A 115,343-nucleotide genomic window follows, 5' to 3' on the forward strand; every position below is an offset into this window, starting at 1 on the left:
GGCACGCATCGCGCGTTTCGATACCTACCTACTGACAGAAATGGAAGAGCAGCGCAACACGCTCGCGCTGCTGCAAACCCTGCCCGGCGTGGACCTGATCGGCGCGGCGATGCTGCTGGTCGAAATCGGCACCGACATGGGCGCCTTCGGCAGCCCCGACCGGCTGGCCTCGTGGGTCGGCGTCTGCCCGGGCAACAATGAATCGGCCGGCAAGCGCAAGTCAGGCCGGGCTGGCAAGGGCAACCCCTACGTGCGCCGGTTGCTGTGCGAATTCGCCCATTCCGCCAGACGCACCACCTGCGTCTTCAAATCCAAATTCGAGTCGCTGCACATCCGGCGGGGGCACAAGCGCGCCATCATCGCCATCGCACACAAGCTGCTGCGTACCGTGTTCTTCATGCTCAAGCGTGGCCAATGTTACCGGGATAGCGCCACCGACTACGAAGCTCTCGCGGTAAAACGTAACGCGCCTCGCTGGATCAAGGCACTCAAGAAGTTCGGACATATCGTCCAAACCGCGTAAGCGCAGGCGTAACACAATTTTCGATGGCCTACTCAGGTCAGGACGCTGCACGTCCGTACAGTGCTTTCTTTCACGTTACGATTCTCTGCCCAACCTTGCAGCGTGCGAACCCTACAATGCACGGCGCTCGCGGCTTCGATTACACGAATCTGCTATCATGTCGGCCATTGTTTGCCCCAACCAGGATTACCGAGTTTCATGCTGATTAGGACTTCACGCGGCCGGTTGTGCATAGCGGCCTCACTCCTGTTGGCGCTCGGAACCACAAGCACATCGCTTTCGGCAGCGGAATCGATTCTCCGCCGCTGGCCCGCCAGGACTCCCACGCCGCAGCTCAAGCTGACTGACCTCGCCGGCAAGGAATGGAGTCTGGAAGAGCTGAGCGGCAAGCCGGTCGTGCTCAATTTTTGGGCTAGCTGGTGCGGGCCCTGTGTTGAGGAACTTCCGGTGCTCAACGAACTGGCGCAACGCGACAATCTGGTCGTGCTGGGCGTCAACTACAAGGAAGGATCGGACGCGATTGTCCGCTTCACCCGTGAGCACCCGTTTCGTTTTCCGGTCCTGCGCGACAAGACCGGCGCGGCATTCAAACAGTGGAGCAGCGGCGTAATGCCAACCACCGTGCTGATCGACCGCGACGGGCATGCCCGCTGGCGCGTGACCGGCGAATTGGATATCAACGACGCCGGCTTTCGCCAGGCGTTGGAGAGCATGCTGCAACAATAAATGCGGCGCAAGCCGCGACAACAAAGCAACCAGACTTGGGAGAAACTGAATGCAAGACCACAAAATCACACGACGCTCGCTGCTCAAGGGGGCCTGCGGCACCATGCTGCTCGGCGCCCTGCCGGGAAGCCTCCTGGCGCAGACCCAGGAGCGGCGCCTGTTCGACCCGCGCCCGGGCGACTGGCGTACCTTCGAGGTCGTCACCAAGGTCAACCTGCAGCACACCGGTCCGTCGACGGTCTGGGTGCCGCTGCCGTCGGTCTCCACCGATTGGCAGCGCTCGCTGTCGGACAACTGGTCGGGCAACGCCAAGTCGATGCGCGTTGGCATCGACAGCAACTACGGCGCGCGCTTCCTTGTCGCCGAGTTCGACGGCGTAAGCAGCCCGGTGCTGGAAGTAGCTTCGCGCATCCAGACCCGCGACCGCGCCCACGACTGGAAGGCGCCGGGCGTCTTCACTCCCGAGGACTCGCAAGACCTGCGCGTGTGGCTCAAGCCGACCGACCTGATGCCCACAGACGGCATCGTGCGCAAGACCGCGACCCAGATCACCAGCGGCTCGCGTTCCGACGCGGAAAAGGTACAGCGCATCTACGACTGGATTGTGCTGAACACTTTCCGCGAGCCAAAGGTCAAAGGCTGTGGAACCGGGGATATCAAGACGATGCTCGAGACCGGCAACTTCGGCGGCAAATGCGGCGACATCAACGGGCTGTTCGTTGGCCTGTGCCGCGCGGCCGGCGTGCCGGCGCGGGACGTGTACGGCCTGCGCCTGGTGCCCAGCGCCTTCGGCTATCGCGAGCTGGGCGGCAATCCGGCCTCGCTCAAGGGCGCGCAGCACTGCCGCGCCGAGGTCTACCTGAAGAAGCACGGCTGGGTGGCAATGGACCCGGCCGACGTGGGCAAGGTCATGCGCCTGGAAACCGGCAGCTGGATCAAGGACCCGGACAATCCGGTGGTCGCGCCGGTCAAGAAGGCGCTGTTCGGCGGCTGGGAAGGCAACTGGATGGCCTACAATTTCGCCCACGACGTAAGCCTGCCGGGTTCGAGCGCAGGCAAGCTCGGGTTCCTGATGTATCCGCAGGCCCAGACGAACGGCGAGGCCTACGATCCACTCGACCCGGACTCGTTCAAATACACGATCACGGCACGCCAACTCCAGGCTTAACTCGTGGCAGGCGCGGTTTGCCGCCGCGCCTGATTGACCGGAACTATGCAAACGGAACCAGTTTCAGTGAAATCGAACGCAGCACTCACACGCAGGAACCAGGGCCTGGGGTGGATGACGCTCGCGGTGGCTTCGGCCCTGCTCGCTTCGACCTGCTGCGTGCTGCCGCTGGTACTGGTTCTGGCCGGCATTACAGGCGCCTGGATGGTGCACCTTTCCGTGCTCAAGCCGGCCACACCCTACCTGGTCGCGGCAGCCGTCGGCGCCCTCGGCTGGGCTGGGTACCTCGTCTTCCGTCCCGTGCAGGCATGCTCGATGGAAGAAGACGCCGCTTGTGCGGTGACGCGCCCGCTGATGCGGCGCCTCTTCGTCGGCTGCGCGGTGTTCATCGCCGCCCTGCTGCTGTTTCCCTTGATTGCCCCTGTTTTCTATTGACCGCCATGCAAACCTTTCGCTCGCTCCCGCTTGTTGCCGCGCTGTTGTGCGCCAGCCCGCTGGCCCTGGCCAAAAACCAAACCGTGGCGCTGAACATCCCGACCATGGATTGCGCGACCTGCCCGATCACGATCAAGGCCTCACTGGTCAAGGTGCCCGGCGTTTCCAAGGTCAAGGTCAGCTACGACCGCCGCGAGGCCGTGATCGTGTATGACGACAGCAAGGCGACCGTCGCCGATCTCAAGAAGGCTACTGAGGACGTGGGTTATCCCTCGATGCTCAAGACTCCACTCAACTAGATCGCCCCGCCCGTGCTTACCGCCGTAGGGTGCGCACCTGTGCGCACGCGGTACGTGTGCGTACCGGCGCCAACGGCATTCAACCGTACAGCGTGCGCACAGGTGTGCACCCTACGTCGACTAGACGGCCTCAAAAAAAACACGTAGTTAGCCCAAAAACCGTCGTTCCCGGGCTATTTTTCGTACGTTGGTAATTGACGTTACGACCGAGGTACTTCTGCGGTGGCCTCCAACGCCCTGCGGTCCCACTTGGCCAAATCAGCCGCGGCCTCATAGGTGCTCTGCAAAAAGTCGAGCAACACCGCGTCGGGGTCCTGCGCCTGGCGCACCACCTCATACGGCAACACGAACTCACCAAATCCCGCGTCGTATCTTGCCTCCGATGGCCGCACCGCGGCGGACTTGAATCCAGTCGGCTCAGGATACGCATACGAATAGAACACCGCCTCCGGCATCTGCTCGTTCCCCGGCCAGAATCCGCAACTGCTGACCTCATGCGAGTACGCATCGCGCGTGACCCAGTCCGGACAATTCGGGATGCCTCCCGGGTGGGCTGGCGCTGTCCGGCCTGAAAAGCGCGTGGTGGCCAGGTCCATGCTGCCCCAGAATAAATGGACCGGACTATTCTTGCCGATGAAGCGCGCACGAAACTTCTTGAACACCCGATCAGCCTGCGCCAACGCTCGGAAGTAGCGGTTCGCGAAAACGGGATCATAGGAGGCATGCTTGCGGTCCACCGTAAATGGAATCGCTTCCACAACCTCATTGGGCACGGCATTGATCCGGATCCGCATGCCAAGGTCGGCAAGCTGGGCGAACACATCGTCATACATGTCGGCCACCGCCCGCGCGCGCAGCGGGATCATGCGTCGCATGCCGTCGCTGGTGTCGATCCTGAGTTCGTGATCGATGAAATCGAAATCGATCCCGAACAGGCGCGTGCCGTAGGGAATAGGCGACGTCGTCAGCCCGCGCGCGGTCAGGTACAAGGTGACATTCCAGGCATGATTGGTCCAGGGCGTCTGGACCATGCGAATCTTGCCGACGATCTGGAACCACATGTGCAAGGTACTGCAGGTGTCGCTCCACTCCGGAAATGGCAAGGGCGGCCAGGCCTGGTTGTCCGGGGCATCTTGCGAGTTCGCCATAACGGCCTCCTGTAAAGTGGATGATGTGGCATTGCCAGTTTGACCGCGCCTCTGCCGCTTAGTTGGGCAGCGCGGCGCGCACCTTTGCCGGGTTGTGTGCTATAACGGCAATACCCATCCTGCCCCATCCTCACCTACCCCAATGGCGTCCGGCAACGGCATCCTTGTCCTTTACGCCCATCCGGCGCCACAGCGCTCGCGCGCAAACCGTTTGCTGGCCGAGGCCGCCCGCGACGTCCCCGGGGTTCAGGTGCGCGACCTGTACCAGACCTATCCGGACTTTTACATCGACGCGGCGCACGAACGCAAACTGGTCGAGGCGTCGCATCTGCTGGTCTTCATGCACCCGATCCGCTGGTACAGCATGCCGTCGCTGCTCAAGGAATGGCTCGATGTCGTGTTCGATGCGCGCTGGGCCTACGAACGCAATGAAGGCGCGCTCAAGGGCAAAAGCTTCTGGCTGGTCGCCAGCACCGGCAGCGGCATCGAGGCTTACCGGCCTGGGGGCCTGCACGGCCGGCCGTTCGCAGATTTTCTGGCGCCATTCGAACAGACCGCGGCACTGTGCGGCATGCGCTGGATCGCGCCGCTCATCCTGCATGGCGCCAGCGGCCTGGATGAAGACAAACTGCAGGCCCACGTCGCGCTGTTTCGCGAGCGCTTGTCAAACTACGCAGCTTCCGCGCCCACCGCCGCTGACTAGGCCGCCGGTCCAGATCCGATGCAAAACAGCCTCCTGCTCAACGCCCTCGTCTACCTGGCCGCGGCCGTCGCCATCGTCCCGATCGCCAAGCGTCTCGGACTGGGCGCGGTGCTCGGCTATCTGCTGGCGGGAATCGCAATCGGCCCATGGGGCTTTGGCCTGATCACGCAGGTCGAGGACATCCTGAAATTTTCCGAGTTCGGCGTGGTGCTGCTGCTGTTTCTGATCGGCCTGGAACTCGAACCGCGCCGCCTGTGGGCACTGCGGCGTCCGATCTTCGGCTGGGGCAGCGCGCAGGTGGCTGCGGTGGCTGCCGCGCTCGCGGTTGCAGCCATCGCAGCCGGGGCCGACTGGAAGGTGGCGCTGGTGGCGGCGCTGGGCCTGTCGTTGTCATCGACCGCGCTCGCGCTGGCATCGCTTGGCGAGCGCAACCTGTTGCCCACCCCGGCCGGCCAGGCCGGCTTCGCGATCCTGCTGTTCCAGGACGTGGCCGCGATTCCGATGATCGCGCTGATTCCGCTGCTTGGCCAAGCGGCCCACGCTCAAACCGGCCACGGCTGGCAGACCTTTCTGAAGCTTGCGCTGGTGCTGGCGGCGCTGATCGCCGGCGGCCGCTACTTGCTGCGTCCGGTACTACGGATCATCGCGCGCACCGAACTGCGCGAAATCTTCACCGCGTTCGCGCTGTTGTTGGTGATTTCGATCGCGCTGCTGATGCAATGGGTCGGCGTGTCGATGGCGCTCGGAACCTTCATGGCCGGCGTGCTGCTGGCCGATTCGGAATATCGCCATGCGCTGGAAACCGACATCGAGCCGTTCAAGGGCCTGCTGCTGGGGCTGTTCTTCATCGCGGTCGGCATGTCGATCGACTTTGCGGTGCTTTTCGCCCATCCGCAACTGGTGATCGCCCTGGTGGTGGCCTATTTGGCAATCAAGATCGTGGTGCTGTACGTCCTGGCCCGGGCGTTCGGGATACCTTCCAGCCAGCAGGCGCTGTTCGCCTTCGTGCTGTCGCAGGGCGGCGAATTCGCGTTCGTCGTGTTTGGCGCCGCCGCCACGGCGCGTGTTTTCTCAAGCCAGACCGCATCGGTCCTGGTGCTGGTAGTGGCCTTGTCAATGGTGTGCACGCCCTTGCTGTTGATGCTCTACGACCGCGTCATCGCGCCGCGGCTGGCCGCCGCCAAACGGCGCCCGGCCGACCACATCGAAGCGAACGAAGGCCATGTGATCATCGCCGGCTTTGGCCGCTTCGGACAGATTATCGGCCGCCTGCTGATCGCAAGCCAGGTCAAGCTCACTGTGCTCGACCACGATCCGGACCAGATCGACATCCTGCGCAGTTTCGGTTTCCAGGTCTTTTACGGCGACGCCACCCGGCTCGACCTGCTCCATGCAGCGGGTCTGGCGAAAGCACGCGCGCTCGTGCTGGCGATCGACGATGTGGAAGACAGTCTGAAGCTGGTCGACGCGGTGCGCGAGGAGTTTCCGGAGTTACCCATCCTGGCCCGCGCGCGCAACGTCACCCACTATTTCCAGCTCATGGATCGTGGCGTGTCTGTGATTGAGCGCGAGACCTTCGAGTCCGCCTTGTATCTGGGCCGGCGCGTGCTGACCGAACTCGGGTTTGGCGCTTACCAGGCCCGGCAAGCCGCGCTAAAGTTCCGTCAGCACAACATCGAATCGCTGCATGCGGTATACCCCGTCTACAAGGACCAGAAGCAATACGTATCGCTGGCAAAGCGAGCCCGTGACGAACTCAACCAAATGTTCGCTCGCGACCTCAAGGCGCGCGAGCAGGAGAGTGAGAAGGAATGGGACTAGAGAAAACTTCGCGGTGCCCTATTTCTCATGCAAAGCGAATTGCGATATAGATTTTCTCAAGTTAGCAATCAGAACCCCGCGGATGTCCCCATGAGGAAAGGAGTTGGGTATGGCTAAGCTCGTTTTCGAAATGAACCAGTCCCTCGACGGCTACGTCGACCATACGGCGTTTGCGCCAAGCCCTACGCTTTTCCGCCACTTCATCGAGGAGGCCCAGGGGCAGGCGGGCACTGTGTACGGCCGCAAAATGTACGAGGTCATGCGTTACTGGGAAGACGATCATCCTGAATGGGGTGCATCGGAACGCGCCTTCGCGGCGGCGTGGCGGAAGCATCCGAAATGGGTGGTCTCGCGCACGTTGGAGTCGGTCGGTCCCAACGCCACGCTTATTGAGGGTGATCTTGAAGGCGCGATCCGCAAGATAAAGGCCGAGCACGACAGGGAGATCGAAGTCGCTGGCACCGAGCTGGGGCGAAGCCTGACCGAACTTGGCCTGATTGATGAGTATCGAATCTACCTGCACCCCCTCGTGCTTGGTCACGGCAAGCCATGTTTCGCCGCCCCCCGGCCGCCGCTTCGCCTTATCTCTCATGATCGTATTGATGAGAATGTGATCATGTTGACCTACGTTCCTACCTAGGTGAACAGTTACAGGTCGATATGATCCGCTTGCGCACGGGGCATCAAAGGCCCGGGCCCCCTATCGGCTGTAGCGGATCGCATGACTTACCGGAGGCGGGTGCGCACCTGTGGTAAGCGTCCAGTCCGATCACTTCGGTGGCCGCGCAAGAGCAGCTCTCCCAGGGCGCCGTGTCCGGCCAGTCCGCCTTGAGCGCCAGGTTAGGCCACTCTCGCAGTGACTTTGGTAACTGAAGCATCAGCTTTCAATGCAAAGTATGTCCATATGCCGCCAAGGAGGTCCACTACTCCCAAAAGACCAAGCATTGGCCTTGCAAGACCGATGACAACGAATGTCGTTAATGCTGCGAAGACCAGGAACCGTGTATAGACAGATGCCACGAGAAACGGCTTATGGCTAGACGAGATCCATGCATAGATGCCGATATTGAACACCAGAACGCCAACTACATGAACCCAAACTTCGGAGGTCTGCGGAAGCCGAAAAATGGATAGTAGAAAATTGGGAGCAACAACGAGCACAACGCCAACAAACAACACATAAACCGCGAACACTTTAGCGCTGAACGTAGACTTGGACATGTTTTCCCTTTTGTAGTGAAAAAAGATGGGGCAAACGTGAAGTAGGCACCCCAACATGGGCGTGTGTTCCCGACAGAAGCCCGTTTTCGATAATCGCACAAGGCCAATTCGTCAGTATTATCAATTAGGTATATGAATATTAAGACGCCCTAATCGCGCCCTGGAAACCCACCTGGGATGGATTAAGATTGAACAGAAACCACGTTTGCTCGAACAAGCCCGGTCATGCATTCGTACCAAGCACTACAGTATTCGTACCGAGGATTGCTACGTAGACTGGATCCGCCGGTTCATCCTGTTTCACGGCAAACGGCATCCGCGCGAACTTGGGGCCGTCAGCGCGTGCGCCGGTAGTGCATGGCGACCGCGCCGTTGCAGAGTGGCTTCGCGGAGATCAACTCGAGCCGTCGCGTGCTGGGCAGTCCGCTCTCGTACAGGGTCGGGCCGTGGCCGGCGATCCTGGGGTGGACGAGTAACTTGTACTCGTCGATCAGATCCAGCCGTTCCAGCTCGGTCGCGAGCTTGCAGCTACCGAGGAGCACGCCGTTCGGGGTCGCGTCCTTGAGCTTCTGTACGCCCGAGCGCAGGTCGCCGGCGATGTGGTGGCTGTTGGTCCAGGGGAAGTCCGTTCGTGTCGAGGACACCACGTACTTTGGCTTGGCCTCCAGCTTGACCGCCCACTCGCGCATCGCCGGCAGAGCGTCCGCGGCGCCGCAGGCGACCGCTGGCCAGTAGCTCTCCATCATCTCGTAGGTGACGCGGCCCCACAGCATCGCCCCGCCCTCGTCCATGAGGCGGGTGAAGAAGGCGTGTGTCTCGTCGTCGGCGATTCCTTCTTGGTGGTCGACGCAGCCGTCCAAGGTAACGTTGATACTAAAGGTTAAGAGTCCCATGATGTCCTCCGTTCGAGATACGCGACGAGCCGCACGGGCCGATAGCAACGTCCGGAATGGCTCAGTGTACGAGGTTGTTACTATCAGAGCAAGTAAAGGGTTTTGTTAGGTGCTATAAGGTTTTTGTTCTATTCAGGTTAAAAATTAGAAATTTTTCAGGCACCGTCATGGAAGAGAAATGAAAGGTAGTGTGGTGATGCTTTACCGGCACCGCTGGGTAAGCCCAATGCCCCCGCCGACGATTACCCGGCTTTCTTGCCTCAGCTCTTTGCTTCCTGCAGAGCAATAAATTCCGGTATCATCCAAGCCATCATTTCCGGACTATGAACTCGCCGTGATCATTCCCAAGCCCGAACCAATAAACGACCTTTCCTCGCGTGCCGTCAATCTCGTCAATTGCGGCCTCATCGTCCTGGATGCGGACCAGCAGATCGTTTTATGGAATGGCTGGATGGTCCCGCGTTCTGGGCGGTCCGCGGCGCGCGTACGCGGCGAGCCCTTGTTCGAGGTATTTCCGGAATTGCGCGGCTCGCGCGTGGAATCGGCGGTGCTGGCCGCACTAATCGATAATGTCGCGACCAATATCCCGCAGTCGCAAAGCCGCGCGCCGTTTCCGCTGCGCGAAGCTGGCAGTTTCGATGGCGCGCGCATCGACCAGGCGGTGACGGTCACGCCTTTTTCCGAGGACAAGGAGCGTTTCTGCCTGATCGAAATCCGCGACGTGAGCGGAACCGTCGACCGCGAGCGCCAATTACTCGACCATGCCGAATCGCTGCGTGCGCGTTCGTACGTCGATGGCCTGACCGGTATCGCAAACCGGCGTTACTTTGACGTGGCACTCAACCGCGAATTGCGCCGCGCACAACGCCTTGGGGGGCAACTGTCGTTGCTGTTGACGGACATTGATTCGTTCAAGGCTTACAACGACCACTTCGGCCACCAGCAAGGCGACGCCTGCCTGACGACGGTGGCCAAAGCGCTGGCGGAAATGCTCAAGCGCCCTGCCGACGTCGCCGCGCGCTACGGCGGTGAAGAGTTTGCGGCGATCCTGCCCGACACCACGGCCGAGCAGGCACGGGCACTGGCCAACTCGATTCGCGAACACGTCGCTTCGCTCAACCTCAAACAGGCGCCAAGCGCAGTGCGCCCTTATGTCACGCTCAGCATCGGCGTGGCTAGCATGGACAAGGATCGATTGAGCGAACCGGAGGCCCTGATCGAGGCTGCCGACAAGGCCCTGTATGCCGCCAAGCGCTCCGGACGCGACCGTGTAGTGGTCGACGGCGACGCGCAATAGCGCTTATTTCGGTGGCTCGACCGTGTAACCCTTAGCGCGCAGTGCGGCCAGCAGCCCGTGGGGATCGAGGATGTCCTTCATTTCGAGAACCGCAAATGTCGAGGAATTGGTTTCCAACGATTTGTCCACCGAAGCCAGCCAGGCCTGCCTCACACGCTCCCTCATCATTTTCAGATCCGATTCGCTATTGAGGATCGGGCTGCTAAGGAACGCGGCGTCGCAAGCCGCCTTACGATCGGCATAGTCGAGGTTTTCGATCACCGCCAGGTCGCCAATCGCCCAGGCATTGGCACGCACACGCATGGCGTCAATGTCGGTTTCCAATTGCGTCAACGTCTTTGCAAAGCACGCGGTATCGTCCATTGCCGACTTTTTGAATTCCTTAAGTGCCTTGCCCGGCTCCTTGATCTCGGCGTTCGCCGTGCTCTCGGTTATCTTGATTTTGCTTTTCCTGACGATGGTGTCGATCGCCATTCGCACTTCGCGTCCATTCCCCAGGCCGGACGCGGCCAACGCCCGCCCGTATAACTCCTCGGCCACGAATACGGGACGCTCCCGCTCGATCCCCTCGTCGTCTTTAAAATATTTTTTCCTGAGCGGCAGCCAGCGCGCATAAACGTCCGGCGGCAACACGTCCTTTAACGTCTTTCCGTCTGGATTGTTCTTGGCTCCGACAAGGAACGGCAGTGCAGTAAGTGCTTTCAGCGTCCCGACATGCACATTCGCGCTTGGCGGCGGCAGGAATTCCTGCGATTTGGCGACGATGTCTTCAACGTCTCGTGAACGCCATTCCATCTTGCGCGGCAACGGTGAATAGGTTCCAAAAATCCACAGCACATGGTCGCCCTTGGAAACCTTCCATAACCCCGGTCCCGGGCGCCTGCCGGTAACAAGAACTTGTTGCGTCTCCATTGCTGATTCGTCCAGTTGCATCGAGGGCGTGTCATCGGCAACCGTGGTCTGCGACCAGGCGGGCAGCGCCAGGCTCAGGCCCAGCGCGGCGATATAGCGTTTCAACATGAGCACATCCCGTTGTTAGTGTTGAGCAAAGGTACTCGATATTTCCAGACCATCCTTAACAACTGAACAAATTGTTACAAAACAGAAAGTCGATGGGATCGGTCCGCCAGCCTGATCAAAAATCTGATTTTTTGTACGTACGATTGCTTCAGGCGATTTCATTTGAATTACTGCTGATATTCTTTTCTTGTTGACAAACCAACAAAAATCACGGAGGAGATACCATGCATCACCGAATACCGGTCTGGATTATCAGTCTCATCGCCGCAGGATTGCTCGCCAGCTGCGGGGGCGGCAGCCCCGATTCCCCATCCTCGCCCGCACCCAGACTGCTTGCCAGCACCGCGTTCGCCAGTTCGTTCGGCGTCACGGAAGCCGGCGGCTACCTCACCGTCGACACGGGTTCCGGACTGGTATTCAAGGTCAAGCAATCGAATGGGGACATCACGTCGATCCGCTACAAGGGCGGCACGGAATTGCAAGGCCAATCGAAGGGCTCGCACATTGCCTCGGGCATTGGCGCCGTGGTCTCCTACACCGTCAACGGTTCGGTCGCGCAGATCACGCTCACCACGCCGACGCTGGTCCACTACCTGCTCGTACGTGAAGGCGACAACACGATTTACATGGGCACCTACGTGACCGCCGAACCATCAGTAGGCGAACTGCGCTGGATCACGCGACTCAACTCCAATGCGTTCCCGAATGCCCCGGCGGAATCTGACCTGCGCGGCAACACTGGCGCGATCGAAAGCAGCGACATCTTCGGCATGCCCGACGGCACCACGCGCTCCAAGTACTATGGCAACCAACGCGCGATGGACTTGTCGGTACGCGGTGTGAGCGGCCCGACCGTCGGCGTATACATGGTCTACGGCAACCGCGAGAGCAGCTCCGGCGGGCCGTTCCATCGCGACATCCAGAACCAGACCGGTAGCGATGCCGAGGTGTACAACTACATGAACTCGGGCCATAACCAGACCGAGGCATGGCGCATGGGTTTCCACGGACCGTACGCGCTGATGTTCACTGACGGCCAAACGCCAACCGCGCCGGACATGAGCTGGATGGAAAACCAGAACCTCAGCGGCTGGGTGCCGGCGAGCCAGCGCGGCAAGGTGACGGGTAACGGCTTGTTTGGATTCGACATGCTGCACCAGTACGTGGTCGGGTTCGCCAACGACACGGCGCAGTACTGGACGGTTGCCAAAGCTCCGAACGGCAACTTCTCCATGCCAGCGATGAAACCGGGCACCTACACGATGACCGTCTACAAGGACGAACTCGGCATCTACAGCGAGAGCGTGACGGTCACAAGCGGCGCCACGACCGCGCTGCCGGTACGGATGCTCACCGGCGACCCGGACAAGACGCCGGCTGTGTGGCGCATCGGCACCTGGGATGGCAAGCCGACCGAATTCCTCAACGGCCCGGCAATCACGCTGCGCCATCCGTCGGACCCGCGCAACGCCTCGTGGGGACCGGTGACCTACGCCATCGGTGCACCGTTCAATACCTTCCCCGCGGCGCAGTGGAAATCGGGCATCAACCAGCCGACCAAGGTGACCTTCACCCTCACGCCGGAGCAGGTTACCGATCACACGATCCGCATTGGCCTGACGGCCGCTTACAACGGTGGCCGGGCGCAGATTACGGTGAACAACTGGACCTCTCCCGCCTTTGCCACCTCGACGCAACCGAAATCGCGCAGCATCACGATTGGTACCTACCGTGGCAATAACGTGACGTACACCTACGCGGTACCGGCCAGCGCATTCGCCGCCGGAACCAACACGCTCACGATCAACGTCATTTCAGGCACGGCTGGCAGCGACTTCCTGAGCCCGGCTTACGCCTATGACGCGGTCGACATGCTCTGACCCTGCGGATCAAAAATAATCGGAGACAAAACAATGAAGAACTTCAAAACCATCCTGGCCGCGCACGCGGTCGTGCTCGCGGCGCTAGCCTGTCCGCTGGCCAATGCGAGCCTGATCAACAACGGCGACGGCAGCTTTACGGATACCTCGACCGGCTACCGCTGGCAGACGCTGAGCCAATACGACGGCAAGGACTACGCGGCGATCCTCGGCATCCTGCCCACTGGCTACCACGTCGCCAGCGAAGCCGAACTGGCGACGCTGACCGCCAGCGCGAGTGCCAACCCGGCCAATTTCGCAAGCGATGCTTTGGCGATGGGCGCCGGTCCCGGTGCCTACATGATCTGGGGCTTTTACGGCGACGGCAGCCTCTATGCCTGGAAATCCGATTTCGACGAGATGTGGAACACCAACGCGGCTCCCCTGCCGGGAGGCTATACCACGGCGAATGGCTGGCTTGCCTGGGATTATTCCATCGGCACCGGATACAGTTTGCCAGGCCTGAGCGTCTTTGCGGTGAACACGACGACGTCCGTGCCTGAGCCTGCGACACTGGCGACGTTCGGGATTGGCCTGGTTGGACTGGCAATGCGCCGCCGAACAGTACGTTCGAAATCCCGCGCCGTCTAAATCCAGGCTGGGGTCAGACCCTAATTCTTCGGCAACTTCGAGGACTTGCCGAACAAATCGACTCTGACCCTATATTTGCTGCATTCCAATCGAAAATAAACAAGTGGGGTCAGAGTAGAATTGTTGAGCAACTTTCGATAATTGCAAAACAATTTGACTCCGACCCCACTTGTCAGATCATCTGGCCAGCGCCGCCAGCAGTTTGGCCCCGTTTGGCGAACCCCAGCCAGTGCAGGCGTCCCAGCCGCCATTCGCCGAATACGCCCCGTTATTGCCGCTGGTGATGTCCTGGAATGAGCCGGTGCCGGCGACCGGCCCATACAGCAGCGGATTGAGCCAGCCGACGTGTTTTGCCAGTTTCTGGTTCATGAGAACCACAAGCCCGGCGTACAGCGGCGCGACCGCGCTCGTGCCCCCAACCACGAAGTTGAGAAAGTCGACACGCACCCGATACCCCGTCGCCGGCGACGCATTCCCCGCCACATCGGGCACGCCGCGCCCGATCCGCCCGCCCGGATTGACCGAGGGTGGAACCTTGGCGGAGCGTTGATATGCGGGCAGGCCAAAGACATCGCTGACGCCGCCACCGGTGGCGCTGCGCAGCGGGTCGTCGTCCCATACGACTTCGCTGGCAATAGCGCCGCCGTTCGCGCTCAGGCGCGTGCCGCCGCAGCACAACACATAGGGGCTCGAGCCGGGAAAGTCGGCGTGCGCGCGGCCGTCAGGCTTCGAATTGTCCGGATTCTGGTCGCCGGAACCGGCATCGCCGGCGGCGCAGCAGACCGTTACGCCAAGTGCCGCGGCGGCCTGGAACGCTTGGTCGACTGCCGCCATTGCCTGCGGCGTCCATTCGGATTCCGGGGCGCCCCAGCTGATCGAGATCACGGACGGCTTGTTCACGGTATCGTGGACGGCCGTGGTGATCGCGTCGAGAAAACCCTGCTCACTGTTCGGCGCAAAGTAGACGGCGATTGCCGCCTTCGGCGCAACGGCGCCCGCCACTTCGATGTCGAGCATCACCTCGCCGTCGGCGCTCCAGGGCAGCGAGGGGCTGTTCTTGCCACCGTCGACGGACACCGCGGTCACGTTCGGCACCGGCAGGTTCAGGCTCTTGAAGTAGGTCTTGAGATCCAAGGTCCGGTAGCCGCCGCCCAGTTCGATGATGCCGATGCACTGGCCGCTGCCGTCCAGTCCAGTGGGAAAGTTGTACAGCTTGGCGACATCGACCGGGCTAAAGGCGCTGGACGTGGCCTGCTCTGCTGCCATTTCCATGGACGGGGTGGAAAACTGGAAGTGCGGCTTGGCGATCGGGGTGTCCTCGATCCCGAATACGCCTTCCACGATGTCGGAAAGCTCGGCCGGCACATGGACCGGCGAGGTGCGGCGCCGCGAGATGCCGGCGGAATGTTCGATGCGTTCGATCGAGGTGTTGAAAGCGGCCGTGATCTGCTCGGCGGTACCGGAAAGAACCATGCTGCGCCGGGCGGCGCTGCGCTCGACCACGACCAGGCCGTGCTTCTGCGCGAAGGCGGCGACCGCGTCCAGGTCCTGGTCGCTGGCGCCATGGGCGGCAGCGAATTGCTCACGCGTGAGGTATTGACGTTGGGCCAGGTTGTTTTCTTCGGTGAGGGGCGCCAGTTCGGCGCGGCGACGCACTACGACGGTAATCTGGAATCGTTCGTCGGCCGGCACCGGCCCAAGGGAACGCTCATCCGCGAATGATGCCGGCACACTGCCTGGAAGTTTTACCATGCTTGACCTCGTTCTAAAAGGGAACGTGCCCCGGGGTTGCAGTCCGGGACACGACATCGTGAAAAGAAGAGGTTGCGTCGATTAGCCACCGCGCAACATTAGGCAGTGTGCGCGCAGGTGCGATGGCGCTATTGATTAGAAACAAATTGCGTTCAGTTAAGTAGCGTGCCGGATCGGGCTGGAAAACGCGCCCTTTAAGAGTCAATCGCCCGGCGCTTGGGCGAGGCCAGCACACGTACGACCACGCCAATAGGCACGTCGTGATCAGCCAGCATGCGAGCCACAGCCTGGCGGCCCATGTGCGGCAGCAGGGTCAGGCAGAAGTCGAGGCGGCTTGCCGTCAGCAGATCAGTACGGGGAGTTCCGCCCAACAGCTGCCGAAGCTTTGGATACACTTTTACCAGTTCCATGATGTCCTCCTGTTAATGGTTGAGAACATCATTGCATGATTGCATTTTCCAAAACTTGGTTGTGATCAACTGATTGCAGATATGCACCGTACCTACTGAGGACGAACAAATGAAGCGTCAGGGCCTGGCTCCCAGCGCTTGATACAGCGCGGCCGAATCGGCCAGCCGCTGGGCGTGGACGCGCACCCGGTCCAGCGCCGTCTGCAGTTCCTGGCGCTGCGCATCGAGCACGGCCACCATGCTCAAGCCCCCCGCCTCATAACGTAGCCGCGCCAGGTTGGCGGCCGCCTGCGCGTCGCGCAGCGCACTGTCGCGCGCCGACAGCTCATGCGCATCCTGTTCGAGCGCCCGCAGCGCGTCGGCCACCTGCTGCAGACCCTGCAGAACCGTCTGCCGATAGCCCGCCGCCGCAGCCTCGTACGCATCCTGCGCCGACCGCTGCCGCGCTCGCAACTGCCCGCCATGAAACAACGGCTGGGTCAGGCCCGCGCCGATCGACCACATGCTGGCCACATTAGTCACCAGGTCCGACGGCTTGTCGCCGGCCGGTCCAAAACTGCCGCTTAATGTAATCTGCGGATAGAGGTTGGCCGTGGCCACGCCGACGTTGGCGCTGGCCTGGTGCAGCAGCGCCTCAGAAGCGCGGATGTCCGGCCGCTGGCGCGCAAGGGCCGATGGCAACGTCAGCGGCAGTTCTGTCGGCAAAACCAGCTTCTCGAGCCCCGGCGCCCTCCCCGTTCCCTCGGCCGGAGTACGTCCCAAGTACACGGCCAGCAGGTGATCAGCCTGCGCGAGCTGGGCGCGCAGTGGCGCAATGCTGGCGCGCGTCTGCTCCACCTGCGTACGCTGCGACAACAGGTCGCCCTCCGCCACGCCGCCGGCCAGCAGACGCTGTTCCGTGATTTGCAGCTGGCTTTCCTGCACCGCCAGAATGCGTTCGGTCAGGTCGATCTGCGCGGCCAGCGAGGCCCGGCGCACCACCGAAGTCACCACGTTGCCCGCGAGGGTGAGCCGCGCCGCGTCCAGTTCAAATTGCTGATAATCCGCCTGCGCCGCCACCGCCTCGAGCGCACGCCGGTTGGCGCCGAACAGGTCGAGGGTGTACGACACGCTGACCTTGGTCTGGTACAGCGTGAACGGGGGCAGCGTCACATTGCCGATCAGGCTGCTGATGCCGATCGCGGTCGGATTGATCTTCTCGCGCGTCGAATTGACGGAAAGGTCGACCTGCGGCCACTGCGTGCCTCCGGCCTGCGCCAGATAGTCCTGGCGCGCCTGCTCCAGCCGCATGCGGGCCTGGAGCAGCGTCGGGCTGGATTCGAGCGCCTGCTGCACCAGCCGGTCCAGGTCATCGCAGCCGAACGCGCGCCACCACGCGCCACCCACCGATTCCACGTTCACGAAGCGCTGCGCCGCGCCGCCCGGCCCTTGCGTGCCAACCGTCCCGGTGGGCTGGGGCACCGGAGTATAGGTGGCATCCGGAACAGGCGGCGGGACCCGGAAATCCGGCCCGGCGGCACAGCCCCACAAGGCCGCGCCGCACAGCAAGGCACTGCCTGCCGCGCGCACGTTCCACTGCCATGACGTTGGTCGCATCGCCCTTCCTCCTAATCGAGCGTACGCCGATACACGCGCACCGCGATCGCCATCACTACGACCATAAATACCAGCATCGGCCACACGTTTGGCCACAGGTCGGCCCAGCCGGCACCCTTGAGCAGGATCGCGCGCACCAGCCTGTTGAAGTGGGTGAGCGGCAGCGCGTTGCCGATCCATTGCGCCCACAATGGCATGCCCGCGAATGGCATAAAGAATCCGGACAGCAGAATATTGGGCAGGAAGTAGAAGAAGGTGAGCTGCACCCCCTGCAGCTGGTTCTGCGCCAGCGAGGACAGCATGATCCCCACCGCCAGGCTGGCCGCAATGAACAGCAGCGCCACCAGGTACATGGTCAGCATATTGCCCAGGATCGGCACCCTGAACACGTAGCGCGACGCCAGCAGGATGATCGTCACCTGCACCAGGCCGATCGCGATGTAGGGCACGATCTTCCCGGTCGTTACCTCCAGCGGCAGCACGGGCATGGCAAGCAGGTTCTCCATGGTGCCGCGCTCGCGTTCGCGGGTCACCGCGAGCCCGGTCATCATCACCATCGTCATGGTCAGGATCACGCCCATCAGCCCAGGCACGATGTTGTACTGGGTGATCGACTCGGGGTTGTACAGCTTGTGCACCTGTACGTCAAAGGCCGGAGGGCCGCTGGGGGAGATGCCGGACAGCGCGCCGGTCATATCCTTCTGCAGCACCGATTGAGCAAGCCCCGGCAGCGCACCGAGCGCGCTGCTCACCGCCACCGGATCGGTAGCGTCGGCGTCAATCCGCAGCGACGGCCGGGAGCCCTTGACCAGGTCGCGCGTGAAGCCCACCGGGATGTCGAGCACGAACAGCACACTGCCCCGCAACAGCGCGCGGCGCGCGGCCTCTTCGTTCGGCAAGGTCTCGACGATATCGAAGTATTCCGAATTGCGCATCGCCGCAATGAAGCTGCGCGTGAACTCGCTGTGGTCGGACGCGATCACCGCGGTGGGCAGGTGCTTGGGGTCGGTGTTGATCGCGAAGCCGAACAGCGCGATCTGGATAATCGGGACTCCGATGATCATCGCGAACGTAATGCGATCGCGGCGCAGCTGGAGGAATTCCTTGAGCACGATCGCCCACCAGCGGGTCAGGGAAAACGTGTTGTTCATGCCTGGCCCGCTCCCTGCTCCGCGACGCCCTCTTCCTGTGCCTTCTTCATCAGGTAGATGAACGCGTGTTCCAGGCTGGTTCGAATCGGCTCGGCGCGCAACCCGCGCTCACGCGCGAGGTTTGTCACCGTCGCCTGCAGCGCGGCCGCGTCGCTGCCGTTCACGTGCAACGAGTTACCGAAAGCGACGGTCTGCTCCACTCCCGGCTGGCCGCGCAGCTGGTCGGCCAGCCCCACCAGGTCATCTCCGTAAATCGCCCAGGTCGAAAGGTGCTGCGCCTCTGTCACCTCGGCGGCGCTTCCCTGCGCCAGCAACTTGCCCCATGCGATGTAGGCCAGTTTGTGGCAGCGTTCTGCCTCGTCCATGTAATGCGTGCTGACCAATACCGAGATCCCGCGCGCCGCCAGCCGATGCAGCTCCTCCCAAAAATCGCGCCGCGCGCTCGGGTCCACCCCGGCGGTCGGCTCGTCGAGCAGCAGCAGTTGCGGGTCGTGCAGCAGGCAGGCGGCCAGCGCCAGCCGCTGCTTCCAGCCACCCGACAGCGTGCCGGCCAGCTGCCCGGATCGCTGCGCCAGCCCCAAATCGTCAAGCGTGCGCCGGACCACCTGCTCCCGGTCCCGCACCTCGTACAGGCGCGCGACGAAATCGAGGTTCTCGCGGATGCTCAGGTCCTCCCAGAACGAAAACCGCTGGGTCATGTAGCCGACCTGGCGCTTGATCTGCGCGCTCTGGCGGATGATGTCCAGGCCAAGGCAGGTGCCGCTCCCGGAATCGGGTGTGAGCAGACCACACAGCATGCGGATACAGGTCGTCTTGCCGCTGCCGTTCGGGCCAAGGAAGCCGAAGATCTCGCCGCGCCGAACCTGCAGCGAGACGTCCTTGACCACGTGCCTGGTACCGAAAGATTTATTCAGGCCGTGCACGTCAATGGCCAGGTCGTCGGGGGGCGCGCTCATTGCACGGCCACCTCAACCGGCTGCCCCGGACGTAGCTTGACGGCGTCCTCCCGCGACGAACGGGCTTCCACCATGAACACGAGCTTGGCGCGGGTTTCATTGCTGAAGATGACGGGTGGCGTATATTCGGCCTGGTCGGAGACAAACGAGATCGCGGCCGGCACCGGGGCCGCGCAGCCATCGCAGCGGATCACCACCTTGCGGCCAGGCCGCAGCGCACCGACCACCGTTTCCTGAACAAAGAAGCGCACCTTGATGTTCTCGGGCGGGAGCATGCGCACCACCGGGTTACCGGCCGGGACCCATTCGCCGCTGCGGTACATGGTGTCGAACACCAGGCCAGCGTGGGGCGCGCGCACGCGCTTCTGGTCCAGCTTCCATTGTGCCTGGGCGAGCGCCGCGCGGGCCGCCTCCACCTGCGCCTGCTGCGCGCGGATCTGCTCTGCGCGGCCGGGAAGACGCGCCACCTGCAACTGCGCTTCCAGCTCGCGCACTTTCCCCTGCGCCGATGCGGCGGCGCCGCGCGAGTCGTCGAGCTGGCCCTTCGGCACACCGCCCACACGATACTGCGCCTCGTCCCTTTGCAGCTGCAAATCCAGGCGATGGGCATCGGCGCGCGCCTGTTCGATCTGCGCCTGGGTGACTTCCACCTCCGGGCGGCGCCGGCCGGTGAGCAAGTCCGCGTGCTGCGCTTGCGCGGCCTGCAGTTGTCGTGTCGCCTGCCGCACCGCATCGGTTTCGTTCTGGGCCTCGAGCGCGAACAGCAGCGTGTCCACCGCAACGGTCTGGCCGCGCTGCACCGCCAGGTCAACCAGCTGCCCCGCCTGAGACGATGCCATGTAGACGAATTCGCCTTCCACATAACCCTGGTACGTGTTCGTGGGCCGGCTCGAACAGCCGTTCGCGATGAGCGCCATGCAGAGCGCGCCAGCCAGCGCTGGGCCTGGCCACTGTCCGGGCACTGCATCACGCAGCCGAGTCTTCGCAACCTTCATCTGCCCACTCCTTTGCAACGCTGCGCCAGGCGCCTTGTGGACTGCACACGATATTGCCTTGGCGAGTATAGTAAGCCAGAAAGACAATGCCGAACTGATTCGTGCGCCCGCCCCGCGCTTGCGGCGCGAAAATCGGCGCACCCATTCACCGGGAGAACACATGCTCATCGCCACCTTCAATGTCAACGGTATCGGCAGCCGCCTGCCCGCACTCCTGCAATGGCTGGAGGAACGTCAGCCGGACGTGGCCTGCCTGCAGGAGCTGAAGGCGCCCCAGGAAAGATTTCCGCTGGACGCACTGCGCGACGCCGGTTACCACGCAATCTGGCATGGGCAAAAGAGCTTTAACGGCGTCGCGATCCTGGCGCGCGGCACCGAACCGCAGGAGATCCGGCGCGGCCTGCCGGGCGATCCGGACGACGAACAAAGCCGTTACATCGAGGCGGTGGTGCGCGGAGTGGTAGTCGTCAGTCTTTATCTGCCAAATGGAAATCCCGCCCCCGGACCCAAGTTCGATTACAAGCTCAAATGGTTCGAACGGCTGATCCTGCGTGGTGAGGAGCTGATTGCCGGCGGCGCGCCGGTCGTGCTGGCGGGCGACTTTAACGTGATGCCGACCGAGCTCGACGTCTACAAGCCGGAGCGCTGGGTGGACGACGCGCTGTTCCGGCCGGAGACGCGTGCTGCCTTCCACCGGCTGACCGGCCAGGGTTGGTGCGACGCCTTACGCACGCTGCATCCGGACGAAAAGATCTATACGTTCTGGGATTACTTCCGCAATGCGTTCGTGCGCGACGCGGGCCTGCGCATCGACCATCTGCTGCTCAGCCCATCGCTCACCGGCGCGCTGCAAGCGGCCGGGGTCCACCGCGACGTGCGTGCGCGGGAAAAGCCAAGCGACCATGCGCCGACCTGGATCGAGCTGGACGACGCGCGGATTCCCGGCACAAGCGCGATGGCGCGCTGACCGGGGCGGTGCGCAATGTAGTGGCAGGCCGTCGATCCAGATAGCACCATTGGCGGCTGGTGCGACCCGGCCAGGGCTATTTCCACGGCTTTGGTACACTCATTCCTTTCGGTAACGCGACTCCCATCCGATGCTATCCCCTGAACAATTCTTTGGCTTCCTCGCCGCCGCCGTCCTGATCACCTTGTCGCCCGGCCCCGACAACATGATGGTCCTCGGTGTCGGCATGTCCAAGGGCCGTGCGCGCGGAATCGTGTTTGGCCTGGGCTGCGCGCTTGGGTGCCTGAGCCACACGCTGCTCGCCGTGCTTGGCGTGAGCGCCCTGATCGCCGCTTCTCCCGCGGCTTTTACACTGCTCAAGGTCTGCGGCGGACTTTACCTGGTCTGGCTCGGATTCAATGCACTCAAGAGCCCTGGCGGCGCACAGGCCAGCACGGCAGCAAGCGAGGAATCCCTGTCCAGGTTGTTTGCGAAGGGAATGTTCGCGAACGCGATCAACCCCAAGGTGGTGCTGTTCTTCCTGTCCTTCCTGCCGCAATTCGTCGTGGCCACGCAGGGCCACGCGAGCTGGCAGACCGCGGCGCTGGGCGTCACCTTCACGGCCCAGGCCGCGGTCCTGTTCGCGCTCCTCGGATACTTCTCCGGCTCGATCGGCCGATGGCTCAACCGCAGCCCGCGCGCGGGCATGTGGCTTGACCGGGTTGCCGGCGGCATCTTCGTCGGCCTCGGGCTCAAGCTGCTCGTCTCCCGCTAGTGAGGTAGGGTGTGCAGCTTTGCTGCGCACGCGGTACGTGTTCAAACCGGAGCCAACGCTACTCAACCGTACCGCGTGCGCACAGGTGCGCACCCTACGGACCTACGGGTGCGTGTGCAATTCGGGACACTAAAAATACTTGGACAGGTAAAAGGCCCCGGAATCGGGAAACACCGCCGCGACGCGCTTGCCCTGTAGCTGCGGCAGCAATTGCGCAATGCCGGCCGTGATGCAGCCACTCGATCCGCCGGCCAGAATGCCCTCTTCCTGCGCCAGCCGACGTCCCCATGCCAGCGCCTCTTCATCGGCCACCTGAATCACGTCGTCCACCACGGTCGGGTCGAAACTGCGCGAAGGCTTGCATTTGCCGACCCCTTCAATCACGGTCGCAAACTGGCCCGGGGCGGAGACATCGGTGACCATTTGACGGTAGGACGAATGCAGCGGCTCCACGCCGATCACGCGCAGCGCCGGGTTTTGCTCCTTCAAATAACGGCCAATGCCCGAGATCGTGCCGCCCGAGCCGATCCCGCAAACGAATACGTCGATCTCTCCCCGCAATTGCGACCACAGTTCGGGCCCCGTATCGACATAGTGCGCCTGCCGGTTCAGCTCCGAACAATACTGGTCCAGGTAAAACGCATTGCGCTCCTGGGCCATGCGTTCGGCCACCGCCTGGTAGCCATGTCCCGGCGTCCCCTCGTTCTCGGCGCCGCACACATGCACGTTGGCGCCGTACGCGCCGATGCGCTTGACCTTTTCGACACTGGTGGTCTCGGGCACCGTGATATCGCATTCCAGGCCCAGCACCGCGCTGGCCATCGCCAGGGCCGCCCCGGTATTGCCCGACGAGCTCTCGACCACCCGCCGGGTGCTTGCGGGCATGCGCTTGAGCATGTGACGCACCATGCGGTCCTTAATGCTGCCACCGGGGTTCATGTATTCCAGCTTTGCCACGACATGCGCGTTCGGAAAAAGTCGCTTCAGCTTGACGACGGGTGTGTTTCCGATCGCATCCATTACCGATTCTCTGACTTGTGTTTCCACGCCTCTCCCCTCTTCAAAAATTACTACCGGGAAAGACTAGCATGGGTAAAAATTTTTTGACTTTCAATTGAACGGAGCGCAACATCGGTGCGTGGCCGCATACGCCAGCCCCTTGCTCAAGCAGTGTGTACGACTGCTCCTACAAACCTACTTCCGCTTCGCCTATTGCCCTTATGGCGGGACGGCCTACCATCGAAGCTCCCCTTAAAGTTATGGAAAGGAGGCAATAATGGCTGGATACAAAGGCAAGGGAGTCAAGAGCGCCAACTATGACGAAGCCACCGGCGCAGGCACCAGCCGGGAAGGCGCGTGGGGCGCCGGCAATCTCCAAACGACCGATCTGGACAGCGGGAATTGGGATGTGGGAAGTTCCGGCAGCCAGCAGAGCAGCGACCTGGGAGAAGGCGAACAGTGGGAAAGCCAGAACCGCCAGGGTGAGAATACCGGCGAATCGCGTGGGCGTGCCGGAAAGCAGAACCGCTAGCCGCCACGCACGCAATCCCGCGGCAGGCTAGACCATTTCTACAGGTGCTGCGCTTACGGGCGCAGCTTTCTTTGGTTCCTGTCGAGGCCCTTACTTTGTTACGGCCACAACCGTGCGGCGTCCCGATTTGAACGTGTACAAGGTAATCGTGCCATCGCGGATATCCCCGCGCTGGTCAAACGCTATCTCGCCGGTCACGCCCTTGTAGCGAATATTGGCCAGTTCCGGCAAATACTTGGCCGGCGCCGCCGAACCCGCCTTGACCATCGCCGCCGCGATCGCCATTACCGCATCGTAGGAATACGGCGCAATGATCTGCACATCGACGCCGAAGCGTTTCTTGTAAGCCGCGCGGAAGTTGTCCAGCGCCGGCTTGCCAGCCTCCTCGACCCCACCCGCCTCGGCGCAGACGACCTGGCCATCCGTCATCGTGCCGCCGGAGAGCTTGAAGATCTCGTCCGAGCAAATGCCGTCGCCGCCCATCATCTTGACGTTCATGCCCAGCTGCTTCATCTGGCGCAGCATGGGACCGGCAACCGCGCTCATGCCCCCAAAAAACACCAGGTCCGGATTTGCAGCCCTGATCTTGGTGAGGATAGCGCTGAAGTCGGTCGCCTTGTCGTTGGTGAACTCCTTAGCGACGATGGTGGCGCCCTGCTGCTGCAGTCCCTTGCTGAACTCGGTCACCAGACCCTGCCCGTAGGCGGTGCGGTCATCGACCACCGCCACGCGGCGCGCGCCCAGTCCCTTGACCGCGTAGCCGCCCAGTGCACGGCCGAGCTGAATGTCGTTGGCCACCACGCGAAAAGCCGTATTGAAACCCTGCTGCGTGTACTTGGGGCTGGTACTTGCCGGCGAAATTTGCGGAATCCCGGCGTCGTGATAAATCTTGGATGCCGGAATGGTCGTGCCCGATGTCTCGTGGCCCACCACCGCATTGACCCGGGCGTCAACCAGCTTCTGCGCCACGGCCGTTGCCTGTTTCGGGTCGGCCGCGTCGTCTTCCGCCACCAGCTCGAACCGCACCTTCTTGCCGCCGATGACGACGCCGCGCGCGTTCAGCGCTTCAACCGCCATGCGCGCGCCGTTCTCGTCGTCCTTGCCGAAGTAGGCGACCGGCCCGGTCACGCCCGATGCGTGGCCGATCTTTACGACTTCCTGCGCCGACGCCGCGCCGGCAAACGCCAGGGCGACCACAGCAACCGTTTGCTTCTTCATTCTTTCCTCATGCATCTTGTGCTAAACCGGTTAGCGTACAGGGCTTGCTTGTAATTAACAAGGTGCATGGGCCCCAGACCCGCAATGAATGCTTGACACACCTGGCTCGATTCCCGTAGAGTCAACTTATGTCCCATCCCCTGCATCTGTCGACCTTCCTATCGCTGACCGGCGCTCTATTGCCGGCAGGCCTGCTACTACGCGCGTAATTCGCCGCCGTATCCGTCCGGCACCCGCCGGCCCCAAGCAGTTTGAAGGAAAGTCGTACCGATGTTCGCCAATCCCCGTTTCAATAAATCGTTTGCCCCCTCCCGGTTATTCCTGGCTGTCGGCGCACGCGCGCAGTTCCGTCTGCTGCTAAAACTACCGATCGGTTGCCGGGCCTAGCGTTCCGTGGCCCGTCCGGCAGCCTGCCGCCACACCCCTGCCGTTAAGGCATATTCCGTTTCGCCAATCAGGAGCAACCGATCATGTTGAACAATCCCGCAGCCAAGTACCGCCCGTTCCCCGCCGTTCCACTCGCCGACCGCCAGTGGCCGGGCAAGACCATCACCCGCCCGCCGATCTGGATGAGCACCGACCTGCGCGACGGCAACCAGGCGCTGATCGAGCCGATGAGCCCGGAAAAAAAGCTGCGTTTCTTCGAAATGCTGGTCCAGATCGGCATCAAGGAAATCGAGGTAGGCTTCCCTTCGGCTTCGCAGACCGACTTCGACTTCGTGCGCGGCCTGGTCGACGACAAGCGCATTCCGGATGACGTCACGATCATCGTGCTGACCCAGGCGCGCGATGAACTGATCCGCCGCACCGTGGAATCGGTCGCCGGCGCCAAACGCGCTTGCGTGCACATCTATAACTCGGTAGCGCCCGTGTTCCGCCGCGTGGTGTTCGGCATGGGCCGCGACGAGATCGTGCAGATCGCGGTCAACGGCACCAAACTGTTCAAGGAACTGACAGCGGCCCATCCGGAGACCGACTGGCGCCTGGAATATTCGCCGGAGTCGTTCTCGACCACCGAACTGGATTTCTCCAAGCAGATCGTCGACGCCGTCAGCGCCGTCTGGCAGCCGACGCCGGCCAAACCGATGATCGTCAACCTGCCCTCGACCGTGGAAGCGAGCACGCCGAACGTGTATGCCGACCAGATCGAATGGATGTGCCGCCACCTCGAGCGCCGCGATGCGCTGGTCATCAGCGTGCACCCGCACAATGACCGCGGCACGGCCGTGGCGGCGGCGGAACTGGCGGTGATGGCCGGCGCCGACCGCGTCGAAGGCTGCCTGTTCGGTAATGGCGAACGTACCGGCAACGTCGACCTCGTGACGCTGGCGATGAACCTGTACACCCAGGGCGTGCATCCGGGCCTGGACTTTTCGGACATCGACGCGGTGCGCCAGCTGGTCGAGGAATGCAACCAGCTGCCGGTGCACCCGCGCCACCCGTATGCGGGCGACCTGGTGTTCACCGCATTCTCAGGTTCGCACCAGGATGCGATCAAGAAGGGCTTCGCCCAACAGCAGCCGGACGCGATCTGGGAAGTGCCCTACCTGCCGATCGACCCGGCCGACCTGGGACGCAGCTACGATGCCGTGATCCGCGTGAACAGCCAGTCCGGCAAGGGCGGCATGGCCTACCTGCTCGAGCAGGAATACGGCCTGGCGCTGCCGCGCCGCCTGCAGATCGAGTTCTCGCGCGCGGTGCAGAAAGTAGCCGACAACAGCGGCCGCGAAATCGCGGCAAGCGACATCCACGCCCTGTTCTCGCGCGAATACCTGGAGCAGGACACGCCGTATCACTACGTCTCGCACCACATGACGGAGAACAGCACCGACAGCCACCCGGTCCGCGTGGATGTGACGGTGAACCGGCACCACGCGCCGCAGGCACTGCACGGCATCGGCAACGGCCCGATCGACGCATTCGTCTCCGCGCTCGGCCTGGACATCCGCCTGATGGACTACCACGAGCATTCGATCGGCTCGGGCGCCAATGCGCGCGCGGCCTGCTATGTCGAACTGCGCGTGGCCAACGGCCCGACCCTGTTCGGGGCCGGCATCGACAGCAATATCGTGACAGCCTCGTTCAAGGCCGTACTCTCCGCCGTGAACCGCCACATCGGCGCGAGCGAGCAGGGAGATGTGGACGCCATCGCGGCCTGACATTGGCGTCCCTGGACTGCGCCGGCATCTGGTCGGCGGCGTCGCGCGGCTTGGTGTCGGCGGACGGTTTGACGAACTTTGCCGCGATACTGGCCAGGATAGCCAGCGCTCCGATCGTTTCTAACAAGGCGTCGAGCATGGTTTTCTCGCTTGAGATTAATGATGCAGCAGCGTGGGTGCGTAGGTCTTGACGAAGAACGCCAGCGTGATGCAGGAGGTGGCAAGCAGCGTGATGGCGCGGATAATGCCCGCTGGCGCGCGTCGCCCGATGTGCGCGCCGCCGTATCCGCCCACGATTGCGCCCACCAGCATGGTCAGCGTTTCGGGCCAGCGCACCGCGTTGGCCATGATGAAAGCGAGTACCGCCACCATATTGGCCGCGCTGACCAGCAGCGTGCGAGGCGCATTCAAATGCTTCAGGTCTCGGTTGTCGAGCAATCCCCACATCGCGATCATCATGATCCCGACCGCGCCGCCAAAGTAGCCCCCATAGACACCAAGCGCGAACTGGACGGCCAGCACCGCGTGTGCATGGATCTGCCAGCGTGCGCGCAATGCCTCGCCAATGCGTCGCCCAAACGCGAGCGCAATGGACGCAACCAGCAGCAGCCACGGCAGCACGAAGGTGAATGCGGCGGATGACGTGTGCAGCAACAGCAGCGCCCCGGCCAGGCCGCCGCACAGCGTCGTCGCCAGCAGCGCGCGTAGCGACACGGCGCCGACCGGACGCAATCCGTCACGATATGCCCACGCGCTGGCCAGCCCACCTGGAAACAACGCGACCGTGCTGGAAGCATTCGCCTGAACCGGTGGCACGCCCACCGCAATCAGGGCCGGCAAACTGACGAATGAGCCGCCTCCCGCCAGCGCATTCATCGCGCCAGCTACCATTCCTGCTGAAAAAGTCAAAAACATCGGGTTCATGCAAGTGATGTTAGTCGGCGGGTCGCGGTCCCGCAATCTGGCAATTCCGGTGCTACACTTCGGAGATTCCGAAACCACGAGACCTTTGCCATGCGCTTCGACCTGACCGATATGCGGCTATTCCTGACTGTGGTGGAATGCGGCAGCCTGACGCAAGGTGCCCGCGCGATGCATCTGGCACTCGCATCCGTCAGTGAACGCATCGCTGGCATGGAAGCGGCACTTGGCGCGCCTCTGCTTGAACGCAACCGTCGTGGCGTGCGTGCCACCGCTGCGGGCGAGGCGCTGGTTCGACATGCCCGTTCGATCCTGGGCCAGGTCGAACAGATGCGCGGTGAACTGCGAACCTACGCAACGGGCCTGAAAGGCCGCGTCAGGGTGCTGTCAAACACCGCCGCGATGGCGGGGTTTCTGCCGCCGCAGCTTTGCCGATTCCTGGCGGATCATCGCGACCTGTCGATCGACCTGGAAGAACGGCCTAGTGCGGAAATCGTCCAGGCGCTGGTGGACAGGCGTGCCGATCTGGGCATCGTCGCGGACATCACGGATCTGGCCATGCTGCAGACGCACCTGATCGCCGATGACCAGCTCGTCGTCGTCGCCAGCCATTCGCATCGCCTGGCCGGGCAATCGAACGTGGTCTTTGCCGATATCCTGGCCGAGCCAATCGTGGGTATGGCGGATACTGCGCTCGAAACGCATCTGGCGGAACGTGCATCGCGGCTGGGCCGTCAGCTCGACTACCGCATCCAATTGCGCAACACCGAGCATGTGGCCATGTACGTCGAAGCAGGCATCGGCATTTCGATCCTCTCCCATGCGCTGGCCAAGACAATCCGACGTGACCTGGCCATCCTGCCGCTGTCGGAAGCCTGGGCCGCGCGGCGACTCTACCTGTGCGCACGCGACTTCTCCGCACTGACGCCGCACGCCGGCCTGCTTGCGCAGCAACTGCTGCAGCGCGCGCCGTAGACCCCGTACACCGTCAAATAAGCAAACATTCGATCAATTGCTTGAAAGAACTGAGCTTATGATAGGAAGCATCTCGTTTCCTGACGGTTCAGATGCATGACTGCACACCCTCCCCGCCGGCGCCTGCTTGGCGCCGCTGCTGCTGCCGTCGGCGGCCTGGTCCTGTCCTTCGGCCAAACCGTCGGCGCCGCAACGCGCTCGCCGCGCTTCGTGATCGGCGAACAGGACTTCCTGCTCGATGGCAAGCGCCTGCAGATCCGATGCGGCGAGATGCATTTCGCCCGCGTGCCGCGCGAGTACTGGAGCCATCGCTTGAAGGCGATCAAGGCGATGGGGCTCAACACGGTGTGCGCCTACCTGTTCTGGAACTTCCACGAATGGCGCGAAGGCCGCTTTGACTGGAGCGGCCAGCGCGACGCTGCGCAATTCTGCCGGTTGGCAGCGCAGGAAGGCCTATGGGTCATTTTGCGGCCCGGCCCATACGCCTGCGCCGAATGGGAGATGGGCGGCCTGCCGTGGTGGCTGCTCAAACAGCCGGGCGACGGCTTCCTGCGCACGCGCGACGAAGCGTTCATGCGGCCCGCGCGGCGCTGGCTGGCCGGGGTCGGGCGCGTGTTCGCGCCCTTGCAGGTCACGCGTGGCGGCCCGGTCCTGATGGTGCAGGTCGAGAACGAATATGGATTCTTCGGCCAGGACATCGACTACATGCGCATGATGCGCCAGGCCGTGCTGGAAGGCGGGTTCGACGTGCCCCTGTTCCAATGCAACCCGACCAACGCGCTGGCCCGGACCCACATCCCTGAACTGTTCTCCGTCGCGAACTTCGGCAGCGATCCGGAACGCGGCTTCCAGGCCCTGGCTTCATTGCAGAAGGGTCCGCTGATGTGCGGCGAATACTATTCCGGCTGGTTCGATACCTGGGGCGCCCCGCACCGGCGTGGCGATGCCACCAAGGCTGTGGGCGACATAGAGGCCATGCTCAAGGCGAATGGCTCGTTCAGCCTGTACATGGCGCATGGCGGCACCACCTTCGGGCTGTGGGGCGGCTGCGACCGTCCATTCCGGCCCGACACCACCAGCTACGACTACGACGCGCCAATTGGCGAAGCCGGCTGGCTGGGCGATAAGTTCGAAGCCTACCGGGCGGCCATGCAGCCGTTCCTGGAACCGGGCGAAACCCTGCCGCCGCCACCGGCGAGAAAACCAGTGATCGCGATCGACGCCTTCACCCTGAACGAAAGCGCTGCCGTATTTGCCAGCCTGCCCAAGACCGCAATCCGCGACGTGTCGCCGCGGCCGATTGAACACTACGACATCAGCCGCGGCCTGGTGGCCTATCGCGTTACGCTGCCGGCCGGCCCGGCCGGCGTGCTGGAAGCGGCCAAGGTGCGCGACCTGGCCTGGGTCTACCTCGACGGCAAACAGATCGGGACGATGGATACGCGTTACCGCCGGTTCCGGGTGGACGTGCCGGCTCGCTCCGCGCCGGCCACGCTCGATATCCTGCTCTACACCATCGCCCGCGTGAATTTCGGCGTCGAGATCCATGACCGCAAAGGCCTGCATGGCCCGATCCGCTTCCGTCCGGAGGTCGGCGATACCCAGGCCATCGTGAACTGGGAAATCCGCGCGATCGATTTCGACGCCGACGGCCGTCTGCCGCCGCTGGCCTGGAAACGGGCGGGGAGCACCGGCCCTGCGTTCTGGCGCGGTAGCTTCACGGTACGCGAAACGGGCGACACCTTTCTCGACATGTCCAATTGGGGCCAGGGGATCGTCTGGATCAACGGGACCTGCCTTGGCCGCTACTGGAGCATCGGCCCAACCCAGACCATGTACCTGCCGGGTCCATGGATTCGGCCCGGACGCAATGAGATCGTGGTGCTCGACCTCACCGGACCGCAGAACGCGCGCATCGCCGGCTTGACGGCCCCCATCTTCGACCGCCTGCAACCGGAACGCGATTTGGCACGGCCGAGCGCCACAGCACATCCACTACTCGACGGACTGGCCCCGGTGCATGAAGGCGACTTTGCCCCTGGCCCCGCCACGGAGGACGTACGCTTTGCAACGCCCGTCAGCGGCCGCCAGTTCTGCCTCGAAGCATTGAGCGCCTTTGACGGCAAGGACTTTGCCGCGGTGGCCGAGATCGCCCTGCTGGACAAGGCCGGCAACGCACTCGACCAATCCAGCTGGACCGTCGCCTACGCCAGCAGCGAAGAACTCGCGAAAGAGGACGGCTCGGCGCTCAACGCGATCAACGGCCAGGCGGCCGACTACTGGCACACGGCCTACAGCGGCAATGGACCGCACCCCGCGCTTCCGCACCGGCTGGTGATCGACCTGGGCAGCAAGGTCGAAGTTGCCGGCATGCGCTATACGCCGCGCCAGGGGCGCGACAACGTCACCGGACGTATCCGGCATTACCGGGTGTATGTGGCGGACAAGCTGGTTCAGGCGGTGGGCCGCTGACGGTCGGCGCTGGCTATAATGCTGCTCAGTCACGAAGCTGCGCCGTTGCTTCGACCTTCAAATAGAAGAGGATCATGAAAGCCAAGCACACCTACCTGTACCTGCTCCTGTTCGTATCCGGTGCCGCCTTTGCCGACGACACCGCCCTGACCAAGTGCCGCACCCTGCCAGATGCCGCCAGCCGCCTGGCCTGCTACGACGCCATTCCGACGGGCCCGGCATCAGCGCCAGCACCAGCGCAAACGGTCGAAAAGAATTTCGGTCTGAAGCCTGTGGCCAAGCCGGCGACCAAGCCGGTTGAAGAAACCAATTCGATCGAAAGCACGATCGTGGGCGATTTCGATGGCTGGAGTTCAAACGCGCGCATCAAGCTGGCCAATGGCCAAGTCTGGCGCGTCGTCGACGGCAGCGAGGCCTACCTGCCGGGCGCCACCAACCCCAAGGTCAAAATTGTGCGCAACATGTTCGGGACCCTGTTCCTCAAAATCGAAGGCACGAACCAGTCTCCCAAAGTGCGCCGGGAGGAATGAGACGGCGCCGAAAAAGTCTAGTACCTCCTGCTAAACACCGTCGTTCCCGGGCTCGGCGCCCCCCTTGGCGGGAACCCATGCAGACCTCGCATGCTTGCGGCGCATGCAATCACCGCTCCAACTCAGCATGGGTTCCCGCCAAGGGGGGCGCCGAGCCCGGGAACGACGGGTTTGGGGCAACAAAAGAATGAAACCTGACTGGGGATCGACAGGTATTAGTCCAGCGCCGCCAGCACCAGCGCCAGTCCCATGCCAACAGCGAAAGCTGCCGCCAGGCGGCGCCGGAAATGACGGCCGCGCTCGATTGCCTTGCGCGCAAGCTTGCGTGGTTTGGCGGTGAGGTGTTCATGCTGCCGGCCGTTGCCGCGCAGGGTGGTTTTCGTATTCATGTCCAGTATCCAGTGCCTTGGCGCTCCAGCGCCAGAGGTAATAATCAAGCGGCCCTACCCAGCGGGCAAGGTACAAAGAATGACGCTCGGCAGAAAACGGAAATTATTTCCGCCTGCCGAGCCTAATCAAGCCGAGCCAAGTGTCTGGAGACTAGAGCAGCCATGCCGCAAGCGCGAACACTGGGCAGGTGCAGGGGAGATGCGAAACGCCGTGCCGCGCAAAGCCCTGCCGCAAAGGACGCGGCCGCAAACTGGGGGGCAATGCAATGAATCCGGATCATGGGCACAGTCGAGCGGGGGGTTAATCAAACCAAACGATAGTATATACAATTTCCTCAGCCATGGGCAAACCGCCGTGATTGTCAAGCGGGGCAAATGAGCATCCGTACTGTGCAGGTGCCCGGCAAAGCCAGCGTTTAAGATGGGGCCGGACATACGGACACCATCATCATGACAACGCGCCGCGACATGCTGATTCTCGGGGCCGGCATGGCCTGCCTGCCGGCCTGCGGAGGCGGCAAACATCCGCCCGCCGATCCCAACGCCAAGTACGGCGTGCAAATCGCGGACTGGTCCGATGCACAAACGCTGGCAGCCAATGCCGCGCTCATCCCGGGACCGCCGCCAGGCGCCAGCGCGGGGACTGTCCTGCGCCTGCAGCAAAGCGCCAGCATCTCATTCGGCCAGCAACTCGCCATACCCGCCGCACACGGCTACGTGCCGCCCGGGCCTCCCCCCGGTTTTTCCGCTGGCGTGTGGGCGCGCAATCCATGCACTCGCACCCTCAATTTCAGGCTGAGCATTTTCGACCAAAGCAACCGCCACCAGGTCGAATGGAACTGCGCAATCGATCCCGCTGATCATTGGGTGTTCCTGACCATGTCGCCAAGCCAGCAGGCATTCAGCGACTGGGTTCCTGGCACGGACATCGTGGGCTCTGCCCGGATCAGCCAGCTGGATGTCCAGGCCGATGGCCCCTGGCTGCCCGGCGACACGGCCGATTTTGCCGGCGTCTACCTTGACGTGCGCAGCCGGCCGCTGTTCCTCATCACCTTTGACGACGGCAACGATACCCAGCGCAATGCCCGCGAAGATGTACCGGGCTCGCCCGCGCTCACCGTCACGCGCAGCGATCTGAACGTATTCGTCACCGCCGCGCGCCACGAGCTGGTGCCTGGCGACGCTATCCTGTTCCCCGGGACCGTCCCGGCGGGCCTGGCCAGCGGAGTCGTCTACTGGGTGTGCAGCGTCCCGACGACGGAAACGTTCACCCTGGCGACCGACAGCACGCTGGGCAACCCCGTCTCCAGCCCAGGGTTCAGCGGCGCCGCGCCGTTTGAATACCGGGGCCTGAGCTTGCAGAGCGGCCAGCAGATCGTCGAGCGTTATGGATTCAAGGGCAGCCTGTTTCTTGTACCGGACTGGCTCGGCACTGACGGGCGCTATGGTTACAGCCAGCGGCCCAACAAGTTCATGAGCGCGGCGGAAGCCCTGGCGCTGCGCGATGCCGGATGGTCGATCGGATCGCACTCGGCAACCCACCCGTCCAGCCGGGAGAACGCCGGCCTGCGCTTGCTGGGGCCCTACGGCTACTTCCTGAGCAATACCGTCGACATGCTGCCGGCGCAATACGTCAGGGACTGGCAACTGGACAGTACCTTCCGCCGGCGGCTGATCCGCGCCCAGGCGGGCAGCAACCTGCTCACGTTCGAGAACCCGCACCGGTTTCTCGCCAACATGCCCATCCAGTTCGTCGACACGGTCCCTCCAGGCATCGCCACCGGCGTCACCTACTTTTGCCAGTCCACGCCCACGCCGACCACGGCGACACTTGCGCATGACCAGGGCAGCCTCGCGCCGACGGTCGCCATCACCAGCGACTGGACCGGGCTCGGCAACTACCGCTACGCGGGTTCCGCGCCTGACGACAGCGCCATCTTCAACGACATCATGGCCGGCATTGAAGGACTGGCGGCGCTCGGCTTTGCGACCGCGGCCAAGTTTTTCGCCCTGCCCCAGGGCGCGGCCGACACGTATGTGCGTTCGGCGTGCCGGCGCACAGGGCTCAAATGGATACGTGGCGCATCGCTCGGCGCGCACACGATTAACGTCGGTGCGCCAACCGGCGGCGGTCTTTCGGCGATGGTAAACATACCCGGCGGCTGGCTGGGCCAGCTCGACAGCGTCGTGACCGACAGCGTCACCTCGCCCACGCTGGACCAGATTGCCGCCTACATCGACCAGACGATCACCCAGGGCGCCTGCGGGTGCAACTACCACCACGCGGTGGCAGGCGCCAATGCGGCCAGGCTGGACAGCGTCTGCGCCTTTTTGCGCGACAGAGCCAGCCGCAACCTGCTCGACGTCGTCACGCTCGACCGGCTGGCCGATATCCTCGGGCTGTAGATGCCGAGCACGGCCAATCGGCCTCAAGCTGGGCGCTCACCGCGCGCCAGTCTTTACAGTTCTTTTCAATTGTCCCCATCGCGGGCGCCAATGCTGTGCTCCGTTTGAGCGGGCTCAGCCGTAATGCAGAAATGCGGAGGTCAGGCCGAAACTCGTCATTAAGCTCAGCCTTGAGGGGCGCGTGCTCCCTGGAGAAATTGCGCCTTCGAAACGTGCGCCCCTTTCTCCACTTTCAGGAGCCTATGATGAGATATGTCCTCCACCTGCTGCTGTGCAGTCTCTTCCTGTTACTCGGCGCATGTAACGCTGGCTCATCCGCCACCAGCCCTCCTCCCGATCCCCCGCGGGATACCCCGCCCGATCGCTACGCACTCTACAAAGCATTGCAGATCCCGACCAATACGACCGAGCGGGTGCTGTACTGGAATGGCGCGACGTCGGCCGCGGACGCGATCGACCACGCGTACGGCTCCGTGCCGAGCGAACCTGCGGCGGCCGACCAGCTCGGCCCGACCCGCACGAGCCGGGCCTTCGCCATCGTGCACATTGCAATGTTCGATGCCATCAACGCCGTGCGCCAGCAATACCCCAACTACACCGACATCGCCCCGGCCCCACCGGGCACTTCGGAAGACGCCGCGATCGCGCAGGCAGCGCACGATACGCTCGCAGCGCTGTACCCGCAGCAGGCGAGCGTCCTTGACCAGTTGCTGGCGCAGGACCTGGCGCGCTTGCCGGATTCGCAGGCCAAGACGAACGGCATCCAGACCGGCCAGTGCGCGGCGGCGGCCATCCTCGCGCTGCGTGCCAACGACGGCGCCAACGAACCCGACCCGGTGGTGGGCGTGGATTATTTCCCGCAGATCGCCCCGGGCAAGTGGCGGCCCGACCCGGTGAGCAACAATCCGATCGCGCTGGGCGCCTACTGGGGACAGGTGCATCCATTCGTGATTCCGTCGGTGCACTACTTCAAGGCGCCGCCGCCACCTGCCCTCACCAGCGCGCAGTACACGGATGCATTCAACGAGGTCAAGCGGCTGGGCGGCGACGGCATTACCACGCCCACCGAGCGCACGCCGGAGCAGACCCTGATCGGCATATTCTGGGGCTACGACGGCACGCCGTACATCGGCACGCGTCCCCGGCAATACAATCAGGCGGCGGTCGCGATTGCGCGCCAGCGCATCACGGACGCGCTCGAGATGGCACGCATGCTGGCGCTAATGAACGCGGCGGTCGCCGATTCGTGCATGGTCGGCTGGTACGATAAATACGCCTACGATTTCTGGCGCCCCGTCACCGCAATCCGGGAAGCCAACACCGACGACAACCCGGATACGCAGCCCGATCCGACCTTCACCCCGCTCGGCTCGCCCGCAACAAACGAACCCGGCGTCCCCAATTTCACGCCGCCGTTCCCGAGCTACCCGTCGGGCCACGCGGTCCTCGGCAGCGCGGCGTTCGAAATCCTGCGCAGCTTCTATGGTACCGACCAGATCGCATTCACCCTGGTCTCCGATGAATTCAACGGGGTCAACCGCGACAACCACGGAAACGTGCGCCCGCTCGTGCCACGAAGCTTCGCGACGCTCACCGACGCCGAGCAGGATAACGGGCTGAGCCGGATTTACCTTGGCGTGCATTTCCGCTTCGATGTCGACAACGGGATGACCCTGGGGCGGCAGATCGCCGATTACGTGTTCAAGCGGGGGCTGGTGCAGCCGGTTTCGTGCGGGTGCCAGGGCGGCGACTAGGCATTGTCCTGCGGTCCGGACGCGTCCATGAACGTGCCCGGACCGCCGGAATCCGAGAGGAACGAGGACAGGTATATTGCTATACTTCTCGGCAAATCGGCAGCCCTTTGACTCGACGAGCGCCTCGGACTGCTAACCATGGTCCTGATTGTTCGATCAACGCTCCCCCCTGAGCGTATAGATCGGCTTCTCGGTTTCCCCTTTTTCCGCCATCGCAAGCACGCGCTGCAGTTTCGTGCGCTCGTTGTCGTCCTTTGCGGATGACACCAGGTTGCGCAGGATAGCGACGTGCGCCGTCTGCAGCGCCTGCGCCGCGGGCACAGCGATGTCCGGTTTCACGCCCACGTGCTCCCAGTTGGTCTTGGTGACGAAATTGACCGTGCGCGAGGTCGGGATCGCGACCACGATGCCGTGCCCTACGCTGAACCAGCCCACCGGATTGGAGCCGCCGCCGGTGGTTTCGCCGACCAGCGTCCCGCGCTTCTGCGCCTGGAAGTCATAGGCGCAATCCTCCCCGCCGGAAAACGTGCGGGCGGAGGTCAGCACGTACACGGGCTTGTCGTAACGCTGTGCGACCGTCGGCACGGTCCAAAACTGCCGCGTCGTATCGGTCGGGCGATTGTAGATGTCGATCAGGTGACGCTGGTCGCCCAGCGGGAAGAAATGGCTCATCAGGTATGCCACGCTGTCCGGGCTCCCGCCGCCGTTGCGGCGCAGGTCGAGGATCAGCGCATCCGTCCCCACCATGAGCGACATCGCCGCCGTGTACGCCGGGCCGACGAATTCCGTGACTCCGAAGCCGCGCAGGTCGATGTAGCCCACGTTGCCGGGAAGGCGTTCGATCTTCTCGATGCCAAAGCCCCACCGCTCGGACTGGTCGCGCGCTTCGTCCATCTCGGCGCGGCTGGGCACGTCGGCGGCGCCGCTGGACTCACGAAAACGTTCGTCAAGCCTGGCGCCGAAATGCAAGTCGCCGCTGAATTCACGCAGGTCCTTCGCCAGCGCCGCACTAAACGCCTGCGCGCTGGCGGCGGACGCATAGCCTCCTTCGGCATTTTTCCTGGCGATCGCACTGCCGACCCGTTCGGCCACTGCCGGCTCGATGTAATTCGCGTTCATTTTCGCTGCCACTGTCTGCACGATCGCGGCGCGATCGGACGCGTTCAACGGGGTGTCCCCCGCCGCAAACGCGGGAAACGACAACAGGGTACCCAACACGACGCCTGCGACAAACTTCTTCTTGCCTGACATACCTTCCTCCAAGTTGGACTACTAATCGTTTGATAGTTGTGTGAAAAAAATGCGGGCGATGCGCCCCCTGGAGGCGTCGTCGAATAGGCGCTCAGGTAGGCATGGCTGCATCATTCGGGTTTCCTGTTGAGGTGTTGTAGTGCTTCCGCCAGAGCGGGCATATAGGAGCGGCTGGCGCGCAGCACACTGCCGTCGCGCAGGCGCAGTAAGGCGTCCCGGTTTGTCAGCGAGCACAGCTCGGCGATCATGTCCAGCCGCACGATGGACGAGCGGTGCACGCGGTGGAACTGGCGCGGATCGAGCCGCATGGCCAGGTTGTGCAGGCGTTCGCGCACCAGCCAGGTCTTGCCGTTCGCATGCAAGGTGGCGTAGTCGCCGTCCGCCTCGATGCGCTCGACTTCAGCAACCGGCACCAGCACCGTGCGCGATCCGATACGCACGCTGAAGCTGCGCACGGCAGGTAGTGCCGATGCTGCGGCACGGCCCTGGCCGCGGTAGGGAAAAGCCTGCTGGGCACGGTCAAGGGCTTCGTCGAAGCGTTCGTCATCGACGGGCTTGAGCAGGTAGTCGAGGGCGGCCAGTTCGAAGGCTTGCAGGGCGAAGCCGTCGTAGGCCGTGAGCAGGATCGCCATCGGCCGCTGCGCCGGCGGCAGTGCGGCCAGCACGTCGAGGCCGGTCTTGCCCGGCATTTCGACGTCGACGAACACCAGGTCCGGCTTCAACGCCACGATACCTTCGTAAGCGCTGGCTCCGTCACCGAATTCGCCGACCAGCTCGAAGGCGCTGCGCCGCGCCAGCCTGACTTTGACCGCCAGTCTGGCCAGCGGCTCGTCGTCGACGATAACGACCCGGATGTTCATGCAGCCGCCTCCTGACTGCGCAGTGGCAGGAGGATGCGCACGCGGAAGCGGCCATCGATACTCCAACCAGCGTCCACCTCTTGCCCCTCGCCGTACAGGTGGCGCAGGCGTTCCCTTACGTTGGCCAGGCCGATGCCGCTTCCCGCGTGCGTCCGCTGTTGGCCGTCGTTCTGCACGTCGATGAGCAGGCGCGCCCCGGCGCGTTCGACAAGAATGTCGAGCCGCCCGGGAGCAGACAGCGGTGCGATGCCGTGGCGGATCGCATTCTCGACCAGCGGCTGTAGCATGAGGTAGGGCACGACGCTGTCCAGCAGGTCGGGGCCGGCCTTCATCGTCAGGCGCAGGCGCTCGCCGAGCCGCGCCTTTTCGACAGCGAGGTAGGCGTCGAGGAGGGCCAATTCATCGGCAAGCGAATGCTCGTGGCGGCCGTCGTGTGCGAGGGTGGCGCGCAGGAAGTCGGACAGGCACGCGAGCATGCGGTTGGCTTCACGGTTGGACTGGGCCGACACCAGCGCGGAGATCGCGTTCAGGGAGTTGAACAGGAAGTGCGGATTGACCTGCAGGCGCAGCGCGCGCAGCTCGGCGTCGCGCGCCGCACTTTGCGCCTGGGCGAGATGCAAGCGGACCCGTTGCAGCGACAGGTAATAGGCCGCCACTGCATGGACCGCGCAGAAGGCGATCAGCGCCAGCCAGCAGCTGTCCAGCCCCCGTGCGAGATCGGCCCAGCGGTAGCCCTTCTCCATCCCGAGCGAGATTCCAAGGCGCTGCCCCAGCAGGGCGTTCACGATGGCCATTGCGTAGGTGGTCGCCAGCAGTATCAACCCCATCCGCAGCCAGGACCATTCGCGGCGCCACATGGCCCGCTGCAGCAGCGTCAGCGGAATCAGCCACACCAGGCAGGCGACGAAGAATAGCGTACGAAAGGCAACTATATAGCTATGGCCAAAGGCGGGCAGGCCGAGGATGGCCATGCAGGCGCAAACCGGCAGTGCGGCCAGCACGGGAACGAGCAAGGGTGTTTCGACTTTCACACGGGGTTTCCAGAAGTGCAATTCTGCAATTCTATCGTTTCAGTCACCCGTCGAATAGAAAGTAAAACGCGCATGGAAAGTCCCGAGGTACGAAAGCTTTCACCTTAGGCGATAGCCGGACGGCGGTCTAGTCGAATGCGCCGACCCGTGCATACCCTGCGACCAGTCGGTTCGAGCTTGAGGTAACTGGCGCGCGAGGACATGTAACCGTGGGACGAGCGTGATTGGCGCAACCACGAACGTCCGCAACGGGTCGACAGTTGCCAGACACTGGAGGGCAGTAGCCGGCCAAAAGCAGCGCACGAGGTGGGTGGCCGCCCCGGGGTGTCGATCATGAGGCGGCGCCCGCCATTGCCATAGGCGATTGGGGGCGTTTAGATACGCGTCGCTGGCCGTTCGGTTGCCCAGCTGACGCTTGACAGCTCCGGCATCGTGGATCGCTGCCATATGGGCGAACCGTCCATTGAGTACCTTGTATACCGCATACTCGACGACCTCAAAGGACGCACCCCTGGGTTCGGCGATTCATGGCGCACTCCCGTCGCTAGTATCCACCCTCCCGGCGCGCGGGCAATCCGCGCACTTTTCGTCGCAATCTCCTGTCGCCGCGTGCTTCTGCTGCCGCGTCACACCTATTCCCCTTACGACAAACTGTAATTAGTCCAGATGGGCTAAGCACTTGTCATGATGTTGTCTTTCTGAGTAGGTAATATGCAATGTGCCAATAAAAATTCCTGTTGGCAATTGTTCAGGTGGTATTCGCACGCGAATTTGGCGCTCAACGCTCCAGATGTGACAGTTTTGCAACACGTATTATTATTTTTTCACATTAATTTATCTAAAAGACTTTATCTTTTCATAGGGAAAAAGCGCAATTTTGTCGCGACATCCCTGATATTGGTGAAGAATTTGCAATTGCTTTAGTACATTTGTTAATGCATATTGCACAACGGGCGCACCAGTTTCCACACGTATATCAACGAAAAGGCTCAGGTTATGAACGGCAAGAATCAGGTTGGCAGGCATGGTTTGCCCCGTCGCGCACTGGTCGCGATGGCATTGGCGGCAATCAATTTCGGCGCCTTGGCGCAAGATCTCAAGCAGGATCATCGCGAATTCGAAGCCACGCTGTACGCACCGTACGCGGGCGACACCCAAGGCAGTCGCAGCTTCACCCTCGATTTTTCCTATCCCTTCGTTGAAAGCGCCCAGGACATCTTCTGGCGCCTTGAACTGCTCGACGCGCGAGGCAACACCGTGCAGCGCTGGCACGGTATCGAACGCCTGACCGACGCGCCGCGCAAGGTCAATATCGACTGGGCCGCGCGCAGCGCCGATCCAAGCCTGGCCGATGGCGTCTACACGGTGCGCATGGTCGCCACGGCCAAGCCGACAACCGACACGGGCGGCGACACGAGTGCCGAGGGTGTCGACGCCGTCCTCGCGGCCGCCGATGACGCCGAAGAACAGAAATGGGATATCGTCGTCGGCGAGCCGTCAGTGGCCGCCATGCCCAGCGCCGCGACGCTCGCCGCGCCCCTGCCCGAGCCGAACGCGTCGCCGCGGCTGCGCGCCGCCATGGCCATGGCCACGGCCACCACGCAGCCGGCTTACACGGTCTACTTCGGCAACCTGCACAGCCAGACCAACCACAGCGACGGCGGCGGCAACCTGGCCAGTTGCTCGGGCGCCCAGAATCCCCAGGCGGGCACCGCCGGCGGCCCGGCCGAGGCCTTCGCCTATGCGAAGAACAGGGGCCTGGACTTCCTGATGGCCTCCGAGCATAACCACATGTACGACGGCTCCGACGGCACCAACACCGGCGCCGACGCCGTCAGGGCGCGCGCACTGTACCAGTCGGGCCTGAAGGCGGCCGTCGATTTCAATGCGGCCAACCCGAATTTCCTCGGCATCTACGGCCTGGAATGGGGCGTAATCAATAACGGCGGTCACATGAACATCTTCAACACGCCGGAATTGCTGGAATGGGAATACAACAGCAGCGGAGAGTTGATCGGCGACACGTTCACGGCCAAGGGCGACTACGCCGGCCTGTACACGCTGATGGCCAAGCGCGGCTGGGTCGGCCAATTCAATCACCCTGCCAGCAGCGGCCAGTTCCTCGTCAATGGGAAGGCGCTCGGCTATACGGCCGACGGCGACACCGCGATGGCCTTGTGCGAAGTGCTCAATACCTCGGCCTTCTCGGTCAACACGACGGAAACGGAAACGGGCCGCAGCAGCTACGAGGGTGCCTGCCAGAAGGCGCTTGAGGCGGGCTTCCACGTGGCGTTCTCGACCGACCAGGATAACCACTGCGCCAATTGGGGCGCGTCCTACACCAACCGCACCGGTATCCTGATCCCGACCGGCACCCCGTTCACCAACGCCAGCTTTATCGAGGCCATCAAGGCGCGCCGCGTGTTCGCGACCATGGACAAGGCCTCGCAACTGATCCTCACCAGCAAGGGCAACGGTGCGACGGTGGGCGAGACTCACATGATGGGCGAGCGCTTCACCAATTACGGCTCGCTTTCCTTGACCGCGAACTATTCGAATACCAATGGTAAGTCGGCCTCGACGGTGACCTTCTACGAAGGCGTGCCGGGCCGTAATGGCACCGTCACCGTGCTGGGGACGGGCGCATCGCAGGCCTTCACCCCGGCCCTTGGCGAACATTTCTACTACGCCAAAGTGACCCAGAACGACGGCAACATCCTGTGGTCGGCGCCGATCTGGGTGACCCAGGTGGCCGGCGCCGGCGATTTGATTATCCCGACTGTCAGCGCCAGTGTCAGCGGCAGCAGTGGCAACATCACGCTGTCGGCCAACGCCAGCGACGACAAAGGCGTGACCCTGGTCGAGTTCTATGTCGACGGCAACCTGATCGCGGGCACTGACGTGACGCCATATACTGCCACGCTCGATTCGACCAAACTGTCGAACGGTAGCCACAGCCTGGTAGCCTGGGCTTACGACGCGGCCAATAATATCGGCAAGTCGTCCCCGGTCACCTTCACGATCAGCAATACGATCATCGACCTGGTCCCACCGGTCGTCTCCGCCAGCGTAACAGGTAGCGCGGGTCGCATCACCCTCAACGCCACGGCCACCGACAACGTCGGCGTGACCAAGGTCGAGTTTTATGTCGACGGCAGCCTGGTCGGTTCCAGCACGACGGCGCCGTACACGCTGGCATACGACTCCACATTGCTGACCAACGGCAGCCACAGTCTTGTGACCAAGGCCTATGACGCGGCCAACAACATTGGCAGCTCCAGTGCCTTTGCGTTCACGATCGACAATACAGCGGGAACGCCCGCGCCCCGTCCTGCCCACCTGGTGATCAGTCAAATTTATGGTGCTGGCGGTAATGCCGGCGCATCGCTGAGGAACGATTACATCGAAATTTTCAACCCGACCTCGGCGCCGGTATCTCTGAGCGGCCTGAGCGTGCAATATGCCTCGTCGACGGGCACTTCGTGGAGCAACACCACGGCGCTGCCAGCGAAGACACTGCAACCGGGGCAATATTTCCTGGTGGCGGAATTTTCGAACGGCGCCATCGGGTCTGCACTCCCGACTGCGGATGCGACGGGCACGATCAATTTGTCGGGGACAGCCGGGAAAGTGGCCCTGGTCAACGGCACGACTGCACTGCCCGCCGCAGCGACGCCAACGAGCACGAACGTGATCGACTGGGTGGCGTTCGGCACCGGCTCATCGCCTGCTGAGGGTGGTGTGCCGACCGCAACGCTGTCGCCGACGACGGCGGCCTTCCGCACCAATGAATGCGTCGATACCGACAACAACGGCGCCGATTTCACGGTCCAGGCGGCGGCGCCGCGTAACACGTCGACGCCGCTCCATAGTTGCATCACCAATGTCACCGCCAGCTTCGAGGTGACCAGCGTGGGCCCCGTGTACAACCGTACGACCCAGAAGTTCAGCGTGACCTATACCTTGACCAACAAAACGGCGGCAGCCATCAGCGGCCCGGTCAACGTTGAGTTCGCCGGCCTGACGTCGGGCGTCTCGATCGACAACGCCTCGGGCACCCACAACGGCGCGCAGTACGTCACGTTCGCCAATGGCGCGCTCGCTCCGGGTCAGACCGCGACGGTAACGGTGATCTTCTCCAACCCAAGCAAAGGCCCGATTGGCTACAACGCTATCATCTACAGCGGCACTCTCTAAGGAAATCACATGTTCAACGTTCAAAAACACCTGCGTCATGTCGTGCTGGCCCTGGGCTTGGCTGCGGCGAGCCTGACGGCCGGCGCCACCGTGCTGCCGACTTACAAAATCGACGTCGCCAATACCGCCACCTCAGACATTGCCTACATCGACTTCGTGTTTGGCAGCATCGACGGCGCTGCCCCCGTGACGGCCTCGCTGTCTCACTTTACAGGCATTCCGCTGTCCGAGCTCGATCGTACGGGCGCGGTCAGCGGGACATCTGACGGTTTTATCATCGGCAACGCCGGCGCCTATAACGATCTGTTCCTTGCGGTCGACGGTCCGTTTGCGTTCGACCTGAATTTCTCGGAAGGCTTCCTCGGCTTCGCCAGCACTTTTGACAGCAACAGCTTCTTCTCGATAGTGCTGTACGACTCGCTCTCCAACGTCATTGGCGATCCGAACGGCGCGCTGAACTTCTCGCTGTCGAAGACGGGCGTCGTCGTTACTTCGACCTCGTCGCTGCTGAGCTTAACCCCGGTGGCCGCTGTCGCCGTACCCGAACCGGCCGACTGGGTGCTGATGCTGACCGGCCTGGTCTTCGTGGTCTACATGACGCGCCTGAACGGCCGCGCCAACGCGCGCCGCTTGGCCGCCGCGCAGGCGACGGTCGCGCGCGCGATAGCGTAAGCGTAAGCGGTGGGGGCGGCGGCGCCGGACCAGTTGCTCATCCTCAGCGGCGCCGAACAGGAATACTTGCTGCGCGTGATCGAGGCCGCCGTGCAGGTGCGCGGCCTGCGCCAGTTGTTTCTGTGGACCCAGGGGCAGTTGCAGTCCTTATTGCCGGCGGCGCGCTGCAGCGCCTCGAATGCCTGAACAGCAATGTGCTCGACGCCGCCGCGATAGCCCACCTGTGCGATCGAGACGCCGGCCTGGCTGTGCGTGCTGCGCGTCATTGGAGCGCGACCGGGCTGGGCCAGCCAGCCATGACGGGGCCGGCGCCGGCCTTGCGCCACAGCGCGCGTACGCTGCCTCGGCCGGGGCATTAGGATGGAGGACGTGTTCTGTAGCTCCATCAGTAGAAGGCACGATTCAGCGCAGCTCCATCTCCGGCAGCTTCAGGAGCTTGAGGTTCAGGTCATACTCGTACACCTCGCCATAACGCCCCCACTCCACCGCCACGCCGAAGGTGCGCCGGGCTTCGTCCTCCTTCATGGTTTCCTCCAGCTGCTTGATCACGGGTTCCCGCGACAGCGTGCCCTTCTCCTCTTCGGTCAACGCATGGCGGATGCGCGCCGCCAGCGGGACGTTGGCCAGCAGCTGGCGGCCGAAGATCTCCTGGCGCTGGGCCTGGTCGGCGCCCGCATAGCGCATGCCCAGCGGGGTGAGCATGATGTCGCCGCCCTCCACGTGGGCCAGCCCGAGCATGGTGAGCGCCTCGTAGGTCGGAAACAGTTCCTCGTCCGGCAGCTCGGCCTCCTCCGCCAGTTGCGGCAGGTCGGCGCGGCCATCGAACGGCGGCTGCGCGATCAGCTCCAGCACCGCCTCGATGCGGCTGATGTCGGTATCCGGCAGGCGGTAGTCCGGATGCGGCGCAGGCGCGCCGACTGCGACCGGCGCTGGTGCCTTACGGGTCGTCATCAGGCCGTACACCTGGTCGACCAGCGCACGCACCCGCGGCGAATCGACGTCGCGCGGCCGCGGCAGGTCGATCCTGACCTCGCTCGCGATCCGGCCCGGATCGCTGGACAGGATGACGATCCGGTCGGCCATCATCACCGCCTCCTCGATATTGTGCGACACCACCACGATGCCGCGCGTGGGGATCTGCTTGCTGTCCCATAGCGCCAGGATGTCGTCGCGCAGCGTCTCGCCGGTCAGCACGTCGAGCGCCGAGAAGGCTTCGTCCATCAGCAGCACGTCCGGGTTGGTCACCAGCGCACGCGCGATGCCCACGCGCTGGCGCATGCCACCCGACAGTTCGCGTGGCAGCGCGCCGCCGAACCCGGCCAAGCCGATCATTTCCAGCACGTCGTCGGCGCGGCGTTCGCGCTCGGCGGCTGGCACACCCTGCGCCTCCAGCCCCAGCTCCACGTTCTGCTGCACGGTCAGCCACGGGAACAGCGCGAACGACTGGAACACCATCGCCACCCCGGGCGCGGGACCGGTGATCGGCTGGCCGAGATACACGGCGCGGCCGGCGTCCAGCGGAATCAGGCCGGCCACGATCCGCAGCAAGGTCGACTTGCCGGAACCGGACTTGCCGAGCATGGCCACGATCTCGCCTTCGCGCAGCGTAAAGTCCACTCCGTCCAGGACCCGGCGCGGTGCGCCATCGGCCCGCTTGAATGATTTGCCCACGCCTTCGAGCTGGACCAGGATATTGTCTGCCATTGCCACTCCTTATTGACTGCGGTTGCCGGCCAGCTCGTAAAGTCTGCGCCAGAAAAATCGGTTCAATATCATCACGAAGATGCACATCACGCCAATGCCCAGCGCAATGCGGTGAAAGTCGCCGGCATCGGTCATCTGCTTGATATAACTGCCCAGGCCATGGGCGACCAGCGTGGTCTTGCCCCAGGTGACGTACTCGGCCACGATACTCGCATTCCACGACCCGCCGCTGGCCGTGATCGCGCCGGTCACGTAGGCCGGGAACACCGCCGGCAGGTACACCCGCTTCCACTTGAGCCACCCGGTCAGGCGCAGGTTATCGCTCGCCAGCCGCAGCTCGGTCGGAATGGTCGACGCGCCGGCCACCACGTTAAACAGGATGTACCACTGGGTGCCGAACACCATCAGGGGACTTAACCAGATGTTGGGGTTCAGGCGGTAAGTCACCAGTACGTAAACCACGATCGGGAACAACAGGTTGACCGGGAACGCGGCCAGGAACTGCGCCACCGCCTGCACCCGCTGCGAATAACGCGGCCGCAGCCCGATCCAGACGGCGATCGGCACCCACACCAGCGACGCCAGTCCGATCAACAGCATTACCCGCACCAGGGTGGCCAGGCCAAGCAGGAACACGTGGCCAGCCTCCGCCCAGCCGACGTCGGCGTGTATATAGGTGACCAGGCGCAGCGCGGCGTAGAACGCGCCAGCGGCAAGCAGCGCGTCCCACATGCGCGGCAACGCACGACGCATCGGCGTTGACCGGGGGTCGGGCAGCGATCGGCGCTTACCGGTGCCGCCGAACCAGCCCAGGGCCGATCGCATGAGTGCCCAGAACCGATTGCCCGCCTCGCGCGTCCAGCGGCCGCGGTGGACCCAGTCAAGCAGCCACGAGCGCTGGCCCGTGTCGCCCTGCGATTCCTCGAAGCGGAACTTGTCGGCCCATGCCAAGAGCGGCCGGAAGAATAGCTGGTCGTACAGCACGATCCCGGCGAACATCGCCACGATCGCCCACGCCACGGCGCGCCCGTTCTCCTGTTCGATCGCCACCGCGATGTAGGCGCCGATACCGGGCAGCTTGATGTCCTGCCCGGCGACCGAGATCGCTTCGGCCGCGACCAGGAAGAACCAGCCGCCGGACATCGACATCATCATGTTCCACAACAGTGCCGGCATCGCGTATGGCAGCTCCAGCCGCCAGAAACGCTGCCAGCCCGACAGGCAGAATACCTGCGCCGCCTCATTGAGCTCGGCCGGCACGGTGCGCATCGACTGGTACAGGCTGAACGCCATGTTCCACGCCTGGGAAGTAAAGATCGCGAAGATCGCGGCGCATTCCACCCCCAAGAGGCTGCCCGGGAACAGCGCGATGAACGGCGCGATCGCGATCGCCTGGAAGCCGAGGATCGGGACCGACTGCAGGATATCGAGCAGCGGAATCAAAACCTTTTCGGCCGCGCGCGACTTGGCGGCGACGGCGGCGAACACAAAGCTGAACAGCAGCGAACAGCCCAGCGCCATGAACATGCGCAGCGTCGTGCGCAGCAGGTAGTAGGGTAATTCTCCGATATCGAGCGCAATCGGGGTCGGCTGGCCGAGCACGAACGGGCGCGCCATCTGCATCGCGCCATACGCGGCGGCGCCCAGCAGCGCCAGCACCAACGGCAAGAGTACCCAATCCCAGCGGTTGGGACCGGTGACCTGGACGCGGTTCGGCGTGGCCTGGCCGCGATCGAAGAATTCAAACATCGCTATTCCTGAGACTGCGCGGAGCGCGCAGACTATTTGACGCGCGCGGCGCCGGCATGCGGCCGGCTGCGCAGGTCGTCGGTTACCCGTCATCGATTGCCGCATGCAGGCGCCAGCACGCACAACATCGCCCATCCGGGCCAAACCGGAGCTGGACGATGGCTGCTTGCGGCACCTGGGGGCGCGGCGGGAACTGGCGTGGGTTGTAGGAGTGCGGGTTTCCGGCGTCGGGCCGGAAGGGGGACTGCACCGTCATCCAGGGCGAATGACGGCAGGGACGGAAAGGCCTGCGTTATTCTGCCGAGGATGTGCCAGGTAACTGGCTACAACTGTCGCTGGAACACGTGCCCATGTGGACCCCAAAAATTGAAAACAGCGCGAGTGTAATTGGCGGTGCTGCGGCGCGTCAAGGCGCACGCGCACCATCGTGCCCACTTGCAACATACCGTAATCTTAGCATGGCACGGTCCGGCGGCGCGCACCGAACGGCTGTCCGAATCTTAATTGACTAACAATTGCCATTAAGTCACACACTTTTCGCAACCGCCCGACCAAGTCGAGCGATGCGCCAGCCGGTAGGTGTCGGCCGACCTGCCTAACGCACGGTGGCAGGTGAAGGCTCCGCGCGAGAAGTCTGCACGAAAGTTCTAGGCGCAGTTACCGGTAAGTGCGGGATTCGCAGGGTGGGCGGGTCTCCCCCACGCGTTCAACGACAATGGAAACTGTTCGGATTTGGCCGGTTATTGCTGAACGCGTGGGCAGGAGGACCTGCCCACTGTGCGGGATGTTATATGCGCTCGATGACGAGCGCGATGCCCTGCCCAACGCCGATGCACATCGTGCAAAGCGCGTAGCGACCACCCGTGCGGTGCAGTTGATACATCGCGGTTGTCACCAGCCGCGCCCCGCTCATCCCGAGCGGGTGACCGAGCGCAATCGCGCCGCCGTTTGGGTTCACGCGCGGATCGTCATCCTGCAATCCCAGCATGCGCATCACCGCCAGTCCCTGCGCCGCAAACGCTTCATTCAGCTCAATAACGTCCATCTGATCCAGGCTCATGCCGAGCCGGCGCAGCAGCTTTTGTGTGGCCGGCACCGGACCGATACCCATCACGCGCGGCGCCACACCGGCGGTCGCCATGCCGACGATACGCGCACGCGGCGTGAGTCTGTATTGTTTGGCAGCCTGCTCATTCGCCAGCAACAAAGCGCACGCGCCGTCATTCACGCCGGACGCATTACCCGCGCTGACCGTACCGTCCGCACGCACCACCGGCTTGAGCCTGGCCAGCGCCTCGATCGTGGTTTCGCGCGGGTGCTCGTCGCGCGCAACGCGCAGCGGATCGCCCTTCTTCTGAGGGACCAGCACCGGCACGATCTCCTCCTCGAAGATCCCTTCCTGCTGCGCCCGCGCGGCCTTGAGCTGGCTCGCCAGCGCAAACAAGTCCTGGTCGGCGCGGCTGATGCCATAATCCTGCGCCACATTTTCCGCGGTCTCCGGCATCGAGTCGGTGCCGTACAGCTTTTCCATCAGCCGATTCGGAAAGCGCCAGCCGATCGTGGTGTCGTAGATATGCGCGCTGCGCGAAAAGGCGGCGTCTGCCTTGCCCATCACGAAAGGCGCACGTGTCATCGATTCCACGCCACCGGCGATCATCAGGCTTGCCTCGCCACTGCGAATCGCGCGCCCCGCGCTGCCAACCGCGTCCATACCCGAACCGCACAGGCGGTTGACGGTCGAACCCGGAACCTCCGGGGGCAGCCCGGCCAGCAGGGATGACATTCGCGCGACGTTGCGGTTGTCTTCTCCCGCCTGGTTGGCGCAGCCATAGATGACGTCGTCCACCGCGTTCCAGTCGACGTTTGGATTACGCCGCATCAGTTCCGTCAAAGGCACCGCACCCAGGTCGTCGGCCCGCACGTCCTTGAGTGCACCGCCGTAGCGCCCGATCGGGGTGCGGATAGCATCGCAGATGAAAGCGTCAAGCATTGTTCTTCTCCTTCGGCGGCAGCAGCGGTGCCGCGGTAATGGCCTGCAGTTCGGCGAAGTTCAGGCCCGGCGCCATCTCGCGCACCACCAGCCCGGCCGGCGTCACGTCGATCACCGCCAGATCGGTGTAAATACGGCTGACGCAACCGATACCCGTAAGCGGATAGGTACAGTCGTTGACGATCTTGCTTTCGCCGGTCTTGGTCTGGTGTTCCATCATCACGAACACCTGCTTGGCGCCGATCGCCAGGTCCATGGCGCCGCCGACGGCGGGAATCGCGTCAGGCGCACCGGTATGCCAGTTCGCCAGGTCGCCGCGCGCCGACACCTGGAATGCGCCCAGCACGCAGATGTCCAGATGCCCGCCGCGCATCATGGCGAACGAGTCGGCGTGGTGGAAGTAGGCGCCGCCAGTGAGCAGCGTAACCGGCTGCTTGCCGGCGTTGATCAGGTCCTGGTCTTCCTCACCGGGAGCCGGGGCCGGGCCCATGCCGAGCAACCCGTTTTCGCTGTGCAGGAACACTTCGCGCTCGGCCGGAAGGTAATTGGCGACCTTGGTCGGCAAGCCGATCCCGAGGTTGACGTAGGCGCCTTCCGGAATGTCCTGCGCGACGCGTGCGGCCATCTGGTCGCGAGTAAGTCGGTTCATGCTGCCTCCCTGACCACACGTTGAACGAAGATGCCCGGCGTGACGATCACCTCCGGGTCGAGCGCGCCGAGCGGCACCACTTCCTGCACCTGGGCGACGGTGACCTTGGCCGCCATGGCCATGATCGGGCCGAAGTTGCGCGCGGTCTTGCGGTACACGAGGTTGCCCCAGCGGTCGCCGCGCAGCGCCTTGATGAGCGCGAAGTCGGCGTGGATCGGGGTCTCGAACACGTAGTTCTTGCCGTTGATGGAGCGCGTCTCCTTGCCCTCGGCGAGCAGCGTGCCGTAGCCGGTGGGCGTGAAGAAGCCGCCGATGCCGGCGCCGGCGGCGCGGATGCGTTCGGCCAGGTTGCCCTGCGGTGTGAGCTCAAGCTCGATTTCGCCCGCGCGGTACAGCGCGTCGAACACCTGCGAGTCCGCCTGGCGCGGGAACGAGCAGATGATCTTGCGCACGCGCCTGGCCTTGAGCAGCGCGGCCAGGCCCGTTTCGCCATTGCCGGCGTTGTTGTTGACGATGGTGAGGTCGCGCGCTCCTTGAGCCAGCAGCGCGTCGATCAGCGCTGTGGGCATGCCGGCATTGCCGAAGCCTCCGATCATCACTGTCGCGCCGTCCGGTATATCGGCCACCGCGCGCTCCAGGGATTCAAACGTTTTGTCGATCATGTTGTTGTCGCCTTTGTTGGCCGTGGCGGCGTTGCCGGGACGGCCGATTAAGCCTAGAATGTTCGGTGACCGCACACATAGTCGATCACCGCACACCGAGTCTACGCCTATGGTGTTCAGGCGGTCAAGTTAACAGTCGGCTTCCTGCTCACGTTGCATTAGAATCACGCCATGTCTTTGCCACCCGACACTTCCACCGCACCCGCCGTCAGCCGCACGATTGCCGACGAAATCGACGCCCTGGCCGACCCAGACTTCATGACCTCGCTCGCTCGCGGATTGGCGGTGCTGCGGGCGTTCAGCGATGCGCGGCGCCCACAGACCATCGCCCAGATCAGCCAAAAGACCGGCATTCCACGCGCGGCGGTGCGGCGCTGCCTGCACACGCTCAGGCAGCTCGGCTACGTGGACGCGGAGCTGAACAACTTCGCACTGCGGCCCAAGGTGCTCACACTCGGCTACTCGTACCTGTCGTCGACACCGCTAGCCACGGCTGCCCAGCCGGTGCTGGACCAGGTCAGCCGAGCGCTGCACGAATCGAGTTCGCTGGCGGTGCTGGAGGAAGACCAGGTGCTGTACCTGGCGCGCGCGGCCACCTCGCGCGTGATGTCGGTGGCGCTGGGGGCTGGCAGCCGGCTGCCGGCCTACTGCACCTCGCTTGGCCGTGTGCTGCTCGCGCACCTGCCGCAGGACGAACTGGACGCCTACCTGGAGCGCGTGGAGCTGCACCCGCGCACGGAGCACACCATCACCGACAAGGCGCGCCTGCGCCAGGTGCTGGCGGACGTGCGCCAAAACGGCTACGCGATCATCGATGAGGAACTTGAACTGGGGCTGCGCTCGATCGCGGTGCCGGTGCGCGGCGCAGCCGGGCGGGTGTTGGCGGCGCTGAACGTGGGGGCTCAGGCGATACGGGTTTCACGCGAGCAGATGGTCGATCAGTTCCTGCCGGTGCTGCGGCAGGGGGCGCAGGAGCTTTCGGTGCTCCTGCCGTGACTGCACATCACCGGGCGTAGGGTGCGCACCTGTGCGCACGCGGTACGTTTGAATGTTGTTGGCGCGGGTACGCACACGTACCGCGTGCGCACGGGTGCGCACCCTACGCCTCCATTTGGCCCTCCTGGCCCGAGCGCCTCTACAACATCTCCCGCTCGCCCGAAAACCCGTACGAGTCATAGACTTCGTAGACCACCGCCAGCAGGTTCTCCAGCTCAGGTGACCGGTCCATGTGCCGCACGCTGAACAGCACCGGCGAGACGGTATGCTTGTCATCCAGGCTACGGTAGATGACATCACTACGGTGCATGCCCTGCACGCTTTCCGGCACAATCGAGATGCCCTGCCCGGCCGCCACCAGCCCGAGCGCAATCTGCAGTTCGCGCACCTCAATCACGCGATCCGGCTTGAGGTTGCGCTCACTGAACGCCGCCAGCACCTGATCGGCAAAGCTGGGCCGCGGCGCCTTGGGATAGACCAGCAAGGGCTCGTGCACCAGTTCCTTCAACTGCAAGCCGCCTTCGCCTGACGCCAGCCGGTGCCCCGGAAACAGCGCCACCACCATCCGCTCTTCGCGCAGCAGGATGCGCCGGATGCTGGGATCCTCGCTCTTCAGGCGCCCGAACCCGACGTCGATGCGCCCCTCCTTGAGCGCCTCGAGCTGCTCGATCGTTGTCATCTCGTGCAGCGTGACCTCAACCTCCTGATATCGCTCCCGGTAACGCCGCACGATCTCGGGCAGCAGGCCGTACAGCGTGGACGCGACAAAGCCGATCGACAGCGCGCGCTCCAGTTTGCCGACGCGCTGGGTCATCGCCTTCAGTTCACGCACCTGGTCGAGCAGCGCGCGCGCGTGGCCGAGCAGGAACTGGCCGGCCTCGGTCAGGCGCAGCGGCCGCGAGCCCTTTTCGATCAGCGCCACGCCGAGCTCTTCCTCCAATTGCTGGATCTGCCGGCTCAGCGGGGGCTGCGCGATAAACAGCCGTTCGGCTGCACGCGTGAAATTTCGCTCTTCCGCGACCGCAACAAAGTAGCGCAAATGCCGTAGTTCCATCTTCCATACCTTTAAAGTATTCAGCCGATACCAACTTGGTGTTGGACGGGGGCGCGGCGCAGGAATATCGTGTTACCACCCCAACGCACTATACGCATTAAATATGATACAGAAAATCGAGACGATCCTCGCGGACGTGCCAACAATTCGTCCGCACAAGCTCTCGGTGGCAACCATGCACACCCAGACGCTGGTGTTGGTCAAGGTGCAATGCGCCGACGGCATCATCGGCTGGGGCGAAGCCACCACCATCGGCGGACTGAACTACGGCGACGAGAGCCCGGAGAGCATCAAGACCAATATCGACACCTACATCGCCCCGCTGTTGGTTGGCATGGAAGCCAGCCAGGTCGCCAAGGCCATGGCCAAGCTGCGCAAGACCATCCAGGGCAACCGCTTTGCCAAGTGCGCGGTCGAAACCGCACTGCTGGACGCGCAGGCCCGGCGCCTGAACGTGCCGCTGTCCGAACTCTTGGGCGGACGGGTGCGCGATGCGCTGCCCGTCGCCTGGACGCTGGCCAGCGGAGACACGCAAAAGGACATCGCCGAGGCCGAACGCATGCTGGAGGCGCGCCGCCACCGCATCTTCAAGCTCAAGATTGGCCTGCGCAGCGTCATTGATGATGTGGCACACGTGCTGGCGATCAAACGCGCGCTGGGCAACGCAGCCAGCGTCCGGGTCGACGTCAACCAGGCCTGGAGCGAGCTGGACGCGGTGCGCGGAATCGCCGCGCTCGAATCGGGCGGCGTCGACCTGATCGAACAGCCGGTCAAGGCCGGCAACGTGGCCGCGCTGGCGCGCCTGAAGCAGCGCTTCGACGTGGCGATCATGGCCGACGAGGCGCTGCACGGGCCGATTGACGCGCTGGCGCTGGCCAAGAGCGATGCGGCCGACGTGTACGCGGTGAAGATCGCCCAGTCCGGCGGCCTGCTGCCGGCGCGCGACGTGGCCACGGTGGCGCAGCTGGAAGGCATCGGCCTGTATGGCGGCACCATGCTCGAAGGCGGCATCGGCACTGCGGCCACCGCCCATCTCTGCTCCACCTTCGACGACCTGGCCTGGGGCACTGAACTGTTCGGACCACTGCTCCTGACCGAGGAAGTGCTGCGCGAGCCGCTGGTCTACCGCGACTTCATGCTGCAGGTGCCGACCGGCCCGGGCCTGGGCGTCGAGATCGATAACGACAAGCTGCGCTCCCTGCAGCGCAAATAAGGAGATTTTTATGCTGTTCCACGTAAGGATGAATGTCAACCTGCCGCCATCGATGCCGCAAGAAGAGGCGGCGCAGCTCAAGAAGACTGAGAAGGAACTCGCGCAGCGCCTGCAGTCGGAAGGTAAGTGGCGCCACCTGTGGCGCATCGCCGGCCAGTACGCGAACGTGAGCATCTTCGATGTCGAGAGCGTCGATGAACTGCACGCGCTGCTGACAAGTCTGCCGCTGTTCCCTTACATGCAAATCGAGGTGATGCCGCTGTGCCGCCACCCCTCTTCCATCCGCAATAACGACCGTTGAAAACACGTCCAGGAGACACAAATGAACCACGCAGACATCGATAAACTCGTCCAGAGCTGGATAGTGGACGCTGCCGACCGTCCTGCCAACCAACGCGTGCAGCAGGTGGTGGTCCGCCTGCTGGGCGACCTGTGCAAGGCGATCGAGGACCTCGACATCACGCCGAGCGAACTCTGGTCCGGCCTTGCCTACATGTCGGCCGCCGGCGCCGCCAACGAGCTTGGCCTCTTGGCCGCGGGCCTGGGCCTGGAGCGCTTCCTGGACATCCGCGCAGACGAGGCCGAAGCCAAGGCCGGCCTGGCCGGCGGCACGCCGCGCACCATCGAAGGCCCGCTGTACGTGGCCGGCGCGCCGGAGAGCGTGGGATTTGCGCGGCTGGACGACGGCACCGAGAGCGACATTGCCGAAACCCTGTTCATGCAAGGCACAGTCTACGGCCAGGACGGCAAGCCGCTGCCGGGCGCCAAAGTCGAAGTCTGGCATGCCAACCTGCTGGGGAACTACTCGTTTTTCGACCGTACCCAAAGCGACTTCAACCTGCGCCGCACCATCGTCACCGATGCCGACGGCCGGTACCAGTTCCGCAGCATCATCCCGAAGGGTTACGGCTGCCCGCCGGACGGCACCACCCAGCAGTTGCTGGACCTGCTCGGCCGGCACGGCCAGCGCCCGGCGCACATCCACTTCTTCGTCAGCGCAGCAAGCCATCGCAAGCTGACCACCCAGATCAATATCGACGGCGACGAATATCTGTGGGACGACTTCGCCTTTGCCAGCCGTGAGGGACTGGTGCCGCAGATCGCCCGCGTCGATGACCCTGCTGCGCTCACCGCAAAGCAGCTGGACAAGCCGTTTGCTTCGATCGATTTCGACTTCCGCCTGTACGGCGACACCGACGCCGCACCGACCTCGATCGTGCAGCGCCAGCGCGCGGCAGCGTAAGGAGCTTAAGTATGATCCCGATCCGTCCGGTCAGCCCGACCCGCCCCGCGCGCCTTGACGACTACCTGGTCGAGGATGCGGCCAGTGGCCAATACCGCCTGCACCGCAGCGCATTCACCGACGAGGCGCTGTTCGAACTGGAGATGCAGCACATCTTCGAAGGTAACTGGATCTACCTGGCGCACGAAAGCCAGGTCGCGAACGTCAATGACTACTACACGACCCATATCGGACGCCAGCCCGTATTCATCGCCCGTAACCGCCAGGGGCAGCTGAACGCCTTCATCAACGCGTGCAGCCACCGCGGCGCCCAGCTGTGCCGCCACAAGCGCGGCAACAAGGCGACCTACACCTGCCCGTTCCATGGCTGGACCTTCAACAACAGCGGCAAACTGCTGAAGGTGAAGGACCCGGAAGGCGCCGGCTACCCGGAGTGCTTCAACAAGGAAGGCTCGCATGACCTCAAGCCGGTTCCGCGCTTTGCGAACTACAAAGGCTTCCTGTTCGGCAGCCTGAACCCGGACGTGGAACCGCTCGAATCCTTCCTCGGCGAGGCGGGCAAGATCATCGACATGATCGTGAACCAGTCGCCGGGCGGACTCGAAGTACTGCGCGGATCATCGACCTATACCTTTGAAGGCAACTGGAAGCTGCAGGCCGAGAACGGCGCGGACGGCTACCACGTCTCGGCGGTGCACTGGAACTATGCGGCCACGACCAACCGGCGCAAAGAGGAACAGGCGGCGCACGAGGACAACATCCGCGCCATGGATGCAGGTAACTGGGGACGCCAGGGCGGCGGCTTCTACGCCTTTGAAAACGGGCACATGGTGCTGTGGTCGAAGTGGGCCAATCCGGAAGACCGGCCCAACTTTCAGCAGCATGCCGAATACGAAGAGCGCCACGGCCGCGCCATGGCCGACTGGATGATCGAGCGTTCGCGCAACCTTTGCCTGTACCCGAACCTGTACCTGATGGACCAGTTCAGCACGCAGATCCGGGTACTGCGCCCGCTCGCGGTCGACAAGACCGAGGTGACCATCTACTGCATCGCCCCCAAGGACGAACCGCTTGAGGCGCGCGCCCAGCGCATCCGCCAGTACGAGGACTTCTTCAACGCGAGCGGCATGGCCACGCCAGACGACCTGGAAGAATTCCGCGCATGCCAGCAGGGCTATGCCGGCAGCGCCATGCAATGGAACGACATGTGCCGTGGCGCGAAACACTGGATCGAAGGCCCGGACGATGCGGCGAAAGAGCTTGGACTGGCGCCGGTAATGAGCGGCGTGCGTACCGAGGACGAAGGCCTGTACACGGTCCAGCACCGCTACTGGCTGGAAGTGATGCAAAAAGCGCTGGCGGCGCAAGGAGAACAGGAATGAGCACGATCAGCATGCAGGATATCCAGTCCTTCCTCTATCGTGAAGCGCGCCTGCTCGACGACGAACAGTGGGACGAATGGCTCGACTGCTACCACCCCGACGCCCGCTTCTGGATGCCGGCCTGGGACGACGACGACCAGCTGACCACCGACCCGCAGCGTGAGATTTCGCTCATCTTCTACCCGAACCGCCAGGGCCTGGAAGACCGCGTATTCCGCATCAAGACCGAGCGTTCGAGCGCCACCATGCCCGACACGCGCACCTGCCACAACATCGCCAACGTGGAGCTCGAACGGCAGGAAGGCGCGGTGTGCACGGTACGCTTCAATTGGCATACCTTGAGCCACCGGTACAAGACCAACTACGGCTACTTCGGCATGTCGCGCTACGTGATCGATTTTGCGGGTGGCCGCCCACAAATTCTGGACAAGTACGTCGTGCTCAAGAACGACTACATCAACCAGGTCATCGACGTCTACCACATCTGAATCGAGAGTCATGATGAGCCATACCATCGCCCTGCAGTTTGAAGATGGGGTTACCCGCTTCATCACCTGCAATCCCAATGAAAGACTGGCGGACGCGGCCTACCGGCAGAAGGTCAACATTCCGCTCGACTGCCGCGACGGCGCCTGCGGCACCTGCCGCGGGCTGTGCGAATCGGGGCAGTACGACATGCCGCCCGAAAGCTACATCGAAGACGCGCTCGACCCGCAGGACGCCGCCGCTGGGCACGTGCTGGCCTGCCAGATGCGCCCCACTTCGGACTGCGTCATCAAAATCCCGGCCACGTCGACCGCCTGCAAGACCGGCGTTACCAGCTTCGGCGGCAAGGTCGGACAGGTCGAACACCTGTCCGAGTCGACCATCCGCTTTTCGGTTGCGCTCGACAATCCGGAAGCGCTCGACTTTTTGCCCGGGCAGTACGTCAACGTCGGCATTCCCGGCACCGCGCTGCATCGCTCGTACTCGTTCGCATCAAGCCCGAGCGCGGCAGAAGCGCAGTTCGTGGTCCGTAACGTGCCGGACGGGTGCATGAGCCGCTACCTGGCCAAGCAGGCGCAGTCCGGGGATGCGATTTCCTTCTCCGGCCCGTACGGCAGCTTCTACCTGCGGCAGGTCGTGCGCCCGCTGCTGTTCCTGGCAGGCGGCACCGGTATCGCCCCGTTCCTGTCGATGCTGGACGTGCTGGCCACGCAGGGTTTCACACAGCCGGTGCGGCTGGTGTACGCCGTGACCAACGACCACGACCTGGTCGCGCTCGATCAGCTTGCCCGGATCGCCGCCGCGCACCCGCAGTTCGAATTCGTGACCTGCGTGGCTTCGGAAGCGAGCAGCCACCCGCGCAAGGGCTACGCCACCGCCCATGTAGAACCGGGCTGGATGAACGGCGGCGACATCGACCTCTACCTGTGCGGACCGGTGCCGATGGTGGATGCGGTGCGCGCCTGGCTGGCCAGTGTCGGTGTCACCCCGGCCAACTTCTACTTCGAAAAATTCTCGGCCAGCAGCGGAGCAGCAGCATGACCCATCCAGAACGCTTCAAGGACAAGGTAGTGGTGGTCACCGGCGCGGCGCAAGGTATCGGGCGCGGCGTGGCGCTGGCCGCGGCGCGCGAAGGCGCCCAGCTTGTGCTGGCCGACCGCTCGCCGCTCGTGGCGGAGGTGGCGCAGGAGGCCGCCGCGCTCAAGGCGCAAGTCGTGGTGTCGCAGGTCGATCTCGAAACCTACTCCGGCGCGCTTGCGCTGGTCGAGAAGGCGCTGGAGGATTACGGCCGCATCGACGTATTGATCAACAACGTAGGCGGCACGATCTGGGCAAAGCCCTACCAGGAATACGACGAGGAGCAGATCGAAGCGGAGATCCGCCGCTCGCTGTTCCCGACCCTGTGGTGCTGCCGCGCCGTGCTGCCGTCGATGATCGCGCGCCGCAGCGGAGCGATCGTCAACGTCTCGTCGGTTGCAACGCGCGGCATCTACCGCATTCCCTACTCCGCAGCCAAGGGCGGCGTGAACGCGCTCACCGCGAGCCTCGCGTTCGAGCATGCGCAGGACGGCATCCGCGTCAATGCGGTGGCCACCGGCGGCACGGAAGCGCCGCCGCGCAAGGTGCCGCGCAACCCGCAACCGCTGTCGGAACAGGAGCAGGTCTGGTATCAGGGCATCGTCGACCAGACCAGATCGACCAGCCTGATGCACCGCTACGGCAGCATCGACGAACAGGTGGCCGCCATCCTGTTCCTCGCATCCAGCGAGGCCTCATACATCACCGGGACGGTGCTGCCAGTTGCGGGCGGCGACTTGGGCTAGATACGCTTGCCGGGAGGCGTAGGGTGCGCACCTGTGCGCACGCGGTCATCGCATGCTGCCTTGCGGCTCCCGCACCACTACGCAACGTTCGCGAACCGCGTGCGCACGGGTGCGCACCCTACGGACGGCTGCACCGCCCACACACAGCGTTTTGAATCAAACCTTAAGGAGACACCATGCCATTTGCACAGATCAACGGCATCAGGCTGCACTACGTCACCGAAGGCGACAGCAGCAAACCCTGCATAGTATTTTCGAACTCCCTCGGCACCGACCTGCGCATGTGGGACAGCCAGGCCGCCGCGCTGGCAGAGGACTTCTTTGTAGTGCGCTACGACACACGCGGCCATGGCCAATCGCTGCCCGCTTCCGGATTGATTACCATTGCAGACCTGGGGCGCGATGTCGTCGCCCTGCTCGATCACCTTGGCATCGAAGGCGCCCATTTCTGCGGCATCTCGATGGGCGGGATCACTGGCCAATGGCTGGGAGTGTCAGCGCCGCACCGCGTCAAGCAGCTGGTGCTGGCCAATACCGCGGCCTGCATCGGCACGCCGGAAGGCTGGAGCAGCCGCGCCACCATGGTCCGCGCGGAAGGAATGAACCCGGTGGCGGAAGGCTCCGCAGGCCGCTGGTTTACCCCGGCATTCATCGAGCGCCAGCCTGAAATCGTGGACACCATGATCGCCCGGCTGCGCGACCAGAATGGCATCGGCTACGCTGCCTGCTGCGATGCGCTCGGCGCCTGCGACCTGCGCGACGCGGTCGCCTCAATCCCCAACCGCACGCTGGTCATCGCTGGTCAGTACGATCCCGTGACAACAGTCGCCGACGCGCAGTGGCTTGCAGGAGCAATACCGAACGCGCAAGTCGCCGTGCTTCCGGCGTCGCATCTTTCGAATATCGAAGCCGCGCCCGAATTCACGGCGCTGCTGCGGAACTTTCTGGCGGATTGAGCCCGGCGTCGGCGAAGCGGACCAACTCCGCTTCGGAAAAGCCCGCCAGCCGGCGCGCCTCGATGTTGAAAGGCCCCTTCAACACCGGCGCCTTGTACCGCAGCGCCAGTTCATCGTAGGTCGTGCGTGGTTCAAACCCACGCAATTCGCACAAGTAGCAGTACCAGCGATTGCCGATTTCGACATGTCCAATTTCGTCGCGCAGGATAATGTCGAGGATTTCGGCCGCCGCCAGGTCGCCTGCCTGCGCGAGTTTGGCGCGCAAAGGCGGAATAGCATCCAGGCCGCGGGCCTCCAGCGTGCGCGGCACCAGCGCCATGCGGGCCACGATATCCCCACGGGTTTTCTCGACCATCTCCCATAAGCTGTCGTGTGCCGGGAAATCGCCATACTGGTGCCCGAGCGTTTGCAAATGCGCGGCCAGCAGCGAGAAATGGAAAGCTTCTTCCGTTGCCACCCGAAGCCAGTCGCTGTAATACTGGTCCGGCATGCCGGGGAAACGCCAAAGCGCGTCGAGCGCGAGATTGACCGCATTGAATTCGATGTGCGCCAGCGCGTGGACCAGCATGGCGCGCCCTTCCACAGTCGCCATCGAACGCCGCCCCACGAGCCGCGGCGGCACCAGCAACGGGCGCTCCGGGCGGCCGGGAATCGCCTCCGAACCCGCCAAAATTGCCTCGCTGTCCACCCCGCATTCGCCTGCGAGATATGCTTTTGCCATCGCGGCCACGCCCTCGGTCTTGATGACCGGATCAGTCTCCAGCAAGCATTGCAGCGCCTGTGCGCGCAACTCGAGCGGTGGCGCCATGATAAAACCCTGTGCGAACAAAAGGAGGCAGTGTACCAAATTCAATAGCGGCGCAAGGATTGACACGTCAACAAGACCGGGCATACTTGACCTGGTAGCAGTATTCTGGATCCTGAACGCGCTCTTGCCTTCGGTCGCGTCAACCCCATCTGCCGATCATGAACAAACACGTGCGCATTGACGACATCTGGCAGAACTTCCATCCTGCAGTCGCGGCGTGGTTCAACGCGACGTTCCCGAACGCGACCGAGGCGCAGTTGCGCGCCTGGCCGCTGATCCAGGCTAACCGGCCGACGCTGGTGGCAGCGCCGACCGGATCGGGTAAGACCCTGACAGCCTTCCTTGCCGCGATCGACACTCTGGTGCGCGAGAGCGGCACCGGCGAGCTGCCCGACGAAACACAGGTGCTCTACGTATCGCCGCTGAAGGCGCTTTCGAATGACATCCGCCTCAATCTGGAGGCGCCGCTGGAGGGCATCGACCGCATACTTGCCGCGACGGGCCTGCCGGCGCACGGCATCCGTACCGCCGTGCGCACCGGCGACACTACCTCGGCGGAACGCAACGCGATGCGCAAGCGGGCGCCGCACATCCTCGTCACGACGCCCGAATCGCTGTACGTGCTGCTGGGGTCAACCAGCGGCCGCTCCATGCTCTCCACCGTACGCACGGTGATCGTGGACGAGATCCACGCCGTCGCGGGCAGCAAGCGCGGCAGCCACCTGGCGCTCAGCCTGGAGCGGCTGGACGCGCTGTGCGCACACAAGCCGGTGCGCGTAGGCCTGTCCGCGACCCAGAAGCCCTTGTCCGCCGTGGCCGACTTTCTCGTCGGTGCCGCAGGCGGCGATTGCGCGGTGGTTGATGTTGGCCACGTGCGCGCCCGCGACCTGGCGATTGAACTGCCGCCGGTGCCGCTCGAGGCCGTGATGGCCAACGAGGTATGGGACCGCGTCTACGACCGCATGGCGGAACTGGTAGCGCAGCACCGGACCACGCTCATCTTTGTCAACACGCGCCGCATGGCCGAGCGCGCCGCGCGCCACCTCGGCGATCGCCTTGGCACAGCGCACGTGGCGGCGCACCACGGCAGCCTGGCCAAGGAGTACCGCCTGGACGCCGAACAGCGCTTGAAGCGCGGCGAGCTGAGGGTGCTGATCGCGACCGCATCGCTGGAGCTGGGAATCGATATTGGCGATGTGGACCTGGTGTGCCAGGTCAGCTCGCCGCGCAATATCGCGGCACTCCTCCAGCGCGTTGGCCGCTCGGGCCACCACGTCGGCGGCATGCCCAAGGGCCGCCTGTTCCCCACATCGCGCGACGACCTGATCGAATGCGCGGCCCTGCTCGACTGCGTGCAGCGCGGCGAACTGGACGCGCTGCGCATTCCCAAGGCGCCGCTGGACGTGCTGGCACAGCAGATCGTGGCCGAAGTGGCCTGCCGCGAATGGGGCGAGACTGAACTATTCGACATGGTGCGCCGCGCGCAGCCTTACGCGCAGCTGGAGCGCAGCCACTACGATGCCGTGCTGCGCATGCTCGCCGAAGGCTACAGCACCCGCAACGGCGTGCGCGGCGCCTACCTGCACCGCGACGCCGCCACCCGTTCGGTGCGCGGCCGGCGCGGCGGCCAGCTCGCGGCCCTCACCTCCGGCGGCACGATACCGGACGCCGCCGACTACGCCGTGCTGCTGGAACCGCAGGGCCATACCATCGGCACTGTGAACGAAGACTTTGCCGTCGAAAGTCTGGCGGGCGACATCTTCCAACTTGGGAACCGGTCGTACCGCATCATCAGGGTTGAAACCGGCAGGGTGCGGGTGGAAGATGCGCAAGGCGCCGCACCCAACATACCGTTCTGGCTGGGCGAAGCGCCGGGCCGAAGCGACGAGCTTTCGGCTGGCGTGGCTCGGCTGCGCTCGCAGATCGAACACCAGCTGGCCGAAGCGGGTGCGGACGGCGGCGCGGCGCGGGACCGCGCTGTCGCATGGCTGGGCGAGCACCTGGGCATATCCGAGGCGGCCGCCCGCCAGATCGCCGAATACCTGGCGCGTTCGCGCGCCGCGCTCGGCACCCTGCCCACCCAGGACACCCTGGTAATGGAGCGCTTCTTTGACGAATCCGGCGGCATGCAGCTGGTGCTGCATTCGCCGTACGGCAGCCGCATCAATCGCGCCTGGGGGCTGGCCCTGCGCAAGCGCTTCTGCCGCAGCTTCAATTTCGAACTGCAGGCCGCGGCCCTTGAAGACGCGATCATCCTTTCGCTTTCGATCAGCCACAGTTTTCCGCTGGACGAAGTCTGGCGCTACCTGCGTTCGGCGAGCGCCGAGCAGATACTGGTTCAAGCCCTGCTCGACGCACCGCTGTTTAACGTCCGGTGGCGCTGGACCGCCACCACGGCGTTGGCCCTGCCACGGTTCGTGGGCGGGCACCGGGTCGCGCCCCAGCTGCAGCGCATGAAAAGCGACGACCTGCTGGCAGCCGTGTTCCCCGACCAGGCGGCGTGCCTGGAAAACATCGTAGGGGAACGCGAACTGCCCAGCCACCCGCTGGTGGACCAGACGCTCGACGACTGCCTGCACGAAGCCATGGACAGCGAAGGCTGGCTGGCCCTGTTGCGGCGCATGGAAGCGGGCGAGATCCGCCTGCTGTCGCGCGACCTGCCCGCGCCCTCCCCGCTGGCTGCGGAAATCCTCAACGCGCAGCCCTACGCGTTCCTTGACGACGCGCCGCTGGAAGAACGCCGCGCGCGCGCCGTCCAGACCCGGCGTTGGACCGATCCGGCATCAACCGATGATCTTGGCGCGTTGGACGCAAATGCGATTGCCAGCGTGGCGGAAGAAGCCTGGCCACACGCGCGCAACGCCGACGAAGTACAGGAAGCGCTCGTGGCGCTGGCTTTCGTCACGCACGACGAAGCTATTCAAGAGGATGGCTGGACGATCTGGCTGGAAGCACTTGCCGCGAGCGGACGCGCCACCCGCCTGCGGGACGGGCAAGGCGTCGACTTCTGGGTGCCGCTGGAACGCCTGGACTGCATGCAGGCCGCCTATCCGCAGGCGCTGGCCTCGCCCGAGCTCACCATACCGGAGAGCCACCGCGGTAACGGCGGCGAGGCGTGGACGCGCGACGCCGCACTGGTCGAGATCCTGCGTGCCCGCCTGTCCGGCTTCGGTCCACAGCCACTCGCGGCCATTTCCGCGAGCCTGGCATTGCCGGAGACTGCCGTCGCTATCGCCCTCGCACAGTTGGAGAATGAAGGCTACGTCATGCGCGGCCATTTCACGCCCGGCGTCACGGACGAGGAATGGTGCGAGCGCCATCTGCTGGCACGCATCCACCGCTACACGATCAAGCGGCTGCGGCGCGAAATCGAACCGGTGCAAGCGCGGGACTTCATGCGCTTCCTCTTCAATTGGCAGCACCTGGCGCCGGACACGCAACTGCAAGGGCAAGTCGCGCTGCCACACGTGCTGGAGCAGCTGGAAGGCTATGAAGCGGCCGCCGGAGCATGGGAAAGCGATCTACTCGCACTGCGGCTAGGCGATTACTCCGCCCTGTGGCTGGACGAGCTTTGCCGCGCCGGCAAGCTGGTATGGACGCGCATCGACGCGCCACGTTCGGCGTCCGGTGGTCCGGTGCGCAGCACGCCAATCGTGCTGCTGCCGCGTCGCCAGACCATGCTATGGAACGCGCTCCCAACCGATACCGGTCAGCCCGACATTTCGCCCCGGGCCGGCCGAGTGCTGGACCTACTCCGGCGTGAAGGCGCGATGTTCTTCGACGAACTGCAGCACGACGCACGCCTGCTGCCGGTGGAACTGGAAAACGCGCTCGGCGAGCTGGTATCCGTCGGCCTGGTGAACGCGGACAGCTTCGCGGGACTGCGCGCCATGCTTCTGCCTGCAAACAAGCGAACCAACAACGACAAGCGCCGCCGGCGCAGCGTCGCTCCATCGATGGATGAAGCGGGACGCTGGGCGCTGGTACGGCGCCCGGTAACCGCAAGCGGAGCGGCGACTCCAGGAAAGCCAACCCACAAGCCCCGCATCGACCCGGAAACGCTGGAATACGTCGCCATGACGCTGCTGCGCCGCTACGGAGTGATGTTCTGGCGCCTGCTGGAGCGGGAAGCCGCGTGGCTACCGCCGTGGCGCGATCTGCTTGCGGTGTATCACCGGCTGGAAGCGCGCGGCGACATCCGCGGGGGACGCTTCGTCGCTGGTTTCTCGGGCGAACAGTTTGCGCTTCCCGAAGCCATTCCACTGCTGCGCGAAGTGCGTCGGCGCGCGGATGACGGCTGCCTGGTTTGCATCTCCGGCGTCGATCCGCTGAATCTGTGCGGTACGCTGCTGCCCGGCGACAAAGTCCCTGCCCTTGCCGGCAACCGCATCCTGTTCCGGGATGGGCTGCCAGTCGCGACCGTCATTGCGGGCAAGATCGATTACCTGTCAGACCCCGGCCCCGACCGCGCACTATTCCACGCACACCTGGCCGGGCGGCCGCAAGGGCGGTAAAACTATGCCACCGAAAGAGAAACCCGACGCCAAATGGGGGCAACAAAATGGCCCCGTTTGTGGGCCAGCCAGAAGAAATAGCCGCCAACAATGACCAAGGCAACCAAGGTCAATACCGAAGCCTCGAGCCCGTAAGCACCACCTGTTATCCATTCCGGACCGGTCAATCTTCCATTCAATAAGCCGCTGCTCGCTTGGCCGGATACCGCGATCGAAAATATCGACCCCAGCGTGTAGTTCCAGGCAGCGTGGATGGCGATGCAAAGCCAGAGGCGACGCGTCAGCATGTATGCGGCAGCAAAAAAGGCGCCCGCGGCTACGGTATTGCCGATCGCCATAACGCCGGCATCCTTCCCTGGAATATGCGCGAGCCCGAAAAGCAGCGCGGAGATCAAGATCGCTGGCAAGCTTCCCAACGCCTCCTCGGTAATCCGGAAAATGATGCCTCGACCAATTACCTCCTCGATTACCCCGACAAAAACCATGACGGCCAAGGGCTGCACGAGCTTCATGGTCCAGTTATTTATTCCCGTTAATTCGTAATGGCCCAACGCATACAGGGCACCAATCTCAGCCTCGACCATCAAGGTACCAATCAACAGGCCCACAACGATTTCCGACAAGGCATTGAGGCGCGATAGTTCGGTCACCGGCCGCTTTTCGACGAGACGAACATATGCCCAATAACTCAACAAGACGACAATTGCGCTGATGATTTCAGGCCATATGATTCGCATTTCCTTGGCCGCGATAGCCTTCGCCAACTTAAACGTCAGGACTGCAGACGCCACAGCGAGAAACGTCGCGATTACGATTTTCGTCAGCGGAAAATGGAGCAGGCGTTTTCCCCAGCTCTGACGCTTTGGTGCCGTGATGCATACTGTTGACATATCCCCGTTCCCTTTTGGCTTAAAGAAATTGCGCCCAGGGTAACATGCCAAAAAGGCAACGGACATGAAATCTAAACAATATCTCAAGCACGCCGATCGGCCGACACACAGATGCCGACCAGAAATTTGTGTTTGATTTAATGCGGGACTTGGAATTGGTACGACCTTCGCAGAGTACGTATCTTGTGTCGACGCAGTGCACGGGCTGTGGTCCGCAGGCATGATCTGCGAAGCAAGTGTAGTTATCGTCCGACGTTGCCTGACCGATAGAGGGGCAACCCTGCCAGGAGAAGCAAGATGCACCTCAAGATTTTGCTCGCGAAGCACAGGCAACTCCCTCGAGAACTAGTGGAATGGCTTCTGGCTCCGATCATCTCAGCAGCGAGCACCTTTTGTATTTGGCGAAAAGAGAAGGCATGGCACTATTCGCCAACGCAGCTTTACAGGAGATTTTGGAACATAAGCTTTGACCTGGTTAATGGCGTTTCTACTCGGTCTATCACAGATCCTTTGGCGCGAACGAGCTGCGGACCGGGTTATGAGGCGTCTCCTGTTTTCTCGTTCAGGCGCTTGCTGGGGCACCTGAACATAGATTATGCCCAATACGCGTTCGTGGATTTCGGGTCTGGAAAAGGACGAGTGCTTTTGCTCGCAGGGGAGCGGCCGTTCAAGCAGGTCATCGGTGTCGAGTTCAGCGGAGAAATGAACGATCTCGCAAACCGGAACATTTCACTCTACAAACGACGCTCGGCGCAACGCGTCGTGAGCCTGCACTGCGATGCCGCCATATTCGACCTGCCAACTGAAGACCTTGTCCTGTATTTTTTTAATCCATTCGAGGCTTACGTGCTCGAGAGGGTTTTGATAAATATTTTGGCGTCGCTCGAACAACGACCGAGAAAGGCCATCATCATCTACCTGAACCTCAGGCACCCCGAGCTGTTTGACAAACTGCTCGGGTTTTGGAAACAAGAGAACTGGCACCCGTACCGGATCTATACATACGTACCTGACGAGCAATCCCGCTAGAGATACTCGGCCCACTCCTTGCCATAGTCCCTCGTACCGCAAGGCGATTTCTCCAATCCGGCCGTGACGCCAGCGTCACGCCTTGCGAACTGCAGCAACACGACGAGTGCAATGAGCATAGCGCACAATATGTTCCCAAATAACGCACAGCCAAGTACAACACCTGTATTCCAGGACAACCAGGGGAAAACCGCAATCAGCACAAAATTGGCACTACCTACAGCGCCGGCTAACACGAGGAGCAAGAGCCGGGAGTAAGGATTCATGAATCCGGATGACCGGAGGAATAAATCAAGAGTTCGCATGATGAGTCTCTCCAGACTGCAAACGGAGTTCGCTGCCGCTTCGGCCACATTCCTTGAAAAGCCGAATTTGGCAACCCGAACAAATGGCAGGATCAAGTCTTTCGTATATCGCACCGATCGCTGACGCCTTGCTGGGGAAGAGATTGTCCGGCCCAACGCGATCGATGAACCCCGTGCGCTTCCACATTTCCATCACCTGCCGCCGCGGGCGGTGAAAGTACAGGCCGCCGCCCTCGTCCCGGCGCTTTTTCATTTCGTCCTCCCACATATCGGCCGCCGCCATGTCGATTGAATTCATGCTCTTTACCATGGCGAGCAGATGCTTCTGCGACGGCGAATCGGTGCGAAACGCCTGCAACCTGCTCGCCACATGCGCAACCGCGCCGAAGTAAAGCGCCCCTTCCACACGCACCAGCTTGAGCTGCGGGCACTCTGGCTGCGACTGGGGCAATTCATCCAGCGGCGTAAAGGCGCGCGCGGCATCTTCAGCATCGGGGACCATCGGGCGGATGGGTGGACGTGATGCCCCATACAGATAGGTCACCAGCGATAACACCGTCCCCAGCAGCACGGCAATCTCCAACCGGATGAGGATCGTGGCAACCAGGGTCGCGAGGACGATGGCAAACTCAACCCGGCTGACGCGGAAAATGCGACGCATGCGCGAAAAGTCGAGCAAGCCCCACGCCACCAGCATCAGCATGCCGCCAATAGCGGCAAGCGGTATCTGCGCCAGCAACGGGGCGCTGGCTGCCACCAAAACAACCAACAACAAGGCGGAAGACACAGACGCAAGCGGCGTTTGCGCGCCAGCTTCGAAATTCGGCATGGAGCGATTGAGCGAGCCGCACGAGACATAGGCCGAGAAAAAACCGCCCACGATATTGGACAATCCTTGTCCAACGAATTCGCGGTTGGCGTCGATCTGCTGGCCCGATCGCATCGCCACCGCCTTGGCGATGGCAATCGACTGGCCCAGCGCAACGATGGTCAAGGCAGCCGCAATACCGGCCAGGTCGGGCAAGACCGCCCAGGACACATGCGGAATGCCGAACGCCGGTAACGCCGACGGTATCGTGCCAACAACGGCGACGCGGGCCACGCCGTGGCCGGCCGCATGATTGAGCCACCACGCCGTGCCATAGCCGGACAATACACCGAGCAGCATATGCGGCAAGGCCGGCGCAAACCGCCTTGCCGCCAGCGTGGCCAGAATCGTCACTATACCAACCAGCGCCGCATACCAGTTGATGGTCGCGGCCTGTGCAACCAGATGGTGTACGACGCCGAGCGCGCTCGTACCAGCAGGCACCTGCAGGCCGAACAGGTCCTTAAGTGCAAACAGTGCAATCAGCACTGCCGCGCCGCTGGTAAAGCCAAGCATGACCGATGGCGAAATGAAGTCGGCCACCGAACCGAGCTTGCACGCGCCGATTGCCAATTGCATTACGCCGACCAACACGGTAACTGCCAGCGCGAGCTGGATGAACTGTCCGCTGCCGCTCAAAGCCAGCGGCGACAGCATGGCAAACAGCGCAAGGGAATTGGCGTTGGTCGGTCCGGACATGACATGCCAGCTCGACCCGAACAGCGCTGCCACGATACACGGAACCACCGCCGAATAAATCCCGTATTGCGGCGGCAGCCCGGCCAGCGTGGCAAACGCCACGCCTTGCGGCAAAACCAGCACCGCGCCGAGCAGTCCGGCGATCAGGTCGCGGCGCAGGTTGCCGGGATTGACGCGCCCCCACCAGGCCGGGCGCCATCCATTGAAAATCGAGGCAGGCTGCATCGTTTGCTCAGGCTTGCTTGCGCATTACGGCATGGGCAACCGGGCTGCTCGCGCGCTGCGCCTTCAACAGGCGATTGCGGCTGGCGCCGGGGTGGATCATCAGCAGCGCAATACCGCCGCCAACGATCAATATCATGGCCGAGAGCAGATAGCTGTTGCCGTAGCCGATGCCGGGAGTGCTAGCGTTTTGCAGGATCCAGCCGGTTGCCATTGGCGCCAGCAAGCCAGCAATGGTCGCGAGCGAACTATTAATCGCCAAAATCGCGCCGCGTTGCGCGGACGGCGTGATTTCGCCGATGATCGCCGGGCCGATGCAAAAAGCGATATTGGGCAGCGCGCAGCCGATCGCCAGGAACACGATCTTCATGACCAGGCCGCCAGCGACCGTCATGGCCACCAGGATCGACAGGCCGCCAATGGCGATCAAGCCACTCATCACCCAGCCGCGGGAGATGCGCGAAGAAACGCCACGTTCGAGCAGATACTGCGACAGCCACGATCCGCCGATCTGCAACGGGATATTCGATGCCACGATCACCGCCACCAGCCAGCCGGTGTTGACCGTGCTGTAGCCAAGACCATGCTGCAAATACGGAGGCAGCCAGGTCAGCCCCACCGCCAGAATCCAGTAGGCGGCAAAGGAAGCGATGATGGTTCCGACAATGCTGCGATCCGTCAGCAGCGCCCAATACGGAACAGGTTCGCTCGCCACCTCGGCCGGTGCGCCCTGCTTGGTGTCAGCTGGGGCATCGCCATATTTGCCTTCCGCCCCAAAAACAAACCAGACGGCGACCCATGCCAGCCCCGCCAAACCCAGTGCGACAAACGCTGCGCGCCAGCCATATTGTGCGATGAGATAACCCATGATCGGTGCGGTCACCACCACACCGACCGGCGCCCCCTGCGAGATGAAGGCGGTCGGAAGATTGCGCCGGTCATTCGGAAACCACTTGTAGACCGCGTGAATCGCTACCGGGTATGCAGGTCCCTCGCCGATTCCGAGCAGCACCCGGCACACCACGAGCACACCCAGCGACGGCCACCAAATGATGGGGAACTGGGTCGCCGCCCACAGCAGGGCGAGAATCAGCAGGATCCATTTGGTCTTGAAACGATTGGCCAGGAATCCGAACGCGATGCCGGATACGGAATAGAGCAGGAAGAAGCTACTGGCGACCATGCCGAACTGGGCGGGGGTCAGGCCCATTTCCTTCATCATCGGAACGGCGACGAAACCCAGCACGGCTTTGTCGGCAAAATTAATCACCATGAAAACGAACAGCAGACCGACCACTAACCGTTCATGGAATTTTGATTGTGACTGCAACATCGATGTCTCCTAGGACGCCGGCGCCAGGCAGCTTGACAGCCTGTGCCGGTCAATCATTTTTTTCTGGTCGTGGTTAGAAACGATGACGGATGCCGATACGCGTCAATGCCTGGTGGCTTCCACTTGCGGCAGTGGGAATGCCATGAATGCTCGCCTGCGCCAAGCCGCCATTGCCGGACTGTGCCAACTGATAACCCACCAGCGCATAGATGTCGGTCCGCTTCGAGAATGCATAATCGATGGCGCCGTTGAGCTGCCATGCCTTGTTGTTGTCCACTACCGCGTTGCCCTTCATGAAATCAATACTGGCACCCACGGAGAGCTTTTCGGTGAGCGATTTTTTGGCGAGCAGTTCGAGAACATTCACATTGGCGCCGTTGGCTGTGTTCTTGGTCCCGGTGTACAGCGCGCTGACCAGCACGGTATCGAATTTGTATTTCGCACCGACGCCGATATTGCGCACGCTGCCCAACCCGCCCGCCAGATCCGGATACCTGACATCGGTGTAAGCCGCGGCGACGCCGAACCTGCCCACTTCGTAGTTTGCGCCCGCGCTGATCGATCGGTTCTTGCCGCTGTCGCCGGGCTGTTCGCCCACGCCGACCATGCCGCCGAAGGTCAATCCTCCGTAATTATTGCTGGTGAATTTAATCGAATTGGCGATGCGTTGCCCTGAAAGGCGATCGAAGTCGCCCGAGCCTCCCGGCGCTCCCGGAATCGCCAACTTGCCGAACGGGCCACGCCGCAAACTGTACAGCCCCCCAAAACGGCTGGCGGCATCGTACCCGTTCATTTGCAGCGTGTCGAACATGAAGTCGTACTGATTGCCCACCGTGAGCGTGCCGGCACTGCCCTTCAAGCCGACATAGGCCTGCCGTCCAAACAGGCTAGTGCCCACCAGCGCGCCGGTCGATTGCGAGAACTGGCTCTCCAGACGATAAATCGCTGACAAGCCGCCTCCCAGGTCCTCCGAGCCGGTGAGACCAAAGCGCGTCGGCTCCACGATGCCGGAGGTGGCCAGCACGTTGTGTCCGCCGGCCTGGTTATTGACATAAGTGACGCCACCATCGATAACGCCATACAAATTGACTGTCGATCCGGTTTGCGCCATGGCGCTCCCGGTCACCGCGAGACAAGCCAACGCGGTCCATGCCTTCTTCAAATGTATCTCCTGTAGTACTTCTTATTTCAACGCCCTGTTTAGGGCGCCGGCCCTGCTTCCGGGTCAGGGAACCGATGCGCTACTCAATCGGCATCGATTTCCAATCACCAGACACCGATCTTCATGTCGATGTTTTTCCAGCCTTCCGTGCCGCGCTCGACCGACGCGTTGTCGATGCCAGTGCGCCACTTCAGGTTCAATTGCCAGTCCGCCAAGCGGGCGTGCATTTCCGCGCGCACTTGCTCGTAGCGCGCGTCGGCGCCAAGGTCTTCCAGCTCCAGCGGGTCGGCCTGCAGATCGAACAGTTGCGGCCGCAGGCCCTTGTAGTGGACGTACTTCCAGCGCGCGGTACGCACCATCCAGGCATGGCATTCATCCGGGCTGCGGCCAAGCAGCCGACGCGCGTCGCGGAACGAGTAATCCAGTTCGCTAAAGACGCAGTCGCGCCAGTCGTCGACCGCCGCGCCATGCAGGAGCGGCGTGAGCGCGCGGCCTTCGATGATGTGTTCGGGTACCGGTACGCCAAGCGCATCGAGCATGGTGGGCAGCACGTCGATCGACTCGACGAATCGCTTTTCGGCGGTGCCGCGCGTGGCGTCGGCCTCGGCGCGCGGGTCATAGATGATCAGCGGCACACGCACCGCCTGTTCGTAGAACAATTCCTTCTCGCCCAGGCCGTGGTCGCCCAGGAAATCGCCGTGATCGGAACAGAACACGATCATCGTGTCCTTCAGCCGATCCATCCGTTCGAGCTCGGCCATCAGGCGGCCGATCTGGTCGTCCAGCTCCTTGACCAGTCCCATGTAGGTCGGCCTGACGTGCCGCACCACCTCTTCCTTGCTGTGGCTGAGGCAATCCTCATGCGCACGGCGGTAGGCATCGAGCACCGGATGCGGTTCGTGCTCAGGCTTCGCGGTTCCGACGATCGGTCCGGTATCGGCGTCGCGATAGAGCGCGTGATACGGGTCCGGCGCCATCATCGGCCAGTGCGGCTTGATGTACGAAAGATGCAGGATCCATGGCTGCTCGCCCTTTTCGCCGATGTAGTTGATCGCGCAATCGGTCATGTAGGCGGTTTCGGAATGCTCCTTCGCCACGCGGGCGGGCAGGTGCGCGTTGCGCAGCAGCCACCCGCTGGCAAAATTCCCTGCCTCGTCCAGCGCGCCGACCACATACTGGTTCCACGGATCGTCGCCAACGTAACCATTGGCCCGCAGGTAGTCGGCATAGCCGCTTTCCGGACCGGGAACCGCATGGCCGTCGTAACGGTCCAACTCGACAAATCCGCCGCGCCGGAAATGCGCCCCCTGCCCTGTCGCGGGATCGAGGCCCACGCGCTCGATGCCACGGTAATCCGGGATCACATGGGTCTTGCCTGCCAGCGCCACCTCGCGCTCGCGTGCTGCCATGAAATCGCCGAAGGTTTGCTGTACTATTGAAAGCGGGACGTAATTCCAGCTCGCACCGTGACTGGTGACGTAGCGGCCCGTGTAATACGACATGCGCGAGGGAACGCACACCGCCGATTGCACATAGGCCGCATCGAAGCGCACTCCACGTGCCGCCAGGCGATCGATGTTGGGCGTCTGCAGGACCGGGTGGCCGTAGCACGACAAATAGTCCCAACGCAGCTGGTCGCTCATGATGAACAGGACGTTCTTTACGGTTTGCATCGACGTCACCCGATGCGTGTGAAGGTAGCGATCGCGAGCATCTGGCCGCTCGACCAAGGCCCCTCGCCATGCCCGGCGATGCCATCGCGGCGAATACTCTTTTCCTGCATGTTGTCTCCTGTCGTGAGTTGCGATAACGACACCCGATGCGGCGATCTCTGCCAGTTCCCGCATCCTTTAAACGTGTCCTGTTGAAAAGATTCTCCGTGAGTGACTTGCCTGACTCCAATGAATAATTCCGGTCGCTCAATAACCGTTCAGGAATGTCTGCGGGGAGAAGCGCGGGCCTGCGAACGCAAGGGCCCAGGCGGTGGTACGCTTTGGCGGGAAAGCGTCGAATGACGCTCAATCGATAACCGTTTGGTTATCCGGACGTGTTGAAATACCATCGCCGAATCGCACCGACGTTGGCATTTGTGCAGGCACAATTTGGGTTCAACAATGGAACGACGAGTGGGAGATGGCAAAGCTCGATTGGTATATCAAGGCGAACCTCAAGCCGAGGCATATGCAACTGCTCGTGGCGCTGGATAACTTCCGCCACTTCGGACAGGCGGCGCAATACCTCAACGTATCGCAGCCGGCCATAAGCAAATCGCTGGCTGAAATCGAAACAGGCCTGGGCTTTTCGCTGTTCGAACGCTCGCCCCGCGGCCTGCGCCTGACCCCGCATGGCGAGTGCCTGGTCCGCTATTCGCGCACCATCCTGGCCGAGTTGGCGCACGCGCGCGACGAGCTGCACGCGATTTCAAATGGAGTGGTCAACCGCGTCGCCGTCGGCATGCTGCCGGGGATTTCACTGACGCTCATGCCCAAGGTGATTTCCAAGCTGAAGGAGACCTCGCCAGAAACAGCGGTCATTACACGTGAGGCGCAAATGGACGCGCTGCGTGCTTTGCTGCGCACCGGGGAAATCGACCTGATCGTCGGCCTGATGCCCGACCGTTCGCAAGCGCACGATGTCGACAGCCAGACGCTCTACAAGGATCCAATGATCCTTGCGGTGGGCCAGCAACACGCGCCCGAGAATATCGATACGATCGGCTGGAAAGCGCTGGAGGATTATTTATGGATCATGCCGCCCATCGGATCACTGGTGCGCGAACCGATCGAGCTGATACTGGAACAGAATGAGATTCCTTTTCCCGCCAATCATGTCGAATCGATTTCGGTCATTCTCAACGTCGGCGTACTGCAATCGACCCGCGCAGTGGGGTTTCTGCCGACCGAAGTCGTCAAACAGTTCCGGTCGTACGGGCAGTTGATCGGTTTGCCGTTGTCGTTGCCCACCCTCGCCTACGAGGTGGGCGCCATGTGGAGCAAGGAACGGGCGCTCTCCCCAGGGGCGGAGCGCATGCTGCGCATTCTCGAGGAAACGGTAGTCGGCCTGCCGGGTGCCGCCGCGACCTGAGTGGCGTAGGGTGCGCACCTGTGCGCACGCGGTACGGTTGAATATTGTTGGCTCCGGCACCTACACGCACCACGTCCACACGCAAACGCAAACTGTTTGCAACCGTACAGCGTGCACAGGTGCGCACCCTACGCCTCTTTTCGCTAACCGGCGAGGCGCTCCTTCCTGACCGGATTCCGCAACACCCCGATGCCGGACACTTCCACCTCGACCACGTCACCGTCTTTCATGAACAGCTTGGGCACGCGCTTGAAGCCGACGCCGCCCGGCGTGCCGGTCACGATCACATCGCCGGGAGACAGCGGCGTGATCGACGAAATGAAACTGATCAGGCGAGCCATGCCGAAGATCAGCAGATCGGTGCTGCTCTTCTGCACTTCTACCCCGTTCAGCCGGGTCGCAATGCGCATCGGCTGCTCTGGCGGCAGTTCGTCGGCCGTCACCAGCCAGGGACCGAACGCGCCGGTTTGACGGAAGTTTTTCCCGGCAGTCCATTGCGATGTGGCGGCTTGCCAGTCGCGTACTGACCCGTCGTTGTAACACGAGAAGCCCGCGATGTACGACAAGGCATCGGCCTCGGCGATACGGTTGCCCGCACGCCCGATCACCAGCGCCACCTCGCCCTCGAAGTCGAACTCATCCGACTCGGCGGGGCACAGCAAGGCTTGCCCGTGCGCCGCCTGCGATTCGGCCACGCGCAGGAACAGGGTGGGATGTTCCGTGGCCGGACGATTGACTTCCTCGCGGTGCGCCAGGTAGTTGACGCCGACGCACACAATCTTGCCGGGGTTGGGAATCACCGGCAGCAATGTCAGTTGATCGAAGGCGTAATCCGGCGTCACGCTGCCGGGCAACGAAGCAAACTGCTTCAGTGCATTTTGCGCAATCGCGGCACACAAGTCCGGTGTGGCCGGCCCCAGCCGCTTGCCAAGATCGTACACATGCTGGCCATCGACGATGCCAAAGCTGTCGCGGCCGTCCACCCGGTAGGAAGCCAGCTTCATGCTTGCACCTGAGCCTGGCTGCAGCCGATGTGGGCGATCGCCTCGATCTCGAGCAGGATCTGGCCCTTCGCGAGCTTGCTTACTTGAACCAGCGTGCAGGCCGGGAAGTCGCCCGTGAAGAACTCCTTGCGCGCGCGCCAGACGTCGGTGTTGTGTTCGATGCGCGTGACGAAGATGGTCATCTTGACGATGTCGTTCATCACGCCGCCGGCGGCTTCCACCAGGTCCTTAATCTTCTGAAACACCACCTTGGCCTGGTCGTACTCGTTGTCGCCAAGGATCGTCTCGCGGTCTGGACCGCGCGCGGTCATGCCGGAGATATAGGCGATGTTGCCCACTCGCAGACAGTTGGACCACAAGCCTTCCGGCGGCTCCACGACGGCGGGGGAAATAATGCGTTCTTTGTTCATGATTCGATTCCGGATATGCAATAAGTCACAGTTCAATACGGCTGTCCCAGGCGGATTCGCCGCTCCAGTTCACGCACACGCTCTGGCGCCGCATGTAGCCTTTCCACGCGTCCGAACCCGCGGTGCGGCCGCCGCCGGTTTCCTTTTCGCCCCCGAAAGCGGCGCCCACGTCGGCGCCGGTGGTGCCCATGTTCACGCGCACGATGCCGCAGTCGCTGCCGGCGGCCGACAGGAAAGTTTCGATGTTCATCAGGTTGGTGCTGTGGATGCCCGAGGCCAGTCCCTGCGGAACCTCGTTATGGATGCGAATCGCCTCATCCAGGGTCTCGTAAGGGATCACATACACGATCGGCGCGAATGTCTCGTGCTGGACGCATTGCCAATCCGGCTTGGCGTCCACCACAATCGTCGGCTGCACGTAGTAGCCGGGACGATCGATGCGCTTGCCGCCGCAGGCCACCTTGCCGCCTTGCGCTACGGCCGAAAGTATCGCCGCCTCGAACTGGCCGACAGCGACGCGGTCGATCAGCGGGCCGACCAGGGTATCGGCCTCACGGGGGTCGCCTACCCTGACCTGCTCGAACGATTGCTTGAGCAGTGCCACCAGTTCATCGACAATCGAACGGTGTGCGATCACCCGTCGCGTGCTGGTGCAGCGCTGGCCGGTGGTGCCAACCGCGCCGAACGTGAGCGCGCGTGCGGCCAGCTTGAGGTCGGCGGTTTCGTCCACGATGCAGCCATTGTTGCCCGAACATTCGAGCAGGTAGCGGCGACCGAGGGTCGAACCAACCACATTGGCCACCTTGCGGCCGACATGGCTGGAACCGGTGAAGGAGACCAGGGCCACGCGCGTGTCGGTCAGCAGCAGTTCCGCGACGTCGTTGTCCTCTGGCATAAAGAGCGTGAACACGCCTTCGCAGTCGAACTCTTTCGCTGCCTGATTCACCAGGTGTTGCAGCGCGATGGCCGTCAGCGGCACCTTCGGGCTCGGCTTCCAGATCACGGTGTTGCCGCCGATTACGGAAAGGAAGCCGTTCTGGGCCCACACTGCGGCCGGGAAGTTGTACGCCGAGATGATGCCGACCACGCCCACCGGCAGCCACTGGTCGTACATGCGGTGTTTGGCGCGTTGCGACTGCTGAGTAAAGCCGTACAGCATGCGCGACTGGCCCGCCGCCAGGGTCGCCATGTCCACCACTTCCTTGAGCTCGCCTTTGGCTTCCATGACGGACTTGCCGGTATCGAGCATGACGATCGCAGCCAGGGCTGCCAGGTTGTCCTCCACCAGCTCGCCGATGCGGCGCACGAACTCGCCCCGGCGCGGGGCCGGGACCATGCGCCAGCGCTGTTGCGCAGCGACCGATGCAGCGAGAATGGCCTGAAAATCTTCCGCGGTCGAGCCGGCGATGTGGGCGGAGAGTTTGCCATCCGCCGGGCAGATGGCTTCAAAAGTGGCGCGACCGGCGGTCGGGGCCCAACCGGACTGCACGCCATATGTGCCGGACTGGACGGGTTCGATGCCGCAGCGGGCGAGAATTTCCTGTGTATCAAACATAAAATGACTTCCTAAATGGGGTGGCAACGACGCGGCAGCTTCAAGGCTTGGCGAGGAAATCGCCAATGCTTTCGTCGGTGTGAAAAACGGGCTTTTCGTGGTAGTGCGGGCCGTCGTAAATTTCGATCAGCACGCTGCGTTCGTGCGCAATGGTGGGGCCGTGCGGATTACCGACCGGGTTCATGTAGAAGGAACCCGGAGTCAGGCGCAGGCCGACGTCGGTATATTCGTAGTCTCCTTCCAGGCAGTACATGAACTGGTTGGAAGCGTGCGTATGCTTGACCGGGATACGCCCGCCCTTCTCGTATTCGAGGATCGCGATGCTGGCACCGGTGTCCGGGTTCTTCCACAAGAAATACTGGCGAAAGCCGTACTCCGGAAAGTTAATCCATTTGTCCGGGTCGAGCGACTCGCGCCGGATCAGCACTTCCAGCGACTTGAAAGTATTTGCATCGAAAGTCATCAAATCTTCTCCAGTGGCGGACGGCCAGCGGCCACCCAGGTGTCGTATTCGGCGCGGCTTTCCATGGTTGCTGGGAACAGGCCGAGAATTGAGCGTCCACGCGCTATGTGCTGGGCAGCGAATTCCTCGTATTCGACCGCATCGAGCGCGTCGATCGCGATTTCGTCGGCAAGATGGCGCGGAATCGCCACCACGCCTTCGCCGTCGCCGACGATGACGTCGCCCGGATAAATCGCCACGCCTGCACAGCCGACCGGTTCATTGAGCGCGACCGGGTGCAGCGCAAGCGGCGTCGCCGGCGGAGCACTGCGCTGCTGAAAACAAGGCAAGCCGGTGGCGCGGATAGCCGGTGCGTCGCGATAACCGCCATCGGTGACCACGCCGGCCACGCCGCGCATTTTGAGGCGGGCAGCCATCATGTCGCCCATTGCCGCGGCACGGGTGTTGCCGAATGCATCGATCAGCAGCACCGCACCCGCCGGGCACTGCTCAATAGCCACCCGGTGCAGGTTATCGTCACGGCTGTAGTTGGCCATGCTGTCCAGGTCCTCCCGGGACGGGATAAAGCGCAGGGTAAATGCCGGCCCTACCAATTGCCCCTGTTCGGGCGCCAACGGCTGCACGCCCAGCAGATACGCATTCCGGAAGCCGCGCCTGAGCAAAGCATTCGCAATGTTCGCCGTGCCAACCTTCATCAGGCGCTGGCGCGTTTGCTCGCTGATTGGTTCAGTCGTGTAAGTCATTCGAAGAACTCCGGCGGCGGTTCCATGCCCCACTGGGTAGTTTCGGACGCGGTGCCGTTAAAGCTGCCTGCCTTGTGCTGCGCGTTGACCACGTCGCCGTCGGTGTAGTGCTCGACCCGAAAGCCGAAGGGATCGATCCAATAATCGAACACCTGGCTGCCCATCAGGTGGCGCCCTACGCCCACATCGAGCTTCCAGCCTTGCCCGACAAGAAAGTCGTGGGCGGTCATGATTGCGTCCAGGTCCTGGACCTCGAATGCACAGTGATGCAGGCCGACCCGCTCCGACTGCAGCACCAGGATGCTGTGGTGGTCGACTAGTTCCTGGCCGTGGTCAAAGCGCAGGAAGGTGCCGACCACAGGGCCGTCCTGCCCCGGCGGCAGAAAATGGTCGGACGGCAGCATCTGGAAGCGTTCCTGCAGCCACAGCACGGATTCATCGTGATTGCTCACGTGTAGTACGAAGTGCCCGAGGCGAATCGCCGGACACGGTTCGCGCTTCACCCGGATCGAGCCATTGATCCGGTGCTTGCGCTGGCCCGCGTTGAAGGCATGCGCCGCGCGCAGCGGCAAGGGCATTGCCCGTTCGCGGCCCCAGATAGCGCGCATTTCGAAGCCATCCGGCATGCGCATGCACACTTCCCAGCCGCCGCCCGGTTCTTGCGAGCGCGCCACGGGCGAGGAACCCGGCAAGGTGGCCAAGTGGTCCAGGTCTTCCTTGCACGACATCTCGAAGGCCGCGCCGACAAAGCGTGGCTGTGCCGCCTGGCGGGTGACATGCAGGTGGTGCTGGTGGCCGGTTCCGCGCAGGTACAGGGCGCCGTTGCTGCTTGCCACCTTTACCAGGCCAAAATCGGTCATGAAGCGTTCCATCAGCGCCAGGTCGGGCGCCTCATAGGTAACGTGAGCTAAATCTAGTGCTTTTCCCATGATATGAATCCGCTAGTTGTTGCCACTTTCCAGTGCCGCATAGCGGCCGGCGTGATAGAGCAAGGGCTCAGCCTCGCCGGGGCGCTGCAACTCCTGCACCAGCCCCACGTACAGCGTGTGGTCTCCGCACGCGTAGGCGTGGTGCAGCTTGGCTGCCAGTTGCACGGCCGCGCCGTCGATCACCGGCATGTCGCAGATCCGGCTGAACGTGGGCTGGAAGTCTGCGGAGGGACGGCCCGAAAAATGATTGCTCACCTGAAGCTGAGGCTTGGTCAGCACGCTGATGCCGAAGCGTCCGGCCTTCTCCAGCCTGTCGTGCATGCGCGCGGTCTTGGCGACCGACACCAGCACGAGCGGCGGTTCAAGCGAACCGGACATGAAGGCGTTGGCCGTCATGGCGTGGATTTCGCCGTCGAGCTCGGTCGAAATCACCACCACGCCGGTCGCGAACTGCCCCATGGCGTCGCGGAACTGGCGCGACGTGAACGGCACCGGTTCCGACGCGCCCCTGGCCGCGCTTTCAGTCATGACAATGTCTGTCATCTTGATTCTCCCTGTCGGATCAACGCTTGGTCAGGACGCTGACATCGTCCGGATTGACCAGGTCGTCCACGGTCCAGCCGTCCAGGTCGTATTCGTCCATCGCCGACTGGGCGAATGCCTTGCACTTGTCGAGCAGACCGTTGCCCTTGGCCGACCACAGGTTGGTCTGGCGGGTCACGTCATTGCTGCCGATGTAGTTGATCTCGTACAGCTCATGGCGGGCGCCGAACTCGGTGCCGATGGCGTCCCACAGCAGCTTCATGACCTTGACGCGCTCGACGGCATCGGCGCCGCCTGAACCGCGCACGTACTGGTCCAGATAGCCGCGAATCTCGGGCGACTTGAAATCGCTGGTGTGCGAGTTCAGGTAAATGAGGCCGCTCGCGACGACGGTCTCGATGATGTTCTTAATCTTCGGCATCGCAACCTGGTTCAGCACACGGTACGCGCCAGCCGGTTCCGGTGCGGGTCGGATCATGCCGTTCCATGGCTGGGCGCTCTTGGCCATGGCGTCCGACAAGGCCCAGAAAGCATTGCGCCACGCGATCACCTCGCCCAGTTGCGACTGCACGCCGTGAAAGCCGCTGGCGCCGGTGATTTCCAGCGCACGCGTCAGGGCGCCGACCAGGAAATCCATCTTGACCGCGAACCGCGTGCAGCCGTGCATCGATGCCCGCTCCAGATAACCGGAACCGATGTTGTAGGCATTTGCCTGTTTCATGTCGCCATAGATGAACACGTCTTCCCAAGGAATGAATACGTTGTCCATGACCAGAATGGCGTCGTTCTCGTCCAGACGGGAGGACAGCGGATAGTCCAGCGGGCTGCCGAGCACGGCGGCACGGTATTCGTTCGAGACGCGGCACAGCAGCTTTACGCCCGGCGCGTTGGTCGGCATCATGAACACCGGGCAGAAGGCCGGATCCTGAACCGCCACTTGCCCCACGTGGCCGACGAAAGTGAAGTGGGTCAGCGCCGAACCGGTTGCCACCACCTTGGCGCCGCTCACGTAGATGCCCTTGTCCGTTTCCTTGGTCACGCGCACGAACACATCTTTGCCCGCATCTGGACCCAGGTCGCGGTCGACCGGCGGATTCATGATGGCGTGGTTGACGTACCAGGTTTTCTCCTGGGCCTTGCGATACCAGTTGCGGGCGTTTTCCTCAAAGCCCTTGTAGAAATCGGCGTTCGCGCCCAGCGTTCCCAGGAAGCAGCCCTTGTAGTCAGGCGAACGTCCCATCCAGCCCCACCCTTGGCGCTGCCACTGTGCAATCGCGTCGCGCTGCGCCACCTGCTCTTCCACGTTGTGTGCTGCACGGTAAAAGCGATGGGTAAAGCCGCCCCACTCGGTCGGCACGGTGAGGATGTCTTTCTGTGCCGGGTCGTGCAGCGCATCGTACATGCGGGCGATCATGCGGGCCGAGTTGCGGAACGCCGGGTGTTCCGTGATCTTTCCGACGCGCTCGCCGTAGATCCATACTTCGCGACCGTCGTCGAGACTGTCGAGGTATTCCTGGCCGGTGAATGGGATGTAATCTTTATTGACTTCGCTTGCTGCTGACATGAAACCATCTCCTTTATGTCGCGGTCATTGCCTGTTCAACCAGTGCTTTCCCGCAACCCACTCTGAATAGACTGCGCAAGGCAGCTTGCGGCTTCTCCAGCCGCTTCACTGCTCCCGTCTGTCTTGGCTGGCTTCTGGCGGGCACAGCCAAGGACCACTTAGTATTTGTCGGCAACAGTTGCAGCGTCTATTGAATATTTCGGCCGCTCACATGTGGATTTGGTTATGAGCGGACGTCGGTGAGCAAGGAGCGTGCACGGATGGGGACCACAGTGATGCACAGCCAAGCAGTTGGACGTGGGATACACAAGCAAGGAAAGGACTCGTCGTCAGAAGCTGGATGAAAGGCAACGAACGGCTGGCGGGCCGGTGCAGCAATTGAGCCCCGCTGGTGTGCAGACACAGCAGCGGCATTTATTCGGCCGGCCGGGCCAACGTAGACTGGGGCGCGGCCATCGGCGAATTCCGTGGCGCCATGATCGGCACCCTGGAGGAGGTCAAGGCCGGCCTGGGCGAAACCATCGACGGCATGCGCGATACCTTCGCCAGCAACATGCAAACCATGGCCGATAATCTCAGCGCTGCAACCGACGGCATTCGCGGTGCGATTTCCCATCTGTCGACCGGAGTGTCCGGCACCATCGAAACGCTGGAAAAGGCCAACCACCAATCCATGAAGCGCCAGACGTTAGCGCAGGCCACATTTGCAGCATCCGGCGAGAAGCTGATGGAGTCCATGGATACGAGAGTGGCCAGATCTCTGTGGAGGGACATACCGACAACCAGCCCGTAAAAGCTCCGGTCACCGACTACCGCACATTCTGCACTGTCTACCACGACAACTTCACGCTGTCCGCCGCCCGTGCGCGTGAGGCGCGCAAGCTGCTAATCGGCCACAGCGGACTGGAGGCCGCGAAGCGCGTCGTGGTCGCCGGCTATGGCGATTCGCACCCGATCAGCGGGCTCGCGCCAAACGATTAACGCAATCGCCGCGTCGAACTCCGATTCGTTTCCGGCGGCGACCAGTTGCTGTAGCCAACGGTTTGGCTCACCATGCCGGACGTCACACCTCGTCTGGCGTCAGATCGATACGCCAGCGCGCCGCCACTTCAGCGGCGCACTCGTCACCGACGCTTTGCTCAAGACAAGCCAGCAGGTCTTCCTGGCGCGGCTGAGCAAACACCATGCGGTACAGCGCCAGACTTCGTTTCAGACGGCGGTAGCGTATCTCGTCTCGGCTCATGGGCAAAGCCATCACTCGGCGCTCGACGCGGGCACCGTCCTCCACCTCGTAAATCCAGTACGGAATGAGATCGCTGGCGCCGGCTGGCCTGGCAGCCGCAGCGCGGGAGAACATCTTGCTCCACGGGTCGCCGCCGCGGCCGGAGTCAGCGCGAACAGCGCTGCCGTATTTCAGGGCGACATTCTTGCGTACCGCATAGCCTTTGTAGCGATGCACACGCCCCTCCCTCTGCTCCATGTCGACCGGGTTCGAGGGCAGGTTCCAATGGGTGACGGCATGGCACCAGGGATGGAAGTCCAATCCTTCCTGGCCCACCGACGTCGAGACCAGGATAAACGGCCAGAATGGCGAGTTGAAAGCGGCCTGCAGCGCCTTCTTGCGCGACGAGCCTCCCTCCTCTTCCTCGTGGCGGCCGAAGCGCGCGGCGAAATGCGTACGAATGCCCATCTCAAACTGCTCGAATTGGAGCCCGCCCTCGGTTGCCCTCAGTTCCTCGGGACGTATGTTTGCGGAGCGCAAGGTCATGGCTTGCACCATTGCTTCTGCCAATACCTCTGCCTGTGACGTGCCAGGTGATTCCGCCAGCAGATGCACGCATTCGTCCAGCAAAGCCTGCAAGTTACCGTCGATACAGTAATGCAGCACTCTTCTCCAGTGTGCATCGTCATCTTCCTGCTTTTGCAACAACGCGATCGCCCTCGGGGAATTGAACTGGCTGCGCAGCCCTTCGGCGATGCGAGCCGCTGGACCTTGCAACTGGCCAAACTCCGCAATTGACTCCTGCCGGGATAAGCTGCGCAATGCGCAAGTGGCCGGCCCCGCCAGCGCCAGCACCGCCAGGACGTCAAGCAGATCCTTCGGCACGCGGCCCAGCCCCGTCACGTCCCCATCCCAGGCCGCCAGCCATTGCTGGACATGTGCGGTATGACTCGATGCCGGTTCAGGCTCGCCGTGTTCATCGGAATCGCCAACAAAGCGCGCACGATGCCATTCATTTTCACACCATTCACGGCTGTCGGGCGCGTGTCGGGCCTCCAGCCGCGCCAGAGCTACCCAATACCACCGCTTGTCTTCAGCACCATGTTGAATCGAGCGATCGATACATTGCTCGATATGCGGAGCCAGGCACTGGACGGCCTTGCGACACACCTCGCTGGCGGTCGGCAGGCCGCCCGACTGGTCAAGCCAATGCAGCGGATCGACCAATGTCACCAGTGCGCGCGACGGATACATCAGCGTCATGTTCAACATTCCACTCGGACGCCTGTTTTTCATCTCAAGACGCAAACGCGGCGCGAAGCGAGTGCTCAGCCGGCCATAGCCTACGTCCCCGACTCCAGCTTCCGAAACGATGCGCCGCTCTACTTCATAGGACAATAGCGCCGCCAACGCGTCTGGCACGACATTCCAGGCAGAGAATATCAGCTGTTTCGACACAGGACCGGCATGCTCGTAAACGCCACCTGGCTGCCAATATGGCAACGACGACGGCATCCACAACAGACGATGCAGACCTTGCGCCGCGATCTCTTCCATCAGGATCCGCAGCCGGGCGTTGCCAGGATCCAGGGATGCGTAAGCGCTGATGTCATCTGCCGATATGGCGCTCTCGCGCGCATGGAGCAGCAGGTCGGCCAGTTGAGGCGAACGCTTTTTCAGATCGCTGCGCACCCCATTCTTGAACGTGTATTCGCGCATGAAATTGAGCAGATACGGACTGGACTTCCAGTACTCCACCGTATCCGGCTCCTTCAATCGCTGCGCCAGCATCTCAAGCATGCGGAAATCAGCCAGGTCCCGCACCTCCAGGCGCGGCAAAAGCATGCGCTCGCTGACCATGGCGTCCGCGCGCACCGTAGTGGCGACCCGCTCGGTGCGGCACATCACTCGCTTAAGCGTGGCTTCGATACGCTGCTTCACAGGCGATAGCGGCGCCAGATCGGATTCGACGCGCATCTGCAGCAAGCCGGCCCTGAATTCGTCGATGTCACGCTTTAATTGCGCCAACCTGTCGGGCTGGTCTGGCATCAGGAAACTGAGCGTGCGCAGAAAGTCCGCGTAATGATCTTCGCTGTCGTCGGCCGCCGCATACATCTTGTACGGCGTTGCCGACAGCAATAGGATCCGAGGGACGGACGGATGGTTGAACAGGCCATGTGCCAGTTCGGCCGACGAGCCTTCCGTGGGATCGTCAAACAGTTCGCCAAAACGCTGAAACTCGTCAAGGATCACCAGGTCCGGTTGCAGCGTGCGCAGACAGGTCCGCGCCAGCTTGCGCCGCAACTTGCTGGTCAGTGCAAGACAGGCGTCCCTGACGCTATCGTCAATCCGGCGGCGCCCGTCACGGTAGATGTCGGTAACCGCCTTGATTTCGGCCATCAAGGCCTTGTCCTTTGCAACAGCATTGCGGTAGGCCTCGGCGATGTCGGGGTCGATCTCCCACTTCAGCGCCTGCTTGGCGTATGTCTCCCAACTGTCGCCGGTTTTGCCTTTCATGGCGCGAAGCAAGCCACGGGAGTCTATTCCATCAACTCCGTCGAGCATCTGGTATATCAGCTGTCGTTCTTCCTTGTGGCCACTGCGGTTGCCTTTCTTGAACGTCGTGCCCGGCGTGAAGCTGATGAAATTCACCGGATGCTCGTTCAGGCGCTCAGTTCGTAGCGGTAGCAGCGTCAGACGTGTTGCTGCCGAATACGCGGACTGGCCCGCGTGCTGCAGGCGAGTCACGTTCTGCGCTGCGATATCCGCATTCGAGCAAACATAGATCACGTCGATGCGCTTCTTTCCCGCCATACGCAAACGCTCAATGGTGCGTGCGATCAGGCCCTTGGCCACAAGCGTTTTCCCCAGCCCGACCTCGTCGGCGACCAGAAAGCGCAATGCCGGGCTTTCAGCATCAAACATGCGCGAATATGCAAAGTTAACCGTACGCTGCTGAAAATCCTTCAAGCCGCACATGACGGACTCCGACGACATGCCATGCCTCATTCGCTCCCCTGTTCGTTCAAGGCTTCTTCAAAACAGCGCCAGATTTTCAGAAAATCCGCCGACAGAATCTCATCATCCGGCGCAGTGCTCTCCTTCCGCAGGCGTGCCACGACTTGCGAGACATGCGCCAGCCGACCCGGGTCACGCGCATATGCACGCGCCATCATTTCAAATAGCGGCAGTCCATCCGCGCGGGCGCCACCAGAACCGCGTTTTCCGCCGCCGCCAATTCCGCTGCCCGGCTCCCAATCGCCCAGCAGCAGCAAGAGATAACGCACGAAGCCGTCGTTATTGCGCAGCGCCGCCCGCAACATCTCCCCTTCTCTGTCAGCAGGTGCACCAAGCAAATGCAAGGCCTGGGCAAACCACAGTTCGTGCTTGCCCAACGCCAGCCGGAAGCCTGTAAACGCCGTGATGTCCTGAGCGGAAAAAACGCCGAGGTGCAGGAGCGCTTCATCGCAGCGTATGGGCACGGCGGCCTCGCTCCTGACGGTCACTGGCCAGGTCCAGCCTTTCACATCGCGCAGGTCGAACTGGTCCAGTCCCGCAAGTCCCACCGACCAGCCTCCATCAACGGCCTTGCACCGCAGCGACAGCTGTGCGCTACAAAGCCGCTCGCGCATGTCTTCAAGCTGTTGCTTCTGCTTCCGATCAGTCGCCGTGTCACCAGGCTCGCTGCGTACGTATTCCGTCAACAATGGGCCGATGCCGTCTTCGCTCAACCAGTCCCCGGGTTTGCCGACCCTGCTGGCCTTGCCGATCAGTTCGACCATGAACTCAACGTTCTTGCCCGCCACAAGCGCGGCATCGCTGGCATTGGCGGAGCCAACGAACAAATGGGTCTGCCAGGCACGCTTGCCGACATAGGCTTTAGCGTGCAGTCCACGCTCGCGGCCGACGACAGCCTCTTCCGTGTCGCTTGCCTCGGCGCGCTCATCCATGACCCATACCGCAGCGAATTTCTCGGCGGCGTCAACTGGCAAGGCATCAAGCTCTTCCGCCCGCGTGATGAGAAATGGCGCCTCCTTGCATGATTCTGCCAGCCGCCGCAGCGCCTCGGTCCGGACGAAGGGGCTGATGACGCCAAGCGTGTCCCAACAGCCATCGGCCGGAAGCGGTAACCATGCCTTAGCCTTGTCGCCCACCCCGAGCGCATGGAAGCGCAGTTCATTAAAGCCAGGCGGCAAGTCCCACTCACACCGCATCACGTCCGCCACCAGGCTTTCGGCGTTGCTCCTTCGCGCCCGGCTCAAGGGCTTGTGGGACATCTTCATCGTACGCTCCAGCAAGGCGCACAGTGGCTTGTTGGCTTGCAGTTTCTTTCCGCCGATCGTACCCTCGAGGCTCAGCGACAGATCCCAGGAGCGGTCATCCGTCAGATTGCGCGACAAGACCAGTAGCCGCAAACGTGGCACATCTATCTCCGAGGTGAACCTGAGCAACCACACCTTGGGATGAAACGCGCCGCCATGAGAGGCGGTCACCTCGTGCACCATGCCCTCCAGCAGCCCATACAAAGGACTGGCAGTGCGTGGCGCCTGCATGCGGCCGCGCTGACAAAAAATCGTCAACTGTCCCGCCGTGCGGCGCAACGCTTCCATCACGGCAACCAAATCGAACTCGCCGCTGTTCTCCTGCGCATGCCCCAGCCAAGCAAGATGCAATGGCAAACCGAGCAAGGTCACCAAATCCAGCGAATAGGTAGTGGCCACACCGTTATCGAAGAGAAAGCCTGGAGGCGGCGTCAGGGCATCGGTTAACAAACTACGAGTTCCCGAATGAATCATTTCCGCCTCCATCCGGCATGCCATTCCGCAAGCATCTCCCGCACCACCGGCCATCGATAGGTCAACGGTGCGGTACCGGCGGCACCGCTCCACTGCTTCCGCGCGGCCGGATTGGTGAAGCGCGAGCGTGCTCCTTTGAGCTTCATTTCACGCTCCGCAATCAATTGTCTAGCCGCCGATGAGTCGCCTTCGGCGACGGCAATGGCACGCCAGCTTTCAAGGAAGTGCTGCGTGTCCAGGGATATGCTATGCCCTTTTCCGATCACCAACGGCCAAAACTCAGCAAGCTTCCAGTCAGCACAGTCGGCCAGCTCGTGCTGTTTCCACGCGCTGAGTCTACTTTCGTAATCAGTGACCAATTTATCGCGCCGCTCAAGTTCGGCGAGCTGCAGGTTATATAGCAGCGCAGCTCCGCGCATCGCGGCAGCCACCTTCCGACCGCCGACGATCAAGGCCTTGATCCTGGTTGGGAAATCGGCAAATTGCGGATGCGCCCAGATGTTTTCGGGCTGCGGCGCGACCTTGCGATGGCGCAGATCCAGGGCAAGCCAGGTAAGAAGCGAATCCCTCTGCGTAGCGGTCCACCGGTCGAGCAAGAACCTTGCCTCGTCCGCTGAAAGGGCCAAGCCGCAGCCCTCGGGAAACCCAGGCGGGCAGAGCTTCAGTATGCCGGCATGCCATACAACTCCCGTCGCCTCATCGTCATGGATCTCGTTATCGTCGCGACGGCGTCGTTGTGAACGACGTGCGTGGCGGCGATCGGCATGCGCGAAATACTGTTGCCTGGTTTCAGTGCCGTTGCGAATGCCCCAACTGCCCAACGCCGTCCAGTACACCGAGCTCGGTTGTTGTTTCACTTCGCTGCCGGCATTGCGGCCGATAATGCCGGTAGCCGTCGGCTCAGTCTTACACAGAATCTGCAACAGGCGGCTTTCCGCTTGCTTCCCTGCGTCCTGGTATTTCAATGAAGGGGTGTTGTTTTCCTCCATCTGCGCGAACAGCCATGGAATGAAGAACACATAGCGTAGCCGCGTCTGGATGGTTGACGTCCCTGGAAACAGTTGGTCAGCAATAGCATCGCGGATGCCACCTATGCCGAATTCATCGCGGGATTCGCGCTCTTTAAACAAATGCAGCAAGCGCATGCTGCGTTCAGCGGCAGCATGATCGTGGTCAAGCCAGGACAGTGTAGACGGCATCTGACTAATCACCTTTTAAAATTCTAAACGGCTATATTCTATTGGTTACTGCATAACGTTCAACAAAAAATATACCTTCGCGACCAACGCAAGAAGCACAAGTAAAAACTCAAACGCCCGATGTAATTCATCGGGCGTTTGAAAAACGACAAAGGCGACGACGAGTCATGGTCCATCAAATCGCGGGCTTTTCAGCGAAGACGTTGCCTGATCCGGTTTCGGTCTCGACGCCTTCAATCATGCGTTTTGTCATTTGGTAGATCCCTCACTAGCACCACGGAAACCTCCAGCTTGGTGCGAAAACTGTCCATTTCCTCTTTCGCAGCAGCGATCCCGCTCTTGCTCTCCTTCTCGAAGCAGTGCAGGACGAGCATCGCTTTCGCGAACTAAACAGTCCGCACACGCGGATTTGCCGGGCGTCATCGAGCCGTCATAACGTCTTGCTAACCTGCGGACTCCTGACCCACTTGGACTAACTCCCATGCCAAAGCTCCCAATGCGCGCCATGCTCGGCGCCTGCGTCGCACTCGCACTCGCCGCTTGTGGCGAACGTAATTCGTCCGACACGACCGTCACGCCGCCCACCACGGCGCCGAAAAACGTCATCTTCTTCCTCGGTGATGGGATGGGCATGACCACCATGACGGCCGCCCGAATCTACTCAGTCGGCGAAGACGGCGACCTGACGATGGACACCCTGCCGGAGACTGCCTTCGTCAAGACCTTCTCCAACGACTCGCAAGTGACCGATAGCGCTCCGTCCATGGCGGCTTACATGACGGGCGTGAAGATGAATAACGAAGTGATCTCGATGTCCAGCGACACCGTGGCCATCGATCCGGGCCTTGATATCAACGGCAACAAACTGGCCAACAACTGCGGCAGCAAAAACGGCGCCCCGGTGTCGACCTTGCTGGAACTGGCCAAGGCCAAGGGTTGGTCGGCCGGCGTGGTGACCACCACCCGCATCACCCACGCAACCCCTGCCGCCACCTACTCCCACATCTGCCACCGCGACCTGGAGAACGACATTGCGGCGGCTCTGGTACCGGGCGGCGCAGGCTACAACAGCGCCCTGGGCACCGCCGGCATCGACGTGATCCTCGGCGGCGGCAGCCAGTTCTTCACCCCGTTCGCGGGCGGCGGCAAACGTTCCGACGGACGTGACCTGATCGCGGAACTGAAGAAATCCTATACCTACGCCAGCAACGCCGCCGAGTTCAATGCCATCGACCCGGCCAAGGTGGATCGGATTGCCGGCCTGTTCACATCCAGCCACATGAGCTATGACCTGGACCGCGATCCGGCCAAGGAACCCAGCCTGGCCGACATGACCACCAAGGCCATGGACGTGCTGTCCAAGAACAAAAAGGGATACTTCCTGATGGTGGAAGGCGGCCGTATCGACCACGCCCTGCACGAGACCACGGCCAAAAAGGCTCTGCAGGACACCGTCGCCTTCGACAATGCCATCAAGGCCGCCATCGCCAAGGCCAAAGTGACCGATCCGGATCTTAAGAACACCCTGATCGTCGTCACCGCCGACCACGACCACACGCTGGTGCTGAACGGCTACGCCAAGCGCACCGGCAAGACCGCCGCCGGCAATGCCGGCGTGCTGGGCGTGGTGAAGAACTACGTCACCGGCGCTGTCGAAAAAGACGCGGACGGCGCGCCGTACACCATCATCGGCTTTGGCAACGGCGAGCACCGCACCCAGGGCAGCCGCGCAGCCAATGCCAGCCTGGACGAAAGCGTCACCGGCGCCAATACCTATCACCAGGAAGCCGCGATCCGTGTGGGCGCGGGTAACGAAACCCACGGCGGTACCGACGTGTTCCTCGGCGCTATCGGCATGGGTTCCGACACCTTCCTTGGCACCATCGATAACACCAAGGTGAACAGCCTGGTCAAAGCCGCCGCCGGCCTGTAATCAACGCTTCTGAACTGGACATACTATGAAACGTAATCTGCAACGCTCCCTGCTGGCCCTCGCCATCGGCGCTACGATTAGCCAGGCTGCCGTGGCGGCCGATGCCAAGAACATCATCTTCTTCCTCGGCGACGGCATGGGTCCTGCGACCATTACCGCTGCCCGCATCTACAAGTACGGCGAAGACGGCAGCCTGAATATGGACAAGCTGGAACGCACCGCGCGCATCAAGACCTTCTCGAACGATGCGCAGACCACCGACAGCGCACCGTCCATGGCCGCCTACATGACCGGCGTGAAGATGAACAATGAAGTCATCTCCATGTCGACTGACACCGTGGCCACCGAACCGGGCAAGGATGCCAACGGCAACCTGGGCATCAACAACTGTGCCTCCACGAACGGCAAACTTGTTCCCACCATCCTGGAACTGGCCAAGGCCAAGGGCAAGGCAGTCGGCTCCATCACCACCACCGAGCTGACTCATGCCACGCCGGCGGCGACCTTCTCGCACATCTGCAACCGCAATGCGCAGTACGCGATTGCCGCACAGCTGGCGCCTGGCGGCGCCGGCTACAACGCTGCCCTGCTCGATGGCGTCGATGTGCTGATGGGCGGTGGCCGTAACCACTTCACGCCTTACAGCGCCACCAACACCAAGGGCCGCGCCGATGGCCGCGACCTGCTGGCCGAGATGGCAGCCAAAGGCTATACCATCGCCGCGACTAAAGCCGACATGCAGGCAGCTCCGCTGACCAAGAAGTTCATCGGCATCTACAGCACCACCAGCCAACTGCAGTATGAGCTGGACCGCGCTGCGACCCCGCCGGTCGGCGAAGGCGCCATCCAGCCAAGCCTGGCCGAGATGACCGTCAAGGCCATGGACATCCTGGGCCAGAACGCGAACGGCTACTTCCTGATGGTAGAAGGCGGCCGCATCGACCACGCCCTGCACGCCACCAACGCCAAGCGTGCGCTGGTGGATACCATCGCTTTCGACGATGCTATCAAGGCCGCCCAGGACAAGGCCCGCAGCACCGACCCTACCCTGGCCAACACCCTGATCGTCGTCACCGCCGATCATGACCACACGCTGACCATCAACGGCTATTCCAAGCGCGGCAATCCGATCCTGGACATCAACCGCGACTACAAGACCGGCCAGCCGGGCAAGGATGAAGACGGCAACACCTACTCCACCCTGGTATTCGGCAATGGTCCGAACCGCCCTAACCTGCGCACCAACCTGGACAGCGCCACCGTCCTCGGCGATAACTACCTGCAGGAAGCTGGCGTGCGCTTGTCCAGCGAAACCCACGGCGGCGGCGACGTGAAGCTGTTCGCCACCGGGGCCGGCGCAAAGGCGTTCAAGGGCACGATGGACAACACCAAGGTGTTCACCCTGCTGAAAAACGCGTTCGGTTTCTGAATATGAAGCTGTTGAAGTCTCTGTTGTTGTGCGCCAGCCTGGCCTGCGCTTCGGCGCAAGCCGCGCCGGCGGCGCCTGACCTCGACCTTGGAATCAGCTACTACACCAGGGTCGTGACGGACGAAGGCGTTACCCGCGAAATCCGCTACGAGGAACGTATGGTGCGCCGTGCGGGCCATGTGTGGCTGGAGCGCGTGCTGCCGCAGCGGGCGTCGCTCGAGGAGCGGGGGCACAAGCACTTCAATCCGGTGCGGCTGGCCCGCCATGTGATGCTGGAAAACGGAAAGCTGAAGCTGGAATACGTGGACGTGCACGGCCGCGAACGGGTCGCCATTCCGCCTTCGGAATTCGAGAATGTCGACTTCAACGGTTCCTGGGACCGCAGCTTCTATCTGGCGCCGCCAAAGCTGATTGCGGGAATGCCGCTGTCCTCTCGGCCCTCCAACATGCCCGGCGCACGCTGGCGCGAACGCGAGAAGAACGGCAGATTTGAGCGCGTGCTGTGGGATGACGTGCGACAGGTCGCGCTCATCATCGAAGCCGGCGATCGCGCGGGACACGAATTCCAGCGCGTCGAAGCCAGGCTGCTGGCCAGGCCTGCCACCGCAGCGCCGTGGACCAAGCTGGCTGGCTTCAGCCAGAAAGAGTATGCGGATTTCCTCGACTGAGCTCTCACGGGCTTTTAGTCTGCGAGAAGCTCCTTGAGGTACTGCTGCCACGACGCGGCGACCGTGTGGCTGCCATGGCCGCGCGTATCCGGCGTGAGCGGCAGCACTACCGCGCGGCCGTGCCTGACGCGCTTGATCTCACGCTCGAGGATGCCCAGCTCCGGAGGATTGATCAGGTCATCGGCGCTGTTGACCGCAATGAGACGGGCCTGGATCTTCTCCAGCCCAGGGGCCGGGTCGTAGTCGTGCGACGCGTCGAGCTGGTATAGCAGGTCGTTCGCGTCCGTGGTCTTCATCGCCGAGGCCACGTACGCGTCCAGCGCCTTGTCGGACGCCTCCAGGGTCGGCATCTGCTGCTGGCGCAGAACGGGATTGCTGCCCATGAAGAACAGCATCTGCGCACCCAGACGCAGGCTCTGCGGCTGGCTGGTGTATTCGCCGCCCTGCCACTGTGGATCATTGCGAATCGCGTCCATCACCATGCGCCGCCATGCGCGGTTGCGGCCGGAGATCTGGCCCGGCAGGCTGGCCAGCGGCATCAGCTTGTCCATGAAGGCGGGATAGCGCTCGCCCCACACCCACGTTTGCATTCCGCCCATCGACGTGCCCATCACCAGCTTCAGGTGGTTGACGTCCAGTCCTTCCGTCAGCAGGCGGTACTGCGCATCGACCATGTCGGTGTAGCCGTAATGCGGAAAGCGCGCATGCAGTCCGTCGCTCGGCTTGCTTGACTGGCCGTGACCGATGCCATCGGTGAGGATGATGTAGTAACGCGCGGCGTCGAGCAGGCCTCCCGGCCGGAACAACTCGCCGGCAAACTCCGGGCGCAGGAACTGGGCGCCGGTGCCGCCGGTCCCGTGTGTGATCAGCACAGCGTTGCTGACCTTGCCCTGCGCGTCGCGTTGCGGCTTGCCCAGGGTGCGGTAATGGATCTTCAAAACCGGCAGCGTTTCGCCCGATTTGAACTGGAAATTCTTGATGATGAAATCGCCCTCGGATGGCGGCGGATAATCGGCCGCCTGCACGGCGGCGGCGAGCATGCACAAGAAAAGCGACGCTACAAGTTTAAGCATGATTTTTTGTTGTCAGGCAAGAACGGGGGCGTCTACTATAGACCAGTTTTCCGAGTCATGTATTCTCGGCCTGGCTATGAAAATACCGGCTCAACGATTTCACTGCCACATTGTCAAACACGGCAATACCAGCAGCAGCAAGGCCATCAAGGCATAAACAAGCTGCAGTGGAATCATCCATTTCGCCCATACCAGCCAGGGAATCCGCGCCAGCCCCAGCACCCCAACCGTGATGCCGGAGGTCGGTATCATCGGCGTGGTCAGCTCGCCGAGCTGGAAGGCGAGCACCGCCGTTTGCCGCGTCACGCCCACGAGGTCGGACAGGGGCGCCATGATCGGAATCGTCAACGCCGCCTGGCCGGTGCCGGAATGGATGAAGAAGTTAATCACCGTCTGGATCCCAAACATCTTCTGCGCCGCGAACACCGGGTTGGCCGACTGGATCAACGGCGTCAGGTAATACAGCATGCTGTCGATGATGTTGGCGTCGCGAGCGAGGATCATGGTGCCGCGCGCCAGCGCAATCACCAGCGCGGTGCCGACCATATCCCGGGCGCCGTGCACGAAGGCGCCCACCAGTTCATCCGAATCCAGCCGGGCGATCAGCCCGACCACAATGGTCATCACCAGGAACAGGGCTGCAATCTCCTCGATGAACCAGCCAAACTTGATCACGCCGACCACCATCGCCAGCAATGAACCGGCAAACACCCACAGCACGAGCTTGTGCGTCCGAGTCATGCCGTCAAAGCCATTGAAATCGATCGCCAGTTCCTGGCGCCGCGTCTCGTCGAGCATATAGGTGGGGCTCCTGGACGGAGTCGCCTTGATCCGCGCCGCATACCACATCAAGAAAGCGACAGTCACGGCCGTGGCAATAAACCATACCACCAGCCGATATCCCAGTCCGGAAAACACCGGCAGCCCGGCGATGCCCTGGGCGATGCCGACATTAAAGGGGTTCAGGAACGCAGCGCCGAAGCCTACCTGGGACCCGAGAAAAGGAATCGATACCCCGGTCACCGAGTCATAGCCCAGCGCCAGGGCGAGCGGCACGAAGATCAGGACAAACGGTATGGCCTCTTCACTCATGCCAAAGGTCGCGCCGCCCAGCGAGAACAAGGTCACGAACACCGGGATCATCGCAACGCGCACGACGGCGGAGCGGGTATGGGCCATGGCGATCGATTTGATCATTGCGTCGATCGCCTCGGTCTTGTGCAGCACCGCGAAGGCGCCGCCGGTGATGAGCACAAAGCCGATGATCAGCCCGGCCTCGGCAAAGCCTTTGATCGGCGCCATCATCAATGCGCCGAATCCCTGCGGTTTGCTGTCCACGAAGTGAAACGTGGCCGCATCAACCAGCTGCTTTCCATTGACCAGATGGGTATCGTATTTACCGCCGGGGACCAGCCAGGTCGCCAGCGCGATCAGGGCCAGGATGGCAAACAGCAGCACAAATGTATTTGGCAGGCGCAGTTTCATAGCTGGCCTTACGCGCTTAACAGGTAGCCGGCGCGATAAGCCGTGGCGCCCGCGATTTTGCCAATGTTCATTCCACGCGTAACGTGGCGGCGCGCGCTGCGCGCAAAGAAGCATCCGCCCGTCGCGCAGCGCACCGTGGTGGTATCGCCGCTGACCGGGTCGACGAGGTCGGCGATCGCATCGCCGGGGCGGACCTGTTCGCCCAGCGCTCGCGTGTAGACCAACACCCCGGCATGCGGCGCCAGCAGCGGCTCCACACCTTCCAGGGGTGTCGCCTGGCACAGCGCGGGCGGCAGGACCGGCGCGTCAACCGCCAGCACCCCCTGGTGAGCGAGGAATTGAAGCAAGCGCTCGGCGTCCTGCCGCGCAAGCGCATAGTCCACTTCCACTTCCCCGCGCAGCTCGACCGTAACAGCCAGGCACGCTGGCGGAATCGGATATGCGCTGCCAAAGTGCTCGTCCAGGTCCCACCATAACCGGCTGCATGCCTCGTCAAAGGCCTCACCGCCAGAATTCCTCGACAGCAGGAACGCCTGCGCGCCGAGCAGCGCCGATAGCGGTTGCGCCGCGGCGGCCAGCGGCGTGCCTGCATAAATGTGGAGCACGGCGTCGTTATCGCAGTGCAGGTCAAGCACGATGTCGGCGTCAATCGCCAGCTGCAGCAGGATTTGTTTGAGCGCCGCGTCGTCGGTTGCCGGCTGCAGCGCATCGATGACTTCGCGCGCCTTCCGGCGGATTAAACGGACATTTCGGGCCTCGTCCCAGTTCAGCAGTCCCACCAGCGACTGTTTCAGGTCATCGGCCACATGCTTGAAATCACGGTTGAAGTTGACTCCCGTCGTCATGTCGAACCGGCCGAACGCCACCCCGTGCAGCGCCTGGGCCCGGCCGATCGGATTGGCGGCGGGCACGAGGATGACTTCGCCGGTGATATTGCCAGCCGCCTCCAGTTCCGCCAGCCGGGTGCGCAGGAACTGCGCAACCAGCATGCCGGGCGGTTCGTCCGCGTGCAGCCCCGCGTGAATGTAAACCTTTTTGCCCTTTTCCGGCTCCCCGAAATGCAGGCTATGCAGCTCATATTGGGCGCTGCTGTGGGGTGCGGAAATCTGGTGTTTCTCTGTTCGCATGGCGTGTCCCGACACGTGGTGGCCTCGGCCGATTATGTCGCTTTTTTTTCACGAAGTAAATCAATGAAAAGATTTTTTCATAAATTTGTTGAGTTCTTTGCACGACATGCGTAAAGTCGAAGCGCTTGTCAAAACAATGGACATACCAAGTAAACAGTAAAAACGATTCACACAAAGCCACGTGAGAAAGCCTTCCAAATCAGCCGATCCGTCCTCACCCGAAATGGCGTTTGCCCAATCGGAGCTGGGGCAGACGCTGATGCGTGTGCTTGCCGAAGCATCCTCTCCGGGCAAGCGCACGGTGGCAGACTACCTGCTGCGCAACCAGATGCGCGTCACTGCGCAGGGGATCGAGGAACTGGCGCAAAGCTGCCATGTATCCACCGCCACCATCAGCCGGTTTGCGCGCGACATCGGCTTTCGCAATTACGCGGCCATGCGGGCCGCTGTCGCCGACACCTTGCAGGAAATGCTGCAGCCGGTGGAAAAGCTGCGCAGCACCATCGAACAGCGCGGCCGTGCCACCTCGCCTGCTGTCGAGAGTCTGGAATACGCGGTGGCGAATATCTCCGCCACCATCGGCAGCCTGTCGCAATCGGATCTTGACGCGGTCGTACGCAAGTTAAGCCGTGCGCGTGCGATTTACGTGATGGGTTTCGGCCTCTCGTCGCACCTGGCCGGCGCCCTGGTGCAGCACCTCCAGCCCTTTTGCTCGCAAGTAGTTGAAGTGGTGGGGATAGGCGGCACCGAGGTCGCCGCCGGCAACCTGGTGGGCATCGGCAGCAAGGACGTGCTGGTCGCCCTTTCCTTCCCCCGCTATACGCTGGACTGCGTGCGCCTGGCCAGCTATGCGCGCGATCGCCATGCCGCCGTTGTGGCGCTCACCGATTCACCCGCTTCACCGCTGGCCGAGGTGGCCGACCACCTGTTATGCGTACAAAGCCAGCATCCTGTGCTGCCCAGCAGTAGCAGCGCGGCGCTGGCACTGATCGAGGCGCTCGCGGTGGCGCTGATGGTGTCCAACCGCGCCAATGTCGAAAAGGCAGCGCGCCTGACCGACGTTATCTCGACTTACCTATACGGCAAAAAATAAAACAATCCAATCACCAGGGAGACATCGACATGAGCAAGCACTTTCGCCAAGAGCGCAGCCAACAATTGGGCATGACCACCCTAACACGCGCCATCCGCCTGACGCTGGGCGCGGGCGCCGCGGCCGGCTTGCTGGCGCACCCGGGCGCATGGGCGCAGGAGCTTGAAACGCCAATGACCAAGGTGGAGATCACCGGCTCGGCGATCAAGCAGATCGAATCCGAAACGCCGTTGCCGGTGCAGGTGGTGACGCGCGCCGATATCGAGAAAGCCGGCGTGACCACCGCCGCCGAGATCATGACCCGCCTTTCCGCCAACGTGGGCAGCCTCACCGACGGCATCAGCATCAACGTGGGCGGCGACCAGCGCGGCTTTAACAGCGCCAACCTGCGCGGCATCGGCACCTCCTCCACGCTGGTGCTGCTCAATGGCCGCCGCATGGCCAACTTTGCCTCGCCCGGCGACGATACGGGCGTCGACCTGAACAACATACCGGCCGCCGCCATCCAGCGCGTGGAAGTGCTGCTGGACGGCGCTTCGGCGCTGTACGGCACCGATGCGATCGGCGGCGTGATCAACTTCATCACCCGCAAGGACTTCCAGGGCGCGGAGCTGAGCGCGTACGCACTGCGCACCAGGGAAGGCGGCGCCGGCAAACGCACGGCTACGCTGAGCGCGGGTACCGGCGACCTGGAAAAGGATGGCTACAACATCTTCGCCGTGCTCGATACGCAGCACACCGACCGCCTCAATACCTCGCAGCGCAGCTTTATCGATGACTTGAAGATCCCGGAGCGCCTGGCGCACCTGCTGTCCGGCTTTACCGGTCCGGCCAATATCCGCCTGACCAGCGCGCAGCGCAAGCAGCTGCAAAAGATCGGCTTCAAGATCAACGGCAAGCCCATCGTCAACCGGATGATCAACCTGTCGGCGCCGAACTGCAGTCCGCCGGCCAATCTATACCTGCCGGCTGGCACAGGCGGTGAGGACGCCTGTACCTACAACTACATGGGCGACACCGAGCTGTATCCGGAATCGTCCAAGCACAACCTGCTAAGCCGCGGCGTGTTCAAGCTGAATGCGGATACCCAGGCGTACGCCGAGGTGGCCCTCAGCCGCTCGACCACCAACTACGCTGGTGCCTCCGCCCGCGTCAAAGCCTTCGTCGACTACCGAAAGGTGCCTGCACTGGCCAACGCCGGGTTCGATACAATCAACGACACCCGACTTGAACTGCGCACGCGCCTTTTAGAAGCTGGCATGCGCACCAGCGCACTGACCAGCGCAAGCCAACGCTACGTGCTGGGCATGACAGGCACTGCGGCAGGCTGGGACTACGACGTGGCGTTCAACCACAGCGTGAACACCATCGAGGACCGGGACATCCATGGCTACCTCCTGTACGACCAGCTAATGAAAGGCATCGCCGATGGCCTGATCAATCCGTTCGGACCTTCAAGCGCGGAGGGCGTGGCCCTGATCAACAGCATCCAGGTGAACGATGTCGTCCGCCGCGCGCGAGGCACCATGGACACCTTCGACTTCAAGATGTCCCGTTCGCTGATGCAGCTCGCTGGCGGCGACCTTGGTCTCGCATTCGGTGGCGAGGTACGTCACGAGAATACGGATTTCCGCCCGTCGGCCCTTCTGATGGGCGATAACATCAATAACGATGGGGCGCCGGAAGGTGGCAGGGCGACCAGCGACAAGCGCAGCGTCCAGGGGCTGTTCGGCGAGGTACTGGCGCCGATTACCAAGGAGTGGCAGGCCCAGCTCTCCGGCCGTTACGACCATTACCAGAAGGTCGGCGGGGCACTGAGCCCGAAGGTCGGCATCGCCTACACGCCAAACAAGTCGCTGATGGTGCGCGCTTCCGCCGGCAAGGGCTTCCGCGCGCCGTCCATGACCGACCTGTACCGCCCCACGAAGAACAGCGCCACCGCCACCCTGCCCGATCCGGTGTACTGCGCCACGGTGGACAACAACTACGCGGACTGCGCGAACAGCTGGAGTACCAAGCGCTACAGCAATCCAAATCTGAAACCGGAACGCAGCAGCCAGCATTCGGTTGGCCTGGTCATCGAGCCAAGCAGGCACTTTAACGCAAGCCTGGATTACTGGAATATCAAGCGTACGGACCTGATCAGCGAAATCGGCGATGACGTCATCCTTGGCAACCTGGCCAAGTACGGCAACCTGGTGCACCGCGACGAAGACAGCTATATCGATTACATCGAGCTGCACAAGGAAAACCGCGGCGCCCAGGTGGCCAGCGGGCTGGATCTGGTGCTGGACGCGCATCGCATCGACACCCCTATCGGGCGCTTCCACACCCGCCTGAACGGCACTTACGTGCTCGACTCGAAAATCCAGACCAGCCCCGGCGACGCTTTCATCAGCAACCTGGGCAAGTTCGTGACAAATGGTGTGGTGCAGCGCTGGCGTCACACGGTGAACCTGGACTGGGAACGCGGCGACCTGTCGGCCAACCTGTCGAACACCTACTCGGCTTCTTATGAAGACCAGAACTCTGCCATCAACATCGATGACGGCAGTGTGGTGGCCCCCAACCACGTCAAAGCCTACTCGCTCTGGGACATGTCAATGGCCTACAACATGTCGAAGAACCTGAAATTGCGGGCCGGCGTGCAGAACATCTTCGACACGCCGCCGCCGTATTCGAACCAGGCATATTTTTTCCTGTCCGGCTACGACCCGTCGTACACCGATCCGCGCGGCCGCCGCTTTTATGCAAGCGTGAACTACGCCTTCAAGTAATCAGGGCTTTCAGGCCCCACCAGCTGTAGAACGCAACCGGAATGCAAGAACAGAAAGGGAAAGATGAAGCCAGCACTGCTAACGCTTAAGCGCTCGTTGAAGATCGCTTTACTGCTTTTTATTGGGTTTGGCATGCAAGGTGCAACGGCGGCGCCGGAGCCCAAGCAGGCCAAAACGGCAAAGGCCGCACCGCCACCGGCCAAGCCGGTGGTTGGGCAGACGAAGGGCACGCTGGTAATCATCGGCGGCGGCCTGCGTGGCGATAATGCCGTTGTGTGGCAAAGGATTGTCGACCTTGCGGGCGGCAAGGGGGCGAAGATCGCGGTTTTCGGCTCCGCCTCGATCAATCCCGAGCGCTCCGCAAACATCACCATCGGCCGCCTGAACCAGTACGGCGCGGATGCCTTCTTCGTGCCTGTGGCCGTCAATTACCCCGGCAATGACTACCGCAAGGCTGCCGACGACCCGGCTATCGTGCAGTCCGTACGGTCCGCGGCGGGGGTATTCTTTGTCGGCGGCGACCAGGGGCGCATCACGCAGGCCCTGGTGCGCAATGACGGCAGCCGCACAGCGGTGCTCGACGCCGTGTGGCAAGTCTATCGCGGCGGCGGCGTGGTGGCCGGCTCCAGTGCCGGTGCCGCCATCATGAGCACCACCATGTTCCACGAGACCAAGCCGGTGTTGGACATGCTGAAAATGGGTATCACCGACGGCAAGGAGATCGCGCCCGGTCTCGGTTTTGTCGGGGATGACGTGTTCATCGACCAGCATTTGCTGGTGCGCGGCCGCTTTGCGCGCATGATTCCCGTGATGCTGAAGAAGGGCTATCAACTTGGCCTGGGCATCGACGAGAACACCGCCATGGTCGTGACAGCCGACCGTGAAGTGGAGGTGATCGGCTATAGCGGCGCACTGCTGATCGACCTGTCCAACGCCATGACCGAACCCGGTATGCAGGCCTTCAACGTGAGCAATGCCGCCATCAGTTACCTGGACCGGGGCGACAAATTCAACCTGGCCACGCGCGTCTTTACCCCCGCACCGGACAAGACGCACGGCAGGCTTGATCCGGACAACCCGGAATTGCGCGAAGCCGTATTCACCAACGATATCCTGGGTCGCAACGCCGTGCTCCACCTGATGGGGAACCTCATCGACAACGCACAGCAGGAAGCAATCGGGATCGCGTTTGGCAACCAGCGCGATCCGCTTCCGGAGCTGGGGTTCGAATTCAGGTTCAGCAAAACCTTAAACAGCGTGGGCTACGCGTCAGCCGAGAGCTCCGCCTATTCGGTATTAAAGCTGCGCCTGGACATTCGCCCAATCCAACTGCGCCAGCCGCTGTATCGCTATAAATAAAGTTCGATCGGAGCGCTGACCGAATCACGCCACAACAATAGTTAGCCTCAAAATCGTCGTCCCCGCGCAGGCGGGGACTCATGCTGAACGTCATTTCACGCTGCCTATGGGTTCCCGCCTGCGCGGGAACGACGTGCTATCTTTCGTTGGCAGGCCCACACGTTGCCGGAACCGGAAACAAAAAAAGCCCCTGCAATCAGGGGCCCGGCGAAGACAGGCTGAAATTACATATTTTCGACCAGCGTGCAGTCGTCGGCCATCGCCACCTTGGCGATATCGCCCCTTCCTGTGCAGGTCATCGTGACTCTGGAGCCTTTCTTAAGCTTCGCCAACTGCGAACCGGCACTCTTATCGAATGCGAACTGTGGCTCCATGAATTCATTGACGCCGCCGCGCAGCGTCAAAAAGGGACGGCCAAAAAGGTCGGTATTGATATCACTGACCGTACCGGTGACCTTGAACTCCTTGTCCTTGTACTGTTCGTCGGCCGCGACCGTGTTTTCGTTGTAGGCGACGGCAATATCATGTGCCGTGACATCCGGGAGAGCCTCGAGCTTTTTCCTTGCACGCTCGGCCTTCGCTTCCGCTTTGGCTTTCGCTTTCTCTTCCTTTGCAGCAGCCGACGCGATCTTGTCCTGCTCAAGCGCAGCCCTATCGGCCGCCTTTTCTTCCGGTGACTTCGTTGCCTCGACAATCACACCCAGAACGATCAAAGCCAAAAATCCACCACCAACCCACTTTAAAACTTTTTTCATTGTTTACCCATTGCGAGGAGTGTTAGGGGATTACATTCTATCAATAAATTACTTTTGATCAATAGGTTTTTCATACTTCCAATGACGGCGATGGCCAGCCTCACCCTGCCCACCGACATCCGCGCGCGCTCAGTCCTTTCCGTTCCAGGTCAGCGTCTCCCCTTTTCCAATCTTCAGATCACGCGTGCTGCCCGAGTACCGCAACTGGATCGGCTGCCCCAGCAGCGAGCGCACTTTGGCCGAGGCCAGTTTGCCATCCTTCCAAACGATGTCGACTTCGTATCCGCCGCGCGCGCGTAGTCCCTTCACCTCGCCGTTGGCCCAGGCCTTTGGCAGGGCCGGCAGCAGCTCGATGAAGCCGCGGTGCGATTGCACCAGCATTTCCGCGACCGCCGCCGTGGCGGCGAAGTTGCCGTCGATCTGGAATGGCGAGGGGTGGGCATCGAACATGTTCGGGTAAGTGCCGCCATTGCCGTTCTTCGGTGGCGCGATCTGGGTGGTCAGGAGGGCATAAGCCTTGTCGCCCTCACCTGTGCGCGCCCACAGGCTTTGCTTCCACGCGAGTGACCAGCCGGTGCCGCCCATGCCGCGTGCGGCCAGGGACTTCCTGGCTGCCTCATAGATTTTGGGATCGGTGTCGGGCGTGATCTGTGCGCTCGGGAACAGGCCATGCAGGTGCGAGTTGTGTTTGTGGCTGTCGGTTTCGCGGTCGATGTCCTGCAGCCATTCCTGCAGTTGGCCGTACTGACCGATTTGGAACGGGGCGAGGCGTTCACGCGTAGCCAGGACGGTCCGGCGGAAGTCCGCATCCAGCCCGAGGATCTGGCCGGCCCTGGCGGCCTGGTCGAACAGGTCGCGCAGGATCGACATATCCATGGTCGGTCCGACCGTCAGCCCCCCGTGTTCGGGCGACATCGAGGGCGCGGTGACCAGCCAGTGGTGCGTGGGCTCTTCCACAAGCGTGTCGATGAAGAACTGCGAGGCGCCTTTCAGGATCGGATAGATCGATGCGAGATACTTGCGATCGCCCGAGAACAGGTAGTGCTCCCACAGGTGGCTGGTCAGCCAGGCGCCGCCCACCGGCCACATGCCGACGGCTGCGTCGATGGGGGCGGTGGCGCGCCAGATGTCGGTGTTGTGGTGAGTGACCCAGCCCCTGGCCTTGTACATCACCGAGGCGGTGCGCTGGCCGGTCACGGCGATGTCGCGCACCAGCGCGATCAGCGGTTCGGCGCACTCGGCCAGGTTGGTCGTCTCGGCCGGCCAGTAGTTTTCCTCGGTGTTGATGTTGATGGTGTACTTGCCGCCCCAGGCCGCGCTCAGGGCGTCGTTCCACAGGCCCTGCAGGTTGGCCGGCTGCGAGCCGGGACGCGACGAGGAGATCAGCAGGTAGCGTCCGAACTGGAAGTACAGGCTGGCCAGTGTCAGGTCGCTGCCGTCGAAGTCGCGGATGCGCTGATCGGTGGGTTTGAGCGCGCTATCGGTGGCGGGAAGGTCGAGCGAGACGCGGCGGAACAGGCTTTGGTAGTCGTCTACGTGGCGCTGGCGCAGTTGCCCGTATTGCCGGGCTGCGGCGGCGTCCAGGTCCTTGCGGGCGCGCTCATCGGCATTGCCGCTGACATCCTTGTAGTTGACGAAGTTGGTGCCCGCCGCAACCAGCAGCGTCAGCGCGTTGGCGTTCTTTACGACCAGCGCATTGCCGTCCTGGGCGACACTGCCGCGTTCATTGATCAACTTGACCAGCGACTTGAATTGCACCGCGCCGGGCTGGTTGTTGAATGGGCTGCCGTGGCCGGACAGAGCCAGCATGCCATCCTCGATCCTGACCTTGGCATCGGCGAAGGGGGTGTACATGCCAGTGCGCAGGTTGATGCTGTCCGGCTTGTCGGCCGTGATTCGCACCACGACCACCTGGTCCGGCCTGCTTGCGAACACCTCACGGGTGTAGGTCACGCCGCCGCGGGTGTAGCGCGTGGTGGCGATGGCCTTGTCGATGTCGAGCGAGCGGCGGTAATTCGTGACCGTGCCGCCATCATCAGGGAAGTCCAGCGCCAAGCTGCCCAGGGTCTGGTAATTGCTCATCCTGAGCGGCTTGCCCATGGCCGATTTGAGCGTGAGTTCTTCCGCTTCCTTCTGCTTGCCCGCAAACAGCAGGCGCCGGATTTCCGGCAACGCGGCGGGCGCATCCGGGTTGGCCGGATCGTAGGGCGCGCCTGACCAGATGGTGTTTTCGTTGAGCTGGATGCGCTCTTGGTCTACGCCGCCGAATACCATCCCGCCCAGCCGTCCATTGCCCAACGGGAGCGATTCCAGCCATTCGCGTGCGGGCTGCCGGTACCAGAGCGTGAGGGCATTGGCCGGGCGGCCGGTGTCCGCTTCAATGGTGCTGGGTACGTAAAGCTCCTGCTTGCCGCTGGCCGGGGCGATGTGCCTGCCGCTGCCCGGCGCCAGCTCCCACGCCACAGCAAGGCCGGGCGCACGACGCGAGGCGCCGGACAGGGATGCGACGTCGTCCTGCGACAGGGCGCGGTCGTACACGGCGACAAAACCGATCTCGCCCTTGAAACGGTGCCCGCCGGTGAGTCCGGCGCCGATGCGCAGGGGCGCCTGCACCGCGTTGGCGTCGATCCGTAGCTTGGGATCGGGGTTCAGGCTCGCAGCCAGCCTGCCGTCCAGGTAGATGGTCGCGATCTTCTGGCGTGGATCGAAGGCCGCCACCACATGCGTCAGCCTGGCGGTGGAAAGCGCGGCATCGGTCTCGATCGGCTTGCGGGTACTGCTCATGAGACGCAGCCTGCCGCCCGGGCCGATTTCCAGGCGGATGCCCTGCAGGGTTCCGGGACCGATGCGGTCGATGATCACGGAGCCTTCCGGGCAATCCGCATCCGGCCGCACCCATAGTTCGACGCTGATGTTATCTGTGATGCCGGCCGGCGTCAGGTCGGCTTGGTAGACCGGTGTAGTAGCGTCGAAGCGCGCGCCGGGTGCCGGGCCGGCGGCGTGCGCGGCTGCGGCCAGGCCAAGCGAGAGGACTGCCACGACGAGCGCGTGGCGCAGCACTGGCCAGGCGGAGAATTGGTTCATATGACGTCACGAGTAATGATGGGAAGGAGTGCGTCATCAGGCGCGGCAAAGTTCTGCCGGATCTGAGTCGAGTTTTTTATATATAGTGAACCATATCGCAGCAGGCTCTGCTGACATAAAATTCACCAATCGGCATATCGATTCTTACCAAATCGGCCCAGCCGCAAGCGGTTTCATCTATTGCCACACCAGAGGAAAATATTTTTTCGCAAGCGTGTCGATTTTGTGTGCCGTCACCCGTCGTCGGGATGAAGCACCGATTGCTTATTCCACCTTAATCAAGGAAACGCTATGAACAAACAGATCATCCTCAACCTGCCCGTGAAGGACCTGGACAAATCCAAAGCCTTCTTTTCCGCTCTCGGTTTTACCTTCGATCCCCGATTTAGCGGGGAAAACGCGGCCTTCATGAACATCGTCGACGGCACCATCCAGGCCATGCTGACGACCGAACCCTTTTTCAAGTCCCTGATCGACAAACCCGTCGCGAATGCAAAGCAAGCCAATGAAGTCGTCATTTGCCTGAGTTGCGAAAGCCGGGACGAGGTGGACAGCCTGATCGCCAAGGCCGTTGCCGCTGGTGGCCGCACACCGCATCCGCCTGAGGACCATGGCTTTATGTATGACCAGGGCTTCGAGGATATCGATGGCCACCTGTGGAACCTGGTCTGGACGGCGCCAGAAGCCTCGTGCTGAGCAAGTTCTCCAACACCGGCAGGAGAGTTGTTCTGACCCACGTCGCCAAACCCGACGGCCCATATATGCCCCCATCACAAGGAGTAACAAGCGATGAGAAAACTGGTGTCGTATTTAATTATTTCGCTCGATGGCGTTGTCGAGGCGCCCGATAAATATGCGCGCCAAGAGCTGTACCCCGATTTCCCAGACCTGATAAGTCAGTCGATATTCGAGCAGGATGCTGTGCTGTTGGGTCGCAAGACGTATGAGGAATGGTCGAAATTCTGGCCGACATCGCAGATCGAACCATTTTCCGCGTTCATCAATAAGACGCCAAAATTCGTGGTGAGCAGTACCTTACGGGAGGTCACCTGGGATCGTTCAACCCTGATCAACCAGGATGTGCTCGGAGAGATTGCGAAGTTGAAGACTCAATCCGGCAAGGCAATCGGTGTGCACGGGAGCGTCAGCCTTGCCCAGTCCCTCTTGTTGGCCGGTTTGCTGGATGAGTTGCAACTCGTTGTATGCCCTGCGATCGCAGGAAGCGGGCGCCGCTTGCTGGAACACGGCGGCGCACCTGTGCAACTGGATCTTCAATCGACTCGGACAACGAAAAACGGCTTGCAGTTTCTCGTCTATACGCCTCGCAAGTGAATCGAGCCACTCGGCATTTCGACGCGGGGATAATCCCGCGTCGAGACGCTGTAACGTTCAAGCGCTGCCGGCTGACCGATTGACTGGGCTTACCTAGCCCGCCGACTCACGCAGCGCAATCAGCCCTTGCGACCAGCAGCACACCACCCGCAGCAATGTATGGAATCTTCCATCCAGCCATTGCTTTCCGAAGCGGCGTCGGCTTGGACGAATTGTTAGGCCGCAGCCTCATGCCATGCGACCCGCCGGACCGGGCAGCCCGCCCTGAGTGTGTTGTGAACCTCCGCCATGCGATCTGTTTCCGCAAGCAGTAGCTCGATCTGCTCAGGTGCGGCGGATGAGTCCACCTTGGCCGAATAAACAATTGACTCGGCGGCCAGCCCAACCCCGTTGAACTGCGCGGTGGCGATGACCTCACAACCGTTGATTGCGATGCCAAGGCGGGCGGCTTCCCGGTAGAGGTCATTGCAGTAGCACGTTGCTAGCGCGGCCATAAGGAACTCGCCGCCATTTACAGCGCTGCCCCGGCCTGTGGCCTTCGCGGAGACAGCCAAATGCTGCTCGGTGCCGGCGGTGGAAAGCCGAACTTCGTGCTCGCTCGAACCATTGAGGACATGGGCTGAAATTTCCATATACGAAATTCCTTCTAAAGTGGCCTAACGTGGAATTAACCGGCGCGCTTTAGCGCGTCCATGTTGAATGGCTGGTTATGCGATGCCAAAGTGTCACGCCAAGCCTGCCAACCAAGAAAGGCGGCGCCGGCATAAAGCAGCACCAGCAGGAGAACATACGGGACCATGATAATCGCAACCGACAGTGAATTGCCGAAAAGCAGACCAACCGCGCTGCCAGCTATGAAGGTAAACCTGGTGTCGAGCACGAGTTTCATGGGGCATAACCCAGAGCTAAGCGGCTGGCCGCCGCGGATTAAATAAGGACTGCGCCGCTTTCCGGCCAGTCCGCCTTGAGCGCCAAGTTAGGCATCATCATACATCCTAGCTAGCTCGTCCCCCGCGCCTTCGTTGCAACGTGGAGCAGCAAGTTCTGCCTCAGATCGACCGTTGGGTTATGGGCGTTATTTTTGCAGAACCAAAACCCTCTACCATGCCAGACATGGAATTCGTGGACCTGAACGGCCGCGAACGTCATTGGGGAGAGGTCTGGTCGAGCGTATAGAGAAAAGCGGCGATATCGGCGGCATCTTGCTCGCGGATACGCAGATTCGGCATCGCAGAACCAGGCTTGACCTGCTGTGGGTCGTGCAGCCAGCGCACCATGTTTTCCGGCGTATTCGGCAGCACGCCGCCAATGTACTTGCGTCTGCCAATGCCGGCCAGTGGCGGCCCGACGGTGGAATCTGCTCCGGCCACGCCAGGTATCTGGTGGCAGGTCGCGCAAAGGTATTCATCGACTGCGTGACGCCCTGCCCTCGCATTACCCAGCTTGCCCGGGGGCGGCGCCGTGGCCGCTGATGCATCGCCGGCCGGCGGCAGGCGCATATTCCATTGTCGATAATCTGCCGGCGACATGGTGGGCAGCCGCTTTAGAAACGCAGTCAGGGCCCACATGTCCTGCTCGCTGAGCCGGTGCTCCCAGGCAGGCATCGCGGTCATCTTGATGCCATATTTGATGACCCAGTATAAATGCGAAGACGGCCAATCCTTCGCCGGCGATACGAGATCAGGTGGCATCGGGCGCAACCCAAAGGCAAACGCATGCGGCGCGACCCCAGGCGCGCCATGGCACTGCAAGCAATGTTCGCGGAACAGCACGAATCCGTTATCGAGCTGGCGCGGATTATCGAGGTCTGGAACCTGGATGTCGTCGGCCCGTGCGCTGACCGATCTGCGCATGACGCCATGAAGAAAATGGTATAGGACGTTAGCATGCTCGTGGGTCGCAGCCACGTTGTACAAGCCAAAATAATCGATTCCGGCGCCGGCGATCGCTGCCAGCACGATGACTGCGAAGACCGTCGCGACTGCGGTGCGCAAGGGTTTATAGGTATCCATTCCCTATTCCGCCTGTCAATATGTCAAAGGCTTCTGCATCATTTGAGCGTTGCAAGAAAGGCCGCCATGTCTCTGGCTTCAGTCTCGTCGATCCCGAGTTCCGGCATCGCGGTGCGCGGCACCACCGCTTGCGGATGGCGCAGCCAGCGCACCATATTGGTCCGTGTATTGGGCAACTCGCCAGCGATATAGCTGCGTTCGCCCATCCTGCTCAACGGCGGACCGACATTGCCGCCGGACCCCGGGATATTCGGAATCACATGACAGGCAGTGCAGGCATGCCTTTCGATCGCTGCCTTGCCGCGCGCCGCATCGCCGCCTTCCCCGCCGGCGCCGGCCCGGCACGAAGCAACTGTCAGCCAGAACAGGAAAAGAGCCGCCGCAATTCGTCCTGCATTCGCTTTCACTGTTTCTCCCCTCTGGCCTGGCTCATACAGGCGGTTTTCTTGCGCCGTCCGCAAGGTCGCCATACGCGTGCACGCCGCCCAGCCAGCCGGCGAACAGGCTGAGCATGGACCCGAGATACACTGCGCCTGCCGGGACCCACATGATGAGGCCGGCAAGCTGCTGGTCTTCGAGCGCCGTCAGGCCGAATGTACCGCCGGCATACACTGGGTACAGCGGAGCGCGCGCGAAGGTCAGCAGCGCGCCGAGCAATCCGCTGTGGACGGCGAATGTCGCCACCATGACCAGTGCTGCACCATGGCCTGCTTGCCGCTTGCCGTAAGGGGCCAGCGTCAGGGTCCAGAATGCCAGCGAAGTGGCAAAGAAACACAAGTGTTCCAGCGCGTGCACGTACTCGTGTTCCAGCGCCAGGTCATAGGCGAAGGGAATGTGCCACAACCACAGTGCAATGCTGGCGCAGGTCCAGACCACAAGTGGCCGCATCATGAACGCATAGGTCCGATGAAACCCGCTCCCGATCCAGGCCTGTCCGATGCGCCGGCGTCCGGCGAGCGGGAATGCCCACAGCCACACCAGCAGCGGGCGCCCCGAGACCAGCAAAGGCGGAGCCGCCAGCATCAGCAGCATGTGTTGGGTCATGTGCGCGCAAAGCGAGCGATCGGCCAGGCTGTCGAGGGGCGATACCAGCGCAATACCGAGCACGAGCATACCGCCGCTGAACAGCCATATGCGGCTGCGCCCCAGTACCCGGGACGCATTGCCTTCCCAGCGCAGGCGTCGCCAGCCGAGCAGATAGGCGCCGGCCGCGGCCAGGAGCAAAGCTGAGGTCCATGGGTCGGCGATCCACTGCGCCGCGTCATGCCCGTGTCCGGCGTGGCTCCACGCGAAGCCGGGTGCCATCAGCAATGACAGCGTGGTGACGAGCATCAGAATCCGCATATCGGGGCGAAGGCAACGTTGAACAACATGAAGACGAAGGCGGTCAGGAACCCGATACTGGTCAGCACGCTGGCAGCCGCGATGAAGCGCTGGTGCCCGTCTTGCTGCCATGGTTTAACTCGCTTGCCGTCTGACGGGCTGTCGCTGGTCGTGCGCCAATTGCCGATAGCAACCCAGGTTCCTGCCAACGCGACTGCGAGGCCGGCTAGCAAGACGATCCAGAACCAGCGGGTGCCGGCATACGCGGGGGCGTCGCCGGCGGGTTTGATCCGGCATTCCAGACTGGCGATGTAATACGAGAGCAATGCGTCAAGCATCCAGGCGAGCGGCGCCGCCAGGAGTCCGAACCAGAGTCGCAACGGACTGACGGAGCGCGGGAACTGGGGCGCGATCAAGGCGTCGGGATAGCTCAGCATGACGTCAACCCAGATAGGGCAGCAGATAGTATGTGGTAAAGACGGCGAGCCACACGACATCGACGAAATGCCAATACAGGCTGCCGATGGAGACTGCGGCATAGCGTGTCGCATTGAACAGGCCGAGCGTCGTCCATAACAGCAGCACGCCCAGCACCAAAAGGCCGCCGATCACGTGCAGCATGTGAAAGCCGGTCGTGACGAAATAGCTCGATGCATAGGCATCGGTCGACAATCCAAAGGGCTTGTTATGCCATTCGAGCGCCTGCATGCCGACAAACACGATGCCGAGCACGATTGCGCCGCCAAGCCCCCATACCAGACGGTCTTGCCTGCCGTGCCGGATCCCCGTTTCGCCCCACTGCAGCACGATGCTGCTGGCAATCAGGATCAAGGTATTGGGCAGCGCCAAGGCCAGTTTCGGCAGTTCCGGTACCCATTGCCCATGTGCCTGGGAGCCCAGATAAAAATAGCTGAACAGTAAATAGGCGAATAACGACCCTTCGGTGGCAATCAGGCACCACATGCCCCACCAGCCGGAAGCGCGGTGATCGACACTGCCGACCGGAAGGGGCTTGGTGACGAGTTGGGTGACGTTCATATCGCTTGCGCAGTTTGTCCCAGAGTAGCTTGCGGCCAGAGCCAGCGGACTGCCGCTACCAAAGTCAGAATTGCAGCCAATCCTGCAATCCACCAGGAGTGCGCCAGCAACGCGCCAAACAGCACAGTCAGGACGATGGCAGTCGCGAGCGGCATCAGAGAATCCTCCGGCATGCGCAGGATGGCGACCGGTTCGGCGTTGAGGGTGTTGGTTGCGACGGTTTCGCGGCCATGGTCGAGCAGCAGGCCTTCGCTGAGCGACGAACGCGTCCCATCTTTATCGAGCCGGTCTTCCCACAGTGGGTGCCGGCTGGCGAGCGTCGGGATGACCGCAAAGTTATATGCTGGCGGCGGAGATGGCAATGACCATTCCAGGGAGGACGCATCCCAGGGATTGGCGCTGGCCTTTCTGCCGGATGTCAGACTGAGCGCAACGTTAATCAGGAACAGCAGAACTCCTGCCGCGAACAGGAAGGAGCCGACCGATGTCACCAGGTTCGGCAGGTCCCATCCCATGCCCGGTGGATAGGTGTAGATGCGGCGCGGCATGCCAAGCAGTCCCGAGATATGCATCGGGAAGAAGCCGACATTGAATCCGATGAACATGATCCAGAAACTCCATTTGCCCAGGCGTTCGTTCAGCATGCGCCCGGTGAGCTTTGGAAACCAGAATGTCAGTCCGCCGAGCACGGGAAAGACGTTGATGCCAAGTAGCACATAATGCATATGCGCTACCACGAAATAGGTGTCGGTCAGCTGCCAGTCGAGCGGCACCGAAGCGGTCATGAATCCCGAGACGCCGCCGATGGTAAACAGGACGATGAAGCCGGCGAAGAACAGGAAGGGTGTCTGGAACACGGGGCGCCCGGTAAAGATGGTGGCGATCCAGGCGAACACGGCGACGGCGCTCGGGATGACGATGATGATGCTCGCCGCCGAGAAAAACGATAGCGAGATCGGCGGCAACCCGGTGGCAAACATGTGATGTACCCAGACCCCGAAGCCGATGAACATGGTCGCCACGGTCGACATCGCCACCGGCGTGTAGCCGACCAGCGGACGGCGGCAAAATACCGGCAAGGCATCGGACACAATGCCCATGGCCGGCAGCACAATCGCATATACCCATGGGTGGCCAAACATCCAGAACAGGTGCTGCCACAGCAGCGGGTGGCCGCCCATCCTGGCATCGTAGAAATGGGTGTAGAAATTACGGTCCAGCCATAGCAGCAGGAACGCCAGGCTCACTGCCGGCACCGCAAAAAGATTGCCGACCGAAGCGGTCAAGGTGCCCCAGATGATGATCGGAACGCGGTTGATGGACATGCCAGGCGCCTTGGTGCGCAGCAGCGACACGACGAAATTGACGGCCCCCACCGTCGTCGAGATGCCGTAGAACACCATCCCCAGCGCATACAGGTCCATGCCGAGGTTCTGGTTGTAGTTGCGCCCGCTATAGGGCACATAGTTAAACCAGCCCGCATCGGGAGGCCGGGCGACCAGAAAGCTCGCGTACATGAAGAGTCCCGAGAACAAGAACACCCAATAGGAGAACGCATTCAAACGCGGGAACGCCATGTCGCGCGCGCCGAGCAACAGCGGCCAGAGGAAGTTGGAGAAACCGGACAGGATCGGTAGCGCATACAGAAAAATCATGGTCACGCCATGCATCGTGAACAGCTCGTTGTACTGGTCCGGGGTAAGAACGTGCTGCCCGGGCCTTGCGAGCTGCAGACGCAACAGCAGCGCCTCGATACCGCCGATGATGAGAAAGAGGAACGCGGTGACCAGATAGCGGCGGCCGATCTGCTTGTGGTCGACCGAGGCGAGCCAGGCGTGAAGGCCGGGCTCGGCCTTCCAGATGCGTTCGAGCCGCACGGCAATGCCTGGGTCATTGCCGGCATTGGCAGTGATGGGTACCCGCGAATAATGATCTGCCGCCAAGGTTTTCTCCGCTCATCCAGATATCATTTCAGCGTTTCCAGATAGGCCATCAGCGCCTGACGGTCCTCGCGATTGAGCTCGACGACAGGCATGCGCACCCCCGGCTTCAGGTCCTGAGGATTGGCCACCCAGCGTGCGCGCTCACCGGGGGTGTTCGGCAGAACGCCAGCGGCTATCGTGTGCCGGGCAACCAGGTGCGTAAGATCGGGGCCGGTCCGGCCATGCGCGTCCGATCCATTGACCGTATGGCACATGCCGCACCGCGCGAGGAAAATCTGTTGGCCGTGCAATGCCTGCATATCCGCCGGCGCAGCGCTGGGCTGACGTTGCCGGCGCAGCCAGGCCGCGAACGCGTCCGGCGGTTCGGCGATGACGTGCAAGGCCATCTGTGCGTGCTGGGCGCCGCAGTATTCGCCGCATTGGCCACGATAATCGCCCGCCTGATTTGCCTGCAGCCACGCATGATTGGTCTGGCCGGGAACCATGTCAGTCTTGCCCGCAAGTTTTGGAATCCAGAACGAGTGAATGACATCATCACTGGCGAGCTCGAGCAGGACCGGCTGGCCGACCGGGATGTGAATCTCGTTGGCGACGATGACCGGTTCCGATTGCCGATTGCCTGGGTAGGAGGCTTCCCACCACCACTGGTGCGCAATCACGTTGATATGCAGCGCCCCGCCAGCCGCCGGCGCCGCAACTGTCGACAGCGTAATCATGGTCCACGCTGCGGCGCCCAACAGAACTGCCGTCGAGATGCCAACGCCAATCGTGATCCATGACAGGCCGTCGCGCGCTGTTTCAAGGGGCGGCCTGCCGTCTGGCCGCGACTGTGCCGGCGGCCGGCGATAAAACGTGGCCCACAGGACAAGGATGCTGATGATCACCACGACTGCCAGCGAGATTGCAAGCATTCCCCAATGAAGATGCGTGACTGGATCGGCAGCCGGACCGG

At 62.5% G+C, this 115,343-nt stretch carries 99 protein-coding genes and 1 pseudogene (1 of these 100 running past the window's edge); 46 read left to right on the plus strand and 54 right to left on the minus strand.

The genetic code is table 11. The features are described 5' to 3' along the window. The 5 genes from E4O92_RS07910 to merP form a co-directional block, all read left to right on the plus strand. Positions 1 to 523: transposase (locus E4O92_RS07910; protein ID WP_135189223.1), on the plus strand; the 523-nt coding region annotated here is incomplete at its 5' end. Positions 524 to 721: 198 nt separating this feature from the next. Next, positions 722 to 1,249 carry a TlpA family protein disulfide reductase gene (locus tag E4O92_RS07915; RefSeq protein ID WP_135189224.1) on the plus strand — a complete coding sequence of 176 codons (528 nt, stop codon included), beginning with the start codon at positions 722 to 724 and terminating at the stop codon, positions 1,247 to 1,249. Between the two features lie 49 nt (positions 1,250 to 1,298). Next, positions 1,299 to 2,417, plus strand: coding sequence for a transglutaminase-like domain-containing protein (locus tag E4O92_RS07920; RefSeq protein WP_135189225.1), 1,119 nt, complete (start codon positions 1,299 to 1,301; stop codon positions 2,415 to 2,417). A gap of 66 nt (positions 2,418 to 2,483) precedes the next feature. After that, a complete protein-coding gene (locus tag E4O92_RS07925) occupies positions 2,484 to 2,852 on the plus strand; it encodes a mercuric transporter MerT family protein (protein WP_167759728.1) in 369 nt (122 codons plus the stop codon). A 5-nt stretch (positions 2,853 to 2,857) separates the two neighbouring features. After that, positions 2,858 to 3,151 (plus strand): mercury resistance system periplasmic binding protein MerP, encoded by a 294-nt coding sequence (merP, locus tag E4O92_RS07930; RefSeq protein ID WP_135189227.1) that lies wholly within the window; start codon positions 2,858 to 2,860, stop codon positions 3,149 to 3,151. Positions 3,152 to 3,351: 200 nt separating this feature from the next. Here merP and E4O92_RS07935 read toward each other — a convergent pair whose 3' ends face one another. Continuing rightward, positions 3,352 to 4,299, minus strand: a complete 948-nt coding sequence (locus E4O92_RS07935; protein WP_135189228.1) for a DUF5996 family protein — start codon at positions 4,297 to 4,299, stop codon at positions 3,352 to 3,354. 142 nt (positions 4,300 to 4,441) lie between these two features. Between E4O92_RS07935 and kefF the strand changes: the two genes are divergently transcribed. The 3 genes from kefF (at position 4,442) to E4O92_RS07950 (ending at position 7,463) form a co-directional block, all read left to right on the plus strand. Further along, a complete protein-coding gene (kefF, locus tag E4O92_RS07940; RefSeq protein WP_135189229.1) occupies positions 4,442 to 5,002 on the plus strand; it encodes a glutathione-regulated potassium-efflux system oxidoreductase KefF in 561 nt (186 codons plus the stop codon). Between the two features lie 18 nt (positions 5,003 to 5,020). Continuing rightward, positions 5,021 to 6,823 (plus strand): glutathione-regulated potassium-efflux system protein KefC, encoded by a 1,803-nt coding sequence (kefC, locus tag E4O92_RS07945; RefSeq protein WP_135189230.1) that lies wholly within the window; start codon positions 5,021 to 5,023, stop codon positions 6,821 to 6,823. Between the two features lie 109 nt (positions 6,824 to 6,932). After that, positions 6,933 to 7,463 carry a dihydrofolate reductase family protein gene (locus tag E4O92_RS07950; RefSeq protein ID WP_135189231.1) on the plus strand — a complete coding sequence of 177 codons (531 nt, stop codon included), beginning with the start codon at positions 6,933 to 6,935 and terminating at the stop codon, positions 7,461 to 7,463. A gap of 200 nt (positions 7,464 to 7,663) precedes the next feature. Here E4O92_RS07950 and E4O92_RS07955 read toward each other — a convergent pair whose 3' ends face one another. Then, positions 7,664 to 8,044: a hypothetical protein gene (locus E4O92_RS07955; RefSeq protein ID WP_135189232.1), complete on the minus strand. Its 381-nt coding sequence runs from the start codon at positions 8,042 to 8,044 to the stop codon at positions 7,664 to 7,666. Positions 8,045 to 8,249: 205 nt separating this feature from the next. Between E4O92_RS07955 and E4O92_RS25325 the strand changes: the two are divergent. Continuing rightward, positions 8,250 to 8,363: pseudogene (locus E4O92_RS25325) on the plus strand (phage integrase N-terminal SAM-like domain-containing protein); the annotation flags it as partial. Between the two features lie 16 nt (positions 8,364 to 8,379). Here the strand turns inward: E4O92_RS25325 and E4O92_RS07965 are convergent. Continuing rightward, positions 8,380 to 8,937 (minus strand): dihydrofolate reductase family protein, encoded by a 558-nt coding sequence (locus E4O92_RS07965; RefSeq protein WP_135189233.1) that lies wholly within the window; start codon positions 8,935 to 8,937, stop codon positions 8,380 to 8,382. A 334-nt stretch (positions 8,938 to 9,271) separates the two neighbouring features. On the opposite strand from E4O92_RS07965, the gene E4O92_RS07970 reads away from it, so the two are divergent. After that, entirely contained in the window at positions 9,272 to 10,234 is a 963-nt protein-coding gene (locus tag E4O92_RS07970) for a sensor domain-containing diguanylate cyclase (RefSeq protein WP_135189234.1), read from the plus strand. 3 nt (positions 10,235 to 10,237) lie between these two features. On the opposite strand, the gene E4O92_RS07975 is transcribed toward E4O92_RS07970, so the two are convergent. Beyond that, a complete protein-coding gene (locus E4O92_RS07975) occupies positions 10,238 to 11,254 on the minus strand; it encodes a TraB/GumN family protein (RefSeq protein WP_135189235.1) in 1,017 nt (338 codons plus the stop codon). Positions 11,255 to 11,478: 224 nt separating this feature from the next. Here E4O92_RS07975 and E4O92_RS07980 point away from each other — a divergent pair, with 224 nt between their 5' ends. Then, entirely contained in the window at positions 11,479 to 13,134 is a 1,656-nt protein-coding gene (locus E4O92_RS07980; protein ID WP_135189236.1) for a rhamnogalacturonan lyase B N-terminal domain-containing protein, read from the plus strand. A gap of 33 nt (positions 13,135 to 13,167) precedes the next feature. Beyond that, entirely contained in the window at positions 13,168 to 13,764 is a 597-nt protein-coding gene (locus tag E4O92_RS07985; protein WP_135189237.1) for a PEP-CTERM sorting domain-containing protein, read from the plus strand. Positions 13,765 to 13,941: 177 nt separating this feature from the next. Here the strand turns inward: E4O92_RS07985 and E4O92_RS07990 are convergent, their stop codons facing one another. The 6 genes from E4O92_RS07990 to E4O92_RS08015 all read right to left on the minus strand — a co-directional run bounded on the left by E4O92_RS07990 (position 13,942) and on the right by E4O92_RS08015 (position 20,624). Further along, positions 13,942 to 15,516, minus strand: a complete 1,575-nt coding sequence (locus tag E4O92_RS07990) for a S53 family peptidase (RefSeq protein ID WP_135189238.1) — start codon at positions 15,514 to 15,516, stop codon at positions 13,942 to 13,944. 194 nt (positions 15,517 to 15,710) lie between these two features. Then, positions 15,711 to 15,926, minus strand: a complete 216-nt coding sequence (locus E4O92_RS07995) for a hypothetical protein (protein WP_135189239.1) — start codon at positions 15,924 to 15,926, stop codon at positions 15,711 to 15,713. 117 nt (positions 15,927 to 16,043) lie between these two features. Then, positions 16,044 to 17,522, minus strand: a complete 1,479-nt coding sequence (locus E4O92_RS08000; protein WP_135189240.1) for an efflux transporter outer membrane subunit — start codon at positions 17,520 to 17,522, stop codon at positions 16,044 to 16,046. An 11-nt stretch (positions 17,523 to 17,533) separates the two neighbouring features. Then, entirely contained in the window at positions 17,534 to 18,673 is a 1,140-nt protein-coding gene (locus E4O92_RS08005) for an ABC transporter permease (RefSeq protein ID WP_135189241.1), read from the minus strand. Next, on the minus strand, positions 18,670 to 19,629 hold the full coding sequence (locus E4O92_RS08010) for an ABC transporter ATP-binding protein (RefSeq protein ID WP_135189242.1): 960 nt from the start codon (positions 19,627 to 19,629) through the stop codon (positions 18,670 to 18,672). Before E4O92_RS08010 ends, E4O92_RS08005 begins: the two co-directional genes overlap by 4 nt. Next, a complete protein-coding gene (locus E4O92_RS08015; RefSeq protein ID WP_135189243.1) occupies positions 19,626 to 20,624 on the minus strand; it encodes an HlyD family secretion protein in 999 nt (332 codons plus the stop codon). The genes E4O92_RS08010 and E4O92_RS08015 overlap by 4 nt, the downstream gene beginning before the upstream one ends. A 160-nt stretch (positions 20,625 to 20,784) precedes the next feature. Between E4O92_RS08015 and xth the strand changes: the two genes are divergently transcribed. Continuing rightward, positions 20,785 to 21,591 (plus strand): exodeoxyribonuclease III, encoded by an 807-nt coding sequence (gene xth / locus E4O92_RS08020; protein WP_135189244.1) that lies wholly within the window; start codon positions 20,785 to 20,787, stop codon positions 21,589 to 21,591. A gap of 130 nt (positions 21,592 to 21,721) precedes the next feature. Further along, the gene (locus E4O92_RS08025) at positions 21,722 to 22,345 is read left to right on the plus strand and encodes a LysE family translocator (RefSeq protein ID WP_135189245.1); all 624 of its coding nucleotides are present in this window, start codon (positions 21,722 to 21,724) and stop codon (positions 22,343 to 22,345) included. A gap of 129 nt (positions 22,346 to 22,474) precedes the next feature. Here the strand turns inward: E4O92_RS08025 and E4O92_RS08030 are convergent, their stop codons facing one another. Beyond that, complete coding sequence (locus tag E4O92_RS08030; RefSeq protein ID WP_135189246.1) at positions 22,475 to 23,365, minus strand: PLP-dependent cysteine synthase family protein; 891 nt, start codon at positions 23,363 to 23,365, stop codon at positions 22,475 to 22,477. Positions 23,366 to 23,621: 256 nt separating this feature from the next. On the opposite strand from E4O92_RS08030, the gene E4O92_RS08035 reads away from it, so the two are divergent. After that, complete coding sequence (locus tag E4O92_RS08035) at positions 23,622 to 23,876, plus strand: hypothetical protein (RefSeq protein WP_135189247.1); 255 nt, start codon at positions 23,622 to 23,624, stop codon at positions 23,874 to 23,876. A 90-nt stretch (positions 23,877 to 23,966) separates the two neighbouring features. Here the strand turns inward: E4O92_RS08035 and E4O92_RS08040 are convergent, their stop codons facing one another. After that, entirely contained in the window at positions 23,967 to 25,094 is a 1,128-nt protein-coding gene (locus E4O92_RS08040) for a branched-chain amino acid ABC transporter substrate-binding protein (protein ID WP_229483155.1), read from the minus strand. Positions 25,095 to 25,561: 467 nt separating this feature from the next. On the opposite strand from E4O92_RS08040, the gene leuA reads away from it, so the two are divergent. Further along, positions 25,562 to 27,253 (plus strand): 2-isopropylmalate synthase, encoded by a 1,692-nt coding sequence (leuA, locus tag E4O92_RS08045; RefSeq protein ID WP_135189249.1) that lies wholly within the window; start codon positions 25,562 to 25,564, stop codon positions 27,251 to 27,253. A 156-nt stretch (positions 27,254 to 27,409) separates the two neighbouring features. Here the strand turns inward: leuA and E4O92_RS08050 are convergent, their stop codons facing one another. Then, on the minus strand, positions 27,410 to 28,177 hold the full coding sequence (locus E4O92_RS08050) for a sulfite exporter TauE/SafE family protein (protein WP_135189250.1): 768 nt from the start codon (positions 28,175 to 28,177) through the stop codon (positions 27,410 to 27,412). 90 nt (positions 28,178 to 28,267) lie between these two features. Here E4O92_RS08050 and E4O92_RS08055 point away from each other — a divergent pair, with 90 nt between their 5' ends. The 3 genes from E4O92_RS08055 to E4O92_RS08065 all read left to right on the plus strand — a co-directional run bounded on the left by E4O92_RS08055 (position 28,268) and on the right by E4O92_RS08065 (position 32,151). Then, entirely contained in the window at positions 28,268 to 29,149 is an 882-nt protein-coding gene (locus E4O92_RS08055) for a LysR substrate-binding domain-containing protein (protein ID WP_135189251.1), read from the plus strand. Between the two features lie 96 nt (positions 29,150 to 29,245). Then, positions 29,246 to 31,621, plus strand: coding sequence for a beta-galactosidase (locus E4O92_RS08060; protein WP_135189252.1), 2,376 nt, complete (start codon positions 29,246 to 29,248; stop codon positions 31,619 to 31,621). Between the two features lie 74 nt (positions 31,622 to 31,695). Beyond that, positions 31,696 to 32,151: a hypothetical protein gene (locus E4O92_RS08065; protein WP_135189253.1), complete on the plus strand. Its 456-nt coding sequence runs from the start codon at positions 31,696 to 31,698 to the stop codon at positions 32,149 to 32,151. 215 nt (positions 32,152 to 32,366) lie between these two features. Here E4O92_RS08065 and E4O92_RS24760 read toward each other — a convergent pair whose 3' ends face one another. Next, a complete protein-coding gene (locus E4O92_RS24760; RefSeq protein WP_167759729.1) occupies positions 32,367 to 32,540 on the minus strand; it encodes a hypothetical protein in 174 nt (57 codons plus the stop codon). A 450-nt stretch (positions 32,541 to 32,990) separates the two neighbouring features. Between E4O92_RS24760 and E4O92_RS08070 the strand changes: the two genes are divergently transcribed. Together E4O92_RS08070 and E4O92_RS08075 are read left to right on the plus strand one after the other, a co-directional pair. After that, a complete protein-coding gene (locus E4O92_RS08070) occupies positions 32,991 to 34,946 on the plus strand; it encodes a polysaccharide deacetylase family protein (protein WP_135189254.1) in 1,956 nt (651 codons plus the stop codon). A 245-nt stretch (positions 34,947 to 35,191) separates the two neighbouring features. Then, positions 35,192 to 36,700, plus strand: a complete 1,509-nt coding sequence (locus E4O92_RS08075; RefSeq protein ID WP_167759730.1) for a vanadium-dependent haloperoxidase — start codon at positions 35,192 to 35,194, stop codon at positions 36,698 to 36,700. A 156-nt stretch (positions 36,701 to 36,856) separates the two neighbouring features. Here the strand turns inward: E4O92_RS08075 and E4O92_RS08080 are convergent, their stop codons facing one another. The 3 genes from E4O92_RS08080 to E4O92_RS08090 all read right to left on the minus strand — a co-directional run bounded on the left by E4O92_RS08080 (position 36,857) and on the right by E4O92_RS08090 (position 39,842). Beyond that, a complete protein-coding gene (locus E4O92_RS08080; protein ID WP_135189256.1) occupies positions 36,857 to 37,951 on the minus strand; it encodes a S41 family peptidase in 1,095 nt (364 codons plus the stop codon). Positions 37,952 to 38,061: 110 nt separating this feature from the next. After that, positions 38,062 to 38,811, minus strand: a complete 750-nt coding sequence (locus E4O92_RS08085) for a LytR/AlgR family response regulator transcription factor (RefSeq protein WP_135189257.1) — start codon at positions 38,809 to 38,811, stop codon at positions 38,062 to 38,064. After that, a complete protein-coding gene (locus E4O92_RS08090) occupies positions 38,808 to 39,842 on the minus strand; it encodes a sensor histidine kinase (protein WP_229483158.1) in 1,035 nt (344 codons plus the stop codon). The genes E4O92_RS08085 and E4O92_RS08090 overlap by 4 nt, the downstream gene beginning before the upstream one ends. Before the next feature lie 996 nt (positions 39,843 to 40,838). Here E4O92_RS08090 and E4O92_RS08095 point away from each other — a divergent pair. The 3 genes from E4O92_RS08095 to E4O92_RS24765 are packed head-to-tail and all read left to right on the plus strand — an operon-like array spanning position 40,839 to position 44,897. Next, entirely contained in the window at positions 40,839 to 44,039 is a 3,201-nt protein-coding gene (locus tag E4O92_RS08095) for an Ig-like domain-containing protein (protein ID WP_135189258.1), read from the plus strand. A gap of 9 nt (positions 44,040 to 44,048) precedes the next feature. Beyond that, complete coding sequence (locus E4O92_RS08100) at positions 44,049 to 44,711, plus strand: NF038129 family PEP-CTERM protein (RefSeq protein ID WP_135189259.1); 663 nt, start codon at positions 44,049 to 44,051, stop codon at positions 44,709 to 44,711. Between the two features lie 33 nt (positions 44,712 to 44,744). Beyond that, entirely contained in the window at positions 44,745 to 44,897 is a 153-nt protein-coding gene (locus E4O92_RS24765; protein WP_167759731.1) for a hypothetical protein, read from the plus strand. 216 nt (positions 44,898 to 45,113) lie between these two features. Here the strand turns inward: E4O92_RS24765 and E4O92_RS08105 are convergent, their stop codons facing one another. From E4O92_RS08105 to E4O92_RS08125, 5 genes are all read right to left on the minus strand, one after another. Further along, on the minus strand, positions 45,114 to 46,415 hold the full coding sequence (locus E4O92_RS08105) for an ABC transporter ATP-binding protein (protein ID WP_135189260.1): 1,302 nt from the start codon (positions 46,413 to 46,415) through the stop codon (positions 45,114 to 45,116). A gap of 9 nt (positions 46,416 to 46,424) precedes the next feature. Beyond that, a complete protein-coding gene (locus tag E4O92_RS08110; protein WP_135189261.1) occupies positions 46,425 to 48,164 on the minus strand; it encodes an ABC transporter permease in 1,740 nt (579 codons plus the stop codon). A 787-nt stretch (positions 48,165 to 48,951) separates the two neighbouring features. Continuing rightward, a complete protein-coding gene (gene pcaF / locus E4O92_RS08115) occupies positions 48,952 to 50,154 on the minus strand; it encodes a 3-oxoadipyl-CoA thiolase (protein WP_135189262.1) in 1,203 nt (400 codons plus the stop codon). Beyond that, a complete protein-coding gene (locus E4O92_RS08120; protein ID WP_135189263.1) occupies positions 50,147 to 50,803 on the minus strand; it encodes a CoA transferase subunit B in 657 nt (218 codons plus the stop codon). The genes pcaF and E4O92_RS08120 overlap by 8 nt, the downstream gene beginning before the upstream one ends. Continuing rightward, the gene (locus E4O92_RS08125) at positions 50,800 to 51,465 is read right to left on the minus strand and encodes a 3-oxoacid CoA-transferase subunit A (RefSeq protein WP_135189264.1); all 666 of its coding nucleotides are present in this window, start codon (positions 51,463 to 51,465) and stop codon (positions 50,800 to 50,802) included. The genes E4O92_RS08120 and E4O92_RS08125 overlap by 4 nt, the downstream gene beginning before the upstream one ends. A 171-nt stretch (positions 51,466 to 51,636) precedes the next feature. Between E4O92_RS08125 and E4O92_RS08130 the strand changes: the two genes are divergently transcribed. Beyond that, the gene (locus tag E4O92_RS08130; protein WP_135189265.1) at positions 51,637 to 52,461 is read left to right on the plus strand and encodes an IclR family transcriptional regulator domain-containing protein; all 825 of its coding nucleotides are present in this window, start codon (positions 51,637 to 51,639) and stop codon (positions 52,459 to 52,461) included. A gap of 139 nt (positions 52,462 to 52,600) precedes the next feature. On the opposite strand, the gene E4O92_RS08135 is transcribed toward E4O92_RS08130, so the two are convergent. Then, the gene (locus E4O92_RS08135; protein ID WP_135189266.1) at positions 52,601 to 53,515 is read right to left on the minus strand and encodes a LysR family transcriptional regulator; all 915 of its coding nucleotides are present in this window, start codon (positions 53,513 to 53,515) and stop codon (positions 52,601 to 52,603) included. A gap of 103 nt (positions 53,516 to 53,618) precedes the next feature. Here E4O92_RS08135 and E4O92_RS08140 point away from each other — a divergent pair, with 103 nt between their 5' ends. From E4O92_RS08140 to pcaD, 8 genes are all read left to right on the plus strand, one after another. After that, entirely contained in the window at positions 53,619 to 54,728 is a 1,110-nt protein-coding gene (locus E4O92_RS08140) for a muconate/chloromuconate family cycloisomerase (RefSeq protein WP_135189267.1), read from the plus strand. Positions 54,729 to 54,738: 10 nt separating this feature from the next. Beyond that, entirely contained in the window at positions 54,739 to 55,029 is a 291-nt protein-coding gene (catC, locus tag E4O92_RS08145; RefSeq protein ID WP_135189268.1) for a muconolactone Delta-isomerase, read from the plus strand. A 21-nt stretch (positions 55,030 to 55,050) separates the two neighbouring features. Next, positions 55,051 to 55,971, plus strand: a complete 921-nt coding sequence (catA, locus tag E4O92_RS08150) for a catechol 1,2-dioxygenase (protein ID WP_135189269.1) — start codon at positions 55,051 to 55,053, stop codon at positions 55,969 to 55,971. Positions 55,972 to 55,982: 11 nt separating this feature from the next. Then, complete coding sequence (benA, locus tag E4O92_RS08155; RefSeq protein WP_135189270.1) at positions 55,983 to 57,353, plus strand: benzoate 1,2-dioxygenase large subunit; 1,371 nt, start codon at positions 55,983 to 55,985, stop codon at positions 57,351 to 57,353. Then, the gene (benB, locus tag E4O92_RS08160; protein WP_135189271.1) at positions 57,350 to 57,841 is read left to right on the plus strand and encodes a benzoate 1,2-dioxygenase small subunit; all 492 of its coding nucleotides are present in this window, start codon (positions 57,350 to 57,352) and stop codon (positions 57,839 to 57,841) included. The genes benA and benB overlap by 4 nt, the downstream gene beginning before the upstream one ends. Positions 57,842 to 57,854: 13 nt before the next feature. Beyond that, entirely contained in the window at positions 57,855 to 58,880 is a 1,026-nt protein-coding gene (gene benC, locus E4O92_RS08165; protein WP_135189394.1) for a benzoate 1,2-dioxygenase electron transfer component BenC, read from the plus strand. Next, the gene (locus E4O92_RS08170) at positions 58,877 to 59,662 is read left to right on the plus strand and encodes a 1,6-dihydroxycyclohexa-2,4-diene-1-carboxylate dehydrogenase (protein ID WP_135189272.1); all 786 of its coding nucleotides are present in this window, start codon (positions 58,877 to 58,879) and stop codon (positions 59,660 to 59,662) included. Before benC ends, E4O92_RS08170 begins: the two co-directional genes overlap by 4 nt. A 176-nt stretch (positions 59,663 to 59,838) precedes the next feature. Next, positions 59,839 to 60,618: a 3-oxoadipate enol-lactonase gene (pcaD, locus tag E4O92_RS08175; RefSeq protein ID WP_135189273.1), complete on the plus strand. Its 780-nt coding sequence runs from the start codon at positions 59,839 to 59,841 to the stop codon at positions 60,616 to 60,618. On the opposite strand, the gene E4O92_RS08180 is transcribed toward pcaD, so the two are convergent. Then, on the minus strand, positions 60,584 to 61,426 hold the full coding sequence (locus tag E4O92_RS08180; RefSeq protein ID WP_135189274.1) for a ferritin-like domain-containing protein: 843 nt from the start codon (positions 61,424 to 61,426) through the stop codon (positions 60,584 to 60,586). The genes pcaD and E4O92_RS08180 overlap by 35 nt on opposite strands. Positions 61,427 to 61,584: 158 nt before the next feature. Here E4O92_RS08180 and E4O92_RS08185 point away from each other — a divergent pair, with 158 nt between their 5' ends. Next, a complete protein-coding gene (locus tag E4O92_RS08185; RefSeq protein ID WP_135189275.1) occupies positions 61,585 to 65,940 on the plus strand; it encodes a DEAD/DEAH box helicase in 4,356 nt (1,451 codons plus the stop codon). Positions 65,941 to 65,942: 2 nt separating this feature from the next. On the opposite strand, the gene E4O92_RS08190 is transcribed toward E4O92_RS08185, so the two are convergent. Continuing rightward, positions 65,943 to 66,830, minus strand: coding sequence for a CPBP family intramembrane glutamic endopeptidase (locus E4O92_RS08190; RefSeq protein ID WP_167759732.1), 888 nt, complete (start codon positions 66,828 to 66,830; stop codon positions 65,943 to 65,945). 297 nt (positions 66,831 to 67,127) lie between these two features. Between E4O92_RS08190 and E4O92_RS08195 the strand changes: the two genes are divergently transcribed. After that, complete coding sequence (locus E4O92_RS08195; protein WP_135189277.1) at positions 67,128 to 67,859, plus strand: class I SAM-dependent methyltransferase; 732 nt, start codon at positions 67,128 to 67,130, stop codon at positions 67,857 to 67,859. 291 nt (positions 67,860 to 68,150) lie between these two features. Here E4O92_RS08195 and E4O92_RS08200 read toward each other — a convergent pair whose 3' ends face one another. From E4O92_RS08200 to E4O92_RS08215, 4 genes are all read right to left on the minus strand, one after another. Beyond that, a complete protein-coding gene (locus E4O92_RS08200) occupies positions 68,151 to 69,956 on the minus strand; it encodes a SulP family inorganic anion transporter (RefSeq protein WP_135189278.1) in 1,806 nt (601 codons plus the stop codon). A gap of 7 nt (positions 69,957 to 69,963) precedes the next feature. Further along, on the minus strand, positions 69,964 to 71,286 hold the full coding sequence (locus E4O92_RS08205; RefSeq protein WP_135189279.1) for an MFS transporter: 1,323 nt from the start codon (positions 71,284 to 71,286) through the stop codon (positions 69,964 to 69,966). Positions 71,287 to 71,359: 73 nt separating this feature from the next. Continuing rightward, complete coding sequence (locus E4O92_RS08210; protein WP_135189280.1) at positions 71,360 to 72,448, minus strand: porin; 1,089 nt, start codon at positions 72,446 to 72,448, stop codon at positions 71,360 to 71,362. A gap of 104 nt (positions 72,449 to 72,552) precedes the next feature. Beyond that, positions 72,553 to 74,121, minus strand: coding sequence for a sulfatase-like hydrolase/transferase (locus E4O92_RS08215; RefSeq protein WP_135189281.1), 1,569 nt, complete (start codon positions 74,119 to 74,121; stop codon positions 72,553 to 72,555). A gap of 460 nt (positions 74,122 to 74,581) precedes the next feature. On the opposite strand from E4O92_RS08215, the gene E4O92_RS08220 reads away from it, so the two are divergent. Next, the gene (locus E4O92_RS08220; RefSeq protein WP_135189282.1) at positions 74,582 to 75,532 is read left to right on the plus strand and encodes a LysR family transcriptional regulator; all 951 of its coding nucleotides are present in this window, start codon (positions 74,582 to 74,584) and stop codon (positions 75,530 to 75,532) included. A 143-nt stretch (positions 75,533 to 75,675) separates the two neighbouring features. Here E4O92_RS08220 and E4O92_RS08225 read toward each other — a convergent pair whose 3' ends face one another. Genes E4O92_RS08225 through E4O92_RS08260 form a run of 8 tightly spaced genes read right to left on the minus strand, consistent with a single transcriptional unit; the run spans position 75,676 to position 82,743 of the window. Beyond that, positions 75,676 to 76,536, minus strand: coding sequence for a fumarylacetoacetate hydrolase family protein (locus E4O92_RS08225; protein ID WP_135189283.1), 861 nt, complete (start codon positions 76,534 to 76,536; stop codon positions 75,676 to 75,678). Further along, positions 76,533 to 76,946: a RidA family protein gene (locus E4O92_RS08230; protein WP_135189284.1), complete on the minus strand. Its 414-nt coding sequence runs from the start codon at positions 76,944 to 76,946 to the stop codon at positions 76,533 to 76,535. The genes E4O92_RS08225 and E4O92_RS08230 overlap by 4 nt, the downstream gene beginning before the upstream one ends. Before the next feature lie 25 nt (positions 76,947 to 76,971). Further along, on the minus strand, positions 76,972 to 78,501 hold the full coding sequence (locus tag E4O92_RS08235; RefSeq protein WP_135189285.1) for an aldehyde dehydrogenase family protein: 1,530 nt from the start codon (positions 78,499 to 78,501) through the stop codon (positions 76,972 to 76,974). Positions 78,502 to 78,541: 40 nt separating this feature from the next. Beyond that, entirely contained in the window at positions 78,542 to 78,964 is a 423-nt protein-coding gene (locus tag E4O92_RS08240) for a cupin domain-containing protein (RefSeq protein WP_135189286.1), read from the minus strand. Further along, a complete protein-coding gene (locus tag E4O92_RS08245; RefSeq protein ID WP_135189287.1) occupies positions 78,964 to 79,707 on the minus strand; it encodes an RraA family protein in 744 nt (247 codons plus the stop codon). Before E4O92_RS08245 ends, E4O92_RS08240 begins: the two co-directional genes overlap by 1 nt. Next, complete coding sequence (locus E4O92_RS08250; RefSeq protein ID WP_135189288.1) at positions 79,704 to 80,636, minus strand: VOC family protein; 933 nt, start codon at positions 80,634 to 80,636, stop codon at positions 79,704 to 79,706. The genes E4O92_RS08245 and E4O92_RS08250 overlap by 4 nt, the downstream gene beginning before the upstream one ends. A gap of 12 nt (positions 80,637 to 80,648) precedes the next feature. Then, the gene (locus tag E4O92_RS08255) at positions 80,649 to 81,179 is read right to left on the minus strand and encodes a flavin reductase family protein (RefSeq protein ID WP_229483162.1); all 531 of its coding nucleotides are present in this window, start codon (positions 81,177 to 81,179) and stop codon (positions 80,649 to 80,651) included. Positions 81,180 to 81,198: 19 nt separating this feature from the next. Next, positions 81,199 to 82,743, minus strand: a complete 1,545-nt coding sequence (locus tag E4O92_RS08260; protein ID WP_135189289.1) for a 4-hydroxyphenylacetate 3-hydroxylase N-terminal domain-containing protein — start codon at positions 82,741 to 82,743, stop codon at positions 81,199 to 81,201. Positions 82,744 to 83,218: 475 nt separating this feature from the next. Between E4O92_RS08260 and E4O92_RS25150 the strand changes: the two genes are divergently transcribed. Beyond that, positions 83,219 to 83,536 carry a hypothetical protein gene (locus E4O92_RS25150; protein ID WP_229483164.1) on the plus strand — a complete coding sequence of 106 codons (318 nt, stop codon included), beginning with the start codon at positions 83,219 to 83,221 and terminating at the stop codon, positions 83,534 to 83,536. Continuing rightward, positions 83,506 to 83,724 (plus strand): OmpA/MotB family protein, encoded by a 219-nt coding sequence (locus E4O92_RS08265; RefSeq protein ID WP_229483166.1) that lies wholly within the window; start codon positions 83,506 to 83,508, stop codon positions 83,722 to 83,724. Before E4O92_RS25150 ends, E4O92_RS08265 begins: the two co-directional genes overlap by 31 nt. Before the next feature lie 82 nt (positions 83,725 to 83,806). On the opposite strand, the gene E4O92_RS08270 is transcribed toward E4O92_RS08265, so the two are convergent. Genes E4O92_RS08270 through E4O92_RS08280 form a run of 3 tightly spaced genes read right to left on the minus strand, consistent with a single transcriptional unit; the run spans position 83,807 to position 89,960 of the window. Further along, positions 83,807 to 86,962: a helicase-related protein gene (locus E4O92_RS08270; protein WP_229483168.1), complete on the minus strand. Its 3,156-nt coding sequence runs from the start codon at positions 86,960 to 86,962 to the stop codon at positions 83,807 to 83,809. An 8-nt stretch (positions 86,963 to 86,970) separates the two neighbouring features. Continuing rightward, positions 86,971 to 88,761, minus strand: coding sequence for a phospholipase D family protein (locus E4O92_RS08275; protein ID WP_135189292.1), 1,791 nt, complete (start codon positions 88,759 to 88,761; stop codon positions 86,971 to 86,973). Next, positions 88,758 to 89,960 carry a DUF6361 family protein gene (locus E4O92_RS08280; RefSeq protein ID WP_135189293.1) on the minus strand — a complete coding sequence of 401 codons (1,203 nt, stop codon included), beginning with the start codon at positions 89,958 to 89,960 and terminating at the stop codon, positions 88,758 to 88,760. Before E4O92_RS08280 ends, E4O92_RS08275 begins: the two co-directional genes overlap by 4 nt. Before the next feature lie 481 nt (positions 89,961 to 90,441). On the opposite strand from E4O92_RS08280, the gene E4O92_RS08285 reads away from it, so the two are divergent. From E4O92_RS08285 to E4O92_RS08295, 3 genes are read left to right on the plus strand one after another with little or no spacing between them, the layout of a single operon-like run. Next, positions 90,442 to 91,893, plus strand: coding sequence for an alkaline phosphatase (locus E4O92_RS08285; RefSeq protein WP_135189294.1), 1,452 nt, complete (start codon positions 90,442 to 90,444; stop codon positions 91,891 to 91,893). 25 nt (positions 91,894 to 91,918) lie between these two features. Further along, a complete protein-coding gene (locus E4O92_RS08290; RefSeq protein ID WP_135189295.1) occupies positions 91,919 to 93,322 on the plus strand; it encodes an alkaline phosphatase in 1,404 nt (467 codons plus the stop codon). A gap of 2 nt (positions 93,323 to 93,324) precedes the next feature. Continuing rightward, positions 93,325 to 93,990, plus strand: coding sequence for a hypothetical protein (locus E4O92_RS08295; protein ID WP_135189296.1), 666 nt, complete (start codon positions 93,325 to 93,327; stop codon positions 93,988 to 93,990). Positions 93,991 to 94,004: 14 nt separating this feature from the next. Here the strand turns inward: E4O92_RS08295 and E4O92_RS08300 are convergent, their stop codons facing one another. The 3 genes from E4O92_RS08300 to E4O92_RS08310 form a co-directional block, all read right to left on the minus strand. Then, a complete protein-coding gene (locus tag E4O92_RS08300; protein ID WP_135189297.1) occupies positions 94,005 to 95,063 on the minus strand; it encodes an alpha/beta fold hydrolase in 1,059 nt (352 codons plus the stop codon). A gap of 99 nt (positions 95,064 to 95,162) precedes the next feature. Next, positions 95,163 to 96,548: a YfcC family protein gene (locus E4O92_RS08305; protein WP_135189298.1), complete on the minus strand. Its 1,386-nt coding sequence runs from the start codon at positions 96,546 to 96,548 to the stop codon at positions 95,163 to 95,165. Positions 96,549 to 96,556: 8 nt separating this feature from the next. Then, positions 96,557 to 97,675, minus strand: a complete 1,119-nt coding sequence (locus E4O92_RS08310; RefSeq protein ID WP_135189299.1) for a succinylglutamate desuccinylase/aspartoacylase family protein — start codon at positions 97,673 to 97,675, stop codon at positions 96,557 to 96,559. Positions 97,676 to 97,856: 181 nt separating this feature from the next. On the opposite strand from E4O92_RS08310, the gene E4O92_RS08315 reads away from it, so the two are divergent. The 3 genes from E4O92_RS08315 (at position 97,857) to E4O92_RS08325 (ending at position 102,904) form a co-directional block, all read left to right on the plus strand. Then, on the plus strand, positions 97,857 to 98,768 hold the full coding sequence (locus E4O92_RS08315) for a MurR/RpiR family transcriptional regulator (protein WP_229483170.1): 912 nt from the start codon (positions 97,857 to 97,859) through the stop codon (positions 98,766 to 98,768). A gap of 71 nt (positions 98,769 to 98,839) precedes the next feature. Continuing rightward, entirely contained in the window at positions 98,840 to 101,545 is a 2,706-nt protein-coding gene (locus tag E4O92_RS08320) for a TonB-dependent receptor (protein ID WP_167759733.1), read from the plus strand. 63 nt (positions 101,546 to 101,608) lie between these two features. Continuing rightward, the gene (locus tag E4O92_RS08325; protein ID WP_135189301.1) at positions 101,609 to 102,904 is read left to right on the plus strand and encodes a cyanophycinase; all 1,296 of its coding nucleotides are present in this window, start codon (positions 101,609 to 101,611) and stop codon (positions 102,902 to 102,904) included. 224 nt (positions 102,905 to 103,128) lie between these two features. On the opposite strand, the gene E4O92_RS08330 is transcribed toward E4O92_RS08325, so the two are convergent. Beyond that, positions 103,129 to 103,659 carry an OB-fold protein gene (locus tag E4O92_RS08330; protein WP_135189302.1) on the minus strand — a complete coding sequence of 177 codons (531 nt, stop codon included), beginning with the start codon at positions 103,657 to 103,659 and terminating at the stop codon, positions 103,129 to 103,131. Positions 103,660 to 103,788: 129 nt separating this feature from the next. Continuing rightward, positions 103,789 to 106,743, minus strand: a complete 2,955-nt coding sequence (locus tag E4O92_RS08335) for a glycosyl hydrolase family 95 catalytic domain-containing protein (RefSeq protein WP_135189303.1) — start codon at positions 106,741 to 106,743, stop codon at positions 103,789 to 103,791. A 291-nt stretch (positions 106,744 to 107,034) separates the two neighbouring features. Between E4O92_RS08335 and E4O92_RS08340 the strand changes: the two genes are divergently transcribed. Next, the gene (locus E4O92_RS08340) at positions 107,035 to 107,439 is read left to right on the plus strand and encodes a VOC family protein (protein ID WP_135189304.1); all 405 of its coding nucleotides are present in this window, start codon (positions 107,035 to 107,037) and stop codon (positions 107,437 to 107,439) included. 93 nt (positions 107,440 to 107,532) lie between these two features. Continuing rightward, a complete protein-coding gene (locus E4O92_RS08345) occupies positions 107,533 to 108,075 on the plus strand; it encodes a dihydrofolate reductase family protein (RefSeq protein WP_135189305.1) in 543 nt (180 codons plus the stop codon). Positions 108,076 to 108,290: 215 nt separating this feature from the next. Here E4O92_RS08345 and E4O92_RS08350 read toward each other — a convergent pair whose 3' ends face one another. The 9 genes from E4O92_RS08350 to coxB form a co-directional block, all read right to left on the minus strand. Further along, positions 108,291 to 108,707, minus strand: a complete 417-nt coding sequence (locus E4O92_RS08350) for an OsmC family protein (RefSeq protein WP_135189306.1) — start codon at positions 108,705 to 108,707, stop codon at positions 108,291 to 108,293. A 35-nt stretch (positions 108,708 to 108,742) separates the two neighbouring features. Beyond that, positions 108,743 to 108,964, minus strand: a complete 222-nt coding sequence (locus E4O92_RS08355; RefSeq protein ID WP_135189307.1) for a hypothetical protein — start codon at positions 108,962 to 108,964, stop codon at positions 108,743 to 108,745. Positions 108,965 to 109,220: 256 nt separating this feature from the next. Beyond that, a complete protein-coding gene (locus E4O92_RS08360) occupies positions 109,221 to 110,087 on the minus strand; it encodes a c-type cytochrome (protein ID WP_135189308.1) in 867 nt (288 codons plus the stop codon). Between the two features lie 38 nt (positions 110,088 to 110,125). Beyond that, complete coding sequence (locus E4O92_RS08365) at positions 110,126 to 110,494, minus strand: c-type cytochrome (RefSeq protein WP_229483172.1); 369 nt, start codon at positions 110,492 to 110,494, stop codon at positions 110,126 to 110,128. A gap of 22 nt (positions 110,495 to 110,516) precedes the next feature. Beyond that, a complete protein-coding gene (locus E4O92_RS08370; RefSeq protein WP_167759734.1) occupies positions 110,517 to 111,419 on the minus strand; it encodes a cytochrome c oxidase assembly protein in 903 nt (300 codons plus the stop codon). Further along, positions 111,419 to 111,847: a hypothetical protein gene (locus E4O92_RS24770; protein ID WP_167759735.1), complete on the minus strand. Its 429-nt coding sequence runs from the start codon at positions 111,845 to 111,847 to the stop codon at positions 111,419 to 111,421. The genes E4O92_RS08370 and E4O92_RS24770 overlap by 1 nt, the downstream gene beginning before the upstream one ends. Before the next feature lie 4 nt (positions 111,848 to 111,851). After that, a complete protein-coding gene (locus tag E4O92_RS08375; RefSeq protein WP_135189311.1) occupies positions 111,852 to 112,448 on the minus strand; it encodes a cytochrome c oxidase subunit 3 in 597 nt (198 codons plus the stop codon). After that, positions 112,445 to 114,361: a cytochrome c oxidase subunit I gene (ctaD, locus tag E4O92_RS08380; protein ID WP_370659997.1), complete on the minus strand. Its 1,917-nt coding sequence runs from the start codon at positions 114,359 to 114,361 to the stop codon at positions 112,445 to 112,447. The genes E4O92_RS08375 and ctaD overlap by 4 nt, the downstream gene beginning before the upstream one ends. A gap of 53 nt (positions 114,362 to 114,414) precedes the next feature. Beyond that, positions 114,415 to 115,343 carry the 3' portion of a cytochrome c oxidase subunit II gene (coxB, locus tag E4O92_RS08385; RefSeq protein ID WP_229483174.1) on the minus strand. Its footprint extends 19 nt past the window's final position, so the window shows 929 of its 948 coding nt (coding positions 20-948); its start codon lies off the right edge, out of view — the gene reads right to left on this strand; the stop codon is at positions 114,415 to 114,417.

The sequence above is a fragment of the Massilia horti genome (assembly GCF_004614195.1).
Lineage (GTDB): Bacteria > Pseudomonadota > Gammaproteobacteria > Burkholderiales > Burkholderiaceae_D > Telluria > Telluria horti.

Excerpts from the sequence above, each read along its gene's own strand:
- E4O92_RS08220 (WP_135189282.1), top strand. The coding sequence starts at position 74,582 with ATGGCAAAGCTCGATTGGTATATCAAGGCGAACCTCAAGCCGAGGCAT.
- E4O92_RS08170 (WP_135189272.1), top strand. The coding sequence starts at position 58,877 with ATGACCCATCCAGAACGCTTCAAGGACAAGGTAGTGGTGGTCACCGGC.
- E4O92_RS08340 (WP_135189304.1), top strand. The coding sequence starts at position 107,035 with ATGAACAAACAGATCATCCTCAACCTGCCCGTGAAGGACCTGGACAAA.
- E4O92_RS08360 (WP_135189308.1), bottom strand. The coding sequence starts at position 110,087 with ATGGATACCTATAAACCCTTGCGCACCGCAGTCGCGACGGTCTTCGCA.
- E4O92_RS07990 (WP_135189238.1), bottom strand. The coding sequence starts at position 15,516 with ATGGTAAAACTTCCAGGCAGTGTGCCGGCATCATTCGCGGATGAGCGT.
- E4O92_RS08035 (WP_135189247.1), top strand. The coding sequence starts at position 23,622 with ATGGCTGGATACAAAGGCAAGGGAGTCAAGAGCGCCAACTATGACGAA.
- E4O92_RS08260 (WP_135189289.1), bottom strand. The coding sequence starts at position 82,743 with ATGTCAGCAGCAAGCGAAGTCAATAAAGATTACATCCCATTCACCGGC.
- E4O92_RS08130 (WP_135189265.1), top strand. The coding sequence starts at position 51,637 with ATGTCTTTGCCACCCGACACTTCCACCGCACCCGCCGTCAGCCGCACG.
- E4O92_RS08195 (WP_135189277.1), top strand. The coding sequence starts at position 67,128 with ATGCACCTCAAGATTTTGCTCGCGAAGCACAGGCAACTCCCTCGAGAA.
- E4O92_RS08215 (WP_135189281.1), bottom strand. The coding sequence starts at position 74,121 with ATGCAAACCGTAAAGAACGTCCTGTTCATCATGAGCGACCAGCTGCGT.
- E4O92_RS08080 (WP_135189256.1), bottom strand. The coding sequence starts at position 37,951 with ATGTCAGGCAAGAAGAAGTTTGTCGCAGGCGTCGTGTTGGGTACCCTG.
- merP (WP_135189227.1), top strand. The coding sequence starts at position 2,858 with ATGCAAACCTTTCGCTCGCTCCCGCTTGTTGCCGCGCTGTTGTGCGCC.
- E4O92_RS07985 (WP_135189237.1), top strand. The coding sequence starts at position 13,168 with ATGAAGAACTTCAAAACCATCCTGGCCGCGCACGCGGTCGTGCTCGCG.
- E4O92_RS08200 (WP_135189278.1), bottom strand. The coding sequence starts at position 69,956 with ATGCAGCCTGCCTCGATTTTCAATGGATGGCGCCCGGCCTGGTGGGGG.
- E4O92_RS08240 (WP_135189286.1), bottom strand. The coding sequence starts at position 78,964 with ATGACTTTCGATGCAAATACTTTCAAGTCGCTGGAAGTGCTGATCCGG.
- E4O92_RS07955 (WP_135189232.1), bottom strand. The coding sequence starts at position 8,044 with ATGTCCAAGTCTACGTTCAGCGCTAAAGTGTTCGCGGTTTATGTGTTG.
- E4O92_RS08010 (WP_135189242.1), bottom strand. The coding sequence starts at position 19,629 with ATGAGCGCGCCCCCCGACGACCTGGCCATTGACGTGCACGGCCTGAAT.
- E4O92_RS08120 (WP_135189263.1), bottom strand. The coding sequence starts at position 50,803 with ATGAACCGACTTACTCGCGACCAGATGGCCGCACGCGTCGCGCAGGAC.
- E4O92_RS08065 (WP_135189253.1), top strand. The coding sequence starts at position 31,696 with ATGAAAGCCAAGCACACCTACCTGTACCTGCTCCTGTTCGTATCCGGT.
- E4O92_RS08110 (WP_135189261.1), bottom strand. The coding sequence starts at position 48,164 with ATGTTTGAATTCTTCGATCGCGGCCAGGCCACGCCGAACCGCGTCCAG.
- E4O92_RS08135 (WP_135189266.1), bottom strand. The coding sequence starts at position 53,515 with ATGGAACTACGGCATTTGCGCTACTTTGTTGCGGTCGCGGAAGAGCGA.
- kefF (WP_135189229.1), top strand. The coding sequence starts at position 4,442 with ATGGCGTCCGGCAACGGCATCCTTGTCCTTTACGCCCATCCGGCGCCA.
- E4O92_RS08355 (WP_135189307.1), bottom strand. The coding sequence starts at position 108,964 with ATGAAACTCGTGCTCGACACCAGGTTTACCTTCATAGCTGGCAGCGCG.
- E4O92_RS08325 (WP_135189301.1), top strand. The coding sequence starts at position 101,609 with ATGAAGCCAGCACTGCTAACGCTTAAGCGCTCGTTGAAGATCGCTTTA.
- E4O92_RS24760 (WP_167759729.1), bottom strand. The coding sequence starts at position 32,540 with ATGAATACGAAAACCACCCTGCGCGGCAACGGCCGGCAGCATGAACAC.
- E4O92_RS08245 (WP_135189287.1), bottom strand. The coding sequence starts at position 79,707 with ATGACTTACACGACTGAACCAATCAGCGAGCAAACGCGCCAGCGCCTG.
- E4O92_RS07995 (WP_135189239.1), bottom strand. The coding sequence starts at position 15,926 with ATGGAACTGGTAAAAGTGTATCCAAAGCTTCGGCAGCTGTTGGGCGGA.
- E4O92_RS08185 (WP_135189275.1), top strand. The coding sequence starts at position 61,585 with ATGAACAAACACGTGCGCATTGACGACATCTGGCAGAACTTCCATCCT.
- E4O92_RS08095 (WP_135189258.1), top strand. The coding sequence starts at position 40,839 with ATGAACGGCAAGAATCAGGTTGGCAGGCATGGTTTGCCCCGTCGCGCA.
- E4O92_RS08100 (WP_135189259.1), top strand. The coding sequence starts at position 44,049 with ATGTTCAACGTTCAAAAACACCTGCGTCATGTCGTGCTGGCCCTGGGC.
- E4O92_RS08305 (WP_135189298.1), bottom strand. The coding sequence starts at position 96,548 with ATGAAACTGCGCCTGCCAAATACATTTGTGCTGCTGTTTGCCATCCTG.
- E4O92_RS08050 (WP_135189250.1), bottom strand. The coding sequence starts at position 28,177 with ATGAACCCGATGTTTTTGACTTTTTCAGCAGGAATGGTAGCTGGCGCG.
- E4O92_RS07965 (WP_135189233.1), bottom strand. The coding sequence starts at position 8,937 with ATGGGACTCTTAACCTTTAGTATCAACGTTACCTTGGACGGCTGCGTC.
- E4O92_RS07935 (WP_135189228.1), bottom strand. The coding sequence starts at position 4,299 with ATGGCGAACTCGCAAGATGCCCCGGACAACCAGGCCTGGCCGCCCTTG.
- E4O92_RS08140 (WP_135189267.1), top strand. The coding sequence starts at position 53,619 with ATGATACAGAAAATCGAGACGATCCTCGCGGACGTGCCAACAATTCGT.
- pcaD (WP_135189273.1), top strand. The coding sequence starts at position 59,839 with ATGCCATTTGCACAGATCAACGGCATCAGGCTGCACTACGTCACCGAA.
- E4O92_RS08205 (WP_135189279.1), bottom strand. The coding sequence starts at position 71,286 with ATGTTGCAGTCACAATCAAAATTCCATGAACGGTTAGTGGTCGGTCTG.
- E4O92_RS07950 (WP_135189231.1), top strand. The coding sequence starts at position 6,933 with ATGGCTAAGCTCGTTTTCGAAATGAACCAGTCCCTCGACGGCTACGTC.
- benC (WP_135189394.1), top strand. The coding sequence starts at position 57,855 with ATGAGCCATACCATCGCCCTGCAGTTTGAAGATGGGGTTACCCGCTTC.
- xth (WP_135189244.1), top strand. The coding sequence starts at position 20,785 with ATGCTCATCGCCACCTTCAATGTCAACGGTATCGGCAGCCGCCTGCCC.
- E4O92_RS08005 (WP_135189241.1), bottom strand. The coding sequence starts at position 18,673 with ATGAACAACACGTTTTCCCTGACCCGCTGGTGGGCGATCGTGCTCAAG.
- E4O92_RS08320 (WP_167759733.1), top strand. The coding sequence starts at position 98,840 with ATGACCACCCTAACACGCGCCATCCGCCTGACGCTGGGCGCGGGCGCC.
- E4O92_RS08280 (WP_135189293.1), bottom strand. The coding sequence starts at position 89,960 with ATGCCGTCTACACTGTCCTGGCTTGACCACGATCATGCTGCCGCTGAA.
- E4O92_RS25150 (WP_229483164.1), top strand. The coding sequence starts at position 83,219 with ATGATCGGCACCCTGGAGGAGGTCAAGGCCGGCCTGGGCGAAACCATC.
- E4O92_RS07920 (WP_135189225.1), top strand. The coding sequence starts at position 1,299 with ATGCAAGACCACAAAATCACACGACGCTCGCTGCTCAAGGGGGCCTGC.
- E4O92_RS08300 (WP_135189297.1), bottom strand. The coding sequence starts at position 95,063 with ATGCTTAAACTTGTAGCGTCGCTTTTCTTGTGCATGCTCGCCGCCGCC.
- E4O92_RS08350 (WP_135189306.1), bottom strand. The coding sequence starts at position 108,707 with ATGGAAATTTCAGCCCATGTCCTCAATGGTTCGAGCGAGCACGAAGTT.
- E4O92_RS08255 (WP_229483162.1), bottom strand. The coding sequence starts at position 81,179 with ATGACAGACATTGTCATGACTGAAAGCGCGGCCAGGGGCGCGTCGGAA.
- E4O92_RS07915 (WP_135189224.1), top strand. The coding sequence starts at position 722 with ATGCTGATTAGGACTTCACGCGGCCGGTTGTGCATAGCGGCCTCACTC.
- E4O92_RS07980 (WP_135189236.1), top strand. The coding sequence starts at position 11,479 with ATGCATCACCGAATACCGGTCTGGATTATCAGTCTCATCGCCGCAGGA.
- E4O92_RS08000 (WP_135189240.1), bottom strand. The coding sequence starts at position 17,522 with ATGCGACCAACGTCATGGCAGTGGAACGTGCGCGCGGCAGGCAGTGCC.
- E4O92_RS08055 (WP_135189251.1), top strand. The coding sequence starts at position 28,268 with ATGCGCTTCGACCTGACCGATATGCGGCTATTCCTGACTGTGGTGGAA.
- E4O92_RS08370 (WP_167759734.1), bottom strand. The coding sequence starts at position 111,419 with ATGCTCGTCACCACGCTGTCATTGCTGATGGCACCCGGCTTCGCGTGG.
- E4O92_RS08290 (WP_135189295.1), top strand. The coding sequence starts at position 91,919 with ATGAAACGTAATCTGCAACGCTCCCTGCTGGCCCTCGCCATCGGCGCT.
- catC (WP_135189268.1), top strand. The coding sequence starts at position 54,739 with ATGCTGTTCCACGTAAGGATGAATGTCAACCTGCCGCCATCGATGCCG.
- kefC (WP_135189230.1), top strand. The coding sequence starts at position 5,021 with ATGCAAAACAGCCTCCTGCTCAACGCCCTCGTCTACCTGGCCGCGGCC.
- E4O92_RS08250 (WP_135189288.1), bottom strand. The coding sequence starts at position 80,636 with ATGGGAAAAGCACTAGATTTAGCTCACGTTACCTATGAGGCGCCCGAC.
- E4O92_RS08085 (WP_135189257.1), bottom strand. The coding sequence starts at position 38,811 with ATGAACATCCGGGTCGTTATCGTCGACGACGAGCCGCTGGCCAGACTG.
- E4O92_RS08070 (WP_135189254.1), top strand. The coding sequence starts at position 32,991 with ATGACAACGCGCCGCGACATGCTGATTCTCGGGGCCGGCATGGCCTGC.
- E4O92_RS08060 (WP_135189252.1), top strand. The coding sequence starts at position 29,246 with ATGACTGCACACCCTCCCCGCCGGCGCCTGCTTGGCGCCGCTGCTGCT.
- E4O92_RS07975 (WP_135189235.1), bottom strand. The coding sequence starts at position 11,254 with ATGTTGAAACGCTATATCGCCGCGCTGGGCCTGAGCCTGGCGCTGCCC.
- benB (WP_135189271.1), top strand. The coding sequence starts at position 57,350 with ATGAGCACGATCAGCATGCAGGATATCCAGTCCTTCCTCTATCGTGAA.
- E4O92_RS08225 (WP_135189283.1), bottom strand. The coding sequence starts at position 76,536 with ATGAAGCTGGCTTCCTACCGGGTGGACGGCCGCGACAGCTTTGGCATC.
- E4O92_RS08335 (WP_135189303.1), bottom strand. The coding sequence starts at position 106,743 with ATGAACCAATTCTCCGCCTGGCCAGTGCTGCGCCACGCGCTCGTCGTG.
- E4O92_RS08295 (WP_135189296.1), top strand. The coding sequence starts at position 93,325 with ATGAAGCTGTTGAAGTCTCTGTTGTTGTGCGCCAGCCTGGCCTGCGCT.
- E4O92_RS08270 (WP_229483168.1), bottom strand. The coding sequence starts at position 86,962 with ATGTCGTCGGAGTCCGTCATGTGCGGCTTGAAGGATTTTCAGCAGCGT.
- E4O92_RS08310 (WP_135189299.1), bottom strand. The coding sequence starts at position 97,675 with ATGCGAACAGAGAAACACCAGATTTCCGCACCCCACAGCAGCGCCCAA.
- E4O92_RS08105 (WP_135189260.1), bottom strand. The coding sequence starts at position 46,415 with ATGGCAGACAATATCCTGGTCCAGCTCGAAGGCGTGGGCAAATCATTC.
- pcaF (WP_135189262.1), bottom strand. The coding sequence starts at position 50,154 with ATGCTTGACGCTTTCATCTGCGATGCTATCCGCACCCCGATCGGGCGC.
- E4O92_RS08275 (WP_135189292.1), bottom strand. The coding sequence starts at position 88,761 with ATGATTCATTCGGGAACTCGTAGTTTGTTAACCGATGCCCTGACGCCG.
- benA (WP_135189270.1), top strand. The coding sequence starts at position 55,983 with ATGATCCCGATCCGTCCGGTCAGCCCGACCCGCCCCGCGCGCCTTGAC.
- E4O92_RS08190 (WP_167759732.1), bottom strand. The coding sequence starts at position 66,830 with ATGTCAACAGTATGCATCACGGCACCAAAGCGTCAGAGCTGGGGAAAA.
- E4O92_RS08040 (WP_229483155.1), bottom strand. The coding sequence starts at position 25,094 with ATGAAGAAGCAAACGGTTGCTGTGGTCGCCCTGGCGTTTGCCGGCGCG.
- E4O92_RS08125 (WP_135189264.1), bottom strand. The coding sequence starts at position 51,465 with ATGATCGACAAAACGTTTGAATCCCTGGAGCGCGCGGTGGCCGATATA.
- E4O92_RS08015 (WP_135189243.1), bottom strand. The coding sequence starts at position 20,624 with ATGAAGGTTGCGAAGACTCGGCTGCGTGATGCAGTGCCCGGACAGTGG.
- E4O92_RS08285 (WP_135189294.1), top strand. The coding sequence starts at position 90,442 with ATGCCAAAGCTCCCAATGCGCGCCATGCTCGGCGCCTGCGTCGCACTC.
- E4O92_RS08025 (WP_135189245.1), top strand. The coding sequence starts at position 21,722 with ATGCTATCCCCTGAACAATTCTTTGGCTTCCTCGCCGCCGCCGTCCTG.
- E4O92_RS08330 (WP_135189302.1), bottom strand. The coding sequence starts at position 103,659 with ATGAAAAAAGTTTTAAAGTGGGTTGGTGGTGGATTTTTGGCTTTGATC.
- E4O92_RS08230 (WP_135189284.1), bottom strand. The coding sequence starts at position 76,946 with ATGAACAAAGAACGCATTATTTCCCCCGCCGTCGTGGAGCCGCCGGAA.
- E4O92_RS24770 (WP_167759735.1), bottom strand. The coding sequence starts at position 111,847 with ATGCTGAGCTATCCCGACGCCTTGATCGCGCCCCAGTTCCCGCGCTCC.
- E4O92_RS08345 (WP_135189305.1), top strand. The coding sequence starts at position 107,533 with ATGAGAAAACTGGTGTCGTATTTAATTATTTCGCTCGATGGCGTTGTC.
- E4O92_RS08180 (WP_135189274.1), bottom strand. The coding sequence starts at position 61,426 with ATGGCGCCACCGCTCGAGTTGCGCGCACAGGCGCTGCAATGCTTGCTG.
- E4O92_RS08075 (WP_167759730.1), top strand. The coding sequence starts at position 35,192 with ATGAGATATGTCCTCCACCTGCTGCTGTGCAGTCTCTTCCTGTTACTC.
- E4O92_RS08235 (WP_135189285.1), bottom strand. The coding sequence starts at position 78,501 with ATGTTTGATACACAGGAAATTCTCGCCCGCTGCGGCATCGAACCCGTC.
- E4O92_RS08030 (WP_135189246.1), bottom strand. The coding sequence starts at position 23,365 with ATGGATGCGATCGGAAACACACCCGTCGTCAAGCTGAAGCGACTTTTT.
- E4O92_RS08375 (WP_135189311.1), bottom strand. The coding sequence starts at position 112,448 with ATGAACGTCACCCAACTCGTCACCAAGCCCCTTCCGGTCGGCAGTGTC.
- catA (WP_135189269.1), top strand. The coding sequence starts at position 55,051 with ATGAACCACGCAGACATCGATAAACTCGTCCAGAGCTGGATAGTGGAC.